Below are 115,343 nucleotides of genomic sequence, written 5' to 3'. Positions count from 1 at the left end.
TGTTGGATCTTTCGCGTCTTCAAACAGATTGTATTGCGACAAGCTCACACAGTTTTCACCGTATGTCGCGCTTTCACGTGTAATCGCATCCCAGTTAATACCCGCCACGTCGTCTAGGGTACAGCTTGCGTTGCCAACGATACCGTTTGGTGTATCTGGATTATCAGGATCTGTCGCTCCGTCTTCGGTTTGATTGTAACCATACACAACGCCATTAATTGTGACGGTATTGATGTCTAATGGCGTCTTAGAATCACAACCAGCAGTAAGCAGCGTTGTTTGTTCGTTCTCATATAAGAAATCTGCATTGGCTGGGTTTTCCGCATAACGGCCAATCGCGGTTGGGTCCATGTTATCAACCAATACACCAACACTTGCGCCATTGTTCACTAAGCAGTTGCTGTCTGCATCGGTAAACTCGGTAAGGTAATTCCAGTTGGTTGTTCCTGTCATACCGTTGAGCGCATCACGCAATGGTGCAAACATTTGTGAACGAATCAGTGACTCACCAGCGCCATCATAAAACAGAGCAGGGAAGGCTTGATGATTTAACGTGTACGCTAAAATCATATCTTCAATCAGAGAACCATTTGGATTGGCGCCCGTGTTGGTTATGGTGTTGTCGTGGAAATACATGTTGGTCGGAACAGGGTTCCAGCCCTGCATAACGGCATTGCCCTCAGATGTCCCATTGAGTGGGCTGTAAGCGTTGGGATCGCCGTTCACCAACAAGTAACTCGTCATCGCAAGTGCCATTGAGTCGTGGTTAGTAATCGTGTTGTTGAAGAACTCACTATTACGTCCGGACAAAATGACGACGCCAGTACCAGGAGGGACGATGCCTACTACGCCACAGCCGCCTAGTCCATTTTGACAGGTGGTATCGACGTAGTTCTCTAAATTGTTGTCACGAATGACGTTATCAAAGATGCGTACATCATCAATTAAGCGACCAATAGTGGTCGCGCCCGGTAGGTCAAATAGCAGCACTCCGCCTGTGTTTCCCAGAGCTAAGTTGTTGTAGACATCCACATTCGAACTGTTTTCTATCTCGATACCGGCGATGTTCTTTTCCGCTACGTTGTCACGGATAACCGCACCGATGGTTTGACCCACATAGATACCCGCATCAGCACTGCCGTAACTCCATGTATCTTCAATCAAGACGTTTTGAGATTTTACTGGATAGATGCCGTAAGTACCGCGTAGGTTGCCATCTTCGTCACGTGCACGAGGCACTTCGAGCCAAACCGCCGCGACGTCACGAATAATGATGCCTTCAACTCCGTCGGCTTTAAGACCGTTCTTAGAAGCTTCCGCAATTTGGAGATCGGATACGGTGATGTTCGAACCACCACTGATGGCAATACCGTCTTTGCCATCCACGCTACTGAAGTCGAGGTAGGTTTGGTCGATACCAGCACCACGTAACACGAGGTTATTCTTCGAATCGACCGTCAATTGATTGTTCATTTTGAAACAACCAGCGGGCAGTGTTACCACGCTGTTGTCTTCGGCAAGTTCGACCAGGTTTTCAATCGCGGTGACTTGTTCCGCGCTCGCCCATTCCTGACCGTTGCCACATAATTCTGGTGTACCGTATTCAGATAATTCATAACCGCTAGAGGTTTGCGGTTCGTCATAATCGTCACTGTTACAACCCATCAAAAGACTCGAACTGATGAGTGCAGCGACAACCGTTTTGTTTATTCCGTGCATGATTTGCTTCCCTGTAATTAGTGTTATTGACTCAGTCAGGAATAATTAGAAAGAGTGGTTGTATTGGATTCCGTATATGTAGGCATCACCTTCGGAGCGATAGGCGATATCCACGCCCGGTAGAGCGTGAGGCTCAAGCGGTTCAGTGAACGTGACTTCTTCGGCATCAATAAAGGTGAATCCAAAGTCGATTCGGCTGTTTTGATTGAAGGAGTAGGTGGCACCAAAGCTGTAATTGATTCGGTCGGAATCTGGTAAGCTGATGCTCTTATCATTCACGTTAGGTGTTTCGTCGTAAGCAATACCAGCACGCAGTGTGAAGGATGGGTTGAGTTGGTAAGTTGCCCCAAACGCATATTTGAAGGAATTCTCGAAGTTCTCATCCTTTTGCAGAACTTCTTGTCCATCTACGGTGGCGCGGATTTCCTCAAACACATCCCAACCCGTCATCATCACACTGTAGTGAATAGCCAGTGGATCGGTAATCTGATGGAAACCAGAGAACTCAGTAATGCTCGGCAGGTTTAGGGTTAGGTCACCTGTCACGGTTTGACCCGGCATCGAAATCGCACTTGGGATGTCTGAGTAATAATCGCCTTCGAAATCCACATCCACTTTAGAGCGATAGCTTAATCCAAAACGGTGCTTCTCGTTGACCTCCCAAAGTGCGCCGAGGTTAAAACCGTAACCCCAGCCATCACCATCGAGTGATTTTGCCACGTCGGTGCGTGCAAAATTTGCGCCCGTATCAGCATTAATCGCATCGGCAAGAATACCCAACGTACGCGTGAGCTTGGCTTTACCATAAACAATGCTAGCGCCAGCACCGACACTGAACTCGTCGTTGATTCGGTAGGCGATGGTAGGGTTAAAATTAATGGTTTCTAAACTGGTTTCCCCACCAATCGGTCCGGCTAAATAGTCATCAGGGTATTCGGTTGCCAACCCAAAGTCAGTGAAGATGCCAAGCCCCCAGGACCACGAGTCATTGATTGGGGCAGCGATATAAAATGATGGCACAACCACATTGTCGACGACGTCATTGTTGGTTAGCTGATTATTGAAGGATTCTGAAGGTCCGTTACCGGTTACGCGAACCTCTGGCATGATGTAAGCAGCACCTACGGACAATTGGTAAGAATCGAACATTGCAATGGCAGCAGGGTTATGGGCAACCACCGATGCGCCGTCTGCTATGGCGGCTTCGCCTGCATTGGCACGCCCTAGACCTGCGGCAGAATGTTCGGATAATTGAAACCCAGCTGCGTATAATTTAGGGGAGCTGAGCGCTACAGCTATTGCAAGCGCGAGTTTTGCATTCCTTGTCTTCATATCACTCTGAAACTCCATGTGTTTTTAGGATGCGTTTTAAATAAAAGTGCTTAATAACCTATACAGGGGGTGAGTAGGTTATTCATTAAACACTCAGCTCAAGCATAAAAACAATTAACATAGTTGTAACATTGAATTTCAAGATTTGTTATTTCCATCTCATATAACCAATGGTTTGTATTTGTGTTTATAACTATCTGTAAATGTTATAGTTAGGCTCGTTTTTTATATTGTATATGTTTTACTAAATATCCTTATGATGTTTGATGTCCACTGAAAAAATGTGGCTTAAGTGTCATAGAATAGCGAATGGTAATAAATGAGTTTTGGTACAAATGTTTTAAACAGGTGTTTAATTGGTATTTGAGGCTTAGTGCTCTAATCGGTGAGAATCATACAATTTATCACTGGATCGAATGCTAAACTTTATGAGTAATTAGAGCTTTTACTTAAGGAATGGGAAGTCATATGGAGCTGTATTTCTTAGGAACGTCTTCTGGGGTTCCAACTAAATCCCGTAATGTTTCTGCGACTGCTTTGCTGGAGAGCAAGGGAAAAGGGTGGTTTCTGATTGACTGCGGAGAGGCGACTCAGCACCAATTGCTACACACTCCGTTATCACTTAACTATTTACGAGTTATTTGTATTACCCACATTCATGGCGACCATTGCTACGGCTTACCGGGCTTGCTCGCCAGTGCAGGCATGAATAACCGCAAAGATCCTCTGACGATCATTGCCCCAGAGGGAATTAAACAGTGGTTTGAAGCGACCCAAGCGTTCACCAAACTCTATCTGCCATTTGAACTTCACTTCATTGAAGTCGAGCAGTTTGATTCGATTGAAATTGGTCAGTTTACGATTACCGCAACTGCACTTTCCCATCGCGTTCCTAGCTTTGCTTACTGTTTTGAAGAGTCAACCATTCGTATGTATCCAGACATCGATAAGCTTGAGCAATTGAACATACCGAGGGGACCTATCTGGGGAGAACTTGTGCGGGGTAATGATGTGGAGTACCAGGGTCAAACCTTAATGAGTAAGGCGTTTACTAAGCTTGCACATCCACCGAGAAAAGTGATTATTTGTGGTGATAACGACAAACCAGAGAAGCTCGATAGTCTAATTGAAGGCGTGCATCTGTTGGTACACGAATCAACGTACTCAGAAGCGATGAAAGAGCGAGCAGGAGAAGTCGGTCACGCTTATTCTTCACAAGTCGCCAGTTATGCTCAGACAAAGCAAATTCCGAGCTTGATTCTCACTCATTTTAGCCCTCGCTATCAATTCAGCCCTGAAGCGGAAGTGTCGATCGAGCAGATTCGACAAGAAGCTCAAACCGCTTACTCTGGTCATCTCTTTCTTGCTCACGATCTCGCGCATTATCGAATTGACAGGGCGGGTTTGGTTGAGGAGATTAAAGACGCTGAAGATAAGAACGAATAAAGGCTCTTGTCGCGAAAGCAATTTAAAATGAAATCGTCACAACAAGAGCCAACATGTTCTAGATACCGCATTCATTGCAGCTTAAGACTAATGAAATACCTGACTACTAAAGCGTAGAAAACGACTTTCTCCCATCAGTTCACGGAACGCTTCTTTATCCAACTTAATCAAGGTTTCGTGATCGCCTGCTTCCAAATACACATGCTCTAAATTGGCGAGCATTTCATCGCAAATGGTTGCCATGTGATAAGCGCTACCCACTGGAGGTATTGCACCGTTATCGCAATCGGTAAACAAACGATAGACTTCTCTTTCTTTGATTAAATGGAAAGAGGCGTTGAGCTCGTCATTCAATCGAGACAAGCTGATTTTATTATTCGCAGGCAAGACAGCCATCATATGACGACCTTGGTGATCTTCCAAAATCACGCCTTTTGCCAAGTTATTGAGAGGGATACCCGCTGCAACACCGCTTTGCAGCGAACTATTACTATGACTGTGGTTCACGGTTTGAAAGTGAATATGGTGCTCAGTCAAATAGTGGTCGAGCCGGTTTGACATGGTCATGTTAGCCTCCAGAGTGTTGAGACCCACATAAAGTATAGGTAAATCTCTATTCCCCTGACGCTTTACTTGAGCTGTTCTACGCTTACTGAAAGCCAACCACAGAGTATGGCATTGAAAAAGGGAAGCAAAATGAGCAAACCAGTAATAGCGGATAACAAACCCATCAAAGTTGAGCTTGTGCAAGGACAAGAATATTACTTTTGTCGATGCGGGCGATCGAAGAACCAACCTTATTGTGATGGCTCCCACGCCGGAACCGATTATAAACCCATGAGCTTTGTCGCTGAGAAGGATGAAGATGCGTATCTGTGTCAGTGTAAGCACACCGCAAATGCGCCTTTCTGCGATGGTACGCATAAGCAGTTCACCTCTGAGCAAGTGGGACAAGAAGGTCCGGGTATCCAAGCTGGACATAACGAGATCCCAATTGCAGTGGCGACGCAAGAAGAACCCACGGTTGAGTTTATTCACCAACTGGCAAGAGAAGGGCTATCAAAGTTAGGGCACCATGGACCGATGACGGCGATGGGTGTGCCGAGAGACCAATTGCCACATTGGGATGACCTGCAAATGATGGTCGCACAAATGGCAACCAAACCTCTGATGGAGGATGTGCCAGTCAAAACCGAATTGGTGATTGGTCCAAAAGCGAAGAAGCCGCTGGTACTAAAAATCCCATTGTTTGTCTCTGACATGAGCTTTGGCGCGTTATCAGAAGAAGCCAAAATCTCACTTGCGAAAGGTGCGGAGTTAGCCGGAACCGGAATCTGTTCCGGAGAAGGTGGCATGCTGCCAGAAGAGCAAGCAGTGAACTCGCGTTATTTCTATGAGTTGGCGAGTGCGCAATTTGGTTACGACGAATCTAAGTTGCTCAATGTTCAAGCCTTCCACTTTAAAGGTGGGCAGGGAGCAAAAACAGGGACTGGTGGTCATCTACCAGCCAATAAAAATGTGGGTAAAATATCGCAAGTGCGCGGTATTCCCGAAGGGCAATCTGCGATTTCACCACCGACGTTTAAAGATCTGCATACCGCAGAAGATTTCAAAAAGTTTGCAGATCGGGTACGTGAAGTGACAGGTGGTATCCCGATAGGCTTCAAGCTCAGTGCAAACCATATCGAAGAAGATATTCAGTTCGCACTTGATGCCAGTGCGGACTACATCATTTTGGATGGTCGTGGAGGTGGCACGGGCGCAGCGCCTGCTATGTTCCGTGATCACATCAGCGTGCCAACCATTCCCGCGCTCGCCAGAGCAAGGCGCTATCTGGATGCACAAGGTGTTAGTGACCGCGTCACGTTAATCGTTACAGGTGGGCTGCGTGTTCCAATGGATTTTGTAAAAGCGATGGCGCTTGGGGCAGATGGTGTTGCGATTTCTAACAGTGCGATGCAGTCGATAGGTTGTGTAGCCGCGAGAATGTGCAATACAAACAATTGTCCAGCAGGCATTGCAACGCAAAAAGCCGACTTAAGACAGCGGTTGAATGTGGATAAAGCCTCGGTTCAATTGAAGAACTTCTTTGAAGCCTCGGTTGAGTTGATGCAAGTGATGGCAAGGGCGTGTGGACACAATGATCTCAGCAAGTTTAATCAACACGACCTCGCCACTTGGAATCGCGATATGGCGTTGCTTTCTGGGGTGAAATACGCAGGCGTAGACAAGCCTTAACGTTTCTCTTGCTCTGATTAGCGCCTGTTTTACTGTGGCTGCAATTTGTGCGATTGATAATTGAGCTCATATGGACCATAATATCAAGACCATTTGGTCTATAGGAGCTCAGTATGGCAACGGCAACATTAAAAAGCTTTAAACCGAAGCTGCCTCATAAGGCAAACTTCTGGTTTATGCTGGGCATTGAAGATGCCGAAACCGGTCGTACCGATGCGGTTCATAAAGGCTTTGAGCCAAAGGTATACCGTAATATCGTCGAGCGAGTGAAGCTTTCTCAAAGCGAATTCCAACACGTCACATTGATCCCAGTGAGCACCATCAAACGTCGACTCAAAAACGAAGAGCGCTTCAACACGCAAGAGAGTGATGCCATCTATCGTTTAGCGATGCTACTTAAACTAGCAACAGAACTGTTTGATGATGAAGAACGCGCACTAGGTTGGATGCGAGAGAATGTTTATGGTTTGGGTGGAAAGCGCCCACTAGACATGGTTTCAACCACGGTTGATTTTGAAATCGTAAAAGATTTGATTGGACGACTAGAGCACGGGGTATTCTCGTAATATGAAGCTCTATCGACTGACTCAAAAGAAGTTCTCTGAGTCTCCATTTAGCCCAATCGGTGCCAAGCTGTACGGCGGGCGATGGAACTCTAAAGGAACTGAAGCACTGTACTTTTCTCAATCCGAATCTCTTTGCTCGTTAGAAGTTTTTGTGCATGTAAACAACGATCCGGCGATCACCAAGCTTTACGATTTGTATCGTATCGAGATGCCGGAATACTTAATTGCCGCACTGGATGAAGAAGACTTGCCGGTCACTTGGCGCTCCATTCCTGCTAGTGAATCCACACAATATATTGGCGACCAGTTTCTTAACGACCCACATCCTGAGTTTGCTGCACTGCAAGTGCCTTCGACAATTTCTCCTCGTGATAACAACTACGTCGTCAATCCAAATCACCCCAAGATGAAAGACATCCTGAAGAAAGCAGAGAAGCTTGATTTTGCTTTCGACCCAAGAATCTTCAAATAAAAAAGCTCAGCGTTTGAATTCGCGCTGAGCTTTCTTTTGTCATTGGGTTAATGCTGAGCAGTCAGCTGTTGATTGTCACTCAACTCCTTCTGATAGCTACTCAATACAATTTCTGCGCCTTTGTAAGAGAGGTGGTTCGCATCGGTGTACATGGCGTTGTTATCGCCTACCTTCATTGCACATTTGCCTTGCTGACAGATGTAACTGGTAAGGTCGACAAACTCCACATGTTCAAATTGCTCAAAATAGTGACCCAACCTAGCCACGCGATGTGGGTGTGATTGCCTTGGCGTGAAGTCACATTCATTGCCAGTGTTGTCTCCAAACAGTCGCGCTTTCCACAAACATTCACCAATGGCATGCGGTGCGGAAGGTGTTGGACCAAAGACCAGGACTTCTCGGTCTTCTAACTCGTTCAAAAGGCGAGTGAGCGAAGCTTGGTAGTCTTGTTTGGATAGCTCTTTATTGAAGTTAGAAGAAATCACCACGCGACGAATTGAAGGCGTATTCCGAATAGTTTCGACTGCATCGGTGAAGAAGCTTCGACACGATAGATTATTGACTCCTGCAATCATGTCGACATAACCCACTGCACAAGAATCTTGCGTAAGCTGGACAACTCCCGTAGGTGTGTCATTCGAGAGTTGCTGAACAAAGACCATGCTGTGGCTGTTACCCAATACTGCGACAGTAGGCTCTGAAGATGATGAACAAGTGTCGTTGATGGTTGTATTACCATTACATGCAATGCCATAGCCATTGTTTACACGCATAGCTTCGAAAAACGCACTACGGTCGGGAAAGCCTCCGTTTTTATGGCCGACGACACCAAAAGCAAGCAGTGGCAGGGTAACTAATACAAGTGAGGCAGTAAGTGTGCTCATGCCGATTTTCTTGCGGCTACGGAAAGGCTTTTCAACAAAGCGCCAAGTTAGGTAAGAAAAAGCAAATAGAGCGACAAGATAGAACGCGAGGCTGAAATCTTGTCCGGCAGTGAGTACGTATCGATAAAAGACCAGTAACGGAATATGCCATAGATAGAGGCTGTAGCTAATTAAACCGACAAAAACGACCGATTTGAGGCTTAGAGCTTTACCAAGCGTGTTGTCTTTGGATGAGAACAAGATGATAAGCGCGGTACCAATCACAGGGATTAACAGCATTAGCCCGGCGCCATCTTTTGATTTATCGAACAACAAAGCAGAGGCGAGAACTAGGGTTAAACCAATCATAGCTAAGGTGTTGTTGGGCTTGATGACGGTTTTACGCATCACTAGGGAAATCAGAGAGCCTGCCGCCAACTCCCAAGCCCGGGAGAAAATCATGTAAAAGGCGAAATCAGGATCACCACTGGCGTACCAAATAGTCATCAAACTTAGTGCAAATACTGCGATGAAGAAGGTGAGATAAGACATGAGCTTGCCACGTGCCAGCAACATAAGCAAAAGAGGGATCACAATGTAATATTGCTCTTCGACACCTAAGCTCCAAGTATGAAAGAGTGGATTGGCTTGCTCTTCCAGCCCAAAATAATTGTGGCCTTTGAGGTACAGCAAAACATTAGAAGCGGACAGAATGGAAGACACAGAAAACTCACCAACTTCTTTATGAGCGTGGGGAAGGAACAACCACCAAGAGAGCAAATAACACACCGCAACAACGAGTAGCAATAAGGGCAGGATCCTACGAATACGGCGCTCGTAGAAATCGGAAAGGCTGAATTGGCTCTTATCTAAATCGTTTATCACAATAGTGGTAATTAAATAGCCGCTGATCACGAAAAACACGTCTACGCCAATAAAGCCACCAGCAAAGGCTTGTATGTCCGCATGGAAAAAAATCACCAATAGGACGGCAATCGCTCTTAATCCATCAACCTCTGCTCTGTATGTCATTGCCTTTCTCCCTAGTCAACGACATACCTAACGCAAAATGCGCACCAAAATTCGGTCGTTGAAAATCAGAGTGTTAGTGGCGGTTATGAAGATGAGAACAGTTTTGCTGGGTGGCTTCTTATATTGATTTTCATTTTGAAAACAGAATGCTCTCTGTTTCTAGCAAAATGATGTGCTACGGATGTAAATCAAAGATCAGTTGAACGGAAGTTCTTATACTCGCAGCTAAGTTAATGAACTCAGAAATGAGGCTATGAGCCAAAACGATATTCAAGCCAAGATTGCCAGCTTTACTTGTATCGAAGAAGCATTGGATTACTTCGATATTGGTTTTGATAGCCGCTTTATTGATAAACACAGAGTGGAGTTAGTGAAGCGCTTCAATGGCTATTTGATTCTGACTAAGCCTGAAGATTGGTTTGCGGCTCGCCGTGCATTAAAGAACGCATACTGCAAGGTGCAACGTAGTTTACTGGATAAAACTACACGCTCAGCTTGTCGTGGTTGCACTTCTTGTCAGCGTCGTTAGTACTCTTTTCAACAGTGAACAATAATGTCGGTAAGCTCTGAGCGCTAAAAAACAAACCCCGCAGATGTACTCAAGCGCATCTGCGGGGTTTTTGTCTATTCAACTTGCCTATTAAAATAAGTGGGCTGAACTAGGCAAGCTCAACGGTTTAGTTTGTTTGGTAAGTTGGGTAATCCAACAGACCTTTTTCGTTACCACCAAACAGCGTCGCAGGATCGTGAGCTGCTAGCGGGTAATCGTTCTTGATACGGTTCGGTAGGTCAGGGTTCGCGATGAACGGGCGACCAAAGCCAACCATATCTGCCAAACCACTTTCTAGAGCTTCAGCCGCTTTCTCTGTGTTGTAGCGACCAGCGTAAATGATGGTGCCTTTGTAAGCTTCACGCACGGCTGTTTTGAACTCAGCAGGGGTATCTGGTGCGTCATCCCAGTCTACTTCCGCAATATGCATGTAAACGACGTTTAGCTTATCAAGCAGTGCTGCAGCAGCCGTGTAAGTTTCAACGGGAGCCTTATCAACGGTACCGTTTAGTGACGTAAACGGAGCAAGACGAACACCAACGCGCTCAGCACCAATCGCTTGAGTCATCGCTTCAACTACTTCACCTAAGAAACGTAGACGGTTTTCAACCGAACCACCGTATTCATCTGTGCGGTTGTTTGCTTCAGAATCGATAAACTGGTTTACAAGGTAGCCGTTTGCTGCGTGCAGCTCGATACCATCAAAGCCCGCTTCAATCGCATTCAATGCCGCTTGACGGTACTCTTCGATAACCTCTTTGATGTCTTCTTTCGTCATCTCACGCGGTTCAACCACATCAACAAAACCAGGCTCATCTGTGCCGTTATCAATAAACACTTTCACGTTTTCTGCTTTTAGTGCAGAAGAAGAAATTGGTTGTTCGCCACTGATGTTGTCAGGGTGAGTCACACGGCCTACGTGCCAAAGTTGGGCGAAGATCGCACCGCCTTTTGCGTGTACTGCGTCAGTGACTTTTTTCCAGCCTACGATTTGCTCTTGGCTGTAAATACCCGGTGTCCAAGCGTAGCCTTGACCCATAGGTGAAATCTGTGTGCCTTCTGCAACAATCAAACCCGCTGATGCGCGCTGTGCATAGTATTCAGCCATCATGTCGTTTGCGACATTACCAGGTTGGCTTGCACGAGAGCGAGTCATTGGCGGCATAACGATACGGTTCTGAAGGGTTAGAGAACCAAGTTGTACAGGTTGAAACAATGTATCTTTCATGACTAACCTCGTTATTTGCTTGTTTGAATCAATTCGATTTGGTAACCGTCAGGATCTTTAATGAATGCGATGTGAGTTTCACCGCCTTTCATTGGACCTGGTTCACGAGTGACATTGCCACCAAGTGCTTTGATTTTGTCGCATGCAGCGTAAATATCTTCACAACCTAATGCCATGTGACCGAACGCGTTACCTAGGTCATAACTGTCTGTGTCCCAGTTGTAAGTCAATTCAATCGTCGCGCTGCCTGGTTGGTCGGCGTTACCAATAAACACAAGCGTGTAGCGGTATTCTGTGTTTTCGAAGCGATCAAGCTCGCTCATACCAAGAACTTTGGTGTAAAACTCAATGGACTTATCTAAGTCAGCCACGCGGATCATAGTGTGAAGAAATTTCATAGTTAACCTTCTTATCTCGGCTTGTTAGCTATCGTTGGAGTGACAGAGTCATCTCAACTAGCAACCTTGTTGAAGCTAAAGATAAAGGTAAAGTATGAAAACATGAAATTATCATTGATTATTGTTTGGATAATATTTTGTTATCAACTTCTTTGAGCAATTGATTCACTTAACGGCTCGATAGACGCAGCGAAAGTGTAAGTCAATTTAACCTTTTATTTTTAATATAAATTACTTACAGTGATTGATTACTGGAACGGATGCATATTAATAAAACACAAGGACAATGGATGAATGAATCAGTGTATCGTGCAATGTCTTGGCTAAAAGCAATACTGGATGGTCAAGGGGTTCGCTACCAAATTGTTGGAGGTTTCGCCGCCCATCTTCATGGAGGTTCTCGGCCAATTGCTGACATCGACCTCTATATTGAAAAAGAGGATGTACATGCGCTTCTACCGTTCTTTCAACCTTTTGTAAGTAAACCGCTTAAACACTACTGTGAAGAAGGGTGGGACTTAGAATATCTTCAGCTAATTTATGAAAACCAGAAAATAGAGATTGGTTTGAGTCCGGGAACTAAGCTCTTTAACACCTCAAGCCAACAATGGGTATCACTCGATGTTGATTTGGCGGAATCCGTACAGCGTGACTTTCATGGGCTTGCTTTACCTGTCATCAATACTAACTCTCTCATTGAGTACAAAAGAGTTCTTAATCGGGAAGTCGATCGAATCGACATTAAAGAGTTGGAAGATATCCAACAAGCCGAGAATGCTCAAACCTTGAGCCATTTCAGTTCCTTGTTCGACATCGCGCGGAGAAAAGCGAAATACGATAATACCAACACTTGGAACAAAGGTTCGGAGACGTACTTTGATGCTTTATATCAAGAGCTTGAAGAAGTCGGTGAAGAAATCACGCAAACACGTCTTTGTTATTTAGAGGATGAGCTTGGCGATGTGCTTTGGAACTATTTAAATCTGCTCATGGCATTGGAAAAAGAGCAAGGTGTCGATCCTACCTCGGTATTGAGCAGAGCGGTTAACAAGTATCAGCAGCGAGTCACTACCATTGAAAACAATGGAAGCTGGGCGGATGTGAAAGCCGAACAAAAGCTAAGGTTACAACAAGAATTCCTAGGTGCGATGAATGAAAATTAAGCCAGAGCTCGAACTGACACAAGAAGAGCATCAAGCGATCATGACACTGCGAAATGCAGCATTCCCAGATCACCAGTCGGCCCATTCTTACTACAAACAGCTACCTCATTATCGTGCTCTCGAGTTTCAAGGCAGTAAGCTGATTGGTTATATGGGGCTGGACTATCGAGTCATGAACTTGAATGGAGAGCCAATCAGAGTATTGGGCATCATTGATTTGTGTGTTGATACGGAGTTCCAAGGGAAAGGTGTCGCTTCCGCAATGCTCACTACCGTTACAGAGTATGCCAAAGATAAAGATGTTGATTTCATCGCTCTTATGGCCGATGACCCCTCACTGTACCTAAAAAATGGATTTCAAGGTTTAGAAGTAGAAGCCAGCTGGTTGAGAATACACGAACACAAAAACTATGGTATCGCAGAAGAAAGGCTTAATGACTTTTATGTGAAGCCATTGCGTGATCAAACAATGATAAAGAGTGGACTCGATTGGTTGGGGTATATGTATTAGCAATCATCGAGTTCTAACAATCATCTCGTTTTAACTAAGATGTCACGAAGCAAAGGGCAAGCATCGCTTAGCCCCTTTGCGTCCGAAATTGAAAGTCCACAGAGAGCATGTCTAGCTTTCTCTACCGTACTTTCATTTTTCATTTGTTACTGCAAGCAATAGTTCAAGCTCTTCAGGTGTCAGTAAGTCTTTGTTTTTCAAAACTTCACTTTCTTCTAAAGAAAGCCGCGTTTGGCTTATTAAGTACTTTTTTTGAGTTGGTGTCAGATCCTTAAGCGAATCTATCAACTCTTTAAAATTTGTGTTGTTCATAGCCTAGCATTCCAATTAACGTATAATTTTTATTGTGTTGTCACTCATCCATATTGGATAAGTAATCAGTTATCTGCTGGTTTATCTTAACCAACTCTGTATTAACTATAGCCAGATCCCCGCTGTCTGGCGCGATATTATCTCTTGTGTGCTCCTCAATGTTGTTTAGTGCAAATACGGCTGACTCCTCACCAAAGCTAGCAAGGATGCTTTTCAAACTGTGTGATAGTAAGAACAACTCAGGCCAATTTTGCTGTTGATTAAGCTGATTAATTCGTTCCAATCCATTTTCGTAGTCTTCCATGTAAGTGGAGAAAACAGCAAAGATAATGTCGACATCGTTGTCCATGTATGTGCTGAGTACTTGGAAGTTGATCATTACTTACCTCCACTGTGTGGCTTGTAGATTAAATGGGGTAGGTAACTGAGATGCGTAAGAGCCTGAGAGGTAGTCTTTAAGCCAATTAGACCAGTTGGGTGGTAAAGGGCGTTGGGAAAGAAACTCAATACTCTCGTTCAATAGAGAGTCCGAAGCTCTAATATTGCAATCCGATAGTTTTTTGAGTCGCATCTCGGCGGAAAACGGGTATCTTTTGTTAAGAGCCTCATCGTTGTTGTTCCCTTGAGTAATGGGCTTTAGAGTCGTTCCCGTTTTTGCTGCTAATAAGGTTAGTAAACAGCGTTTGATGGCAAACTCACCAAAAAAGTCCATCAGTGGTATCGCTTGTTTAAGGATAAGTGATGGGGCTTTACTTGGCGTAGCGTAATAGTAGCTAAGGGATTGCATGAGCTTTCGGTGGGCGTACTCGGGACGAGATTCTAGTAAGAGTAATTTACATTGCATCATCTGTTTAAAAGCCGCCAAATCGATTCGTTGACTCCGATTGAGTTGTTTCTCTGCAAGTAAGCAGAACTCATTGAGCTTAATGAGCACTCGCTTCTTCTCATTTGCACTGGAAAGCGTTTTAAAATGGTCACTCACTAAATCTACGTAGGTATTCATCGCAGGAAGCCACTGCGTGTCGGTCGAAGAAACATTGGAAGCATAAAGGTAACCGACTTCATACAGCCGATCATACTGTTCTAGTTTCAATAAGATTCTGGACACGGTGACAAGCCTAGCGCTGTTACTAGTGGTTAACTCGAATGCTCGATTAGCGAGGATTGAAGCGTTATTGTGTTGTCCAAGCGTTTCGTATAGCCCAACAAGGTTATCTATCGCTCTTAAGCACAGTGGATTGTGCGTGACGTAATTTGCCAGAACTTCAACAGCCTCGCGTATCTTGCCTTTCTGGTGGAGTAAGAAAGCCTCAGCGCAGATTCGACTGGCGTGTTCTTTGTCGTTGCAAAAAGGAAGAAAGTGCTCCAGAACTTCAAACTGTTTCGTGTCCACTAAGGTATCGATTAAGAGTGATTCAACACAAACGCTGTTCGCGTATTTTTTGTGTAGTTGCGCGACATCTGCGAGGGAAAGTCTCTCGACTCTGCTCAAGTATTGTTTCACTTCGGCAAGGTGATGTTGCTCTTGCAAAGCGGTAAGCATTTTAGTCTGCAACGCTTTTGTCTGTAGAGGCTTAGTGAGTAGGTGTCTAACACGGCCAGAAAGTGCAGTTAGGACAGTCTCTTGTTTCGCATCTCCCGATATCATGAGTACCGCGGTGGTATCAGATATTAATTTTGCGCGGCTCATTAAATTGATCAGATCCAAACCAGTGAGTTTTTCCGAAAGGTGATAGTCAATAATGATGAAAGAATAGAAACGTGTTTTTATTGCGCTCAATGCTTGCTGAGCACTATTAACGCATGTGATGTTCGACATTTTTGCCCCGAGCGAACCCAGTTGATGTTTAATCAACGTTGCGGATGTGGAGCAGTCATCTATGACTAAAATACCGATGTTATCGACTTCAAACTTCCCTGTAGTCAAACTTCTACCTATTTTTACGGATTAGCACACTCTAAAATAAAGTTAGTCACCAGTTTGCATAAAGGCAAGTGATTGTTAAGACAAAGAAGGGGCAATATGCCCCTTATCAACTTTTGTAGGCGTTAACTCTGTTCAGCTTCCGTTTCTACGCGTTTTAAAAGCTCATTCGCTTTCTTCATCGCTCTACGTGCACTCTTAGATTTTCGTTTGTTTAACAAGATATCGGAAAACTGAAGGTACTTATCTGCAGTCTGAAATCGTAGATCGTTGATATCTTGAAAGCCAGGTGGGAAGTTTTCAGCGAACGCGTCAATATCTTTCACCAGCTTATCTAGGTTAACCGTCGTACGAGCTTGTTTTAATCGGTAGTGCAACCCTTCAAATTCTTCTTGGTAGAGAAGTCTTGCTGCATCAGACGGAAAAGCTAGAGGGTTAGTGCTCTCTTTGGCTGTTTCGTACAGTTTCATTTCGAGCACGGCATCTTTCATGGCATTGCTGAAAGCCAAGTTTTCTTGGTGTTCTTCGGATTCAGCAAAGAATGTATTGCCCACCTTAATCAAGGTCACTAAAGCGGCGGCATCTCTTAACTGAAGGGCTTCATTTAGGTGTTGTCCAAAAACTTCACTGGCAAGAGAGCTTGGTGTGAACGGGTAGTCTTGGTGGATCTCATGCAGCTCATTCTTAAGATCATAAATCGACTTCTCGTCTTCAACTTGAGCATAAACGGATTTTTCTAAGTGGCTGTTTATCTGCCGTGCAATCGATAGAAGCGTTGAGTGCTTACTTGATTGAATATCCAGTGCCAATACTTCAATCTTATGTGAGTCCGGGTAGTAAACTTTTGCCTGTTGCAAGATGGATTCAATTTGATCGTAATTTGGGTAAGTGGTGACATCGGAATTAAGTACATCATCGATTTTCGATTCAAACTCGCCCAGGAGATGAGGCTTATAAAGACGTAAAAAACCTGCCTCAATCACAGGGTGTAGGCCTTGTTTGTTGTCTATTAACGCTTTTGTGTCTTCTGGTAATGTATTGAGTAGCTGTTCGGCCAATTCGATGGTTTGGTCTTTCTCTGCCAGTGCTAGGTTTAGTTTGGAGATCGTATCCTGCTGCTGTTGATAGAACATGCCAAGTCCAGCCAATAAAGCGACACTTGCAGCAATACCAGAGTACAAAGGCCAACGGTTTCTATTGAGTCGTGTTTTTATATCAACACAGTTCAAGCCTTGAGGTACGGTTCCTGTTGCAAAAGCATTAGCGAATAGACGCCACTTTGAGAAAGGTAAATTGGTTGGCTTCCTCACTTTAATACCTTTTTTCAACGCTTCATCGGCAGGAGTTCGACCATAAGGATGCTTGCAGCTTAAAAGTTCAAAAGTAATGCAGAAGAAGGCAAAAAGGTCGTCACTGAATTTAGGCTCTTTACCCGACAAAATGTCTAGTGACGCATAATTTGGTGTATAGCCAAGTGTGTCAGTATCTTGGGACTTCCGCTTAGCTGCGTATTGGTCATGTTTTAATTGCTGAGTTTTCGATACGCCAAAATCTAACAGCTTCACTTTTCCCTCAGAAGTGAGGATGACGTTGGCAGGTTTTAAATCGGCATGAACCACGCCGAGTGAATGCGCATACGACAATGCGTCCAAGGTTTGATTAAGAATCGATAGGGCAGCGTTGTATCTTAACCCGTCCGGTCGAGAACGTTGAATTAGGCTTTCCAATGTTTCACCATCAACGTACTCCATAACAAGGAAATAAATGTCACCATCAACACCGAAGTCGTAAACGCGGATAATATTCGGGTGGCTTAACTTCTGAGTTTGTTGTGCTTCGCGAATCAGCATGCGTGCGGTCTCTGGCTGCGAGGCATACTCTTTCTGGAGAACTTTAAGTGCGACATATGGAGTATCGGAACCGGATGATTCGAGGATCTTGTCTTTCGCTAAAAAAACGTCACACAAACCACCATGACCAATTAAAGACTCGATTTCATACCGGTTTTTGATTGTCTCCCCGAGTAAAGAATCAGGACGCTTTTTGTGAGTGTTGTTCTCGAAGTCAGAGTGGGGAATACCCGCTGGCGGGATGGTGTTTTGATTATGAGACACTTTTGTATTTGTCTCATTATTATTTGGGGCGGAGCCTTCATTATTTATATTGCCCATCTTGTCGTTTGTATTTTCTCTTTTTTGAGTCTTTACAATTTTTGTTTTATCGCCATTCGAATCTTTATTTATAGAATTGTTTTTACTTTGGTCGTCCATCACGAGGCTCCATATAAAATGATGGTGTGAATATATAACTGATCAACTAATGAAAAATAATGAAATGTTGATTTCTCGGTAAAGCTAACATCGGTTTTTTGACGAATGAAAAATTTAGCGTCAAAAATTTGAACCTCGTTGTATATTTTGTTCTGGGTAATAATCCTCGATTGCTTTGCTACAAATTTAATTCATTATTCCGTTCGTGAAATCTAATTATTATTTGATTAGGCATTATTAACTTAAGTGTTAATAAGATGTCGCCTAACTATTAAGAACTAAATTTATATATTAAGCAGTTCCTTTGGCGAGGTTTACATGACGTTGGTTTTAACCATTACGAGCTTTCATAAGTTCACACCAGAGATAGACAACGAATTCGTTTTTGACGCGACAGGCGAGCATGAGAAAGTCAGTTTTGGTCGCTCAGAACAGTGCGATTGGACGTTGCCAGACCCTGAAAGAGTCATTTCAGGTAAGCATGGAGAGTTGATCAAGTTTGGTGACAAATACTTGATTAAAGACCTCTCCACTAATGGCACTTTTGTAAACAACGCAGTCAGTCCTGTTGGTCAAGGAAATGAATTAGCACTGAATCATGGTGATGTAGTGACCCTCGGCGATTATCAAATTCAAGTCAACCTTGAAGAGCGTCGCATTGACGATTCTTTAAGTGAGGCTAATAAAATCAATGAAGTAGGTGAGAAGGTTGCTATTGAAAACTTGGCTCACGACAACTTTGGTTTGAATGCCTCAGATCTATTAAAAGAGAGCGTTTCTTCCGAGTTTCAACTAGATATCGGTCTCATGGATGACTTTTTAGACGCACCTACATCTCACTCTCAAGATGACCGAGAAGAAGAAAAGCTGCCTTCCCATACTCCAATCTCACATGAGTTCGATGAGAAAAACGTACAGGCTTTTATTAGAGGTTTGGGTATCAACCCAAATATGGTCCCGGATGAAGGCAGTGAGCAATGGTTTGAGCAGTTAGGTCAATCGTTTTCCCTGATGCTATTAGGCTTAATGGAAACATTACACAATCGTGCCGAGTTTAAACAAAATAATCGTTTGAATCATACGGCATTTAGAAAATCTGAAAATAACCCGTTAAAGTTCTCTGCTAATTTAGAAGACGCAATTCATAATTTATATAATCGCCAATCGGCAAGTTTTATGCGAGCTGATATTGCGATAAAAGAAGCGTTCTTTGATATAGAAAATCATGAGCGTGCCTTAATGAAAGGTGTCGAGGGTACTGTATCAAGTGTTATGTCATTAGTAGAGCCAGCAACGATTTATTCTGATGCGATGTCCAATGATAGTGTCTTAAATAAATTAATACCGGCGAGAAAATATGCATGCAGTTGGAAGAAGTTTGAAGGTATTCATCATCAATTGACAGATGAAGTTATAAATAAAGAATCGCCATTTTATTTAGAAGATTTTGCAAAGCATTATGAAAGCGCGTTAAAAACTAAAATTTAAGGGATGATGATGAAAGCGATAATGAAAACTCTAGTGCTATTTTTTGCTGCACTGCTTACGGGCTGCTCCGCTGCAAACCTTGTGGTTGCCCCTTACGCTGATTTAGAGCTGGCTGCAAAACACAACATCAACCCTGATTCAAATGGCAGACCTTCTCCAGTCGTTATTTATGTGTTTGAGCTCACTTCTTCGACGGTGTTTGAAAGCCAAGATTTCTTTTCAATATATGAAAACTACGACACGGTTTTGGGGCCAGATTTAGTTAACAAGTATGAGATATCGCTAACGCCTGGCCAAGAAGAGGTTTATCACGCAAGTATGTCCGCTAAAACGAAATATCTCGGCTTAGTTGCGGCTTTTCGAGATATAGAAAACTCAAATTGGCGACAGGTGATTAAGGTTGATCAAACCGGGTACAACACCTATCAAATTCAACTAGACGATTTGTCTTTGTTCGTTAACTAATCTTGATTGGCGATAAAACCATGACACATTACTCCCGCACAGCATGGTGTGAGGGGATGTTTTTACGTCCTCAACATTTTCAACAAAGCGAACGTGCGATAGAACAAGAATTCAAGGGGCTGAATCGCTTTCAACACCCCTATAATTGGGGCGTTTACAAAGTCCGTGTTAACTCAAACAGCCTTAAAGAAGGGCTGGTGGAAGTTGAGAGTATAGACGCAATTCTGCCTGATATGACGGTCGTCCAACTACAGAGTACGAACGCTGAGCTTAGCCCTTTGAGCATTGAAAAAGGTACGCAAGACACGCTCGTTAAGTTAACCGTGCCGGCGAAGAGCTTGAAAGAGAAAATGGTCGCTGATGTTAGCGAAGGCTTGGTGTCGCGATATTTGTTGAAAGATATTGATGTTATTGATGTTCAGACAGGTCAAGACGAAGAGTGTATTCAAGTCGCATCATTGAACATGGCGTTGAAAGCGAACAATGAAAAGCTTTCTGGTTTTGTTGAATTGCCCATTCTAAAAATTAAAGAGGTAACAAGTGAAGGTGTTGTTATCTTGGATGATGAATTCACGCCACCGAACCTAAATGCGCTTAATGATCAAGCCATGATGAGCTGTCTTAAAAACGTCTCTGCAATGACTAAGATTCGTGCTGATGTCGTCTCTCAACGTCTGCTTCAAGGAAAGATGGCTTCTGCATCAGCGGTGGATTTCATCATGCTACAAATGCTAAACCGATATGAGATGGTTCTTAAGCACCTAGGAAAATTAGATCAAATTCATCCGCTCGAGCTTATTACTTTATTGAAGGGCTACGTCGGCGAACTCTCAACATTTTCTAGCAAAACGAAGCGTACCCCTGATTTGTCTGATTATGATCATATAAACCTGACTCCTGTTGTTCAGGAACTTAACCAAGTGTTAAGCCAATACTTAAGCGTTGTACTTGACCAGACTGCTAATAAGTTACCGCTAGAAGCTCGCCAACTCGGTATACACGTCACACCATTGCCAGACAAGCGACTACTTGATTCCAGTCAGTTCGTATTGGCTGTTAAAGCTGATACGAGCACCGAAGAGATTAGACGATTGGTACCAGCGCAACTTAAGTTTGGGCCAGCAGAACAAATTCGTGACCTCATTAACAACCAGATCAATGGCATCAATGTTGCGCCACTCAATGTCGTTCCGAGGCAGATCCCTTATCAAACCGGGTACGTCTATTTTGAAGTCATCAAAAAAGGACCTTTCTGGAATAGGCTAAAAGAGAGTGGAGGCATCGCTCTACAGTTATCTGGCCAATTTCCAAATGCAGATATTGAGCTTTGGAGCATTAACCAATAACGGGTGACGTCACTATGGAACAGACAATTATTAAGCCAACGCCAGGCGGAAGGCCAGTAAGCGCTAAAGTATCTCAGCCACAATCGGCAGACAGTACCGTGGTTATTTCAAAAAGCACCGAGGTTGTGAACAATGACACGGTAGTCGCCTTTGGTACCAACCCAATACTGGCGGAAGCCAATGGCGTCCTTTCTATCATTGGTCAGATAAGAGCAACGGCGACGCACTCTGATGTGTTCTTTTTAAAAGAAACGTTAGCGCAGAAATTAAGAGATTACGAGAATCGACTACGTCAGAAAAATATTAACTTAGAAACGATAGATACGGCACGTTACTGTTTGTGTTGTGCTATTGATGAAGCGGTATTGAATACAAATTGGGGTAGCCAATCAGCTTGGAGCCACGATTCATTACTAACGTCGTTTTATTCTAGCAGCCAAGGTGGTGAGGCATTTTATCAACACCTTGAGAAATGTATCTCTTCTCCTGAGTCTGATTTAGATCTTCTTGAATTAATGTATGTTTGCTTGTCCTTGGGCTTTGTTGGTCAATATCGATTAGAGAAGAACGGACTCGAAGCGCATCGTCGTTTGAGAAAGCAGGTGATGGCGACACTCAAGAATCATGGCCGAGGTCTGCAACAAGGCTTGAATGATAATGTTGAAGCCCGTCTTCTTAATGGTGCGCAAATCTCTGAACGAGCACCTTTGTGGGTTGTTTGCTCAGTCACACTGGCTTTGTTGGTGTGTATTTTTATGTACTTTAGTTATGACCTCAACAAAGCCTCCAACCAAACCTTTACCAACTTGATCAACTTGATCTCCCCGGTACAAGTTGAGTCAACGGTTCAAACTGATTCTCAAGTTACCGATATAGCTGAACGTATTTCCATGTATCTCGCAACAGAAATAAGTAAAGGTTTAGTCACGGTCGATGCGCTTCCAGACCGAGTTCGAATATCCATCAAAGCTCAAGATCTCTTTGAGTCTGGAAGTGCCGAGGTTGTTGAATACATTCAGCCCGTGATATCCAAATTGGCTCGAACCTTAGAGGCGACAGAAGGGAAAATCTTGGTCGCAGGACATACCGATGACAAGCCAATTTTTACCAGCAAATATCCTTCTAACTGGCACCTCTCTCTGGCTAGAGCCACCGCGATGTCTGAGCAGTTAATCGCGAATAGTGCGTTAGAAGGACGTGTGTTGCCTGAGGGGTTAGGGGATGCGAGGCCGTTGGTCGATAACACTAGCGACGAGAACCGAGCGCTTAATCGCCGAATCGAAATTGATCTAATGGTTGCGAACTAAGGAAAGTGAGATAAATGAGTATCCGAGAAGTAGGCAAAATCTTTACTCAACGCTGGTTTATCGGCTTAGTTGGTGTCGCAGCTTGTTCAATCTTTATATGGGCTGTTGGGCCCCTAATTACCGTCGCAGGTTATGAACCGTTAAAGACGGATTTTCAACGTCTCGTCAGTATTTTAGTGTTGGTTTTTGTTTGGGGGATCTTCAATCTTACGAAACAACACAAGCAAAAAGTTAAAGAAGACGAGAGTATTCAGACTTTGTTAGAAGTTGACTCTCAATCGGATAAAGAAGCCGCCTCTGAAATCAATGTCTTGCAAGATAGGATTGAAAAGGCAATTAAAGTCGTGACTAAAACGCATAAAGGAAAACGCAGCCTTTATGAATTGCCTTGGTACGTTTTGATTGGTCCTCCTGGTACGGGTAAAACAACGGTTCTCAAGCAGTCTGGCTTGGAATTTCCTTTGGCTGAGTCAATGGGTACAGATTCGGTCGCTGGGGTTGGTGGCACTCGACATTGCGATTGGTGGTTCGCGAACAAAGCGGTGTTAATAGATACTGCAGGGCGCTACACCACGCAAGACAGTCAGGAAAAGGTCGACTCAAAGGCTTGGCATGGGTTCCTTGGACTACTTAAAAAATACCGAAATCAGAGACCAATCAATGGCGCTATCGTGACGGTGAGTTTGGCCAGCATAATGTCGCAAACTCGCACTGAGCGCAGCTTGCACGCAAGAGCAATTAAGGCTCGTCTGCAAGAGTTGAAAAATCAATTAGGCATGCAATTTCCAATCTACGTACTGCTTACTAAGATGGATCTCGTCGCGGGCTTCAATGAGTTTTTTGCTGACTTGAGTAAAGAAGAGCGAGACGATCTCTTTGGTTTTATGTTCCCTCAAGATTGCGAGGATGAGAAAGGCGTTATTTCTCTCTTTAATAAAGAGTTTCATCACCTATTAGAACGTCTTGATGCTCGAATGTTGAGGATCCTTGAAACTGAAGATGATCTTGATAAGCGTGCGCTTATCTTCGAGTTTCCGAAACAGCTGCGTGTACTACAGGCAAACTTAGATGAGTTTCTAACCGATATTTTTGCTCAAAACAGCTTTGAAGAACCGACTCTCATCCGTGGTGTGTTTATGGTGAGTTCGGTTCAAGAAGGGATCCCTGTTAGCCGTTTAATGAATGAATCCACAAGTGGGTTGGGACTTGGCAAGCTTGGGCTATCAATGAACAGTCGAAGTTCTGATAGTTACTTTGTCAAAAACCTATTTGATCGAGTGATTTTCAAAGAGCAATTGCTTGGTACGGTGAATCGTCATTATCAAAAACAGTCTAGTTGGCTTCATCGAGGCGTTTATATCGGATGTGCAGCAGCACTCGCAGGTGCCACGGGCGTTTGGTTCACCAGTTACCAGTGGAACGTGAACCTTATTAATCAAACCAATAAGCAGACTGACCATATCAACGCAATGATAGGCGCGGATAGCTTGGACTTTGATTCAGATATTATCAGTGCAATAGAAACGCTTGATCGCATCATGATGTTACCGCTCGGTAAACAAAGTGATTATGAAGACGAAACGGCGATCAAAAAGTTTGGCCTGTATCAAGGGGATAAGGTCTCTCAAGCGGCGAACAATGCTTATACCTCTGCGTTAAATAAGCACTTTGCCCCAATGGTGCTCCAGAGTCTTGTCTCTGAAATGGAAGGAAACCAAGAGCATCGTCAATATCTATACGAAACACTCAAAACTTATTTGATGCTGTTTAACCCAAATAAATATCAGCAAGAGGAAGTTCTGAGTTGGTTTGGTTTCTACTATGAACGTCATTACCCAGGTGTACTTAATGAGGTGCTAAGAGAACGCTTAATGACGCACACTCGAAACTTGCTGGACAGCAATGAGCGAGGGCTTTCTTACGACGAATCATCGGTAGCGAAGGCTAGAGAAGTCTTAACACAAATGTCTTTGCCGGAGCGTGCTTACCAACGTATGAAGCTGCAGTTTGCGAAAAGCCATGTGCCTTCATTTCGGTTGACTGACGTTCTGGGACCTAAGGGTTTAGAGCAATTCGAACGAAACAGTGGTAAGCCACTATCGCAAGGTATTTCCGGTTTTTACACTTACAACGGATTCCATAGCATTTTTCAAATTCAAATTAACCGCACGGTAAAAAGTTTGATGGAGGAAAATTGGGTCTATGGGGACGATTTAAAAGCGCATGAAATTGACCATGCAAGCGCTATTCGAGGTGTACAAGAGCGCTATTACCAAGATTATATCAATGAGTGGAAAAACCTGATTGAAGACATCCAGCTTAAACAGGCGCCAAGTTTAGAGTTGGCTTCCGCTCAGGCGAGGGTGCTATCTGGTGTTGAAAGGCCAATTGAATCACTACTGCGTGCGATTCAAAAAGAAGTGGGCTTAACGAAAGTGGTTTTGTCAGAAAACCAAAAAGCCGCCTCTGAGGTTGCGGGAAATGTAGCAAAGGTGAAGTTTTCAAATACGGCTGACAAGCTCGATCTGTATTTACCTGAGGAAAATGCATTTAACGTAGCCTTGCCCGGGAAAGAAGTGGAGCAACACTTTACTGAAATTCTACGTTTGGATGAGCAAGATTTTGACGACATTCAGCAAGCAATGGTTAATCTGCGTTCTTACTTGTCTGATCTATCAAGCTCAGGGAACAATCAAAAGATTGCTTACAAGAGTATTCTGGATGGAACGGTTACCCAAGATGTAGCAGCTTCTTTTGAGCGGGCGCGAGAGTTGCTACCAAAGCCATTTAATCAATGGTTAGGTGAGTTGTCTCAAGAGTCAGTGAAATTTGCTGAGAGTGGTTCTAAAGATCACCTAAATCAACTTTGGCAAACGCAAGTAGTAAAACCTTATCGTCGTTCTATCGCGGGACGTTATCCTTTTGTTTCAAATGCGGCCAAGGAAGTGCGACTTAAAGATTTTAAACGTTTCTTCGGCTATGGCGGAACGATGGACTCTTTCTTTAAAGAGTATCTCGAACCATTTGTGGACACCTCCTCTAGACGCTGGAAACTTGAGAAAGAAATCGGTGTGAGACCAGAAACATTAGCGGTGTTTCAACAAGCAAAGCGCATTAGACAAACCTTCTTTGAATCTGATAACTCGCTGAGAGTCGAGTTTGGAATGAAACCAGTCTATCTAGACCAACATATCACTCGCTTTGTATTGGAGTTAGGTGAACAAGACCTCGTTTATAAACATGGTCCAGCACGTGCTAAATCGTTGAGTTGGCCAGCAGGTCAAGATCAAACTCGAATCGTATTTACGCCGCCGGAATCAAAGCGAGAAATTGCTCATACATATGAAGGTGAATGGGGCATCTTTAGATTGCTAGACCAATCGCTTAAAGCGCGTCCGGAGTCACGAAAAGACAACATCGTGATGATTGATCTCAATGGTAATAAAGTTCAGCTGGAGCTGATCCCTTCGAGCACGGTAAACCCATTCTGGTCAAATGAAATGGAGAGGTTCCAATGTCCACAAACGCTTTAACTTCTTCTTGGGGATACATAGGGAAAATGCCGGCTAAAGGGGATTTCGTTAAAGACGGTTTGTCCCAAGAATTTACTGGTCGTTGGCACGACTGGCAGCAAGCAGTCATTGCCGTTAGCCGTGAGCAACTGGGGGAAAATTGGAGCGAGTATTTTTTGACAGCTCCTATCTGGCATTTTGCGCTTGATGTTTCTTACATGGAAGACGCCACTTATATCGGCAGTGTCATTCCGAGCGTGGATTCGTCAGGTCGTTATTTCTTTTTTACGGTGGCGCGCGCAGTACAGGGACCTGCGGTGAACTACTGGCAACAGAGTGACTGGACACAGCATAGCCACAACCTTGCAGTTGCCGTATTGAGTGATGAATTTGTTTTCGATGCATGGGCACAAGGGCTGACAGACTCTGACAACCTACCAACCGAAGAAGCGAGCGTAAGCCAAGTTCCAACGATGGTTTATGAAAGTGAACTGTCCGTCATTTATCAGCGTTCGTCGCAGCTATCAGTGAACAGCCTCTTGAATCGAATGATTGGTAAGGACTACAAAACGCCTTGCTTTTGGTGGACAGACGGTTCGGACAACATCGAACCGTGCATGTTGGTGACATCTGGCTTGCCCTCGATAGGACAATACTCCGCAATGCTAGACGGCAATTGGCAAAAGTGGAACTGGTAGGAAGCGAAGAATGAATTGGAATTACTTTACTTTTGCTAAGACGCATCCAGGCAAAGTGCGACCTTATAACGAAGATGCCTTGCTTGAGATGTCTGAAGCTGGGCTTTGGGTTGTAGCGGATGGAATGGGTGGACACAGTGCGGGGGATATTGCGAGTCAGATGTTAGTGGATCGTATTGCTCGTCATATCAAAGACCATAAAACGACGAACATCGATGAACTAAGAACGGTTGTCCAGCAAGCAAACAAAGAGATTTTTGATTACGCACAAGCCCACTTAGAGGGCAAAACCATGGGAACGACTCTTGTCTTATTGTTTATGCAAGATGGCTACTTCCACTGTTTATGGGTAGGAGACAGCCGCATCTATCAACTCAGAGAAGGTCGCTTCTCCCAAAAAACTAGAGATCACAGTCAAGTCATGGATTTGGTTGAGCAAGGTCTATTGGCTTTTGAGGATGCAGAGTCACATCCACTGGCTAATGTCATTACACGAGCGATTGGTGTGGACGAAATAGTCACGATAGACCAAGTATCAGGCCAGCTTGCAGACGGAGACCAATTTCTTTTGTGCAGTGATGGATTATCAAAAGAACTCACCAACGATGAGATGCACAAGACACTTTATGCAGACTCGGTGAATCAGGCGGGCTTAGCTTTGATGCATTCTGCATTAGTGAGAGGTGCGAGTGACAATGTCACGTGTGCTTTGATCAAAGCTTGCTGTGAGAGAAGCGAGCTAGACGGACGAACGCAAGAGGATGCCACTATCCCAGTATTCTTGAGGAGCAAGGCGAATGGTTGATTCAAAAAGTGTATCTGACTCTAGCAGGGTATTCGATTGGTTGGCTCCGGTTCTATTGCCAGTATCAGAAGAGAGCCCAACAGGTGTAGATCCGCGCGAAGACGTGTCACCTCAATCAGCATACTACCGTTTAAAAGACAGTCGAATGGCGGCACGCAATGCTGAGCGCAATGCGATTATCGAAGAAGAGAGCATATTAACGCACACTAACTTGTGGCGTGTCTTTATTGACGAGGTTCCGGATATTCTTTCTCGCCAATCAAAAGACTTAGAATTTGTTGCATGGTTAATTGAAGCCCTCACGCGTCTTTATGGATTTCGTGGCATGGGAGTTGGCTATGAAATTGCCTCAAACTTCATCGACAATTTTTGGGAGCAACTGTATCCAATGCCTGATGAAGACGGGATGGAGACGCGTATCTCTTCCATTATTGGCCTAAATGGCATCGATAGTGAAGGAACGTTGATTTTTCCTTTAGCATCCATTCCCCTTACTGACATGGGGGTAGAGCAACCGTACGCCTTTTGGGAGTATCAGCAAGCGATTGAGTTGGAGAGACTTGATGAAGACAAGCGCCGCTACAAGGTTGAGCAGGGTGCTGTTGAAATGTCCAAGATTAACGACACGGTGAAATCTACATCTGATGAGTTCTATCGTGAACTTATCTCTGACCTTGAGTTTGCGATGGCTGCGTTTAGCCAATTTAGTCAAAAGCTTGATGATGCGGTTGGAGACGTTACACCGAGCTCATACATCTCCAAGAAACTAGATTCAATACATTCGGCATTAAAGCATCTGTTGGGCGTTCGTTTTCAAGCTCCATCTGAGGTGACTGAAGTTATCCAGCTCGAACCGACTGAGGATGAGGAAGCACCAACGGTACAGAACCAAAACGGCGCTTTATTGATGACAAACATGCAATCGCGTGAACAGGCGATTGAGCAGTTACAAAAGGTGGCAGACTTCTTTAGAGAAAGTGAGCCTCATTCACCAGTTTCTTACTCCATCGAACAAATCATTCGTTGGTGTGGAATGCCTCTGCCGGAATTACTGGCGGAATTGATCTCCGACGGAGATGCAAAGAGAAGCTATTTCCGTTTAGTTGGCATAGCAGAACAAAATGAAAATTAAGAAAGGGAGAACGGTATGACGAGTATCCACTCGAAACTGTCACGAGTAAGGAAGCCTCGTGTTCACATTACCTATGATGTTGAAACTGAAGGAACAACGCTGAAAAAAGAGCTTCCTTTTGTTGTTGGTGTAATGGGCGATTTCGCAGGACAAAATACGGAAGCGCTGAAGCCACTCAAAGACCGTCGCTTTATTCAGATCGACAGGGATAACTTCGATGACGTTCTTAAGAAAATGAACCCGTCAGTGAAGTTTAAGGTAGCCAACAAACTCGCGAAAGATGACTCTCAGTTTGAAGTTGATCTGAGCTTCAAGTCGATGCAGGACTTCGAGCCAGCAGCGATCGTTAATCAAGTTGACCCACTACGCCAGTTAATGGAAACACGCAATAAGTTACGCGACCTAATGACCAAGGTGGATCGCTCAGAAGAGTTGGAAAATATCCTTGAAGATGTCTTAAACAACACGGATAACTTAACCAAGCTAGCAGGCGAGCTGAAACTTGGTGACGCTCACCCGACGGACAATCCAGAGGGAGTGAAGTGATGACAACGCAAATTGAAAAGCAGCTTGATCCTACGGTTGGTGAGCAGACTTCCTCTTTCCTAGAGCAAGCGATTGGCGCAACAAAGCAAACAGAAGCTTCACGTGCTGAAGAGCTGATTAAGACGTTAACTGAGGAAGCAATGAAAGGCACGGTCTCATGGAATAAAAACCTAACCGTGACTTTCCGTGAAGCGATCAACTTACTCGATCGTCAGATTTCTGAACAGCTGTCCGAAGTCATGCACCATCCAGAACTGCAAAAACTTGAAGGATCTTGGCGTGGTTTGAACTACTTAGTCATGAACTCAGATACCAGTTCGACACTGAAAATTCGCATGATCAGCATTACGAAGAAAGAGCTTCATAAAGATTTGAGTAAAGCGGTTGAGTTTGACCAAAGCCAGATATTCAAAAAAGTTTATGAGTCGGAATTCGGCAGTGCCGGTGGTGAGCCATATGGTGCACTGATTGGTGATTATGAATTTACTAACCACCCAGAAGACATTGAATCACTTCGTTTAATGTCGAATGTGGCCGCGTCAGGTTTCTCTCCATTCTTATCTGCGGCTTCACCTGCATTGTTTGGTTTTGATGAGTGGACAGAGCTTTCTAAACCTCGCGATTTGGACAAAGTTTTCGAATCACTGGAATATGCTCAATGGCGTTCTTTCCGTGAAAGCGCAGATTCTCGTTTTGTAAGCTTGACCATGCCAAAAGTATTGGCGCGTTTGCCTTATGGACAAGCAACTTCGCCGGTAGAAGAGTTTGGCTTTGAAGAATTTGACGTTGACTCAGTGTCGGGTATTGCAACGAATGCTGAACATAATGATTATTGTTGGATGAACTCTTCTTATGTGCTGGGCGCTAAGCTTACCGATGCATTCTCGAAATATGGCTTCTGCACCGCTATTCGTGGCGCAGAAGGTGGTGGCCGAGTAGATAACCTACCGACGCACTTCTTCATGAGCGATGACGGCGACCCAGATATGAAATGCCCGACAGAAATTGGCATTACGGACCGACGTGAAGCGGAACTAGGTAAACTTGGTTTCCTTCCTTTATGCCACTATAAGAATACCAACTACGCGGTTTTCTTTGGTGCACAGACCTGCCAAAAACCAGCCAATCACGATTCTCCTGATGCGACTGCGAATGCGGCCATTTCAGCACGCTTACCTTACATGATGGCAACGTCACGTTTTGCTCATTACTTGAAGGTCATGGCGCGCGATAAGATTGGTAGCTTTATGGAAGCTGAAGACGTGGAGTCGTGGCTAAACCGCTGGATCTTAAGCTACGTGAATGCCTCAGAAGGTGGTGGTCAAGAAATCCGTGCGAAATACCCACTTGCCGATGCTCGTGTTCAGGTGAAAGAAATTCCAGGTGCGCCAGGCTCCTACAATGCTGTGGCATGGTTGAAGCCTTGGCTGCAAATGGAAGAGTTGACCACGTCATTGCGCTTGGTCGCAAAGATCCCTCAATCGGGTGGCTAAATAATAGGTGGTTGGCCATTGGGTCAACCACTCCTTCCACGCTTAGGGGTAGAGATTGAGTATTAAAAGTGACGATTTGGAATGGCTAACGATATGACATTAAATTTCTTAGACCCAAGTGAACTGAAACACGAGTTCAGTCCACTTGGGTGTGCGGAACTTGATAGTCACTGGGTTACCCAGTTTGTTGAGTCAGTAGATTCAATACATTCGGCAAAAATTTGGCTAGAGGGAACAAAAAGTTCAACTGTTGATGACTTTCGATATAGCGTGTTGATGGCCATCGATCAGATTGACCAAATATTGGAAGAGCAATTGAATGAGATTATTCATCATCAAGCATTTCAAGCATTGGAAAAATCATGGTTAGGTGTTCGCTATCTGTGCGAGCAAACTGCCAGCCAATCCAGTGAGCCTGTGAAGATAAAAGTTCTTTCGGCAACATGGGATGAGGTCAGCAAGGATGCACTGAAAGCCATCGAGTTTGATCAATCTGCGCTGTTTAAATTGTTGTATCAGAATGAATATGGCATGCCGGGTGGTGAGCCTTTTGGGGTGGTGATCGGTGACTACGAACTAAGACATGACCCAGCGAAAAATCACTTTGATCGAGATTTAACGGTGTTAAGAAAGGTTACGCAAACTGCGGCAGCGGCATTCAGTCCATTCATTCTGTCTGCACAGCCAAGTGTGTTTGGTGTTAATCGATTTTCAGAGCTGTCATCGACCACAGATATTGGCGCTCAGTTTGAACAAGTTGAGTACATAAAATGGCAAAAGTTACGAGAATCGGAAGATGCGAAATTCATCGGTATTGCTGCACCAAACGTGTTGTTTCGCTTGCCTTATACCAGAGACGGTTCTCGTACAGAAGGGTTTGATTTCGAAGAGGCTATCAATGATTCTGAGCGCGAATTACTGTGGGGAAGTGCCGCGTTTTGTTTCGCTGCGATTGCGATTCGAACGTATCAAGAACATGGCTGGTTTACTCACATGAGGGGTGTTAAGCAAGGCGATTACACACAAGGAACAATTTTAGCGCCCACGCGAAGTTCAGTGCATTTCACTAGCAAAAATACCCGCGATAGAAGTCCTTTGAACTTAAAAGTTTCAGAGCGCAAAGAAAAAGAAATATCGGATTGTGGATTTATCACCATGTCACCGGTTGCAGAAACCTACATGGTGGGGATGACATCCAGCGTGTCCATTTATAAGCCAAGACAGTTCGAAGAGCAGCATATCACTATGAACGCCAAGCTGACCTCGATGCTGCAATACACGCTTTGTGTTTCACGAATCGCCCATTACATAAAGGTCATGGGACGAGACAAAATCGGTGTTTATCAAGATGCAGATTCAATCCAACGAGACTTCCAAAAGTGGCTTCATCAATACACAACAGCCTCTGACGAAGCTTCGGATGAACTGAGGGCAAAGTACCCTTTAAATGAGGCAAACATCAGCGTTAAAGAAAAACGTGATTCCCCCGGACACTATTATTCGGTGGTTCATTTACGGCCTCATTTTCAACTCGACCAGATGGTATCGGCGGTCAAACTTATTACGGAATTATCACCAGAACAAGTGGTGTAAGGGAAGATAATGAAAACATGGAAAAATGCGCTTTCTGAGGGCAGCTTACAACAGGCTATAACACTGATTATCGAAGACATTAAAGCTTCACCAAAAGATGCAGGGTTACGCAGTTCTTTTATTGAACTGTTGTGTATTGACGGTGATTTTGAACGTGCTGACGATCAGCTCATACAGTCGATAAAATTGTTCCCTGAATATTTATCTGGTGCGAGTCAGTTACGCCATATGGTGAAAGCGGCACAAGCGCGAAAAGACTTTACAGGTGGGGCTGCCACTGCACAGTTTATTGAATTTGATCAGCAGGCCAACGAGCTTGTTGTAGACCTTAATTTAGCCATCAAAAATGAAGAGTTTGACCATGGCTATGAACTCGCTCAGTCACTGGAAAATATGCGAGAGCAAAAGCGTTTCCTACAAGGAACGCGAGAGTTTGAGGATGTGAGAGATATTGACGATCGTTTATCCGGATACATCGAACTTTTCTCGACGGCAGGTAACTACTTTCTTGTGCCGATCAAAAACATTAAGCAGCTAGACATAAAACAAGCGAGCTCGATGCTTGAACACGTCTGGCGACCTGTTGAGTTTGACATTGAAGGCTTGGGTGAAGGTGAGGGGCATATGCCTCTGACTTACATTGATTCCATTACCGACGCGCAAAAACTTGGCCGAGAAACAGATTGGAGACAATTAGGTGAAAGTGAACTGTTTGTCGGCCTAGGTCAAAAATGTTGGCTTGTCGGTGATAAAGCACTACCTATCTTTGAGCTGAACACCTTGTCAGAAAGCAAGGCATTGGCATAGAGGTTTTTATGCCATTGGTCGCTTCTTTACTCGACAAGCTGATCGATAACGATCCACATCTTAGAGAAGACAAGGACTTTCCGTTGGGTCAGCAAGCATTGGTCGACAATCTTCTAAGAGACTTGGAGTCCATGCTGAACAGCCGTATCGGTTGGACGGAAATTTCGGATGATCTCAGAGAAGTAAAGTCCTCAATTTTAAATTATGGATTACCTGACTTTTCGTCTATGCCATACAGCAGCAAGCAGGGGCAAGATCAACTGTGTGAAATCGTTCGTGATGCGATTTTAGAGTTTGAGCCTCGCCTAGAAAGCCCGAACGTTAGCATTCTAGATGAAAAGAGCGCAGTAGACAGAACCTTGAGACTAAAGATCAGCGCGACTTGTCTGATTGGCAATAACACACACGAAGTGACATTTAACTCAGAAGTAGAACCCGTGAGTTTAGGCATGAAGTTGAGCAGAATGAAATGAGTGACGAGTTTCTTAAGTATTACAACCGAGAGTTAGCTTACTTACGCCATAAAGGGCAAGAGTTTGGCGAGCAGTACCCCAAAATTGCTTCTCGATTGGGGATCAGTGAAGAGCAAGTCGATGACCCTCATGTGGAGAGGCTTCTTGAAGGCTGCGCTTTCATGACAGCTCGCATACGTCAAAGTCTCGATAACAGTTATCCGCAGTTTACGGAATCTTTGATGGGGCAATTGCATCCGGATTTTCATGCGCCAATCCCTTCAATGTCGATCATTAAAATGAAATGTAATGAGTCGACCTCTGCTCCCTTTGATGTCTCTAAGGGGGAAAAGGTGATGGTTGGCGCGCCGGGTTACAAAGAATGTGAATTCAGAACGTGTTATGAGACAAGAATGTATCCCTTCGATATATCGGCAGGAACCTTTGAAAATGCCCCGATACAGCCGATTGGTTCTCCGTGGGAGCGTTCGTCTAAATCTGTACTTAAGGTAAAGATCAATGCTAATGATGGTGAGTCTGCATTAAGTGAGATGGGCGTCGAGACGCTCAGATTCTACCTCAATGGCCAAGCACAGCTTACTCAGCGGTTATATCAGCTATTGTTCCAAAGCCTAATCGGGATCTCTGTCTCTGTGAATGGTTGTGAGCACGCTTCGTACACTCCTCGTCACCGCCAAGCTGCCGGTTTTATCGATAGTCAACAAGTCGTGCCCTACAGCAAGCGAAGCTTTTCTTCTTCGAGGATGTTGGTGGAATATTTACATTTCCCCGAGAAGTTTATGTTCTTTGATGTCGTTGACTTAAATCTCGAAAAGTTTGGTATTAACGAGGAGTTGGAGCTCTACTTCTACTTTGACTGCAATGATGACTGGCTCCCAAAACAAGTTGACAAAGACAGTGTGTTATTAGGTTGTGTTCCCATCATCAATCTTTTCAAAACAACAATGGAGCCAAAGCGACTAGAGCCAGCCGAGTACGAGTACCAACTGTCTCCACAGTACCAAGAAGCAGAGAGCAACGAAGTGGTGTCTATTTCGAATGTCACGCTTAGGAATTGGAATAAAACATACGAGAACTTGCCCAGTTATTTTGCCGGTGAACACACTCATTACATGAACAAAAGCGAGATTTTTTGGGTCATGAGGCGAGAGGATAAGAATTGGGCAGGTGGGTTCGATGAGCCGGGCCGAGAAAGCTACATTTCATTCGTGGATAAAAAGCACCGATTATTTGCTCCTGAAAGTCGTGAAAACTGGCTGATGTACGTACAGGCGGAATGTTGTAATCGAAACTTACCGCAGAAACTGCCTTTTGGTGGCGGCCTGCCAGAGGTCTCGCTACCGAGTGTCAATGACAATTTTGCTGAGCTTCGATGCCTTGTTTCTTTGTCAGAAACGGTGAGGCCGGAAATGGATGAGAGCACGCGTTGGCAACTAACCAAACTGCTTACCCTGACTCATTTTACCGATGAGGACGGACTCTCTACGCTCAAGCAATTACTCAACTTGTATGCGTTTACAGGTACAGCGGAAACGAAATCGCTGATCGATGCTCTCGTAAATTTCGAGTATCAGCAAACAACGGGAAGGGTCAACGAAAAAGGTAAAGTTGGATTTGCTCATGGTGTAAAGCTCATATTGACCGTCTCTGATCAAATGATATCTAAAGAGCAAGTCTTCCTTTTAGGTTGCGTCTTGTCGGTGTACTTCTCTCAGTTTGCGGAAGTAAACATTTTTACGCAGTTAGAAGTAAAACTGAAATCGACAGGCCAGTTATTTCATCGGTGGCCAGCACTGATCGGAAACAAAGCTTTGTTATGAAACCAGAAGAATTCTTAATTCAGCTGAAAAAGCGACCGTTGTTCGAAGCGATTCACTTAATCGAGCAAGCGTTGCTTCGTTCGCAAGCTCAACTAGGCTCGGATGAGTTACCCAAGAAGGAGAAGCTTGAGTTAAAAGTAAACGCCTCATTGGGTTATGAGAATGCACAACTGGTTAATGCGACCCTATCTGAGCATAAAGTTTTCCTTGAAACGAACTTGCTTGGCTTAACGGGTGAGCAAGGTGTTTTACCAAGCTACTACAGTGAATTGGCCATCGGTCGTGAAAAGGCTGGTGATGGTGCAATGGTCGATTTCTATAACATTTTCAATCATCGCTTGTTGTCACTGTACTACCGAAGTTGGCAGCTAAGTCAATTTGCGGTGCAAGCACGTGAGCACAATAAGGGCAATCGAGCACCTCTATTGAGCAGTCTTGAAGCGGTAACTGGGCACGAAAAGCACCTGAACAATTACTATGCAGGATTGTTTGCGCAGAAAGGTCGCGGTAAAGGTGCGCTAAAAGACTTAATTGAGCACCTCACAGACTGTGAAGCTAAATTACACGAGCTTCAGGGGCAGTGGATGAGTGTATCGCAAAATGAGCAAACTAAGCTAGCTGGAGGATCATCGCCTGAAGGGCAGTTTGCTCAATTAGGGCGAGGAGCTTCTATCGGTGCCAAGGCATGGAATATCAATGCAGGAATTACGATTGAGCTGTTTCCGACGAACACATTGCAGGTTGAGCAATTACTGCCAAATAAATCCAAATTAACAACCATAAAGTCAGTTGTGCAGGACTATGTTGGTAAGCATAAGCGCATTAATTGGAAGCTCACGACACGTCATAAACATTTACCTCAAGTTCGTCTTGTTAAAGGTTCTGGTCAATTAGGAATAGGAACCGTTTTGGCAAAACATAAACGAACCAAAGATCGAAAAATAACAATTACCATTTAAGGGAATCAAAATGGCTTTACTCTCACTTTCAGCGTTGGTCGAAAGGTTATCACCTGTTGCACGAGAAACACTTGAGCAAGCAGCCGCTATGGCCAGTTCGCGTACTCACCATAGTATTGAAATGACGCATTGGTTACTCACCATTGTCCAAAATCCCAATCAAATCTATGCTGAAGTTTTCGATAAATTTAATGTCGACGCGCAGGTAGTTGAATCACAGCTACTATCTCAATTAGAAAAGTATAAAACAGGTTGTGAGTCAGTTCCGGGACTTTCAGCGCATACAGTTTCTGTGATGCAAAACGCCATGATGGTCTCGACGATTGAGTTTCAAGCAACGGATCTTGATTGTATCCATCTGCTAAGTGCTTATTTGTCAGATGAAAGCTTGGCGAACGTGATGAACCAAGTCAGCACAGAGCTAGACAAAGTAGAGGCAAGTGCACTCCTTGGATTTTCAGAGAGGAGTTCACCACATCAAGCTGGCGTTACTGGAACTAAAGGGTCGCACGCGGCGTTGGATCAGTTCACCGTGGATCTCACTGAACAAGCAAAGGCAGGGAAGATTGATCCAGTAGTTGGACGAGAGAATGAAATCCGTCTAATGATTGATATTTTGCTTAGAAGGCGTCAAAACAACCCAATACTGACGGGGGAAGCTGGGGTCGGTAAAACAGCGGTTGTCGAAGGACTGGCTCAAAAGATCGTCGACGGAGATGTCCCTCCAGCGCTAGAAGGCGTTTCAATTAAGTCTCTTGATATGGCTCTGCTTCAAGCAGGAGCGGGCATGAAAGGCGAATTCGAAAATCGGTTAAAAAACGTAATTAAAGAGGTTAACGAGTCTTCCACGCCAATCATCCTTTTCATTGATGAAGCGCATGGTTTGATTGGTGGTGGCGGGCAAGCCGGTCAAGGAGACGCTGCAAACATTCTCAAACCCGCTCTGGCAAGAGGTGAGCTGCGAACGATAGCAGCAACGACCTGGGCGGAATACAAAAAATACTTTGAGAAAGACGCAGCCCTGACAAGACGGTTTCAAGTTGTCAAAGTGGAAGAGCCAACGCCAGTGGTTGCCGTAAACATGTTACGTGGACTATTGAGTGTTATGGCAGAACACCATGGTGTTTACATCACCAGTGATGCTTTAGAAGCCGCTGTACAGCTCTCCTCGCGTTACATAAATGGAAGGCAGTTGCCAGACAAAGCCGTGTCCGTTTTAGATACCGCATGTTCCCGCGTGGCCTTGAGCCAAAATGCCATTCCGGGGTTGCTCGATAGCAAAAAGAAGTCTGTTCAACTTAAACAAGCAGAGTTAAAGCAGCTTGAGAAAGAGTTTCAATTTGGCTCGGAGAATTCTGAATCAGTCCAGCGCATAAGACAAGATATTGATGAGTTATCTACTCAGGTCTCTGACTTGGAGTTGCAATGGAACAAAGAACAAACGTGGGTTGAACAAGCGATAGCGTTACGCGAAAAAATTGCTCTAGAACCATTAAGTGAAGATAAGAAAAAATTAATGGAAATCGAAAGCGACTTAAACGCGAGTGCGCAGCCTTTAGTGTATTCCCATGTTAGTGAGGCTTTGATTGCTGAAGTGATATCAGACTGGACAGGGATTCCACTAGGCAAACTGCAAGATGATGAAATAAAAGCAGTTCTAAATCTAAAAGAGAGCTTAATTGAGAGGGTTGTTGGTCAAGACCACGCGCTAGAAATCATGTCTGAGGTGATCAAAACGGCGAGTGCGCAATTGACTGATGAATCCAAGCCAAACGGAGTGTTTTTATTAACTGGTCCAAGTGGTGTGGGTAAAACGGAATCTGCGTTAGCGATTGCGGAAAAAGTGTATGGTAGCGAGGACAACGTTACGACAATCAACATGTCGGAGTTCAAAGAAGAACACAAGGTCTCATTGTTGTTAGGTTCTCCTCCTGGTTACGTGGGTTATGGTGAAGGTGGTGTATTAACCGAAGCCGTGAGACGTAAGCCATACAGTGTAATACTGTTGGATGAAATGGAAAAAGCACACCCAGGAGTTCAGGACATTTTCTACCAAGTCTTTGATAAAGGAGTAATTAAGGACGGGGAAGGCAGAGATATCGATTTCAAAAATACGATTATCATCATGACAGCGAATACAGGGACAGATACCACCATGTCACTGTTCGATGACCCAGAACTTGCTCCTGATCCAAGTACACTAAAAGAAGCACTACACGATGACTTACTAAACGACTTTAAGCCCGCCTTTTTGGGAAGAGTGAATGTCCTTCCGTATGTGCCTTTGGATAAGGAAGTACTTGCCCAAATTACACGCCTCAAGCTGAAAAAAGTGTCAGACAGGATCGAAAAACACTATTCGGCTGAACTTCATTTCAGTGACGACCTTGTAACCGACATTGTTGATAGCAGTAACGAGTCTGGGAGCGGGGCAAGAGTCGTGCAAACAACCATTGAAAATACGCTATTACCGAAAGTTTCTCATGAAATATTGAACGCTATTCTTAATGGTAAGACATTTGAAATAATTAATGTCGAAGGTTCTGTTAATTCATTGAGTGTCTCACTTATTTAACAGTTTTTCTAAAGTAAAAATTATTTGAGAGTCGCTTCATAATAAACATTTTTTATCAGAAATAGAGCTTAATTAAATTCTTAATTAAAGATATAAAAGAGCGTATTTAAAATAAAGTTTTTGATACATCAATCATTAATTATCAAAATAGAATAGATAATTAAAACATTAAGTAATATGTCATTAATAATGCTATAGGAGATTAGCATGCAGTCTAACACGTATCTTAAATATGCAGATATTAAAGGTGAAGCAACTGCTGAGCAGTACAAGGATCTAATTACACTACTATCTGTAGATTGGAGTGTTGGTCGTGAAATTTCATCATTCACTGGTACTGCTATGGACCGTGAAGCAAGTGCAACACGTCTATACGACCTGACAATCACTAAGCTTCAAGACCGCGCGTCACCGGATCTATTTAAAGAAGCGACCATTGGTAAAGGCAAACCAGCTGTATTCCACATCACCAAGCAAGGTGAGAAAGTGGAAGAAATCATGAAAATCGAGCTTACAGATGCAATGATTTCAAACTACTCAGTGTCAATTCAAGATGACCGCCCAATTGAAACTATCACTATTTCATACACTGAAATGATGATGACAGTGACACCAACTGACGATAAGAACAACACATCTGCACCATTAGTATATGGCTACAGCGGTGTGAAAGGTCAACAAATGTAATTGAATTGCGGGAAGTCAACGCTTCCCGCTATTTTATAAAGAAGTATCTAATGAAAAAAGCGACACAGAAAAATAACTTTATTCGTATTTCTACACCATTTGGTACAGATGCCATTATTCTAAATTCATTTGAATATAAGGAAAAAGTATCAGATCTTTTTTCATTACATGCACAAGCTTATTTCAACGGGCAACACGAAGAGCTCAATAATATTATTGGGCAAGAGGTTGTTATCGCTATGGACAACGATCCAAGTGTTAGCTTTCAACCCCGTTACTTTCATGGTGTCGTCTCACGAGCTAAGTTAACAGGATCTCGGGTGACCACTGCTCATCAAGGTGAAAACTATCGAAATATCGATTTACTTATTGAGCCTAAAGTTCGCTTTGCCGATTATCGAGTCCACTCCCGTATTTTTCAAAACAAAGACATTAAAGAAATTGTGTCGGAAGTATTATCTGATCATGACGTAAGCTTTAGCCTAAAGCTTACCAAGTCGTACTCTAAATATACTTATAAAGTTCAATATGAAGAATCTGATCTGGCATTTGTTGAACGACTTCTGTCTGAAGAAGGGATTGCTTACTGCTTCTCACATACAAATTCAGCACACATACTGGAATTGTTTGATGATCTTAACTTTTACATACCTGGTTCAGAGTTTCTTGTCGAACATACGACGGGAACAGGTCAAGCAAGCCACATTTACTCTTGGAATGAAACGCAAATACTGACGACAAAAGCCGCACACAAGTCCGGCTTTAATATGCTCAAGCCTTTATCACCGCCACAGAATCTAACTAGTGGATCTGCACAACTGTTTTCGGTGCCAAATAGTGAGCACTACGAATACTTAGCTGAAGCAGAAACTGACGATGAGTTTGTGTTGCGAAATACACACGCGATCGAATCACTTCAGCAAGACGTTTATCAATGCAGTGGTGAATCGAGTTGCAGAACATTTGCTGTCGGCAAACTTTTTAAATTTAAAAAGCATGAGGATAAGACTCGAGTAGGAAAAGAGTATGTGCTTTCTTCTGTCGCACTTTCTGCTGCGGTATTTAACCAAACGGGGCAGGGCGGTACATCGTCACAAGGTGTGAGGGTTTCGTTTCATTGCGTTGACTCAAACACTATCCTGCGCCCAAAAATGCAGAGGTTTAAACCACAGATTAAAGGTCTGCAAACCGCAATTGTGACAGGAAACAAAGATGGCGAAATCTACGTCGATAAATTTGGCCGTATCAAAGTGCAGTTCCACTGGGATCGTGAAGGTAAATATGATGCGAACAGTTCATGTTGGATTCGAGTCGCTCAAGCCAGTGCCGGCAATGGCTGGGGGAGTGTATTCCATCCAAGAGTCGGACAAGAAGTTATCGTCGATTTTGTAAATGGAGACCCAGATCAGCCAATCGTAACTGGGGCTCTTTATAACGGTACCCAGCTAACACCTTATCAATTACCTGCTCAAGCTTCCCAAAGCGGCTATAAGTCCCGTTCAGTACAAAAAGGTAGCGATAAGTTCAACGAGCTACGTTTTGAAGACAAACCCGGCGAAGAACATGTGTATTTGCATGCTGAGAAACTCTTTCAAATGGTGGTGGAAGACAATGCCGATATTGCTGTAGAGAACAATAAAAGTGAAAGGATTACCAATGATTTCATGCTAGAGGTTGGTAATAACGCGAGTCAGAAAGTAGGCAAGAACCAAGGGATTGATATCGGTGAAGCACTTGTCGTTAAAGCGGGTAAGAGCATTGAAATAAAGGTAGGAGGGGCGTCCATACAAATGTCGAGCTCTGGGGAGATCAATATTAAAGGTAACAAGATCTCTATTAATGGTTCAGCCATAGCACTTAAAGCTGGTCAAATTTCTCTTAACTAAAGGTGAGCAGATATGGGTAAACCAGCGGCAGTATTGGGGAGTCATCATGTGTGCCCTAAAAAGACAAATAAAGTCTCTCATGTGGGCGGGCCCGTCGTAGTTGGTTCTCCAAACGTCAAGATTTCTGGCATTCCAGCTGCGCGTCAGGGAGATAAGCTGTCTTGTGTGGGGCCACCTGACACTATTTCATCTGGGTCTTCGAGCGTCAAAATCAACGGAAAGCCCGCAGCTAGGCTGGGAGATTCAACTGCGCATGGCGGTAAAATTGTTGCCGGTAACTCAGCAATATTAATTGGTGGGTAAATGGCGCTATTGTTTCAATCCCAACTTTGTATGCTGGGCGATCAAACGTTTTCTGTAGAGCAATTGGCAAACAATACGCTAAGGCCATCAGAAAAAAACGAACTGATTCCACAAACCAGGGAAAGCTCAGTCCTACCTGCCTATGACAGATTAGCTCACTATTCGAAAGCGCTGTCTGAATGCGGCATCGAAGGACAAGTTTATCTTCTGTTACCAAAGCTATCTGACAAGGTTGAGCTTCAACGTATTACAACGCTGCTTCTTTCGGTGTTTCAACGAGTAGAACCACAACATTTGGCGTTATATCCGTATGGGAACGCGTCTTTTCTGATGGCTCTGAGTCGCATCCAACGAGCAGTAAAACAAACTAAACCATTATGGATTGTCGCTTTACATGTCGCAGGGGCTAGAGAGGAGCATGACTCATTAGTTGTTGCGCGTTGCTTCGTGCAAGAGCACGGACTTATCTTCAATAAGATCGCAATTGATCTTCAACTCGATAGTAATAACACCGCGGTTTCCAATGTCGTTAAGCAACTGGGAAAGTCGTGTGTAGAGCAGCTGGATGAATTGATGTTGTCAGCCGAAGGCAATGAGCCTGTGTGGTTGGATTCAATTCAATTCCTTTCTCCTTGGGTTAATAGAGACACCTCCTATCGGCTAATAGGTACTACGACTGGCCCTTTGGGGGCGAGTGGAGGGGTATTGAAGGCGATCTGTGCTTGCCTGCAGTCGAAAGAAACACACGATAAAAATTATTCAGGTATTCAGCTTGATATTGAGCGCGGTGGGTATGCTGTCGGCGCTACTTACCGCTGGGGTAGTGAGTAACTTACAAAATGAATATACAAAGGATTGTCAAACTCACATCTTTAAACGGAATCACGTTTTACTTTTCCACGCAGCGACTTAGTACCGGATCGGAACAAAGCTTTGCAACCGCTCGAAGTGCAGAAGCGTTTATTGAGCAATTTCATTTTTCCGATTTAGAGGAGCTCAGTGAAATTGCGTCATGGACAAGCATGAGTGCGACTTTTTCACATGAATACCAGACAAAGACTAAGTCTGAACTTCTTCAAATTATTGCTCAAGGATTACAAGAAAAAATCCTTTTTGCTATTGAGTTGCCTAAGACTGCGCCAAGCACATTTTATCCATCGGCCAACATACCTTCCCAAGTCATAAACCAAGTGGCGAAGGTTGAGCGTAATAACTCGAAAGCTACTCATTCAGGTACCAACACTGTCGCAAGTAATAGTGCTCCTCAGGAAGAAAGTAGCAAAAGGCATGTAAAAGCAGGCGATCCTGTTTCCATGGTCACAGGGGAAGAAAATCTCTCATTGTCTGATGTCGTACTGCCGAATGGATTGGTTTGGTCACGAACGTATCGCTCATCGTTGTGCGATTCTGCTACCACGCTTGGCTTTGGTTGGAGACATATTTTTCAATATGAGCTAACAGACGTATTGGATGAAAAATCTAATATTACGGGGTGGTTGTTCATCGACGAAATGGGGGACACAATCCTATTTCCTAATGTCGCCAAAGGCGGAATTAGTTACCAAACTTATGTAGGTGCGAGTTGCCAGTATCATCACAGCGGTTATCGGTTAGTTACGTTAAGTAATGAAGCTCAAATCAAGTTTTTCTTAAAGAATGAGCAGTGGGTTGCCACTGAAATCCGTCTAGGTCATATGAAAACGGTAAACCTCGAATACTCTCGAAACCACCGTATCACCCATATATGCGTCAACCGACAAAACCAGCTTGAGCTCCAATACAATCATCAAGGCCAACTAATAGAGATTAGAAGCCCAAAGACTCAACATTTGCAAGCCAAGTATGATTTCGATGTTGATGGGCGATTGATCGCTGCTCAGAATGAAAATGGTTTAATCGAACAATATCAATACGATGACACAAACTTAATTGTTAAACGAACGAGAGCTAGCGGACTTTCTCACTACTTTACATGGTCTGGGCGAGGGCCTGATGCGCAATGCATAAAAAATTGGGCGGATGAAAGTGTTTATGATTACTCGTTTGAGTTTGATGGGAGCGAATCCAAATACCGAAATTCACTTGGACACTGTTGGCACTATAAACACAATGAACAAGGTAAGTTGCTTGAGAGTGTAAGCCCTGAATCGAGATGTAGGGCATTTGAGTACGACTCACTCGGTAGATTAGTTTGTACTATCAATGCAGATCAGACATACACCCATCATAGCTACAACCCATTTGGCTTGCTCGAGAAAAATACACACTCGTCTGGGGCTACAGAGGGTTTTGAGTACAACGAATTTGGTCAATGCATTAAGCATCAATTTCCTGACGGTGAAATCGAGTTTAAAGAGTTCAATGCACTTGGTCAGCTCGTAAGGCACCAACACAGTAACGGGCTTCAAGAACGCGCCGTATTTGATAAATATGGCAGACAAGTAGAAAGGAGTGCTGATACTGGATCTCGTACACAATGGTGGTGGAATGACTCGCATCAGCTGTTAGCAAAAAAAGTCGATCAAAGCTTGATTCGCTATAGCTATGACGAGCGCGATCGAGTGAACGGAGTCGCTTACCCACATGGCCTTATAAGTGGATTTGAGCGGAACGAAAGCAACTTACTAACACGCCTATACTTCCAAAGCTCAGAAGATGGCACGTCTCGAGAGCATCGCTACCAATATGACGAAGTTGGGCGAGTTAAACAGGTTCATACGCCAAGAGGGACAACCCAAATTGTTTGGGGGAACTTTGCTCAACCAACGGAAATTGTTAAACCAGATCAAAGTTCTTTTTCCTTTACGTACGATGCGGAAAGGAAACTGATATCTATCGAACGTTCTGACGGTTGCCAATACAAGTTTGAATACACTCCAGATGGCCAGATCAGCCAGACGATTAGCTTCGATCAAGTGCAAACAAACTACACCTATGACAGCGCTGAGAGATTAAGTGAAATCTTGCATTGTAGTGGTCGCATCTCTTATGAGTATGACGAAGTTGGTCGCATCGCTAGGGTGAAAGCCCATGGTAAAAATCGCGGTGTTGAGGACCATTACCAACACACCTTAGGCGGCAAGTTAATCCGCGCGCATAACCGCTTTTCGAACGTTTCCTATACGTATCTAGGTACAAAATTGGTAAGTGAAGAGCAGGGACGCTTTTCTTTCTTCAATCATTACCAAGATAACGGTTTACTCCGATCTCAACGTTATGACGACGGCACAGAGGTGCTATATGAGCATGACCAATTTGGCACGGTATGTGGGTTAATTATTCATTCAAACGGCTCTGAAAGAAAAGATTCAATTAAGTTTGAATACGATGAATTACAACGTGTATCGATAATCACTTATAGCGCGGGAAAAGAGCGGAGAGAGTTCGATGGAATAGGTCGCTTGAAGCACCAAATATGGACTGGTTTCGAGCGTAAATACCATTTCAACGCACAGCATTATCTGTCGCTTGTCATCGACAGTGAGAAGGGAGCTCAACATTATCAATATGATGAACTCGGCCAATTAGAAAGAGTGAAGACGGAAACTTCTGAAGAGTCATACGTTTATGACAGTTTTGGCAACTTTAATGACGAAAGTGCGCAGCGAAAACATGACCGTCTTATTGAATACCATGGCATTAGGTACGACTACGATGAACTAGGAAACAGAACCAGTAGTCAAGGCAATGGACTAGAGCAGTACTGCACTTACGATGCTAAAGGGCAACTGATTGTTGTCGAAAGCGAAGGACATTTATGCCAATTTGAATACGATGCGCTAGGTCGAAGAACGAAGAAAATCAGCGAAAACGGGACCACCGAATTTATTTGGCAAGGAAGTCATTTGGTCGGCGAGTATTCTCGTTCGGGTTATCGATGGTATCTATATCAACCAAACAGTTTTGTTCCACTGGCTCTTATTGAAAACGGCGAGTGTTATTTTTACCAATGTAATCAAATCGGAACCCCAGAACGTTTGGTGGACTCGAATGGGCAGGTAGTTTGGCAAGCAACATACGATACCTTTGGATTTGCTCACGTTGAAATCGAGACGGTTAAAAACAACCTTCGCTTACAGGGGCAGTACTTCGATATTGAGACTGGTCTGCACTACAACTTAGCACGTTACTACGACCCTCAAATAGGTCGATTTATCCAACCCGATCCCCTAGGTCTGCTTGGTGGAACTAACCACTATCAATTTGCGCCAAATCCAGTTTCTTGGGTCGACCCTTTGGGTTTATGTGCAAAAGAAGATACGCCGATAGTTCTTGCCGGACACAATGATAATTCGCCTGAAAAGTCGGTGTACTACGCAATGGGGTCGGGGAATTATGGTAACACTCTCTCCCAAACTAACCCAAGTTATAGCATGCGGGCTATCGCTCCTCATGCTGTCCAGAAGGTTGGTATAGACTATGCGGTCGGTATTACTGAAATATTAGCTGCCGGTATGTATAACACGACAGTTGACATTGTAGCTGGGCTGGGAGGTGTAATTGAATTAGCAACAGGAGATGTATCTAGCTCGGCAGATTTAATCGAATCAATACAGACAAACTACTCGTATATCCCAAGGACAGACGGTGCAGGTAGGATTGGCAGAGCTATTTCTCCATATGTTGCGAAATATGAAGAAACTATGATGGGGATCGGGAATGCTGCACTGGAACAAACAGACTCTCCGTTGATCGCTACGATCGTTCAAAAGTCACCTGAAATAATAACAACCTTAGTAGGTGGAGCTACAACGCTCAAAGCAATAGGAAAAAGTAGTATCCCAAACTCAAGGCTTCAGTCAATACTGACTAAGATCCCAGAAGACGAATACATTGCAGTCAAAAATCGTTCTGTTCATAACGTCAATGCGGACACTTTAGTTCTTGGAAAATATAGACCCACAGTTATAGATGGAATTGAAGACTGGAGTATACCAGGCCCAGATTCTTATGTGGCTGTGGCTAAAAATGAAAATGCAATGTATTTTGACCTTGGTGCTGAATGGGGGACTGTAACCGAACGGTTTAATTTGACTGACGATGAAATGTTCGATGCATTTAACATTCCCATTTTGGACCAAGCAGTTGAGTCCGGCAAAGATATAAAATTTACCCATGATCCTCGTATACACGGTGGATTTCTTGAGCAAGAATGGGGCTACCTAAAAAAAGTGTACAACTTTAAACGACTAAAAGAAATTGATGGAGTATTTTATGCAAAGTGAAATTTTAGAAGATAAACTAATCGAAATACTCGATAGTCATTTTGGGCAAGCTGTGAATGATTTTGTCGTAAAGGAGAGTAGTGATATCCCTGCTTTGCAACTGGTAATCGAGATGAGTTTATATAATTACTTCGTAGTCCGAGCTTTTGTAGAAAAACGAACCATCTCCTTATCTATATTGCAATCTGGCTTCCAGTTTAAGCTTTTTTCGATATCTATGATTGATGAATCAATTGATAGCATTCCTGCTAAGTTAGAAGAAGAGGTTAGGCTTAGGATCCCTGACAAATATCTGATAGCTAAAGGATGGGCCTAAAATCTCAATGGAGTCCCAAAGGTTGGAGTAATAGAGTACAAAGCTATAGAATTAAGAGTGTTAACCAATGTTACTTTAAACGTATCGGTAGAACATTTTTCGCTCGCAACCTGTTTGGTTGTAAAAGGGAAAGTTATTCTTCCCCAGTTATTTCTATCGTTCCATATAGATGATCTACTGATATTCACAGCAAAAGTTGCGAAGTAGCGCTATTCCTCTGAAGTTTGTCTTAAGATAACCCGAATTAAGTTCGGGGATCCTATTCTTGATAAGCCTTCACAAACTACATGAAAAGCTTACGAACTCACGATATCCTAGGGGGATAATAAGATAGCGCCATATTGATGGCAGAAAGTGAATTCGAATGAAGTTTATCCATACCTCAGATTGGCACCTTGGCCGACAGTTTCATAACGTCTCTTTGCTTGACGATCAGCAAGCCGTTCTTGACCAGTTAATCCAATACATTGAAAACAACCCTGTTGATGCAGTGGTTGTTGCTGGTGATATTTACGACCGTTCTGTCCCACCAACCATCGCGATTGAACTACTTAACAAAGTAGTGAAGCGAATCTGTGGTGAGCTAAACACGCCGATGATTCTGATTTCTGGTAACCATGACGGTGCTGAGCGCCTAGGTTTTGGCTCAGAACAGATGAAAAATGCAGGTCTTCACATTATCAGTAACTTCGAAGACATGCTTCCCCCTGTTGTTATTGAAACCAAAAGCGCAGGGCAAGTTGCTTTTTATGGCATGCCTTATAACGACCCTGAGCAAGTCCGTTTTGCCTACCAAGAACCCGTTTCGACCCACGATCAAGCGCACAAGTTACTTGCCGAGAAAATCACGGAGCAGTTCCAACCAGAGCAACGCAACGTGTTAGTCAGCCACTGCTTTGTCGATGGAGCCATTGGGTCTGAATCTGAGCGTCCACTTTCGATTGGTGGTTCCGACCGCGTCAGTCACGAGCATTTCCTCAACTTTGACTATGTAGCGTTGGGGCATTTGCATCAGCCACAGAAAAAAGGCGAAGAGTACATTCGTTATTCTGGTTCACTTATGAAATACAGCTTTGGTGAACAAAACCAAAAGAAAGGTTTCACGCTGGTGGAAATTGACCAAAACGGTTTTGTCTCGGCAGAGCATATTGACCTTGCCGCACCTCATGAGATGCGAATCGTTGAAGGCGAACTTGAACAAGTAATAGAGCAGGGCAAAACCGATCCGAAAAACGAAGACTACCTGTTGGTACGTTTGATGGATAAGCACGCGATCTTAAACCCAATGGAAAAGCTACGTACTGTTTACCCGAATGTTTTGCACCTAGAAAAACCGGGCATGTTAATTGGTGTCGAGCAGGAAATGGCGCAAGCGAAGTTGGCGAGAAGTGAGATAGACATGTTCCGAGATTTCTTTTCGGAAGCGCAAGACGGCCAATTATCGCAAGAACAAGATCAAGCGATCAGTGACATCATCAAACAACTTTCTCAGCAAGCTCAGTAAGGACCAAACATGAAACCCATTAAACTGACAATGCAGGCTTTTGGTCCGTTTGCTCAAACAGAAACGATTGAATTCGACAAGCTGGGTACTAACCCTCTGTTTCTCATCAACGGTCCTACTGGTTCGGGTAAAACCTCAATCCTCGATGCGATTTGTTTTGCTCTTTATGGTGAAACGACGGGTAATGAGCGCCAAGGTATTCAAATGCGTTGCGATATGGCAGCACCAACGTTATTGACCGAAGTGACGCTAGAATTCTCTTTACACGGCAAGTCTTATCGAGTGATTCGCTCACCAGAACAAGAAGCACCAAAGGCGCGTGGTGAGGGCATGACGGTGCGTAAGCATACCGCAGCTTTGTATGAGAGTACGGACGAAGAAAAGCTCATCACTAGCAAAACAACGCAAGTAAAGACAGAAGTGACCAATATTATTGGCTTGAACGAAACTCAGTTCCGCCAAGTGATGGTGCTGCCACAAGGTAAGTTCCGAGAGTTGTTACTTGCGACGTCCAAAGAGCGTGAAGAGATATTTGGTCAGCTATTCCAAACGGACATCTACAAGAAGATTGAATACGCACTGAAAGAAAAAGCGAGTGCCATTAGCAAAGCCAAAGAAGAGTTTGATAACCAAATTCGAGGCGCACTGCAGGTAGCTGGTGTTTCTTCCGAAGTGGAGTTAACAGAGCAGCACGAAGCGTTATCTGTTCAATTTGAATCTGTACAAAAGCAAGAGCAAGAATCTCTGGTTCAATTAAATGCGGTAAAAACGGAACTGCAAAAAGCAGAAGCGCTGAGCAATGAGTTTAAAAAGCGCGAGCAAGCCGAAATTGCATTGAAGCAACACCTGGAACAGAGCGATGCTGTCTCATCACGTCAATTGCAGTTAGACAATGCGAAGAAGGCAAGCAAGGTTGAGTTGCCTTATGTCACGTTACAAAACGCCTCAAAGCAAACGCAAGAACTTGAGCAAAAGGTGGCTAAGCTGTCTCAAGATCTTACTGTGACAAATGACGCGGTAAAATCCAAAGAAGGCGCATTGCAAACCGCGAAAGAACAAGCGGCACAATTGCCAAAACTGACAGAACAGCAATACCAACTTGAAGGCATGAAAGGAAAGTTGGTTGAAAAGTCAGAGCTAGAGAAAGCCATTAATGCAGGTTTGACGCAAAAATCCGAGTTTGAGGCAACGCTTAAGAAATATATCGCTCTGAAAGAGAAGCTAACGCTAGAGGCGCAACAAGGTCAGAAGTCACTGGATCAAGCTCGAGTCGATGTTGCAAGTATTGGCAGCGTAGAGGCTGAGATAAAACAGCAACAACGTTTGATGCAAGACCTACAGAAGCTCACTGGCTTAAACCAAGAGCTAGCGAAATTGGATGCATTGACGCCTAGCAAGCAAGCTTTGGTTGACCGAGCAAAAGCGCGATACGTAGAACTTCAACGCTCAGCAGATACACTTGAATTGAGCTGGCACAATGCTCAAGCTGCTGTATTGGCTCAGCGCTTACAAGCCGGTGAAATGTGTCCGGTGTGCGGTAGTGTAGAACACCCTCAGCCCGCTCAATTTGTTGGCGAAGAGGTAACAAAAGAGCAAGTTCAGCGCGCTCGAAACACAGAGCGAGAAGGGCAAGTCGCGCTTAACCAATTGAGCAATCAGTTGGAGCAGCACAATATCGCAGTCGGACAATACAAGCAGCAGATTGAGCAACTATCCGTTGAGCTTGGCCAAAACGCATCAATGGATTTAGGCGCGTTGCAAGCGTCTATGCAGCAGCTCAATGAACGTTTACAGCAATTGTCATCGATTAACTTGGTTCAGCTGGAACAAAGCGTCAATGAGTTAAACCAGCGTTGTGTTACTGGGGAAGGTAAGATCAATGATCTGCAAAACCAGATGGCAGCGAATGAATCGACGATAAAAGTGAACCAAGAGCAACTGGCTAAACTGTCTGCTTCGTTAGATGCCAAGTACTCATCTCTTGAAGTTCTTGAGCAAGACATTGTTGCGATTCAAAAACAGATTACGGAGTTGAATACCGTATTCGAGTCTGCACAAAACCATTTACAACAAGCCGTGCTGGCGAAGACCAATATTGAAAGCCAACTGACAACCAATCAACAGTGGTTGAATGAGGCACTAGAGCGTTTGAACACAGCCAAAACTGATTGGGCGCAAGCGTTGCAGGTGAGTGCATTCGAGGATGAAGCACAATTCCTAGCAAGTAAAGTTGATGAAGCTGAGATGCAGGTTTGGCAGCAAGAAATTGAGGCGTTCAAACAGACTCAAATCAAGCTAGAACAAACCTTGGCAGACTTGAGCTCCATGTTGAAAGACCTGGTGTTACCTGATTTAGAAGGGTTTAACGTTAAATTAAACAGTGTCCAGCAAAGTTACGTTGAAGCGCGTAATCAGCTTGATAGCACGCGCTCTTTGTTTGAACGTCTAGAGAAAGTCTGTAATGACATCGCGACATTACATGACAAGAACACTAAGTTAGAAGATGAATACAAAGTGTTTGGCACCTTGTATGACGTTGCAAGCGGTAAAACGGGTAGCCGCATCAGTCTGCACCGATTTGTCCTTGGTGTGTTATTAGACGATGTATTGATTCAAGCGTCACAGCGCTTAAGTCTGATGAGTAAAGGTCGTTATATCTTGGCTCGTAAAACTGAAGGCTTCAAAGGGGCGGCAGGACGAGGCTTGGATTTGGTAGTTGAGGATAGTTACACAGGTAAAACGCGCGATGTTGCGACGTTATCAGGTGGTGAATCTTTCATGGCAGCGTTGGCATTAGCGCTCGGTCTATCTGATGTTGTGCAGTCTTACAGTGGCGGTATTCGCTTGGATACGCTGTTTATTGATGAAGGTTTTGGCAGCTTAGATCCGGAATCTTTGGATCTTGCGATCCAAACCTTGGTCGACTTACAACAAACGGGTCGTATGATTGGCGTGATTTCTCACGTATCTGAACTGAAAGAGCAAATGGCGCAGCGTATTGATGTTGAACCGTCGCGACTTGGTTCTACAGTTTCTGTGAAATCTCAGATGGTATTTGATTCTTAATCAATACCTGCAAACGTACATAAGCAAAAGCCCCGTTAGATTACGGTGTAAAATAGCGGGGCTTTTGTTTCTCTGTCTCGAAGCACTTACTGTTCGCAGAAGCGACCTTCCTTCGGTGATTGCGTAATCGCATATTCACCATCAAGGTTGCGGTAAACAACCGTGTTCCAAACTGAGCCATCATTCAATTCAAACTCTATCGCGTAGTTCACACCACTAACAACCTGTGCATGAACGGACAAGATCTGTTTAAACGAAGCGAGAGTTTCCATTTTCTTTAGGACAAAGGCCATAGCCTTTTGAGCGTCTGGGGTGGCGTCAAATTCATTCCACCCACCTGGCATATTTCCTTGTGTATTACATACATCTGCCGAGGTTGTTGGTTGTGCCGCTTCATCTTGAGTATTTTGCTGACATCCAGCAAGAAGAATCAAGATAGCGCAAGCTGACACGGTTTTTAATTTCATAAAATTAACCTCTGTTTGCAAGCACGTATTATAAAGCTCGGCGTTAAAGCACAATGTCTACGTTGTGCAAACTTTTGATATGCAGAGGGTTAAATCCTGATTAAATCGTTGCGAGCGAGCTCCAAAAAAAGAAGATTGGTTAAGTTTTTGTGGGATTTTGATAGAACGTCACGCTTAATTGCGAGCGCAGCTTTACGGTTCATTTCGCGTCGTGAATTAAGATCACAATTATAAAATAGACATTAAAAACATAACTTTGTAAGTGTATCTGTTTTCTTAGCTCAGCCATATAATCCAAACGAAATTCATTAAGTGCCAATAGAAAGTACTGAATGATTGTTGTGATGAAACAAAATGGATGAGAGGTAACACGATGAAGCAAAAAGCGCTATATCTAGCAGTAGCAATGGGTTTGAGTGGTCTTGCGAACGTCGCATCCGCTAATGAGATGGTAAATCCCGATGGTGGTGTCGTAGTGGGTTACTGGCATAACTGGTGCGATGGCGCTGGTTATAAGGGAGGTAATGCACCGTGTGTAACATTGGATGAAGTTGATCCTATGTACAATGTGGTTAACGTCTCCTTTATGAAGGTATTCAATACCAGTGAAGGTCGTATTCCAACCTTTAAACTCGATCCAAATATCGGCCTTTCAGAACAACAATTTATTGACCAAATTGAAGCTCTAAACCAACAAGGGCGTGCCGTTCTCATCGCTCTTGGTGGCGCAGATGCGCACGTTGAACTTAAAACTGGTGACGAACAAGCGTTCGCACAAGAGATTATTCGTTTAACGGATAAATTCGGTTTTGATGGTCTAGATATCGATCTAGAGCAGTCTGCAGTAACGGCAGAGAACAACCAAACCGTAATTCCAGCTGCACTTCGCCTTGTAAAAGAGCATTATCAACAACAAGGTAAGAACTTCCTAATTACGATGGCGCCTGAATTCCCTTATCTAACAGAAGGTGGCAAGTATGTTCCTTACATTACTGGTTTAGAAGGGTACTACGATTGGATCAACCCTCAGTTTTACAACCAAGGTGGTGACGGTATTTGGGTCGATGGCGTGGGTTGGATCGCGCAAAACAATGATGAGTTAAAACAAGAGTTTATTTACTACATTTCGGACGCTCTATCGAACGGTACACGCGGTTTCCACAAAATCCCGCATGACAAACTGGTGTTTGGTATCCCATCTAACATTGATGCTGCTGCAACGGGCTTTGTTCAAAACCCTCAAGACCTTTACGACGCGTTTGATCAACTTAAAGCGCAAGGGCAGGCACTTCGTGGCGTAATGACATGGTCGGTGAACTGGGATATGGGCACCGATAAAAATGGCCAAGCGTACGGTGAAAAATTCGTGAAGGATTACGGTCCGTTTATCCACGGGCAGACTCCACCACCACCAAGTGAAGGTGAACCAGTGTTTAGTGGCCTCAACGATGTTCGTGTGCATCACGGTAGTTCATTTGACCCGTATGCCGGTGTAACCGCGTCTGATAAAGAAGATGGAGACCTAACCAACAGCATCACTGTCGAAGGTTCAGTTGATGTAAACACCGTTGGCACTTATGTTTTGGTTTACAGTGTAAAAGACAGTGACAACAACGAAACAAAGCAAAGTAGAACGGTTGTTGTTTACAGCCTAGTGCCTGAGTTTGAAGGTGTCGCAGATACGACCATTCAGCTTGGTGATGCTTTTGACCCAATGGCAGGCGTAAAAGCGACGGATGCAGAAGACGGTGATTTGACTGATCAAGTGCGTGTAGAGGGCAGCGTAGATGTGAACGTACTAGGTGTCTACGACTTGGTTTACCGCGTAACGGACAGTGCTAATCAAACTACGACAGCTCAACGCTCTGTGATTGTTTCTGATGGCAGCAGTTACCCTCCGTATGAATCTGGAAAGACGTATGAAGCAGGTGACATTGTCACAGGTTCAGATGGCAACTTGTATCAATGTAAACCATGGCCATACACGGGGTGGTGTTCAAATCCTTCTTATGCGCCAGGTGAAACCGTTTATTGGTCAGACGCATGGGATAAGTTGTAATTAGCTCATGAATTATTGCAAGCCTCCTTCACTGGAGGCTTTTTTATGCGCGTAACTTCACATCTTATTGAACCTGCACTAGAACTTTAAAGCGTAATCATTAATATCCCGCCTCCGCATTTTCCAGACTTACCTATAGTTGGAATGCGTCGCTCTTTGTCAATTTGGTACGGTCACCTGGAGGATTTAATGAAAAGGATCAATGTAGTAGGCAGCAGCGGAAGCGGTAAATCGACGTTTTCAAAGCAGCTCGCAATGAAATTAGGTGTCACGTACATAGAAATGGACAGGTTGTTCTGGCTTCCCGATTGGAAAGAACTCGATGATGAGACGTTCTTCGATAAAGTCGTGGACGTAACTCAACAAGACGCTTGGGTACTCGACGGGAACTACAGCAGAACACAACGATACAAATGGCAAAGGGTCGATACTATCATCTGGCTCGATTATTCACGTTCTATCACCACTTATCGCTCCGCAACTCGTGCTATCAAAAGGGCATGGACTCAAGAAGAGTTCTGGGAAGGAACTGGAAATAGAGAAAGTTTTAGAAAAGCGTTTTTGAGTAAGGATTCGATTATTTGGTGGTCGGTTAAGAATTACCGAAAGAATCGGAAGCGCTATTTAAAACTGAAGGAGGACTTAAAAGGTTCGCCTATCGAGTTCATCCACATCACTTCGCCCAAAATGGCAGAAGATTTTTTACTGTCTCAAGATTTTATAAATAAATAGCTAACTTATTTAAGTGACTTTTCGGTCACAGATCGCAGCTGTGCGAATTCTGACATTCCGACTCCTTAAGATGATGAATACTAACGAAGTTCCCGTCGTATTCATTGTGGAGGTATTATGATCGGTTACGAGGAAATGGCGATATCCGGCTACCTAGGTTGGTTACTCGCTGTTTTGTTGATTTATCCCTTTGCCTATGTTGGTATTCATATCGGTGTATTCGATATAAAAGTCCGTACCAAAGTCAGCTGTTATTTCAATCGTATAGTATTAGCTTTGATTGCATTTCTACTGATTATGCATATGCAAACCGAAGTGGTTTACGGCAAGTACTTTCTTGGTCTTTGGGAAGCACAACAATAACTTTGATCGCATTAATTCCCGTCGCCTTGTGCTAAGTTGTCGAAATTGAACTAAAAATCGACAACTTAGCATGAAGCCATACGACATATATTTTCTTCATACTTCACCCGTACACATTTCACCTTTCTCCGAACTGATGACAGAGCTCGCACCTGATTTAAAAGTCGCACACTTTGCCGATGCTGACTTGTTGGAACGTTTGGTTGCTGGAGCGGACGAGTCTAAGGTGAGGCAATCAGTACAAGACAAAGTACGCGAGCTTTCTGAGCAAGCAAACTTGGTGGTTTGCACCTGTTCTTCAATTGGTCGCTTTGCTGAATCGCTTACGGAGCAGGGCGTTAACGTTCAGCGTATCGACCGCGCAATGGGTGATCAAGCCGTAACTCATGAGCGAGTATTGTTACTTGCGGCATTATCGACAACCATTGAACCTAGCTTGGCGTTACTTGAGACAAGTGAGGGCAATTGTATTCTTCAGTTAGATACGTTTGTGGTTGAAGGTGCTTGGGAGCGTTTTCTCGACCAAGATAACCAAGGTTATTACGACAAGATCAAAGCGGTAATAGAGCAAAAGGCTCGTGATTATGACGTAATCGTATTGGCACAAGCTTCGATGTCAGGTGCGGCATCATTAGTTGATGTCGATATACCAGTATTAAGCAGCCCACGTTTAGGCGTAAAAAGGGCGATTGAAACCTTAAGGACATTCCATGCAAATATCTAGTTGGATTCAGCTTTGCTTACGTGAGCTTGAAGGTACGCCCATAAAAGAACATTCCGATATCGACGCGTCTTTTGCGGAGTCTGAACGTTTCTCAAAATGGAAGGCAAGCAAAAGAGAAGTACGCTTGGAAGAAGTCAGTGATCGTTGCTGGATCAAGAGCTGCACAGGTGGCTACATCACAGAGGTGCACTTACATGCGGATGGTTCACTTGATGAATACACCTTGTTTGGACGCCTTCATACCAAAGGGCATTGGGAGCTAGAGGCTGGCGTACTTCATATCACGATCTACAAAGGCGAAAACACTTATGAACTTTCTGTTGTAGGAAACCGTGAACCTTCCATTCACTCTGCGATTGAATACAAAAATGGAGAAGTGCACTCCTATCTAAAACTGACTCCAATTTCTCAATAGCAATTTAACAAGGACGAGTACCACAATATGGATATTGTATTTGTAAGGCATGGCGAGCCAGATTTTACGTTAGCGGATGAGCGGCAGATGACTCAACTTGAGAAGGACTATGCGCCGCTTTGCCGAGAACATTTGCCTGCGTTGCAGGAGAAACTCAACCATGCAGTATTTGACGATGCCGATATCATCATCAGCTCACCTTATACGCGTACTCTTCAAACTGCAGAAATTCTCAATCGTCATCGCGCTTTGCCTTTGTTTGTTGAGCATGACTTGAGAGAGTGGCGTGCTGACAAAGAAGGTGGCTACATTACCTTGAATGAGAGAGACCGACGTTGGCACGAATATCGAGAGCTTTTAAAAGTAGGTGTTCCAATGACTGACCCCCGCTATGAACATGTTGACGAACTAAAAACACGAGCGGAGTTAGTACTGGAGCGTTACCGTCAATATCGAAAGGTTGTTGTCGTGAGCCACTTTAATGTGTTTGAAGCACTACAAGGTTTCCAAGAGGTAGGACTGTCCTGTGGAGAATTTAGGTTCATTCATTTTTGATCGATTTCTTATCTTCTATAGTAAAATCAGACACTAAATTAATTTCAGGTTGCTGTATGAAATCTCTTAAAACACTTTTACTTTTGTCTCTTGCAACGTTGTTTGGCTGTACGTCTAAACCGGACGGCGTGGAGCCCGTCAACAACTTTGAACTTCAACCATATCTAGGTAAGTGGTATGAAATTGCGCGTCTTGATCACTCGTTTGAGCGCGGTTTATCGAATGTGACGGCTGAATACGAGCTCCGTGAGGATGGTGGCGTAACGGTTATCAACCGAGGTTATTCAGAAGAAGATAAAGAATGGACGCAAGCTGACGGCAAAGCGTATTTCGTTGATGGTGAAAATACAGGGCATTTAAAAGTGTCTTTCTTCGGTCCGTTTTATTCGTCTTACATCGTATTTGAGCTAGGTGAGAACTACGACTACGCGTTTATCTCTGGTTTCAATCACGACTACCTATGGCTACTGTCACGCACACCAACCGTCGATAAAGCTACGGTCGAGCGCTTCAAACAAGTAGCAACAGAGAAGGGCTTTGTGTTGGACGAACTAATTCTCGTAGACCAAACCAAATAACGCGCGAAATGATCGCCTTATAACAACGATCTGTGCTTCATAAAACTCAGTGGTGTCTGTCCAGTTTGTTTCTTAAAGAACGCAATAAATGCGCTATCTGATGAGAATTCCAGACAATGGGCAACATCACTGACTTGTCTTTCTTCACATAAGAGTTCAATAGCCTTAAGTAGCCGCCATTGTTGACGCCAATCTTGATAAGACATGCCAGTCTCAGCCTTAAATAGGCGAGTGATAGTTTTGCTGCTCGCGCCAACGGTTTGTGACAGTTGGTTTAACTCCGGTGCTATAAAATCACCCTTGGTCATTGCCTTACGAAACCCTGTTAAACGTCTATCAGAAGGCAAGGGCAATGAAAACTCAAACTGCTTCGCTTGGTAAAACTCTTCCCAAAACAAAGTGCTCGTAGCCTGAGTTTTTGTTTCTTCAATATCCCATTCCCATAATGCCATTTTGTCGATCAGTGCTTTTAAAAGATCGTTCACCTCAATCATTACTATTTCATCAGGGCATGTGTATTTACTGCAATCGAAATAGAGTGAACGGTAAGCCACAACGTTGGTCATGACGGCTCTGTGAGAAGTATGTGGTGGAATCCACACTGCTTTAGTTGGTGGTAAGGTACAAATAGAGTTATTGAGTGCGAACGTCATGCAGCCTTGTGGCGCATAAAGCAATTGTCCTTTCTTGTGCTCGTGCATACCGGAATCATGTTTGCCGACGTCCGCTGCAATGCCAACCACACTCGCGGCAATCGCGTCCGCATCAAATCGAGTATTATCTTCAATAATTGCCATTTGTCCGAATCTTGATGTTTTTGGTTTTAATGTTGTTAATGGGTAAAGCATAACGCCTTCTATACTGCACGCCAAGTTAAGTTCGTTACCCACTTAAGCCACGAAATATCGGCAGGGGTGGAACAGAGAGGTAAAAATGAAAACGAAACCTTCTATTGGGTTGATGGTGGTGATGCTGATGTTTCCGCAAATTGTGGAGACCATATACAGCCCAGCACTTGGCAATATTGCTCAGTCGTTTGCTGTGACGTATTCCCAAGCGGCGCAAACCCTGTCTATCTATTTTTCTGCGTTTGCTATAGGCGTGGTGGTTTGGGGAATCTTGGCCGATAAGTGGGGCAGACGCCCGACCATGTTGGCAGGGTTGCTGGTTTACGGCGTATCTGCTTTGGTCGCTATGCAAACGGAAAGCTTTGATGTGATGATGATAGCTCGCGCGTTCAGTGCTTTTGGTATTGCGGTTGGGTCAGTCGTGACACAAACCATGCTAAGAGACAGCTTTTCTGGTGTTGAGCTAGGCAGAGTATTTAGCGTTATGGGCATGGGGATTTCCATTAGCCCGGTGGTTGGCATGCTGATCGGCGGTCAGTTAACAGCACTCGGCGGCTATGAACTTGTGTTCTTTGCTTTGTTTATCATGGCGCTTGTACTGCTGTGCTACAACGCGGTAAAGCTGCCTGAAACACAAACTCAGAAGCAGCCATTAGAGATCGGTTCTTTGCTAGGACGAATGCTGAAAGACGCTCAAATCTGGCAATCTGCACTGTTGGTTGCGCTCTACAACATTGCTTTGTTCGCATACTACCAATTGGGCGCATTCACTTTTGAGCAGCTCGGACTGAGTTCGGAGCAGTTCGGATACAGCGGTGTGATATTGGGCGTTGGTACCTTAATAGGCAGTTTGATGAACAAATCATTGTTAGCAAAAGGTCGCTCACAAACGCATCTACTTTGGATTGCATCAACACTGCTGATTATTGGTGGCTTTGGTGTGTTTCTGCTTCAAGACTCGGTTTGGTTCTTAGCACCCATGTTGTTCGTGGTTATGTCATTTGGTATCGCCATTCCAAATATACTGAGTACCGCTTTAGTTGATTACAAGCAACAAGCGGGCAGCGCTGGGGCATTGCTAGGATTAATGTACTACTTGATGATTGGTTCAGGTTTAGGCTTAGCTGGAATGATTCAAAACCTTGGATTTGTTCTTATGTCGTGTGCAGCTTTGGTTTTATTAGTGACATTGTCACGCAAAGCATAACTGAAGAAATGTTGAAGAGACTAACAAAGAAAAGCCCTGCAAGTTGTGCAGGGCTTTGTGTTATTGGTTTGATTCTAACAGTTTGAAATTACGAACTATTAAATTTAAAGGTATTACTTAATCAGTCGAACAACCAAAGAACCTGGCGCTCGGATCGATTCAATGTTGTGGCTCAGCACCGTGCCTTCTGTTGGCGCAGTGTAACGCTGAATCTCATCACCAAAGCTGTCGTATTGAATCGCAACTAATTGACCTTGCTCTAGCTTATCCATCATCTTCACTTGTGGTAGTACAAAGCCACCCAATTCAGCGCGAATGCTGATGATGTCTTTGCCTTCTAGGCAAGGCGTGATATTTGCAACTTCACCAGTCACTACGTCATGACGAGCAAGGATATTGAAGATGCCAGTCACGGTACGGTCGATCAGCTCTTGTTCTGTGTAACGGCCCATGCCCACCTCGATGGTAATGCTTGGAATGCCGCTGTTGTTCCATACAGTTTCAAGTACACCGGCGTCGCCCGGATCGTTAAGAATCACGTCAGGGTTAATGAGGCGAGCCATTTCCAGAGATTGCTCGATACGGAAATCGGCAAACACGTACAGCGGGTAAGCAGCACCAGTGGTTTGAGTGTGCAAATCAATCGCCAGTTCTGCGTTCGGCTTAAGAAGGTTATTCCACAAAGCAAATAGGAAGCGGTTTGCTTCGTTGCCATTTGCATCGCCAGGGAAGAAACGGTTTAAGTTTGCAGGAGATGCATCTGGATCCGCAGAGAAGAAGTCACGGCTGTGGTTCAGCATACCCGTCAGGTTGATGGTCGGAATGACAGTTACAGTACCCGCGATGTCTTTACCAATCAGTTCACGTGCGGTCTTTTGCGCCGCTAAAACACCGTTGTATTCGTCACCATGAACACCTGCTGTGATCATGATTTTCTTACCCGGTTTTTCGCCTTTGAAAACCAACACAGGCAAGTGTTGCCATTGAGATAGGGCGTTGGTTGCGATACGGAACCAAAACTTATGCTCGCCTGCAGGTAAGTCTGTTACGTCAAGAGATTGAATGACTTGATGACCTTGAATTACGTCATCCAGAAATTGTGTTGCCATTAAAGTTGTCACTCCAAAACATCTTACTTCGATGCTTGTTTGCCATACGGCTTGAATTAAAAAAGGCGAGAACTTGTCTCGCCTTATTCTTTATACCCAAACTCCGCTTTCGCGTTTAAGTTGCTTGGGGATATTGGTAATCAGTTTACGCAAAACCCATCACGTGAGCTGCGACTACGACAATGCTCGATAGGGTAAAGAGTAATAGCATAAAGCGCCAGCAGAATTTCGCCCAGTCACCCCAGTCGATACGACATACACCCAGTGTTGCCATTAGAGACGCTGAAGTAGGAACGATAACGTTAGTGAAACCGTCACCAAGTTGGAATGCTAGAACTGCAACCTGACGAGTAACGCCAGCGATGTCTGCAAGAGGAGACAATAGAGGCATTGTCAGCGCTGCTTGACCAGAACCTGAAGTCACGAAGAAGTTGAAGATAGATTGGAAAACATACATCAACCAAGCCGCAGCAACGTCAGGAAGACCGCTGATTACACCACCAGCGCTGTTCAGGATCGAGTTCAGTACGCTCGCTTCATCAGTAGTACCGCCACCTAGGATAAGCAATACGCCTTTCGCACAACCAACCAATAGAGCAGGTGCAAGCATGATCGCTGCACCTTCTTTAAATGCATCAGCCGCGCAGTTTAGCGTCATGCCGTTTAGACGGAAGATCGTACCGATGATCGCAACGACAAAGCCCATTGTGAAGAATTGAGACGCGATTTCTGGGATGTACCATGCGTTAGCCACTACGCCCCAAACGACCCATACTGTAGTTGCGATTACCGTAAGGATTACTAGGGTATCACCTAGGTTCCAACGAGAGTCGTGATCACCAAGTTCTTGCTGGCGGAAGTATTTGTCAGTACGACGACTGTAAGAAAGCTCAGGGTTTGCTTTGATACGTGCAGCATAGATCATAGTGAAAGCAATACCAATTGCGGTAAACGCAGCCCAAAGGCTCATACGTACAGTCATACCAGACAGAACCGGAATACCAGCGATACCTTGTGCGATCGCTACCGAGAATGGGTTCATCCAAGACGTTGCAAAACCAATCTGAGTCGCAACATAGGTTACCATTACTGTAGTGATGCCATCGTAGCCAAGGCGAACCATTAGTGGCGCGATAATAATCGCAAATGCAACGGCTTCTTCACCCATACCAAATACTGCGCCGCCCAAAGAGAACAGCAAGAACAGAACTGGAATGAATAGCGCTTCGTTACCTTTGGTCTTATCGATAAGGCGAAGGATACCGTTGTCGATTGTGCCTGTGCGCATTACCACGCCAAATGCACCACCGATAACAAGCATGAACATGATAACGCCAATCGCGCTGCCCCATTTAGAACCTGAAACCAGACCTTCGAATGGGAAGTTCATTAGGCCAATGCCCCCGCCTGACGCGAACAGTCCAACCTTGTTGTAAACCAATTCACCGTTTTCGTCGGTTGCATAAGAGAAAGAAGAGGGATCGATAACTGTGCGAGTTTTTTCTGCACCGTCGACCATGTACGTCACCTGTTGGCTATCGAAATGACCAGCAGGAATTAAGTAGGTAAGAATCGCAGCAAGAATACCAACAATGAAGATCAAAATGAGGGTATCAGGCATCTGCCATGATTTTGGGGTTGCCGCCGATTCCGATGGCTGAGCGTGTGTGTGAGACATAACCTATTTCACGTCGAATAATAGAAAGCATGAAATATCGATAAAATAGAATAAAAAGTCAATATTAACTGAGTTGGTGAACTATAAATTCATCAATAATTTGATCTTAAGAGGGTTGAGTTGATTATCAGTGATTTATTGGTTAATTATTTTGGTTGGATGTTGTGCGAATGAAAATAGAGTTAGGACTTGTGGCTATGCACAAATCCCATAATTATTCACTTTTCTGCATGAGGTGTTTGTTCTGAATAAAACGCGGCAACATCGCGTAAATCTTCATCATTCAACATGCGTAATTGGGCTGCCATCATCTCAGCCAAAGGGCCTAAGCGAAGCCCATCTTGATAGGCTTTCATAGAATCATACAGGTACTGAGCATTCTGACCGGCTAGGTTAGGGTAAGCGTCGTTAGTCGTTATGCCATTCGAACCATGACAATAGACACAGCTTGGTGATTTGAGTTTGCCTTTTTCTGCGTTACCGAATGGTTTCGCCACAACAGAGGAAGAGAGAATAAGAGACGCTAGAAGCACGTATCTAAACATGGATAGTTCTCGAATTTAAAATATTGGTTTCGAGATAGAATAAAGCTTCCCCTTAGGGGAAGCTCAATGATCAAAATCAAGTTAAAGCATAGATTTAAGGCTAGATAGGAAAGTATCGATGTCTTGTGCCGAAATATCTTTGTGCGTCACGAAGCGGATTGGGTTTCCTGGCGTAATTGTGATGCCTTGCTCCTTCATCTTTTCTGCAATACCAGCGATATCCACTTGCGGGTCAAGCTTAGCAAAGACGATGTTGGTTTGAACAAATTCTGGATTAACAGAGAAACCAGGCAATTCCGCTAAACCTTCCGCTAATGTCTTTGCATTGATGTGGTCTTGTTTTAGTTGTTCCACTTGCTCGGTAAGGGCTAGTTTACCAGCTGCAGCAAGAATACCTGCTTGGCGCATACCACCGCCGACCATCTTTCTTAGGCGACGAGCTTTTGCGATGTACTCTTTACTACCAAGCAGGAGTGAACCAACAGGGGCAGCCAGACCTTTGGACAGACAGATAGTCATTGAATCAAAGTACTGACCAATCTCTTTCACCGGAACATCAAGCGCAACGGCGGCGTTAAATACGCGAGCGCCATCTAGGTGCATCTGTAAGTTATGTTTGTTTACGAACTCACGAGCCTCTGCAAGGTAAGAAAGAGGAATCACTTTACCGTTGATGGTGTTCTCTAAGCTAAGTAGGCGAGTACGTGCAAAGTGCGCGTCATCTGGCTTGATTGCAGCTTCTAGCTTATCGAATGGCAAAGTACCGTCTGGGTTGTTTTCAATCGGTTGAGGTTGGATAGAGCCCAGTACCGCCGCACCGCCGGCTTCGTACTTGTAGTTATGCGCTTGCTGACCACATAGGTATTCGTCACCGCGCTCACAATGCGCCATTAAGCCAAGTAAGTTTGCTTGTGTGCCAGAGGTTGTGAACATTGCCGCTTCAAAGCCCGCAAGCTCAGCAGCAAATTGTTCTAACTCGTTAACGGTTGGGTCATCACCGTACACATCATCGCCGACAGGAGCGGTAAACATTGCTTCACGCATTGCTTGGGTAGGTTGTGTAACGGTATCTGATCGAAAGTCCATAATTCTCTCCTCGGTCGAAAAGACCTAAATATAACCGCAAAGACGAGCTTTGCTTAGGCAAGCGATAGTTTTGGCATCAGTAATCATGCCTTGAATAATCTGTTGTTCGAGTTCTTCTCGTGACAATGTCACCACTTCAATGACTTCATCGTCGTCACACTCGTATCGATTGGTGCTGTTCAGTTGCTCAGCAACAAACAAGTACTGGATTTCATCACAGAAACCAGCAAGAGGGGTAACTTGACCAAGCGATGTGAACTTTTCGGCGCTGTATCCTGTTTCTTCTTCTAACTCTCTTTGAGCGCAGTGCAAAGGCTCTTCATCTCCTTCACGTGTGCCAGCAGGCAATTCAAGCAGCCATTTGTTAAGAGAGGGGCGGAATTGATTAACAAGAACGATGTTGCCATCTGAAGTAATGGGTAAGATAACGGCAGCACCGGGGTGTTGGATAGTGGTATGTTTGATCATCCGACCAGTTGGTAGTTTAACTTCCTCTTCGACCAGAGAAATCTGCTTCCATGTATGAATGGTTTTGCTCATGCAGTTGTGGATCCTAGCTGTAACCGCGTGTTGACGTGTTTTGCACATTAACCACAAACCGCGTGAAACAAAAGTAGAAAATGGTTTCATACTCTTATGAAACCTGCACTTTCAGTGAGTTATGTCCCATAAATGAAAACTATGGTTACCCGCGCACGCGCGCGAGGAGCATCTGGTATAACCGAGGTTCACTAAAAAATACACTTGTAACAAAGTGATAACAAATGTATAAAATTAAATATACAGCCTCAGTTCAACAGCCGGAGCTTTTATGATTCAACCATCTTTCGCATCAAATGCAGAAAAGGCGCTTCTTTCAGAGCGTATCAACAAGCTGGCTAAAGCACTGACCGACGGCGTTTACGAACGCGAACACACCATCAAACTTTGTCTTCTTGCCGCTCTAGCGGGTGAGAGCGTCTTTCTTTTAGGTCCTCCAGGCATTGCAAAAAGCTTAATCGCCAAACGTCTTATCCAAGCATTTGATAACAGTAGTTACTTTGAGTACTTAATGACTCGCTTCTCAACACCAGAAGAAGTGTTTGGTCCGTTGAGCATTCAAGAGCTGAAAGATAATGGTCGTTACGTTCGTCTTACCCAAGGTTACCTGCCAACGGCGCAGGTGGTTTTCCTTGATGAGATCTGGAAAGCAGGCCCTGCCATTCTGAACACGTTGTTGACCGTTGTGAACGAAAAGACATTTAAAAACGGCAGCGATATCGAACGTGTACCGATGCGTCTTTTGGTTTCTGCATCGAACGAACTACCAGATGAAGACAGCGGCTTAGACGCACTTTACGACCGTATGTTGGTGCGCGTGTTTGTAAACCGCATTCAGGACAAACAAAACTTCAAATCTATGCTGACAGTGGGTACGTCTCAAGAAGCGCAAGTTCCAGAAGGCTTGGCGATCACAGATGAAGAATACCACCGCTGGCAGCAGCAACTCGACAAACTCACTCTGACGGACAACGCATTCGAAAAGCTTTTTCAGCTAAAAAACATGTTGGAAACCAAAGTTGAGTCTGAGTTTGGCGACGCATCATTAACAGACATGTACGTATCTGACCGCCGTTGGAAAAAAGCGGTGAAACTGCTTAAAGCAAGTGCATTCTTTAATGGTCGTGACGAGATCAACCCACTTGATCTTCTGCTACTGCAAGATTGTTTATGGAACAGCCCTGAGTCACGCGATGTCGTTCGCGGTGTGATTCAAGAGTTCGCACTTAAACATGCTTTTGACCAGCAAGAAGCAGAACAAGAGATCGAATACTGTCGTGAATCTTTGGTTGATGTACAGCATGAGCTTGAAGACAAATATCGCATGACGCTAAACGCTGAAGCAGCAACAGGTCTGCTTCGCAAAGAAACCATGAGCTTCGACACATCCAAAGCGAAAACTTACAAAGTAGGCGCGGCGGTGAATCTGGTTAAGCTGGTTATTCTACAAAGCAACATGTCGGTTTCTGAATCAGAGAAGGGTGACAGCCGCTGGGTATACGTGCCAAAAGATGAGCTTGATCGAGTAATCAAAGATGGCCATGGCGATGTGTATGGCTACGTGAACCAAAACACTAATATGTGTCGTTTGCGTTTTGATGTCGATGCAGCCAACAACCTAGTGATCCGTGACATTGCTAACCGAGGCGTGTTGGTGAGCTTGGTTACCCAACAAGGTTTAGATGTTGAGCTTTACCAAAAATGGTTGGCAGAAAGCGAAAAAGCAGTCAGCCAACTGAGTGAAGCTGAACATCATATGCGTAAGGTTAAAGCTAACTTCCATGGCGCATTGCCTCACAGCTTCGTGGATCCAGAGTTACCACGTCTAATGGAGTCGAGTCTACAACAGGTGAGCCAGAGACTTGAGTCTATCCAAGGTGAAAGCGAGAAGATCATTCAACGCTTCAAAAACTTACATCAGTTTTTCTCTTAAGGAGACGACATGTTAGGTGCAGACGGACTCAACTTAGCGCTCATGGTGGCAGATTCAGGCATCATTGATAGTGCGGTTAACGACTTAATGGCGCGTTCACAAGTCATGATGATGGCAGAAAACCGAGGCATGAAATCCTCAGTGAAAAACCATCTGCTTAAATGGCGTGGCAACGTGAAAAAGCGCATGACGAAAGTCTGTGAGACAGAACGTTTTCAACAGGAACTCGCGCTCTACCAAGAAGTTATTTATTGGGATGAGAACGAGTTCTTTGAGCGCATTGATGACGTGATCAAGAAGCTTGAATGGCACTCGGCGTTTTACATGCAAGCGCGTCGCATGATGGAGAAGAACAAGGGCGTGAATAACCCAATGTTCCCTCATTACTTCTGTGACCAGTGGTATCAAAGCCTTGCAGAAGCAATCAAACAAGCGCAAGTCTCTGAGCTTGAAGAGAACAAAGAAAAAGTCCTTAACGACCTTTATCAACGTATGGAAACCATGCGTAACATGGATAAAGTGACGGAGTCCGGTGACGAAGAAAGCGTAGGGCGCTTGTGGGATATGGCGTCCGCTAAGTTGAGTAAAACCGACTTAACCGTGATGAAGCGCCACGCAGAGTTCCTTAAAAAGCACAAAGGCTTGCAAGAGATCGCAGAACAGCTTGGTCGTATGGCGGGGCAAGTGAACGATCCTGACCTCAACCGCGCACCAGCAGAAGAGCTGCAAATGGTTGAGGAAAAGAGTGACGAAGCGACAGACGATATCGTCGGTATTCATGAAAGTGACGACCTCAACAAACTGCTACCTAACGAAACTATGTTTTTGGCGTACCCAGAGCTTGAAGTCGTGTTCTACAAGCATTTGGTTGATAAACGCTTGATGAACTACCGCACGCAAGGTAAGTCTCGCACACTGCGTAAGGTAAAAGCGCACAAACCTGATCATAAAGCGGTGGACGTTGAAAAAGGACCGTTTATCGTTTGTGTTGATGCGTCAGGCTCGATGAGTGGCTTCCCAGAACAATGTGCTAAGGCTATGGCTTATGCACTGATGCAAATCGCTCTGGCTGAACAACGTGAATGTTATGTGATTATCTTCTCCACTGAGCACATTACGTACGAGCTTACGCGTCAAGATGGCTTACGTGAAGCTGCCGACTTTTTAACTTACAGCTTCCATGGTGGTACGGATTTGGAGCCAACGTTGATTAAATCCATCGATTTGATGAACAGCGACAAATACAAAAACGCCGACATGGTTGTTATTTCAGACTTCATTGCGCCAAAACAGCAAGATGAGTTGCTCGCAAAAGTTGATGCGTTAAAAGCGAAGAAGAACCGCTTCCATGCCATTAGCTTGTCGAAGTACGGCAACCCAGCATTAATGTCGATGTTTGACCACACTTGGTCTTACCATCCAAATGTAGTGGGGCGCTTGTTTAAACGCGTTGCCAACGGTTAACCACGAGAGTTAAGAGAGAAAAGCGGCACCGATTGCCGTTTTTCTTTTGTCTATCTGTTTTGATTTGTCTTAACCAAAGTGAGTAAATCTGTACGGTTTAGGTCGAATTAACATCGGATTGGTTTAAAACAAAGCAAACAAACAGAAATTTTGGATTTTTGTTTGACTATATTTCCTGAATCCGTAAAGTAGCAACCAACGCAACGGGGCAGAGCCTTTAAGCGTAAACAATTTGGCGCCTTGGCAGAGTGGCTATGCAGCGGATTGCAAATCCGTGGACCTCGGTTCGACTCCGGGAGGCGCCTCCAAATTCTTAAAAAGAGACGTCTTTATGGCGTCTTTTTTTATGCCTCAAATTCCTCTCAGTAAGTTCAATCATCAAATCTAATGACTCTTGATGTTAACTCGGCAACCAACTTAAAACGCAGTGAAAATTAATTGACGTCATTTGTGTGAATATACTTCAAAGTTATGCAACTTCACTCAAACTTAATCTATTGAATATGGAATGCTTATCACTAGTACTTTTTGTTAAGATTTTTAAATGAGTCACATTTTTATGAATCTGTAAAATAACCTTCATATCATTCAAAAGTACCAGCTTCTTTTTGCCATCTGGCTTTTCATACCTTATCAAAGCCGATAATTTGTTTATTTGTTTCATGAACTAACAGGTCTATCCACACGAGCAATTTCTGTGATTAAACCAGAATTATTTGTCCTTTATTTCAGTAGTCTAAATAAAACCCCTGTAGTGAAAAATAAGCCGTGATTTGCACGTTTTTGACGTGTGGTCTCGTTGGATAACAAAATATTTCAGGAGCAATAACGTGCTACGAACAAAGAAAACAATCGTCAGTATTCTCGTCTCAATGGCGATGATCTCAGGCTGCAATGACTCAGACAGTGACACAATTTCAACCAGTCCAATTCCTTATTTTGCAGAATGGACGGATGTCGACAGTGCCATCAAGAAAGACGATGCAATGGAGGCGGAAATCCAACGCATCCTTGCATTAATGACGCTGGAAGAAAAAGTGGGGCAAATGATTCAGCCAGACCTTCGTGAAGTCACTCCGGAAGAAGCGAAAACCTATAAGTTAGGCTCTATCCTAAACGGCGGAGGCGGCTTCCCGAATGATGATAAATACTCAACCGCGCAAGATTGGGCGGACGAAGCGGATAAATTCTGGCTGGCACTAGAAGAAGCTTACGCAGAGAGAGGGTTCCGAATTCCTTTTATGTGGGCAACCGATGCGGTTCATGGCCACAACAACGTTTTTATGGCAACGGTATTTCCTCATAACATTGGCTTAGGTGCAGCTCGCAACCCTGATCTGATTGAAGAAATAGGAAAAGCGACCGCAAGAGAGGTTGTTGCGACCGGTCTTGATTGGACATTTGCACCGACCGTTGCGACACCTCGTGATTATCGCTGGGGACGCGTATACGAAGGCTACTCGGAAGATCCTGAAATCGTGTATGAATACGCGAAGCGCATGGTGGAAGGCATTCAAGGTGGTGAAGAAGGATTAAAAGGGGATACCAACGTAATCTCTAACGTGAAGCACTGGGTTGGTGATGGCGGTACGTTGGGTGGCGTTGACCATGGTGAGAACCGTTACACAGAAGAGTATCTACGCAACATCCATGCAATGGGCTACATCGGTGGCTTGAATGCAGGCGCACAAGTGGTGATGTCTTCGTTTAACTCATGGTGGAACGATGCGAACTACGACCCTATGGTCGGTATCGACGGTGCTGAGGATGGTGGCGATTACATGCAAAACCAGAAAATCCACGGCTCACAATACCTGATTACTGACGTCTTGAAGGGCAAATTAGGCTTTGACGGCTTAGTCGTCACAGACTGGAACGGACAAGGTGAGATTAACGGCTGTACAGCAGCAAACTGTCCGCAAGCTGTGATCGCAGGTAATGACGTGTTTATGGTGACCTCGCGTAATGATTGGCAAGCGTTCTATCAAAATGTGATTGACCAAGTAAACGCAGGCATTATCCCAATGTCTCGTATTGATGATGCCGTAACTCGTATTCTCCGCGTCAAAATGCGTGCAAACCTTTGGGAGAAAGCTAAGCCATCTGAGCGTTCGTTAGCTGGTGACCAATCTGTGCTTAGCGCGCCAGAACACGTTGCCATTGCGCGCCAAGCAGTTTCAGAATCCTTGGTACTGCTGAAGAACCAAGACCAAATTCTACCTTTGAAATCAGATGCGAAATTCTTGGTAACGGGTTCGGCTGCCAACGACATCACCAAACAAACAGGTGGTTGGTCGCTTACTTGGCAAGGTGATGGCAACACGATAGAGAAAGACTTCCCGAACGCACAAACCGTGCTTATGGCAATGCAGCAAGAAGTCGGTGAAGAAAACATCTTTACCGATGCTTCTGCAACAACACCTGAAGAAGCTACTGCGCTTGTGGTTATCGGTGAAGATCCTTATGCCGAAATGTTCGGTGACATCAGCAAAGCACAAACACTTGAATTCTCGAAGCTAAAAGCCTCTTATCAAGCGGATCTTGATACGATCAAAGCGCTAAAAGAGCAGGGATACAAAGTGGTCACGGTATTCTTCTCTGGGCGTCCACTTTACGTTAATGAAGAGATCAACAACTCTGATGCGTTCGTTGCAGCGTGGCTGCCGGGAACGGAAGGTTTAGGTATTACTGATGTGCTGTTCGCAAAAGATGGCGCGGATTTCAAAGGTAAGCTCTCTTACTCGTGGGGCGCGAAGAAGTGTTCGACTACAATCAACCGCAAGGCGCTTAATATCCCTAACTACATAACACCAATTGATGGCATAAACGGTGAGTTGATTGAGCAGGATATTGAAGGCGAACATAAGCCGTTATTCCCATATGGTTATGGTTTGAACTACGCGAACCAGACTGATGTCCCAGCGCTGTATGAAGACTTAAACGACATTCCACTCGACCCACGTGATTATGGCTGTGGTATGGACGAGCCAGACAATGGTATTGCTGAGTTCCCGTTAGAGATCTTCGGTAAAGACGCAAAAGGTGAATTTGTTGCAAGAATGTCTGGCAGTGCAAATGGTTGGGCTGGCGTGGAAATCAGCAAAGACACCACCACAATCGGCTCCGTGACGACGAAAGGCATTAACTACGATGGCATGCAGCAGTCAGCAATCAACGTAAAATTCTCTGGAGAAACTGGCGATTTCGTTGGTAATTCAGCGGCGCAAATTTACATGCAAACGCCAGATGAAAAGGGTTCCGACTACAACAGTTACATGAATGCCGATTCAACTTTGGAGTTTGATATTCGCATGGTAACCACAGCGCCAGAGAGCTTAGTGCTGTCGACACACTGTGAGTATCCTTGTCGCGGTGAGGTAAACATCAACAAAGTCTTACCTGAACCGTCAGATAGCACTTGGACGACGGTCAAAGTACCGCTCCAGTGTTTGAAGGATACAGGGATGAGTTTCCAAATGTTGAACACGTCATTCTTGATGTATTCAACTGAGGCTGTGGAGTTTGATTTGGGTAAGATTCGTTATGTTCCGAACCCAGATGGATTACCTGAGGATGCAGTTAGCTGTGAAGACATGCTTGATGAAGCGCTACCACCATTGACGGGGGACATGTACAACATCATTACCGACTTTGGTGCGCAGATAAATACCTCAGACCAATACACGACAGAAGGTTGGGGACCTATCCCTGACGGTGAAACCCACATGACGGCAACACAAACTGCTGATGGTGCATCGGTTACTTATAACAACGCGAGTCCAGAGGCTTACAAAGGCCTGTTGCATTTTAACTTTGATGCACAGAACTTAGAAAACTTTGCTGAAGCGGGTGCGTTGGTGTTTACGGTGAACGTATCGACGTTGGGGGCACAAAAGCCAGACAACGACCAAACCGGATTGGTGTTGAAGCTGGCGAATGCTGATGGGGATACTGGTGACATTTTTGTCACGGAATTGGTCGGGGAGAATATTACGCTGAATACGGATATTAAAGTGACTGTGCCAATGGCCACCTTCGCCGAGAAGTTTGATAACAAGTACTGGGCTCAAACTGTTAAGACGTTCACTATCTTCCCCGCATGGGCAAATACCCAAGCTGGCGTAGAGTTTGAAATCAGTGATATTCACTTCACTAAGTAAACAGACCATCTAGGAATGTTACTCAATTAAGTAGAAACAAGGCGAGCCTTATTAGCTCGCCTTTCTCGTTGGGGAAGCCTTTAAAAGGCAAGTGTGAACTTTCTTGCGGCAATCTGTGCGAAATCTCTTTAGAATGTCTCCTTCGACAAGGAAGCAGTGAAGACACATGAGAAATACCGACGACTACATTATTTTCTATCATTTGGTTGAGCAAGGTTCATTCAGCGCCGCTGCAAGACAAATGGAACTCACGAAGTCAGTCGTCAGTAAGCGCATTGCCAAATTAGAGCAGGAGATAGGTGTTCAACTGCTTTATCGGACCACACGCACGCTTAAACTGACAGAAGCAGGGCAATCCTTCTTCGAACATGCTCGTAGTGTTTATCAAGCCGTCGCAACCGCCGAGGAGTCGATTGTTGGTTTGGGTAAGAGCCTATCCGGCAACATCAAGATTACCGTTCCGACCATCTCTGGTGAACTTATCCTTCCTACCGTTATTTCTGAATTCAACCAAGCTTATCCAGATATCAACATTGATATGGAACTGGACAACCGATTCGCCGACATCGTCAACGAAGGTTTTGATCTTGCCATTCGTACCGGGGTTTTGCCTGACTCAAGCCTAATAGCACGTAAGCTCGTCGATGCAAACTGGATTGTGTGTGCATCGCCTAGGTACGTCGCCAAACATGGCAAACCAAAAACGCCGGACGACCTCACTAAGCACAACTGCTTGGTTTACGCTTATCAAGAGACAGGTGCACGTGAGTGGGCTTTCAAGCGTGATGATGAGGTGTATCAGGTTAAGGTGGATGGGAATCTATGTACCAATAACTCGTCTGCGTTACGCAACGTCGCTTTGCTAGGGCAAGGTATCATTTATGTGCCTCGGGTGCTGGTTTATGAAGACTTGCAGCAGGGTAAGCTGATTCAGTTGTTTAAAGATGAAACGGCTAAGTGCTTGGGCATTTATGCCGTGTACCCATACACACGTCAGCAACCAGAAAAGATTAAGATCTTTATCGAGCATATGTATCAATGCTTTCAACGTCGTAGCCATCAATTCTAGTGGCTCAACTTTTCTCAAAGGAGTGATTCTCCTTTGATCGAAGGGATTCGCTCTAAATTTTAAACTCTCCAATCTATCGACTTTCTTCATTAACCGATAATGTCACAGCCATATAACGCTGCTATAACGTCATGGTGTTCACATGTTTTGGTTTTGTTTTGGCTGAATATTCTTTCAAGGTCAGGTATATAAGGCCTTGTTGACCCTTTTGACTTTCTTTTTCTTCGATATCGTGCACATTTGTTAACAATGTACTTTGCTATTGTTTCTTTTTGGAAACGATAAGTTTCTTTGTTGATTTTGTGGTTCTGAGAATTTTAAGTAATTGAATATATGAGTAATTAATGTAGTTAACTTTATCTGGACGCTGTTATCGGACTTTGGTGGCATGGACGTTCAGATTCGGACTACTTATATTGGCTGGGCATAATAACTAGAGATACGGATATGAAACAGAAGCAGCTCATCGACGCATTTGTCACCATTGTCGGGGAAGAAAATGTCCTTACCGATCAAATCAAAACCAAGTATTACCGTAGTGGCTTTCGCTCAGGGAGCGGCACGGCGTTGGCGGTGGTTTTTCCCGATACTTTGCTAGAGCAGTGGAAGGTCATCCAACAATGTGTCGACAATAATTGCATCATCATCATGCAGGCGGCTAAGACGGGGCTGACCGAAGGCTCAGCGCCAAGTGGTAGTGATTACGACCGCGATGTGGTGGTGATCAATATTACAAAGATGAAGCAAATCTATCTGTTAGACGGCGGTAAGCAAGCGGTTTGTCTTCCGGGAGCAAGTTTACATTCATTAGAAAAAGAGCTGCGAGCAGTTAATCGCGCGCCGCATTCAGTGATTGGTTCTTCCTCTCTTGGCGCAACCGTTGTAGGTGGCATTGCAAACAACTCTGGTGGCGCTTTGGTTAAACGTGGTCCGGCTTACACAGAGTTAGCAATATTCGCTCAGGTGGACAAAGACGGTAAGCTCAATCTTGTTAACCACCTTGGTATTGAAGGATTAGGCTCGACGCCTGAAGAGATCTTACAGAATATCCAAGATGGTAACTTCGACCCAGATAAAGTGATTCATGATGAACGTATGGCGTCAGATAAAGAATACGACGAACGTGTCCGTGATGTGACTTCTGATATTCCATCGCGCTTTAATGCCGACGAACGTCGTCTGTACGAGGCGAGCGGTTGCGCTGGTAAGCTTGGCGTGTTCGCTGTTCGAGTTGATAGTTATCCTATTCCTGAGAAAGAGCAGGTGTTCTACTTAGGTACTAACGATCCAGATAAACTGACCAAGCTGAGAAAAGACTTCCTTACTCAGTTTGAAAACTTGCCAGAGATGGGTGAGTACCTTCACCGTGACATCTTCAACATGGCAGAGAAATACGGTAAAGATGTCTTCCTTTCTATAGATTTATTAGGCACGGATAACCTACCTAAGATGTTCTCGCTGAAAGCTAAGGTTGAAAACTTCTTAGAGCGTGTGCCGTTGGTCAGTAAATACCTGCCAGATACGATTTTGTACTACGCAAGTAAGTTATTCCCACAGCATCTACCAAAACGCATGTTGGAATACCGTGATAAGTACGAGCACCATCTTGTACTTAAAATGAGCGATGGCGGTATTGCCGAAGCGCAGAAATACCTTAAAGAAGTTTGGGCAGCTGAGCACGATAGTGACTTCTTCGAATGTACACCAGAAGAGGGTAAGAAAGCGTATCTACACCGTTTTGCAGCTGCAGGTGCAGCCATTCGTTACGAAACCATTCATCGCAAGGAAGTGGAAGACATTGTGGCTCTCGATATTGCGTTACGACGTAACGATGAAGAATGGTTAGAAGCATTACCTGAGGAAGTAAGTAAGAACCTCGTTAAGTCTCTCTATTATGGGCATTTCATGTGTTATGTGTTCCACCAAGACTATGTTTTCAAAAAGGGCACAGACACCAAGCTGATGAAGAAACTGATGCTGGAGCACCTAAATAGTCGCGGAGCGAAGTATCCAGCAGAACACAACGTAGGTCACTTATATGAAGCAGAAAACTCGCTGCAAAAGTTCTACCATCAACTGGATCCAACCAATACCTTTAACCCAGGCATAGGTAAAATGGACCGCTACAAGCGCAACTGTAACTGTTGTGCTTAGAAGGTAAGAGTTTTGATTCCAAGAGTCGCTGACATACGCGGCTCTTTTTGTTTTTTACCTTGTAATCCTACAGAGGATGACTGTTTAGAGGTAGATCACATGGAATCCAGCCTTTCGAATTAATAATTCAGTATTGTGTGGCTTTCTATCGTTATGATTTAAAAATGCATTTTAAAAACTATCAGTTTGAGTTATGAATTGTTTGGTTTTTAATCGTTCTGTTTGGTAATATTTCCTTCGCTAAATATTTAAAGGAAGTAATAATTATGAAATTGAATTAATAATTATAAGGGTTTTATATCCGCATCGTTGCATTAGTTAATTACAGCGTCCTCCAAAATTAAAGTTCAGGTTAAATATAACTCAGCATAACCTTGGGTCACTTGCGCTTTAAATTTAATACCAAATACGGTCCTATTTCTTTATATGTGCTTAGATACGTCATGTGAAGTTATAGTAATGTGAGCCACTCTACCTAGATTTTCATTTTATTAAATAGGTGAGGTTTTTATTGCTCATTGATTTTAGCAATGTCGTACTTGGTTGGATAGCATGCTGTTGTGGGAGTGCAAGTAAATTAGTAACTCGTTTTGACTTGAATCATAAGTCACAAGACGTTGTTGTTTTCTATCCATAATAAGATATAAATCTAAAATATAATTATGTTTGATTTTAATAATTACTTACCAGTTAATGGTGTTAATTTAAATAAAAGATTCGTTCAAAAACTTGCTGTTATATCCCTTGTTATATTTTCGTCAAACGCCTTGGCTGCATATATAAATGATGTAACGGACCAAAATACTCATCAACATCACCACCACATACATTCTGATGTACATGAATCAAAAGAGAAATTGTTTGCTGATAAGAAAAATCTAAAACGAAAAATACAGCAGAAGAACTCAGACCTATTGGTCGCAATCGATAATTACAAGAATAATGATGGCGAAGCTAAATTACGTTATTTTACAGAAGCATTAATGTTACTTAAGTCGAGACAGGTAACCATTGCGAAACTGGCTGAGACAGACCCTGACCTTGCAACAAAAGTCGCTTTTAACAACAAGCAGCGCAAGCTTATTCCATCAGAGCTCCAAGGCTTTGTTGAGCAAGAGCAGCAATTAGAAGGCGCTTTGGAAGTGTTTTATGAAGATGATGATAAAACGCACTCCGGTCGTCTTCGTTACATCTTGAATTCTGGAAACGCGCGAATCGAAGTCAAATTTCCTAGCCACGTAGTCGCTAAGGGCTTGCGTGATGGCGACAAGGTACGTGTTGACGGGATCAACATCAAGCAAACGGGTAAGAAGTTAGATGTGTTGGCGTTGAATCAGGACCCATCTAATTTATTGGTTTTGGCCGATGGTAGTAATACGACTTCTACGGAAGGGGCTGACTCGACACAAGTGACCGTGAGTTCATTTGGTGAACAGCGTACTTTGGTGATGTTATTAAACTTTCTAGACAACACTCAGACACCATGGGCAGTCGAAGAAGTGCGAGAGTTAGTATTTGGGCAGGTTAATGACTTCTATAAAGAAAACTCTGATAACCAAGTATGGCTAACGGGAGACGTGGTTGGTTATTACACGCTACCAATGAACACAACATGTGACACTTGGGCAATTCATACAACCGCTGAAGACGTGGCTTTCGACAATGGCGTTAGCTTTGGTGATTATACACGTATTTTATATGTGTTCCCTGAAAACTCATCATGCGGGTGGACCGGCAAAGGAACGGTGGGGGGAAATCCTTCTAAAGCGTACGCAAATGGCTCCCTTACTTTGCGCACCGTCGGGCATGAGCTAGGACATAATTTTGGTCTGCATCACGCTAAAGATCTCGATTGTGGCGCTGACATTATTGGTGAACGATGCGCGTCGGCAGAATATGGTGATGCGCTCGATATCATGGGTATGTCTGGTATTACAGGCCACTTCAATGCGTTTAGCAAAGAACTTTTAGGCTGGACTACCACAGGTTCAGGAAACGTCAATCCCGTCGAGGCTGACGGCAGCTATTTACTCGAGCCTGTTGAAACGCCACGTAATGGTGGTGCCAAAGGTTTGAAAATTCGACGTGGTACTGATGACGTGACTGGGAAACCTTTGTGGTACTACCTCGAATATCGTCAAGCGATTGGATTTGATAGTTTTGTGGAAGGTAAGTCAGGTATTACGGGCGGTGTTATTTTCCACTTAGCGACGGAGGATGATCCACAAAGTAACTTGATGCTGGATATGATTCCAAATAGTGGCCTAAGAGATCTTGATGATTCAGCGTTGCTTGTTGGCCAAACGTATTCCGATGTTCAAGCGGGCATTACCATCACAACAGAATGGGCAGATGGAAATGCTGCCAGCGTACGTGTGACCTTTGATAATGATCTGTGTGTGCAAGCAAGCCCTTCCATTGCTCTTAAATCCAGTCAAGTGGTGAGTGGCGTTGCTGGTTCCTCTGCCTCTTTTGAGTTGAATGTGACAAACAACGATACGAATGCCTGTTCGTCATCTTCATTCAATGTGGGTGCTAATGTGCCTTCTGGTTGGTCTTCAACCCATGAATCTTTGACATTGGTTCCGGGTGAATCGAAAGCGGTAGAAATTAGCGTAGCGTCGAGCGATTCAGTACAAGAAGGCAGTTACGACATACTGCTGAAGGCGGGAAATAGCACTGATTTAGCATTGGCAACCAGTATTCCAGCGGTTTATCAAATTGAACCAAGCGTTCAGACGTGTGAGATGGCTAATCCAACGTTAACGCTCGTTGCAAACTCAGCGGCAGAGTTCGAACCGGGAGCAATAGCTAACTACACCGCAACCATTACCAACAATGATAGCCAATCGTGTGAGTCAACGAATTTTCAAATCAATGCCAATGTGCCTGAAGGGTGGAGCACGACGAGTAGCGTTGCTTCACTTGCTTCGGGTGAAACGACATCTATTAGTTTGAGTGTTACTTCTGACGTTTCGGCCGAAGCAGGAAGTTACAGCATTGACGCGATAGCAACCAACACGCTAGACGCAAGTTATAATGCGCGAGCGAGCAGTGTGTACAAAGTGGCTGAAGTGATGCCTACTTGTGAGCTAAGCCCTCCATTGTTGACGTTTTCTTCTTTGGTTCAAGAGGGTAATGCCGGTGACACCTTGGTGTATTCTGCGACGTTGACGAGCCAAAATGGTCCTGAATGCGACTCTGTGTCGTATACTGTATCTGCAAATGTACCAAGCGGATGGAGTAGCTCAACTCACCAGTTTTCGCTTGAGTCTGGACAGAAGGCTAGTGTTGAGTTGATGGTTACTTCTTCAGACAATGCTCCTGAGGGTGAGTATCCCATTCAGGTGAGCACGGTATTAACTGAAACCAGCGAAGCCGTGGTGAACGGCGTTGTCGAATATCGCATCCTAGCGATCGCCAATTTATCTCCCATCGCTAACGACGACTCAGTCGTGTTGAAGGCAAAAGAGGTGACCGAGATTGATGTGCTTGCGAATGATAGCGATCCAGAAGGAGACATACTGCAAGTCGTTGGTTTTACTCAAGGCTCTAAGGGATCAGTCAGTTTAAACAGTTCTGGGCGCTTAGTTTATTCACCAGCGAAGAATTTTAAAGGAAGTGATAGCTTTAGCTACACCATATCTGATGGTCAAAATACAGCGACTGCAATGGTTTCCATTCAGCTAAGTAGCACGAGTGGGGGCGGTGGTAATAAGGGCAAAGGAAACAGTAAATAGAATCTGTTGATCTGCGCGATAGAGGAGGCAATAGCGAGAGTTATTGCCTCTTTTGGTTTATATTAGCACTAAGTTAAACGGCTACTTAGGTGTTTTAAGAAGATCGTCAAATAGTGCGGAGAACACGCGATAATCTTGCGCTCCGACAACCAGTTGTGCGCCCACTAATTGGCCATTTTCAATACGTCCGACAACAAAACTTGGCGTCCCCCGAATACCAAGAGTGGATGCAAGGGCAATGTCGTTTTCAACATTCTCTGCCATTTGTGGGTCTTCAAGGCACGCGGAGAACTTTTCGATATCCAGCTTTAAATCACTTGCGGTTTTTTGGTACAAAGCGGTATTTAAGTTGCGCATATTTGAAAATAGAGCGTGTCTCATTGGCCAATACTCACCTTGCTTAAAGCTACAATTGGCAGCAATTGCGGCACCTTTAGCTTGTGGGTGAAACCCAAGTGGAAAGTCTCTTGTTAAGTACTTAACCTTTCCTGAGTCGACATAGTTTTCTTTGATCTTTGCGAATGTGTTGTCGGTGAAGCGTTTGCAGTAAGGGCATTGATAGTCAGAAAACTCGATGATCGCGATTGTCGCGTTGTCATCACCCATGGACGGAATGGTTCCATTGCCATCAAAGTCTTTTTGATCGGGTAACGTTCTGAATTTTGGTTTCGCCGCTTTGGCTGCATTTTCTTTAGCCAACTCAATGTCTGAATTAATGCTTTCAACCTGCACTTTTAAGTCTTTTACTTCTTGTCTTAATGCGGCTAATTCTGATTCAACTTTCTCATCATTGGCTGGTTGGCAGCCGACGATCAGCGGAATTGACAGCAACATGGTGTAAATGCTTTTTCCATACTTCAACATAGTGATATCCCCCTGTATGGACTGAGAAAAGGGGCAATGGCATTGCCCCTTTAGTTTGGAGAGTTTCTATTTGGTATTAATCGCCTTCTACAGTGTTTACTTGAATGGACACAAAGTTGACTGAGGAATCACCCTCGTCATCTGTTACTGTTGCAACGACACCTTCAAGTGCGCCCTGAGCTAGGAACTCAATAGGCGTGCTGCCTTCAAGGCCAGGTATTAGCTCAACTGTGAATGCACAATTGTAAATGTTATTACCTGAACCACTGTACTCAAGAACTTGACCGATATTACACGCTGGGTAGTAAACATCGTTGTATGTACCACCTTGCGTATTCAAGATTCTAAAGTTAGGGCCTGTTTCACCATCTGCGACAGTCACACCAAGTAGAGTCAACGCACTTAACGTCACATTATCCACTTCTGATGCATTGGTTAGTTCAATTACGATTAGACCGCTGACCGCAAATGCTAGGTCAGTATCAGGCTCTAACGGATCGAAGGTGACAGTTGCATCATCCATTGCCATTACGTTTAGGCCATCTTCATCGGTACCGCTAATGGTCGCGACGTTAACGTGGCTGTCACCAGCATTACCTTGAACTTGTAGTGTGATCGTACAGCTCGCAGATTCGCCTGGTTCCAGCGCAAATCCAAGCAATGGGGTAGGAGAGATACCACCACCATTCTTCGTGTCGACCATACATTTGTCAGTAAGAACGCCAAATGGATCGTCAGTCAGGCTGGAGAAGACCACAGTGTCGGATGTAGAAACACCCTCAATTTCATCTTTCACAGTGAATAAGAATGTGTAGTCAACATCTCGGAACAAGGTTGGGTTGTCACCCGTTTCAAACACTGATGTTGGATTGGCTGTTTTTTCTAGCGTGATCATAGATGGTACATCCAATACCAAAATAGTATGAGAATCCATATCTGTCGCGGTGTCATTCTCATTGTCTCTCGCAGTTGCTGTCACTGTATTCGTGAAACTATCACCAGCATTGCCAGCAACATAGACACTTAGCGTACAGCTATATGTTGCACCAAATGCTATCGTTACAGGATTATCAAGACAGTCACTATCAGCCCCAATCGCACTTAGATCACCGTAGATGGTGTCGACTAAGCTCACGAGTTCGACAGGAGAATCAAATGTGCCTGAGTCGTTGGTCACGTCGAACGTAAATGTTACATTCTCTCCTGGCTCAAGTACTTCTTCCTTATCGGCTGATTTAACTACCGTAATTGCAGGTGGGACGTTAGTGATTTGTACCTGTCTCTCTACGCTACAATGTTCGCCTAGTGCTACTTGGCCTACACCTGCAGGGCAGGTCTCGCCATTAACAACAGGGTCACCGTTCTTATCCAGTAGCGTTACCTTAACCACATCTTTATATAATTCTGGTGTCGGTATATCTGGGAGGTCAGTATCGACGACATAAACGCTGAATTGACAGCTGTAGGTTGCACTCGGAGCCACTTCATACAGAGGCGAACCGACTGGACAGTTAGTTGATGTTAGATAAACACCATCAGACGCTCCGGGACCAGTAGTGCCGCCCCAAAGGTCAAAGCTCACATCATAAGTGCCATCACCATTAATATCGATTTCATCACTGATTGCACTAATGAATAGAGATGTTTGTGCATTAGGGTTAGTAAAGCTCACATCGAAGGTAAATTCACCACCTGGTTCTGGGTGTGAACTTGGTGTAGCTTCAGATTTGATGATATCTGGTGGTGACGGTTTGATGAACACGTCAATATTAAAGGTGTCACAGTTACACTTAGATTTGGTGTTAGGGATCTGACCAGCATATGGGTCTTCTTCCGTTGTACAGTTATCACGCTCCTGATTATCCCATGCGGCACAATAGGTGAAGTCAGCTCGGTTATCGCCATCGTCATCAGTACAGAGCATGGTAATGGTTTCGTTTAAAAGCGTGTACTCGTCTGGCCCTAATGCTTTTGTAATGTCACCACAAGCATCGCCATCTAACTGAGCATCTGCTGGTTCACCGCTGCCATTGGGAACAGGCAAAATCATACTACAGTTTCTAAAGTTACCTTGAACGACCTGAGGGCTGGCCTCAGTTAAAGGAAGATAAAAAGTGGTGTCGTATCGTTCGTTAGCGTTGGTTCGTACAGTTACATCGGCTTGGAATGAAAAAGTTTCCCCGAGGTTACATTCTGCGTTTGGGTCGGTTGGAATCACTCGAGTGATTTCAACGTCATTAGCTGTACAGTTTAAAGCATCTTGAGGTAGCGAGTTACCTGGCTCTAACAAATATGCATCCGCCATACAGAGTTTTTCCGTAGGCGAGAGATTATATGCCTCTGCTTGAGCTGGCGAATGACTCGTTACGCCATACAATGCCGCCGAGCTAACAAAGATAACACTCATCACTTTGCTTAATCGGCTGTGTATTAATCGTTCCATCATTGACCTTCTTTTTATTCGAAAGTTTGAACAAGAGGGCTATATGAACGCTGAGCAAACTTTCGTGTCCCCTTTAAAAAATGACACTTATCAGCGAGTTAAAAAACGAGCCCTCATTCCTTGACCAAACAACCTCTTGGGTGAATCTTGTTGGATTCACCGATGAGACAATGTGTTGGTTGCCCTCTGAAGAGCAAGAAATGAACCAAGTTCTATGTTATTGAATTTGCTAAATAATATTTATTAAGTGCTCAGAATAACTGTTAAGGCGTGTACAGGTTGTTCACTTGTGTTGAGTTCCACTGAGTGGAAGTTGTGAAAAAGCGTTATTTATCAGTCATGTAGGTCTTTTATGATAATTGTGCTTTTGGTGGACACAAGTTAACAGTTCGATCACTATTGCTGTTGCAAAGAAAGGGCGTTCAGAGAAGCACAGTATTTGCGCATGCCGATTATGATTTACTCAAAAAGAATGATTAATGTTCATTCGGTTGATAATTATAATAATTTTTGTTGACCTGAAATCTCAATCCGTTAAAGTACGCCTCGTTCTCACGGCGAAGGTCGTTAGAGCAGATGGTGTTACCATCGCATTGATTGCGTTGCCCTGGTGGTGGAATTGGTAGACACAAGGGATTTAAAATCCCTCGACGTTCGCGTTGTGCCGGTTCAAGTCCGGCCCGGGGCACCATCCGAAAATTGAGTGGGTGAATTTAATATCCCGCCGTCGAGTTGACCGGCCGAGTGTCGGACCATCAATTCCGGCTCGGGACACCATCTCAAATTATGCGACACTAGCTCAGTTGGTAGAGCGCAACCTTGCCAAGGTTGAGGTCACGAGTTCGAACCTCGTGTGTCGCTCCAGTTGAGGCGCCTTGGCAGAGTGGCTATGCAGCGGATTGCAAATCCGTGGACCTCGGTTCGACTCCGGGAGGCGCCTCCATTCTTTTCGAAAGCTCGTCATTATGACGGGCTTTCTTCATTTTAGCGCAATGGAATCGACGCGCGTTAATCCTTCTTTTTGCTGTTTACTTATTATCTCCTCCCTGATTATTTGATCGGGATTCAATAATTGCACTCAATTAGTTATTGGTTTTATAAATGTTATACATCTCAATAATTGTAGAGGGTGATTGGTGATAATTTCTCCACGATTGTAGTCCGAACTTTTTGTTGTACAACAGACGGTTAGTTGGATCTTTTCTTCCTGTCATGTTGGCTCTCTAAGCTCGAACTTCGTTCTAAAACGTGAGAGAAAATAATGAAAACATTCAACCTTAAACCCACACTTTTGCCTTTAACTTTGCTGCTCAGTTCGCCGGTAATGGCGGCTCAAAATGGAACCATGATGCAGTATTTCCATTGGTATGTGCCAAATGACGGTGCACTCTGGACGCAAGTTGAAAACAACGCGCCAGCACTATCTGACAACGGCTTTACCGCGTTATGGCTGCCGCCTGCCTATAAAGGTGCAGGTGGCAGCAACGACGTAGGTTATGGCGTTTACGATATGTATGACTTGGGGGAGTTTGATCAAAAAGGATCGGTGCGAACCAAATACGGTACTAAAGACCAATACCTCGCTGCTATCAAAGCGGCGCACGCAAACAACATTCAAATTTATGGTGATGTGGTGTTTAACCACCGTGGCGGTGCGGATGGTAAATCGTGGGTCGACACCAAGCGAGTCGATTGGAACAACCGGAACATTGAGCTCGGCGACAAATGGATTGAAGCATGGGTCGAATTTAGCTTCTCGGGGCGTAACGACAAATACTCAGATTTCCATTGGACGTGGTATCACTTTGATGGCGTTGACTGGGACGACGCAGGTAAAGAAAAAGCGATCTTCAAATTTAAAGGCGATGGCAAAGCATGGGATTGGGAAGTCAGTTCTGAAAAAGGCAACTATGACTACCTCATGTACGCGGATTTAGACATGGACCACCCAGAAGTGAAGCAAGAACTTAAAGACTGGGGCGAGTGGTACTTAAATATGACGGGTGTGGATGGCTTCCGAATGGACGCAGTCAAACACATCAAATATCAATACCTGCAAGAGTGGATCGATTACTTGCGACAGAAAACGGGCAAAGAGTTGTTTACTGTCGGTGAGTACTGGAACTACGACGTGAACAATCTGCACAACTTTATCACCAAGACGTCTGGCAGTATGTCATTGTTTGATGCACCGTTACACATGAACTTCTATAACGCTTCACGCTCAGGTGGTAACTTCGACATGCGTCGTATCATGGATGGTACCTTGATGAAGGACAACCCAGTGAAAGCAGTGACTCTGGTTGAGAACCACGATACGCAGCCTCTTCAAGCGCTAGAATCTCCAGTCGATTGGTGGTTCAAGCCTCTCGCGTATGCGTTTATCTTGTTACGTGAAGAGGGCTATCCGTCAGTCTTTTATGCTGATTACTACGGCGCGCAATACAGTGATAAAGGGCACGACATCAATATGGTGAAAGTGCCGTACATTGAGCAATTGGTGAAAGCTCGTAAAGATTATGCGTATGGTAAACAGCATTCTTACCTCGACCATTGGGACGTGATTGGCTGGACAAGAGAGGGGAATGCGGAACATCCTAACTCAATGGCGGTTATCATGAGCGATGGCCCTGGTGGAGCAAAATGGATGTACACAGGTTCGCCGAGCACTCGTTACGTCGACAAGCTAGGTATTCGGACTGAAGAAGTTTGGACGGATGCTAATGGATGGGCACAGTTCCCAGTGAACGGCGGTTCGGTTTCTGTTTGGGTTGGCGTTAAATAATCCAACTTTCAGACTTGCAGATGTGACGAATTTCGAAAATTGTTCGCATTTAATCAATGTCTTGTTTGATATTCATGAAACATATGCGTAACTTTATACCAAAGCATTATCACTAGGCAGATTAAGGAAAGGAATCTATGGCTGACGTTTTGATTGTTGCGATTGTATTCGGTGCAATATTTGGTGGTGGTATCGTTAAGCTGATTCTTAATCATCGTAAGGAAGTAAGAGCGTTAGAGATTTCTGAACGCAACCAGATGAGTCAAGAAGAGCGAGATGGTCTTAACAAGCAAGTAGAAGACCTAAAACAACGTGTTGAAGTATTAGAGCGCATCGTTACTGACAACAGATACCAACTTGATAAAGAAATTGCGTCTTTGTAATTCTGAACCAACAAGAAAGAGCCAGTTTAATACTGGCTCTTTTTGTATCTGCTTCTTTTTCCAAACTAAGTGAAGCGATTGACTAACGCTCATCAAAGAAGTCTTTGTTACGAATGTATTTACTCATTAGGTGGTAGGAGAAAGGGCGGATCAGCCAACTCACCAAAGAGCGTCCCAGACGCATCAATGTTGGCGTATTCTCATAAATTCTCCCGTTATAAAGCCAAAGCATTTTACCCACATGCCAGTAGAGAAAAGGTACCGGAGGCATAAAGGTGACAATGTCGATATCACAACAAATACGATAGGTTTTATGGCCTAACCCATACCGTTTTCTAAATGTCCAATCGCCAATTGCTGGCTGCCCAAATGTGACTACTCGTTTAATGCTTTTCGGGTACTTACGTTCGATATAGTCGGCAAACACGCTGCCAATTGCGCCGCCCGATGAATGCCCGGTAATCGTGATTCGTTTGCCTTGTAAAATCAGCGGCACGATGGTGGCCTCTAATCTCTCAATCACACTCAAACCGAGACGATCTTCATTTCTCGATGGTTGGCTTTCTTGGAATAACAAATGGTAGAAACCGGCATGGATGCGATAGTTGAGCCCAAGGCGCTTGCAGCTACGAGTCCACATGGCAAAGTTCAAAAGCCAATCGCTAATGCTGTGCGACCCCTTAATCACAACAACGACTTCTGTGCGCTTTTTACTCCACAGAACACGGATCATGGTTTTGCCAAACTCGTTTTTAATGATGCGCTGTCCATTAGGATCAAAACCATAGCGAGTCTGCCTAAAGACCCTAGGATAAGCGAGATTACAGAGCACAGCGTAGCGTTCGTATTGGTATCGTTTTAATGGCTTCACGTTTTTCTACTTAGTTTTAGTCAATGTAAAACTCTAGACGTGAAATATGAAAAGAACATGAATGGTTGTCATTAGGTAGGAAAATGAATTGATTTTTACTAGGAGTAGAGAGCGAGTACGTTGTCTGTTTCAATTCTTTTTCTAAATGCGGCCAAGTCTAGGAAGATCGTTTGCTTTGAGTTGTAGTGTTGGTCTTTTACGGCCTTGAGTAAGGCTTTGATAGCTTTCCTTTGAGGTTTTTCAAGATAAGATTGCGACTTTTGAAAACGGAAAAACGCTATTTGGCCTGAAGTGTCATTGAATATACCGAGACAATCTTGTAAGTGTTTGAGCTGTTTGATATTCGCCTTATGCTGAGCGCTATCATACAAAGGAGAAAAGTAATCTAGTAAATAGCGCAGATTTTTGCATTCAATTCTTAACGCGTGAATTTTGCTATCTTTGCTTTCTGTCGTTAAACCATGGCTTACCTTAATTACCTTTTGAAAGTGCTGAGTAATTTTAAGATTGGCCAAATCCATCGCCTTTCCAACTTCGTGTTTGGGTTCGTACACGCGCGAGCGTTGAAGGCTGTTTTCGATGAGAATGCAGGTCTTATGGTAGCAATCAGACTTTAACCACTCAGACACCCGTTGTTGCTCCTTGGTTTGAAGGTTGGATATGTGAGCAAATACAGACTTTAAGGCTTCCTTTTGCTCTGGATGTTTGTTTAGATAGTGGGGAGCGTCAGAGACAAAAACGTCAAGATCGCGAAGCTGGTTCGTTTGCTTCATTAGGGTTCTGATATGGCGTTTCAATAGTCGATGTTCAAAGGGTGGCAAAACGTCTTTTAAGAGCAAGCTTAGGGAGTGGATACGACGTAAAGTGACTCGATATTGATGGTTGAACTCAGGGTCGCTTCCTCTTGCAACTCCCAATTCAAGCTGTCGTACATGGCAGAACTCATGAGCGAAAAACCGAGGTAAAGTGAAGCTCAAATCTGACTCCGTATGTAAGTCCCATGCAAAAGGTGGTTTCCGAAAAATTCCCATGATCCGTTTTCCTATTCTGATGTGGTTAAGTTTAGAATATTGCTTTAATAACCTCCCACGAAAGTGCATAAAGTTTAGTGAGAAAGGCTAACGTTATGTTTTTATGGGATTGTCTTAATGCATTATTAAATCAGTAACATAATAATGTTGTTTTTATTATTCCTATTTCATAATGAAGTTATTAAATATAAAATATTTAATAAGCATCAGTATGATTTGAAAAGCCTTATTTAAAAACTCTTAATTTTGATAACTTGGCTGGTTGAAATTTAAGCTGTTTGTTTGTTAGTATCGCACTCACAATGAAATACAGTCATTATAATAAATGGATATAAAGCAGTGGATTAAGTCAGTTTTTCTAGGCTCTTCGTTCTAGAACCCTACCTTGATGAATTAAAGCGCGTCTATTGAGTTCTATTAGGCTCAATGTGTATCAGTTTGCTCCTTTTGATTGGGCTGAACTGAGAGTCCGTGTGCTTTGAATGCCCCTTGTTTTCTGTCTTTACAGGCTGTAATTAACTAATGGAACCTCGCTTATATTTAGTGAGTAGTTTCGTGCACTTAAATAAATCTGACGCTTTGACATTGAAGTAAGTGAACGCAACAACATAGGAAATTACCACTTTATTAATCTTATTCTTTTAGTAACCGATTTAATTTAATTTAATTTAATAGATTATCTCGTCTCTTTTTAATTCGATCCTATATTAATCGTCGAAATAATGAAGGCGAGGGTCTGTTTTATTCTGTGGTAAAAGCAAGGCGATGTTTTTACTAGTTAATATGTTTTGGCTTTGAGTGATTAAAGGCTAAATTTGAGGTCCATAAATTGAATTTATTCAACTCTACTAATATCTTGAGTTATATTTCTAACTTAAGGATGAAAGCAAAAGGAAAAGTTGCAATTTCTATTGCTGTTCTATTCACCATTTCTACATTTTCTGCAATTGCAGGTGAAGTTTTACCTACGAAAGGTGAACAAAAGACGCTAGTTTTACTGGTCAATTTTCAAGAGAATCCCAATGAACAACCTTTAAGTGTTGAGCAAGCGGAGAGCCTTATATTCGGCGAAATAAACGACTTCTATCGTCAAGCATCCTTTGATCAAACGTGGTTATCTGGTGAGGTGGCGGGTTGGTTTACATTGCCGCTTTCCAACCAAGTTTGCGACTTTACTGCTGTTCAAAATGCTGCTGACGAAAAAGCAGTGGCAGCAGGCGTTCCTTTGGCAGATTACGACCGCATCATTTATTTAATGACACAAACAGCGTGTGGTGTCGCGGGTTCAGCCACACTAGAAGGTATTCCATCGAGAGCGCATATCAACGGAAACTTCTCTGCGACAAACATTACCCATGAACTTGGGCATAATTTTGGGCTACATCACTCTCGAGCGCTAGACTGCGGGGACCAAACATTAGGCGGGGAATGCGAGGTTCGTGAGTATGGCGATACCTATGACGTAATGGGTGGCCCTGATATTGGTTACTTTAATACGTTTCAGCGTGAACAATTGGGTTGGTTAGATGGTGAATATGCCACTAAAACCATCAAAGCAACGCAAGATGGTAATTACTCTATTGCTTACTATGAGTCCCAAGGTGAACAACCAATCACATTAAAAGTGCCTCGTGGAATAGATTCGGCTACTGGAAACATGCGTTGGTTCTATATCGAATACCGTCAGTCTGTTGGTTTTGATGACTTTCTTGATGGTCGTTCGTACTCTTTCTATCGTGGGGACGTAACGGATGGAATCATTATCCGTAGTGCCATCGAAGGAGATGCTCGAAGCAGCAACCTTCTGCATTTCAAGACGGATTCAGAATACAAAGCAGTATTTGGTCGTAACGATTGGTTTGACCCAGCAATGCCAGTCGGAGGCAGTTATACAGACCCAGAGTCGGGTGTTACTTTGAGCCTGATTAGTGCTGCGAACGGGACGGCTGAAATCAATGTTCATTTTGGCGACGACAACTCCGGTGGGGGCAGTACGTGTACGACTAATACCCCAAGCCTTGAAGTGACTCCATTGTCTGAGAGTGCGGTTTTTGCTGGTACAAAAGTAGAGTATAAAGCACATATCACAAACCAAGATGGCGTTGATTGTGCGAGCACTACTTTTAATGTCAGTGCAGCTGTACCTAATGGCTGGCAAGCGACAAATGGAGACATCACGTTGGCACCGGGCGAATCTGGTGACGTGTTATTTACTGTCACTTCATCAATCGATGCAACTGCAGAAGATTACTCAATTGCGGTATCGGTGAACCATAGTCAAGACGCGGAAGCGAATGTTGAAACCTCGGTTCTTTACACTGTGCTTGATGAAGGCGGTACAGCCCCAGAGCTTACTGCGGAAGATGACAACGTGCTATTGACTGAGAAGCAACCCGTCACCATTGACGTACTTTCAAACGATAATATTGATGAACAAGTGCAAGTCACCATTGTTTCTTACTCGAATCCTAGCAAAGGTCGATTGGAGTTATTGTCGGATGGCACGTTCCGTTATAGTCCGGAAAATCGCTTAAAACACACAGATAGCTTCACTTACACCATTAGTGATGGTCACAATACTGCGACGGCAATGGTGAATATCACCTTACAAGAATCGTCGGGTGGTGGCGGTGGAAACGGCAACGGTTCAAAGCCTGACAAAGGAAATAACAAGTAATCTGATGAAAATGCCCGGTAAACTCGCTACCGGGCATTTTTATTATGAGTTAACGATCATGTTGATGTTATTAATTCAACTTTGGTTGTTACTCAGGACATTGAACTGGCTCTGGACAAGTAGGGCACAGAGTACATTCGGCGTATGCGGTCATCGCTTCGACGGTAGCGCCAAAGACCGTTTGACCCGCTGCATCGACAGTATCAGTAAACGCTGCCACTTGTTCACCAGGAAGAGGAAGTCCATCTGCTTCACCTGGGATTGGCTCATAATTACCAGTAAAGTCGGCACATTGAGCTGGAGTTAGAGTACCAATAAAGATAGGGTCTGAATCTTTGTTATCAATAACGACAACATCCTCTATCGTAATGTTCGAGGTATTACAAACGCTACCACTGTAGTTCACCTCTAATCCGTACTCATTAATACCAGTGTTCGCAAATCTGTTCACAACCACCACGTTACACTCTTTTTGCAACGTTAATGAACCAGGAATGTTTTGGTTTGGGCATTCCCAATCAGCGTTGTCAGATACCGCGATGTCACCTCCGCCAGCAAGAGCAGCAGTCACTTCTGCGTAGTTAGTGATACCATTTTGAGCAACTCGGAATGTACCACTAAACTCTTGGTGACCACCGACGGCTAGCGTGTCTAAGTTGTAGACATGAACACCGTTATCTAGGTCTTCATTTACGGCTGTTGTGTCTGTAGCTACGATATCGTAAAGAGGCAATTGACCAATATTTTCTACTTTCAATAGGTAGTTATATTGTAGAGAGTCGCCGTTAACGATGTCACTGAAGGTACAAGTCTTCGTGATTTTGATTTCTGGTTTACCAGGGGTGTAACAAAAAGAGATATGACTTAAACCATAGAAATCGTCACTGTTACGCAAAGGGGAATGTAGCCCTGCATCGCTACTTAGCAGAAGTCCTTGGGAATAGTACTCATAAAGGTTACCAACTGGACCACCTTTAACGAAGATACCTTGGATGATCACTGGACTAGTGCCCTGATCCCAAGAAAACGTTTTTGCCCCTTCTTGAACAGATATTGTCACTTCCAATTCGCCATCGGAATAAACCCCATCAGCGACAGGTTCAATTTTGAACTCTTTTAAATCTGGCATCCCATAGAAGTCGGAACATGTTGGATTACCTTTATATTCGACGGGCTGGACACCGGCACTTGTCGGATCGCCAGCATCACCGCGTACACTATAAGCAGCGAATATTGCGCCTAAAACGAGCAACCAAGCTAACGATCTAATCAGCTTTGAGCTCAGTATACTGGTACAGTTTAAATCCATAGAGTACCAGCACGTTTTGTTTGTTTGTTTCATAAAACCTCCGGCGGGTACAAATCCAAGAGTGCTCTTTGTACAACCGCATCGTTGTTCTTACTGAAATAAGTTAAGTACTGCATCGGGGTAGTTAGCATAGAGCGTTCCAATTTTAAGTGTTTGTATTTATTGATTAAAATATTTTTGGGTTTAGAAGGTTTACAGTTAGGTGTTTACCTTTATTTTTGTTTGTTGCTTCGGGTAGGTGTAAGCAATTGAAATGGTGGTGCTTATCTGGAAATAGCGAAAGTGTTCACAAAATGAACAGAGTGTAACAGCGAAGAAATAGGTAATTAAAAAGCAACGGCCGCATTAGGCACTGCGGTGAGAGAAAATGAGGCGCAGACAGCGGATTATGAAATAAATTTCCAGCATGAATGAGTAACCTCTATGAAGGAAGTCCTAAGACAAAGCCAGATTAATCGTGTGAAGATTGTTCGAATTGTTCGTGGAATGATCTTAGAAGTCTGCTTTTTAACCGTATGAATAAAAAAGATAAAATTTGTTGTTGACCTAGAATCTTAATCCGTTAAAGTACGCCTCGTTCTCACGGCGAAGGTCGTTAGAGCAGGTGGTGTTACCATCGCATTGATTGCGTTGCCCTGGTGGTGGAATTGGTAGACACAAGGGATTTAAAATCCCTCGACGTTCGCGTTGTGCCGGTTCAAGTCCGGCCCGGGGCACCATCCGCAAATTGAGTGCGTGGATTTAATATCCCGTCGTCGAGTTGACCTGCCGAGTGTCGGACCATCAATTCCGGCCGGGGCACCATCTCTCATAGATTGAGATTTTTAAGAGTCTCAGAGAACAACAATTCGGTAAGGCGCCTTGGCAGAGTGGCTATGCAGCGGATTGCAAATCCGTGGACCTCGGTTCGACTCCGGGAGGCGCCTCCATTCAACATCGACATTTAAAGGGTACCATCGCTCTAAGTGTTGAATGATAAACCGACAAGTTGCTGCTTTTTATATCGAACGACTCAGGCTTAGGTGTTTTCCTTTGACACTCACTGATAATTCCGTAAAGTAGCGGCCATCGAAAGGGGCAACCCAGACGATACATTTCAGAGTTTCTTTATTGAAACACTATGGCGCCTTGGCAGAGTGGCTATGCAGCGGATTGCAAATCCGTGGACCTCGGTTCGATTCCGGGAGGCGCCTCCATTATCTTTCTTTTCCTCCGTAAATTGAATCCAAAGCCTTAGTTCAGACCTCTGACCATTGGAAATTCCCAACAAAACTAACTTCTTAGAACCCACAAAATCGTTACACTTGATCGTTATTTTCGTAAGTAATTTCGACAGAACCCTCATTTTACACTTTTCGCCATTCTCTTTAGTTCCCAAAACACCGATTCAACTGTATTAACAGAACGTTGTTAATTATAAACTGAGTGCATTACCAAAAGCTAATTGATAACATCATATATAACTTATTGTTAATATATGACATTGTTAGTTTTTGGCTCAGGATGAGCCCATTTTGTATTAGGGAGAAGTACACGTGTTATCTCATTTAAGCAGGCCATTCGTAGCCTTAACGTTAAGTGCTGCGTCACTCACTGCTTTCGCAGCCTCAGTGGCGAGTTACCCAGAAGGGTGGCAAGATTGGCCAGTGGTTAAAGAGTCACAAAACCTACCTGCAGACACTGTTCTGCCGCCTGACACCTCATTGTTTATTCAAGAATCCGTTCGAGCGTATAGCTGGATCAATAATGGTCAAGGATCACCACTCACGATCCGCGTAAACCCTCAGAAAATCGAACAATACAAAACTCACGGCCCATATACTGACGGTCCAACGGCAGTGGCTATTTCAGAAGTTGATGGGATCGTTTGGGTGACTGAGCATATCGGCGGCATGGCCATCTATGGTAGTTATGATCGTCAAGGCAAAGATATTAGCCATACTCATCCTTCTTTAGAGCCCTCATTTTGTCAGAGCTGCCACACGACATATCAGGACATTTGTATCAATGGTACATGTGCTGAGCCCGTTCTAGGTGTTTATAAAGACAAACAGTAGTTGATTGTGAGTAATCGAGTTTTCGGCTGGTTGACGATTAACCAGATGCTGTTTGTTTCGCATCTGGTGTTGGTTCTCTCCATTATCTTAGGTTTATCATTTACGCGTTTCCAAAGTGAATGGAACATGCGTATTGAGCATGCCGCGACCATGGCGAAAACCCATTTGTCTTCTCAAGTAACGTTTTTGTCTGGCTCGATAGCTGGTCGCAACTACGCCAACCTGATGATGCCATCGACGAAAGAAAATCTCAGAGCGATCGATGATCTTCTGTTTATTGAGATATCGGGTGTTTCAGATTACAAAACTCAAAATGTAGCAGTGCGCTATTTGTCTGAATCGAACCAAGTGTGGCGAATTGATGTCAGTGATCAAGAAGTTAAGGTCTTAAAAAACCAAAAGGCCAATCTGGTGAAAATGTTGTCGATGACGCCAGATACGGAGGAGATCAAACGTAATAAACTTCAATACCTAATAAACAAAACCAATGTGGATTTAGCGTCACTCTCGGCCAGTCAAACGTTAAACCGGGAGACAGAACTTCCTTGGAATAAAAGTGCTTTGCAGCAATCAGATTTTTATTATGATTCAACTCTTTCTGTATTACATGTCTGCTTGCCTTTAAGAAATATCAATGGTGGGTACATCTGGGCTGTGTTAGATGCGAGCGCATTGGATAACATTAAAGGTTACTTGATAAAAGAGCTGCTTAGTGAGGCGTTAACGGCGACACTGATTTCTATGGTGTTGATTTATATGGTCACAATATGGATTGTGAGTCCGCTTAAGCGTCTTTCTCAATCAATGAAGAAAGACATCGAAAAGATTGACCAATCACATATTCCAGAAATCACACGTTCAGATGAAATTGGTGAACTCGCACGTTCCTATTCAAGTTTAATTACCAAAATCAAAAACCAATTGAGGGTACTTCGTCAGCAAACGGATACGGATACCTTAACAGGGATTGGCTCACGTTATTTATACAAGCGCAGTGCCCCGGTATTCGTGAATGAAACCCTTAGCCACATGAATTATGCCTGCTTTGTGTTGTGCGATATCGATAACTTCAAAAAGTTTAACGATACCTATGGACACACTGAAGGGGACAACGCATTGTGTGATGTCGCTGAAGTCTTTCGTTCTCAGCTAGGTAAAGATCAACCTTCGTTTCGCTTAGGCGGAGAGGAGTTTGCTTTGCTTATCTACGGTAACACTTTAGACGTTTTGAACTCCAAAGTTGAGCACTTGAGACGAGCAGTCGAAACACTTGCCATCCCACATATCAAAAACCTGCCATCTGAAGTTGTGACGATTTCAGTGGGTGCAGTTCCACTTACAAAAGTAACGCCACACCTTGATTTAGAAGCCTGTGAAAAAGCGTTAGAGCAAGCCTTTGAAGTTGCAGATAAGAACTTGTACACAGCAAAAGATAAAGGCCGAAACGTTGTCATTATGGCAGAGCCTATCAGCCTGTAGATTTTAGTTTCATTCCATTTAATTCGTCGGCCGTTCGGCCATTTAAGACCAAAGAAGAGAAAGGAGTCTCGATGCATAACATCGGAGAGGATAAGCATAACTGTCGCCCACAAACACGAGTTTGGGTCGACACAGATATCACGATCGGACATCACGATGGCTTTAAACTTTGTGATGTCGATGATGGATACGCGTTAGGTTTACTATTAAGAAGCCAAGAAGTCGATATCGTCGGAGTAAGCTCGACACTCGGCAATTGTGACGACATTGAAGTGACCACAAGTATTGCGACCACTTTCATTAAGAAGTTTGGACCGACTTACCTCGAAGTGTCGCAAGGGAGTGCCACTTACTTAGACTCTACGAAAGATATTCCCCCAGCCGTCAACGATCTCGCCACTCAACTAGAACAAGAGCCATTAACCATTCTTGCAATTGGCGCACTGACCAACATTGCTTTGCTCATTCGTCACTTCCCAGAACAAGCTAAGAATATTGTAAAGGTAGTGTGTGTCGCGGGTAGACGCAGTACAGAGCAGCACTTTGTTGCCAGCAAACGCCAACCGAGACCATTTCGAGATTTAAACTTTGAAGTCGATCAAGCGGCTTTTCAAGTACTGCTCGATAGCGATATCCCAGTAACACTTGTCCCATTTGAAGCTTGCGCGCAAGTTTGGATTAACTTTAAAGAGCTTCATAAAATGAGCCACGGGAGCAGTCTTAGCCATTTCTTAGAGTCCCATTCCATTGCATGGTGCGCTGAGTGGGAGGTGATCTTTGGTGCGAAAGATGGCTTTATTCCTTTTGATATGGTGGCTGCCGCTTACGTTGTGAATCCTGAATGGTTTATTTCCCGACATTGGAAATCAAAGGTAGGGCTCGCTGAGAGTGATACAGAGAAACACGAAGAGAAAGCATATCTGATCTGTAACGAATCGATAGAGCAGGGGCGAGAGCTCGAATATGTGGTCGAAGTGTCACCGGATGCAGAACCAGAAATGCTCAAGCGTCTTGCAGAACGCGACATTGGTGCTTTCGTGCTTGGCTTATCTCACATCAATGTCATTGTTGATGATGTTGATTTAGCTGCGGATTACTATCAGCGCGTGCTTGGATTTGAGCGTGCAGTCGATGCTCAAAGTCAAAAGATGGATTACCGCAGTGTGAGTATGGCCGAGTTTAACCAAGATGCAGGGTTAGGTGGGCAAGATGTCGTTGTTGATGTGTTATTTGTAAAGCATCCTTACGCATCAGTCTATCTTGAACTGATGAAATATCACACGCCAGTTGGGACAACCGAAATACCACCTCAACCAAAAACCTACGATATAGGTGGCCCACGTCATATTGCCCTCGAAGTCTCAAACTGTAGTGAGGTGTTCCGATACTTGAAAGAGCAAGAGGGCGTAACCATGATTGATGACTCAGATAACTATCACCCAGAAAAATTGGACGGGTTCCCGATCTCGTTTTTCTACTGGATAGACAAATATGGCATTCAATGGGAAATGGAAGAAGGTCGTAGAGTAGGGACATCCCGCGGAATTATTTAACACAAACCTATGAAACCCACTTGAATCTGATTAAAAAGCAAGCGTTTAGTCGTTTGCTTTTTCTTTGTTATGAAGAAATATGACATTTATATTGGGTTGATATTAGTTGGGTTACAGAAATTTTGTTTGAATTACGAAAGTAAAGGTTTAAATGCTGGTTAAAAACTGCTCCTACCCCTTTGGGGTAGTTTGATTCTGTAATTGATTTACATCATGTATTAATTTTCTTTCACATTTAACAATGCGCTCAGTGATAAGAACCTAACCCTTAGGAAGTACAATGAGCAAGTTGAAGCTAGTAGTCATCGGTAACGGCATGGTAGGCCACCGTTACATTGAAGACTTAGTCGAGAAAGCTGATATGTCTAATATGGACATTACGGTTTTCTGTGAAGAACCTCGTGTCGCATACGACCGTGTGCACCTTTCCTCTTACTTTTCTCACCATACTGCAGATGAACTTTCTTTAGTGAAAGAAGGCTTCTACGAGAAACACGGTATTAACATGCTGATCGGTGAACGCGCGATTAACATCAATCGTGAAAACCGCATCGTTTACTCAAGCACAGGTCGCGAAGTTCAATACGACAAGCTGATTCTTGCTACTGGCTCATTCCCATTTGTTCCACCTATCAAAGGTCACGAAAGCAAAGACTGTTTTGTTTACCGCACTATCGAAGATCTTAAAGCGATCGAAGCGTGTGCGAAGAAGAGCAAATCAGGCGTTGTTATCGGTGGTGGTCTGCTAGGTCTTGAAGCAGCAGGCGCATTGAAAGCACTGGGTGTAGAAACGCACGTTGTTGAGTTCGCACCAAAGCTAATGGCCGAGCAACTTGATCTTGCTGGTGGTAACCAACTTCGTCAAAAGATCGAGCGTATGGGCGTGAACGTTCACACCAGCAAAAACACGCTTGAGATTGCGGCAGAAGGCACAAACGCGCGCAATGTCATGCGTTTTGCTGACGGTTCAGAGCTAGAAACAGACTTCATCGTATTCTCTGCAGGTATTCGTCCACAAGACAAACTAGCACGCCAAATGGAGCTAGAAGTGGCACCTCGCGGTGGTGTTGCTATCAACGACCATTGTCAAACTTCTGATGAGAACATCTACGCGATTGGTGAATGTGCGTCTTGGAACGAAATGTTCTACGGCCTTGTTGCTCCTGGCTACAAGATGGCGACAGTTGCTGTTGATCACCTACTAGGTAACACAGAAAGCAAATTCGAAGGCGCTGACATGTCTGCGAAGCTGAAACTTCTTGGCGTGAAAGTAGGCTCTATCGGTGATGCGAACGGTCGTACTGAAGGCTGTAAGAGTTACGTTTACCAAAACGAAGAGCAAGAAGTTTACAAACGTCTTATCGTTTCTGAAGACAACAAGAAACTGCTTGGCGCGGTTATGGTTGGCGATACGTCTGACTACGGCGACCTGCTTCAACTTATGTTGAACGAAATCGACCTACCAGAACACCCAGATGCGTTGATCCTTCCTGCACACGCAGGCGCTGAGAAACCAGCACTAGGTGCAGACGCTCTACCAGAAAGCGCAGTGATCTGTTCATGTTTCGACGTGACAAAAGGCAAGATCGCACAAGCGGTTGCTGATGGTCACCACACATTGGGTGACATCAAAGCAGTGACTGGCGCAGGTACTGGCTGTGGTGGTTGTATTCCTCTAGTGACCTCTATTCTAAATGCTGAGCTTGCTAAATCGGGTATCGAAGTGAAGAACGACGTGTGTGAGCACTTTGCATACTCACGCCAAGAGTTGTTCCACTTAATCCGCATTGAAGAGATCAAAACGTTTGATGAGCTTCTAGAGAAATACGGTAAAGGTTACGGCTGTGAAGTTTGTAAACCATTGGCTGGTTCGATCTTAGCTTCTTGCTGGGGCTTGCACATTCTTAAGCCACAACTGGTTAAGCTGCACGACACGAACGATAACTTCCTAGGCAACATCCAAAAAGACGGTACTTACTCTGTGATCCCACGTATGGCGGGTGGTGAAGTAACGCCTCAAGCTCTGGGGGCGCTAGCGAACGTTGCTGCTGAGTATAACCTATACACCAAAGTCACCGGCGCTCAGCGTATTGGTCTGTTTGGTGCTCAAAAAGACGATCTTCCAGAGATCTGGCGCAAGCTTATCGAGGCTGGTTTCGAAACAGGTCAAGCGTACGCAAAAGCACTTCGTATGGCGAAGACATGTGTGGGCTCAACGTGGTGCCGTTACGGCGTTCAAGATTCTGTTGGTCTAGGTTCTTACATCGAGAACCGTTACAAAGGCATCCGTACTCCTCATAAGATGAAGTTCGGTGTTTCTGGCTGTACTCGTGAGTGTGCGGAAGCACAAGGTAAAGACCTTGGCATTATCGCGACTGACGCGGGTTGGAACATGTACGTATGTGGTAACGGCGGTATGAAACCTCGTCACGCAGACCTACTTGCAAGTGACCTAGATAAAGAAACGCTAATCAAGTACATCGACCGCTTTATGATGTTCTACATCCGTACTGCTGCGCCACTACAACGCACATCAGTTTGGATGGAAAACATGGAAGGTGGCGTTGACTACCTACGCGAAGTGATTGTTAACGACAAGCTTGGCATCAACGCTCAACTAGAAGCTGACGTAGCGAAGCTTGTAGACGAGTACGAGTGTGAGTGGACTGCGACCATCAACGACGAATCACAACTGACTCGTTTCGCGCACTTCATCAACTCTGACAAGCGCGATGACAATGTTGTGTTTGTACAAGAGCGTGAACAGCACCGCCCAGCAACTTTCACGGAAAAACACCCTGAAGCGAAAGGCGACATCCTACACGTAGCGATCACTGAAGCATAAGGGAAGGTTGATTATGTCATTTGAAAAGATTTGCCAAATCAGCGACATCGTACCGGGCACGGGTGTTTGTGCACTGGTTGATGGTCAGCAAGTTGCGGTATTCCGCCCAACACAAGCAGAAGAAGTGTTGGCGATCAGCAACACAGACCCGTTCTTCCAATCAAACGTGCTTTCTCGCGGTTTGATCTGTGAGCACCAAGGCGAGCTTTGGGTGGCAAGCCCACTTAAGAAGCAACGCTTTAACCTGACAACAGGTGCGTGCATGGAAGACGAGCGTTTTAGCGTGAAAGCGTACAAAACGCGCGTAACCAACGGCGAAGTAGAAATTTCTGCATAAGCTTGGTTTCCATTCCCTCCTCTAAGGGGGAGGGAATGAACTGAAATCTAGATTTAATAGGTAAAGGCTTTCCGTGGTTCATCTGCGGGGACAGGGAAGCTAGGTGTTACTCAGCGGCAAGCCTTTCTCTATTCAATCTTTAATTTTTAACTTTCACTTTTGAATAAGGACACATTCATGTCTACTGATTATAAGCCTGCAGAATTCGTTCAAACCATGATCAACGTGGGTGAAGCGAAAACCAACACTAGCACTCGCGATTTGTTACTTCGCGGTACTATGGCGGGTATCATCCTATCGCTAGCGGTTGTTGTTGCTATTACCACTATGGTTCAAACCGGTATTGGCATCGTGGGTGCACTTGTTTTCCCAGTTGGTTTCGTGATTCTAAGTGTGATGGGTTACGACCTAGTAACAGGTGTTTTTGGTCTAGCGCCTCTGGCTAAGTTTGCAAACCGTCCTGGTATCACTTGGGGTCGTATCTTCCGTTGTTGGGGGCTTGTAGGCTTGGGTAACCTTATCGGTTCTCTAATCGTTGCTTACCTTGTGGCTATCTCACTAACAGGTAACTTCTCTCTAGAACTGAACGCAGTAGCGAAGAAATTCATCGCTGTTTCTACCGCACGTAGCCTTGGTTTTGAAAACATGGGTATGGACGGATGGATCACGTGTTTCGTACGCGGCATCTTCTGTAACTTAATGGTGTGTCTAGGCGTTATCGGCAACATGACTGCACGTTCAGTGTCTGGTCGCGTAGCAATGATGTGGTTCCCAATCTTCATCTTCTTCGCACTAGTATTTGAGCACACGGTAGTAAACATGTTCCTATTCCCACTAGGTATGATTCTAGGTGCGGATTTTGGTATCGCGACTTGGTTGAACTTCAACCTTATCCCTACCATCCTAGGTAACATTGTTGGTGGTCTAGTAATGACTTGTATTCCACTGTACCTAACTCACGCAAAAACTGCGCCTTCTATCAACGCTGAAGAAGAAGTAAAAGCACAACCTGCAATGGCTAAGTAATCGAGGTTTATTACCAATATTAGGTAATGAACGAGTCGGGACTCTCTTTGGACTTGAACCGAGAGATTCCCGACTACGCTCCTTCGTCGCTTTCGGGAATGACTCATATAGGAGCAATTCAACAAAGACTGCTCATCTAATGCGATAACGAGCAAAGCGAAAAGCCTGTCATTCCCCCCTAGATGGAGGAACGACAGAGTAGGGAATCTCGTTCCCATCTACGAATAAGCTATTTGGCTATAAAAAGCGCTTCTTTGCCAAGAGTCTCTCTTTATATCTAAATTTTTCGATAGGCGTTGATATGACTACTGCTCACTCATCTTTAAACAGCGGCTTTGTTTCTCTTGTTGGTGCAGGTCCTGGTGATCCTGACTTGCTCACAGTAAAAGGCTTAAAAGCCATTCAAGCGGCTGAAGTTGTTGTGTACGACCGTTTGGTGTCGAAAGACATTCTTGAATTGGCTCATGCATCAGCAGAGATGATCTACGTAGGCAAAAAATTAGACTTTCACTGTGTGCCTCAAGATCAAATCAATCAAATCTTGGTGCAAAAAGCGCAAGAGGGTAAGCGTGTTGTACGTCTGAAGGGCGGCGATTCATTTATCTTTGGCCGTGGTGGTGAAGAGCTAGAAGAATTAGCGGAATTTGGCATCAAATACGAAGTAGTTCCAGGTATCACAGCGGCAGCGGGTGCAACGGCTTACGCCGGTATTCCATTAACACACCGCGACCATGCGCAAAGCGTTCAATTTATCACTGGTCATGTACAAAAAGATGGTCGTGAGATTGAATGGCACTCGCTAGCGCAGTCAAACAACACGCTTGTTTTTTATATGGGTTTGAAGCAAAGCGGTCATATTATGGACAAGCTGATCACACATGGATTAGACCCAGAAATGTCATGCGCAATCATTGAGAATGGCACGCGCCCAGAACAACGAGTGTTCCAAGGTAAGTTGAATGAACTTTCTAGCATGGCAGAGCGAGCAGTGAGTCCTGCACTGATTGTGGTGGGAAGTGTGACACAGCTGCAAAACAAACTGGATTGGTTTGGACGATAACAATGGCCTTTTCGCTTAATACTAAATCGCGCAAGGATTGCGTTTCTGTTGCATCTCTCTTTTCCGCATTGGCATTTCATCGATAAGGTTGTTGATGAATTGCCAATCGGTCTTCGCTCCCCAGCGGTGTTTCTCTTCGCCATCTTTACCCAAAAGAATCGCAGTGTGTTGACCTGCTTTGACTTCGTAGAGAGCGGCCAGCATTTTCAAATCGAACTCTTCTTTTAACCATGAAGGTTCAGTAAAACCGTCCTCAGCAATCACTAAAGTGATCACGTCGCGATCTTCCAATTCACATTCATTCATGAGGGCCTCAAGCAAAAACTGTTTAACGTGGTCGTCATTAGCAGGCGCAAAATACAACACGCTACGATGCGGCCAGTATTGGGCATGCGCTGGATAGCCAAATACCGGGCTCGATATGAGGCATGAAAGCAACAGGGCAATGATTGTCTTACTCATGGCTTCACTCCTAGTAACGCGAATACCAAGTTATACGGTAAGTTTAGTGGAATTAGCTCATTGTGCTTTGGTGCAAAGTGGCATAGGGTATGCGACAAACAAATAAAGCGTATTAAATAGATGAATTCTGAAAGCAAACAAAAGATCGCAATCTTGGTCGATGTACAAAACGTGTACTACACCTGTCGTGAAGCGTACCGCAGCAATTTTGATTACAACCAGTTTTGGTATGTCGCGACACAAGGGAAAGAAGTGGTGAGTGCACGAGCTTATGCAATTGCGAGTAACGATCCTAAGCAACGCCAGTTCCACCATATTTTGCGTGGTGTTGGCTTTGAGGTGATGCTCAAGCCTTACATTCAGCGCCGTGACGGCAGTGCTAAAGGTGACTGGGATGTGGGTATCACGCTAGATGCGATTGAAATTGCCCCTGAAGTGGATGAAGTGATTTTGGTGTCTGGCGACGGTGATTTCAGTCTGTTGGTGGAACGGATTCAGCAACGCTTTAACAAGAAAGTCACAGTGTATGGCGTACCAAAGTTAACTTCCCAAACCTTGATTGATTGCGCGGACAACTTTGTTGCTGTCGATGAGGACTTTCTTCTTTAATCTCTCCTCACGGTATAGCTTCGAGAAAGAAGAAAGGGCGAGTCACTTCAGGCTGTACGCAAACGTACAATGACTCGCCCCATATTCTGTCTAATGAATAGGTTATGACGGAATGATCATTTGCCCTAGCAAGTAACCCAAACAACACGCACCAATCACGCCGATTAAACCCACAGACATGAATGAGTGGTTGAAGTACCACTTGCCAATCTTAGTAGTACCTGAGGTATCGAAGTTCACAGTCGCGATATCTGAAGGGTAGTTTGGAATAAAGAAGTAGCCGTAAACCGCTGGCATCAAGCCGATAAGCAGTGCAGGCTCCAAACCTAAACCTAAACCGACCGGTAACATCATACGAGCTGTCGCTGCTTGAGAGTTCACCACAACAGACACAATGAATAGTGCTAGTGCGAATGTCCAAGGGTAGTTGGTTACCATCTCTACGATGCCTGACTTAAACTGAGGCATTGCGTATTGGAAGTAGGTATCTGACATCCATGCAATACCGAAGATCGCAATCGCTGCCACCATACCTGATTTGAACACCACGCCATTTGGTACGTTGCGAGGATCGGTCTTAGTCGCTAGCAAAATGATACCGCCGAAGCAGAGCATCATCATTTGAATCACAACTGCCATACTGATTGGCTTGGAGCCTTCAGCGATGGTACGGACTTCTGGCCACATCGCGATAACGACAATCACAAGAATCGATAGGATGAACAGCAGAACAGAGTTACGAGCACTAGACGGCAGTACTTCATCCAAAGAGGTTGCCGTTGTGTTTAAGATCTTGTCGCGCCAAACCGGATCTTTCAGACGCTCTTGATACTCTTCATCGTCTTCAAGCTCTTTGCCGCGTTTCAAGCTGTAAAGAGACATCAGCAATGTACCGAACAAGGTCGCAGGCACTGTGACAAGAAGAATCGATAGTAAGGTAATTTCGTGTTGAATGTCAGAAAGCTGCGCTAGGTAGTAAACCACTGCCGCCGAAATCGGTGATGCTGTAATGGCGATTTGAGAGGCAACGGATGCCGCAGCCATCGGACGCTCAGGGCGAATGCCGTTTTTCAGCGCAACGTCGCCAATGATTGGCATGATGGAGTAAACCGCGTGACCAGTGCCAAGTAGGAAGGTCATAAAGTAAGTTACGAACGGTGCAATAAGAGTGACGCGCTTGGGGTTCTTACGTAGTACGCGTTCTGCCACCTGCAACATGTATTTTAAGCCACCTGCGGCTTCAAGAATGGAGGCACAAGTGACCACCGCGAGGATGATCAGCATTACGGTCACTGGCGGAGACGTTGGAGGCATCTTGAAGATGAAAACCTCAATCACCAGGCCAATACCAGAAACGACACCAAGACCAATGCCGCCATACCGTGAGCCGATATACAGCATCACGAGCAAAAATAGAAACTCAAGATACAACATGTTTAAATTCCTTATTAGAAACAGGGACTTCTATTGTTTCGGTATTGAAGGAAAAAATACTTATCCTTGTTCACATTCCATTTTATAAGAAACAGCAATGTCCAATAATTGGGAATAACTCACGCTACGGAGCATAAGTGTTACGCGGCGTTTGTCGCAGTGTTGAACGAATGTTTGTATCCGCGGGTGGTTAAGTTAATTGCGTCCAAAATGGTGCAATAATCGACGTTAACAGGTTGTAATTTGAGTGATGAGTAACAGGTGCGTAAAAACGTAATAAGTGATGGATTTGGCTATATTGGCTGCTTTCATAATAACCGCAACGCATAATAATGTGAGCGCGTAAGCAGGTAAGATACTTCGCGATAACAAATATTAAAAAAATTGATATGCATCAGGATAAGTATCTGGTTGTTTTATAGATTTTGCTTTCCAGTTGGAAAACACAATAAAAATGGCTTAATTATGAAACTTAGTAACCTATCCGTTAGAAACAAGCTGCTTGCGCTTGTTATTTTCTCTGCATTCCTTCTGATTGCGGCTTGCGTATACAACTTAAACGAACAACGTAAAAACTCGTTAAGCGAACGAGAGGGCAAACTTAGTGCACAAGTTGAAGTTGCCATTAGCTTGATTGACCATTACTACCAGCAGCGGAATGAGTTGGGGATTGAGGATGCAAAACAACAAGCGCTGAATGCGATCCAAACATTGCGCTATGACAGCAACAACTACTTCTGGGTACTGACGCCTGAACTCAAAGTCTTGCTTCATCCGACTAAGCCTGATCTCAACGGTGCGGATGCGAGCAACTTTAAAGATGGTGCAGGTAAGTTCCACTGGCGTGAAATGGCTCAGATAGCCAAAACTACGCGTTCAGGCTTTTTGGATTACCACTGGAAAAGCCCAGAAGGAAAATTGAAAGATAAGATCTCCTACGTACAAATCTACCCTGAGTGGCAATGGATCGTTGGTTCAGGCATCCTTGTTGCCGATATTCAAGAAGCCTTTTACAAAGAAGCGGTCAAAGAGGCAATCATCGCTACGGTATTAATTGGTGCGCTAGCGGTTCTCGGTTACATCATTTCAAGTAACATCATCGATCCTCTTCAAAGACTGATCAGCAACACCCACAAAATTGCCGATGGTGATCTCACTGTGCGCCTAAATGCATCTCGTAAAGATGAGCTGGGTGAGATGAGTAACGAGATTGATCGTATGCTAGAAAAGCTACAAGGGACTTTACTCGCGGCCCATGAATCTGCGCAGCAGTCTGCCAATATGGCACAAAGCATTGCACAAGCAAGTGAAGAGGCTGCAACCAGTGTAAACAGTCAGCATGCACAATTAGAGCAACTTTCAACAGCAATGACGGAAATGAGTACCACCATTTCAGATGTCGCCAACAATGCAGAGAATACAGCGCACAGCACGGCACTTGTAACCAACCATGCCGAGCAAAGCGGGAAAGACATGCAGCAAACCTCACAAACCATTGCTGAAGTTTCTCAAGACATCGCCGCTGCGGACCAGATGGTCGCAGAGCTTCAAGCGGGTGTGAATGAAATCCGAGCGGTTGTAAGTGTGATTCGAGAGGTTTCTGAGCAAACAAACTTGCTTGCTCTAAATGCAGCGATTGAAGCAGCACGTGCAGGTGAGCAGGGCCGTGGATTTGCCGTTGTTGCCGATGAGGTACGAAACCTTGCGAGTCGCACACAACAATCGACCGACGAAGTTCAACAGACAATCGATTCACTGATTGAGCGTACGGAGCGTACCGTCAAAGCGATGGAGCGCAGCAATGCAAAAGTGGAGCTGAGTGTCGGCATATCACAATCTACGCAAACGCAATTAGAAACCATGGTTGAGGAGTTGATACGTTCGAATGATATGGTGGCTCAGATTGCCGCAGCGTCAGAGCAGCAAGGCTTAGTGGCGAACGAGATGACACAAAATGTCACGACCATTCACCTAGCGGCAAATGAAGTGAAAGAAGCGTCGCAAATGCTTGCAGAGGAAAGCCAGCACTTAGCGGCAACCTCAGAGATTCTTCATGATCAACTGAGATACTTTAAAGTCTAATTTTTAAGTGCGAAGACAAGTACAAGTAAAAGAAAAGCCGCGTTATGCGGCTTTTCTTTTATGCTTCATCTGTTGCCTGAGTCTCTTCAGCTACTTGTGAAGTTTGCTCATTTGCTTGCTCTTCGGCTTCCATCTTCGCGCGTTCTGCTTTTGAGATGTAGCGAGGCTTGTTGCTCTTATGAAGCTTTGCATTTTGTTTTTTCAACTTCGCTTTTAAGATCGAGTTGATTTTCTTCTTGCGGTTCATGGTGTTGGTCCTTTAATTTAGCGGAGCAGGATAGTGATTTTTCCGTCAAGTTACAACCCTAATGGATTCCCTATGAAAACACTTATTACTGAGCGCCTCACACTGCGTCTTGTCAGTGTAGAAGATGCGCCGTTTATTTTAGAACTCTATAACCAACCGGATTTTTATCGCTTCGTTGGTGACAAACAAATTCGAACCCTAGAAGAAGCTGAGCGTTATATCGAAGACAACATGCTACGCATGCAAGAGCTGAAAGGAGTCAGCTTGCTGGTGGTAGAAACCAAGCACGAACAACAACCCATCGGTATTTGTGGTTTGGTAAAGCGTGACACATTAACCGTGTTTGATATTGGCTACGGTTACTTACCGAGCGCTTATGGTAAAGGCTACGCTGCAGAAGCCGCTCGTGTCGTTGTGGATTTTGCTCGTGACGAAATGAAAATAGAAAACTTGGTCGCCATCACCAATAATGACAATATTCGTAGTATAAGTTTGCTAGAAAAATTGGGGTTTCAGTTTGAACGCGTCGAGCAGACTTACGATAATGGTCGGAATCTGCAACTGTACACCATGAAGTTGTAACCAGATAAGCTTCGATTAAGATGCAGCAATCAACGGCGCGTTAGCTTGGGGAAAAAAATGAGCGACATTTTATTAGGCAAACTCGCCACAGAATTTAAAACCGTCAAGGCGATGGTAGAGGTCTATTGTAAAGATCACCATGGCACGAGAGGCGAGTTATGCTCAGAATGTCGCGAATTGTTAGAGTATGCGGAAGTACGGCTTGATCGTTGCCCTTACGGAGAAGACAAGCCGACTTGCAACCAATGCCCAATTCATTGCTACAAGCCCGAGCCTAAAGAGCAAATGCGTTTAGTAATGCGTTACTCGGGGCCGAGAATGCTGCTAAAGCATCCAATCTTAGCGATTCGACACCTGTTACATGAGAAGCGGGAGGTACCTGATAAGCCTGCTGCCAACGCATCTAATCGCCATAAACGCATGAGTACGGAGCGCGAAGCGAAGAAAACTGAGCTTAAAAAATGACTTAAGAAGTTGTCACCACCGTTAAGTTCTTAATCCAATATTTTTTGGTGTATCGGTGATAGCACAACGCCAGTTTAACGACTTCTTCCACAATCATTAACCCATAGACGTATTTGAACTCCCAACCCAGTACAAATGCTGCAGTGGCACAAAGTGGCAGCCCAGTCATCCACATTGCAATAAAGTCCATTCGTAGGCAAAACACGTTGTCGCCACCGGCGCGGATAATGCCGTTAATGATGATCATGTTGAGCATTCGCAGCCAAATTGCACTGCAAAGGATGGCAACTGCTGGCGCTGCTAGTGGGTAAAGCTCAGGGTTGTCCAAGTTTAAAGCCGCAATGATCAATTCACGATTGAGCAGCAGCAAGGTGCCAATCGAAATACCAAATACGAAAACCGCTTTAATAAAAAAGCGCGCCATGTACTCGGCTTGTTCAAAAGCATCACGGCCCAGAGATTGGCCAATCATTACCGAGCACGCGACTGAGATGCCAAAGAAGATCGAGTAACACAAAGATTCAAACGGCCCCAACATACTGAATACCGCAAGCTCCGTTGTACCCATGTGTCCAAAAATCATCTGATACACCATAGTGCCAATCGCCCACAACAATGCGCCTAGCGTCATTGGTAGTGCTAATCGACGGTACGAAAGCCACAGCGAAGGGCGCTCAGAGCCTTCTTGAACCTCCAGTAACCAATGTTTGCGCCAGCGCATGTAACCGAGCATGGCAAAGACTTGGAACAAACGAGAAATCGTCGTCGCTAATGCCGCACCTGCCACCCCCATAGCCGGAATGCCGAAGCCACCTTTGATAAGCCAAAAGTTAAGCGCAATATTCAATATGATGGTGACGCCTCCCATTAATAAAGGAGTGACAGTGTCACCTGAAGAGCGCATGCTCGCTTCTAATACAATAATGATATGAGTCAGCAACAAAACAGGGAACGCATACCAAAGGTAAATCGAGCCAAGTTCAATCACCTGAGTGTCGTTAGTTTGCAAACGCATGATCAATTCACTTCCAAGCGTGATAATCAGCGTGACAGGAATCAAAACTTTTAAGCCAAAACGAATGGCAATGCCAGTGACTGTTTTTGCACTGACCGCATCTTCACGTCCCCAATATTGCGCGACAAGCGTGCCATTTGCTGATGCTAAACCCGCCATGATCATAATGGCGACAAAATGCCATTTTGATGCAATTCCCACAGCTGCCGTTGCTTCTTTACCAAAGTCACTAACCATGAGAACATCGGCTAATGCAAGTATCGCTACCAATGCACTCTGGATCGCGACAGGGAAGCCTAATCGGATAATCTGCTTTAATAGCCTGCTAGATATAGGTTTTTCTCTATTTTTGATTCCAATATCGTTCATCATAGTTACTCCTCAATTCGGGAAGAAATATAAAGCCAATAGGAAAATAAAAACATGTTCGAAAAATCACAAAACCTGTGCAAATCCGTCATTGAGCAATTTTCCTCCAAAACAGAATGGCATGATGACACGTACCTTGCTCCTGCTTGTAAAGAGCGATTTCTCACGTTAACCGAGATTCCGGAATGGCGTCGGGCGGATATTCTTATGGGCGGGTTAGCTGAACTGCATGATGGTTATCGCGTTGAGCGGAACAAAGTTGGCGTGCACACCTTGCTGTTTACGGTTGAAGGTGGCGGTGTACTTATTACGCCTGATTTCGTCAAAGAAATTGAACCTTATACGTTGACTATTTTGCCAGTGGATACCTGTTTTCGTTTTGAGATGAATCCAAACAAAGGTCATTGGAAGATGATTTGGCTCCTGCCACAAGATACTGAGCTTTGGCAGCACCTTTATAACCTTGGACAAACTATTATCCCTTTTCGCGGAGCAGAACAGATCTGGTCACTGATGAGCTTACTCTATGGAGAAATCGGCGGGAGGACGGGTTTTCGTCAGTTATTGATTAGTGAGGTTCAACGATTGGTGAAGAGTGTAGAAACACCGATCAGCAGTTCGCTCTCGCGTGTTCAAACGCTGTTTAATGAGGTTGAGGGGCAACTGCATTTACCTTGGACAATTGCTGAGATGGCCAAGCGTTGTTTTATCAGCGAAGAACAATTTAATCGGCTTTCCAAGCAACTATTCAACATGAGTCCAAGGAGTAAGTTAATTGAGCTTCGCATGCACAAAGCGGCGGATTTGTTACAGTACCCAGCTTGGTCGGTCGCCATGATAGCAAACCGATTGGGCTATAGAGACCCTTACAACTTCACGCATCGATTTAAAAAATTTTATGGGACGTCGCCAACACGTTATCGTAAAAAGCTATTAGAAAACCAGCGCTAAAGAGCGATGCGGGTTTCTTTTGAAGTGAATAGGTGACATGAAATAATGAATCGAAGAGATAGATCAAAAAACGAGGGCATGAACCCTCGTTTTGTCTTGTTGGGAGAGGTTATAAATTACAAACCTGCCGCCATTTGATGTTTTGACTTAGTTGCCGCGATTAGCATGTAGATACAAGTTGCAAGCAGTGCGGCGAACAAGTAACCCAACAGTCCGTGCATTTGACCCATGAATTTATCAGCAACCACTGGGCCAGCCACTGAACCTACGCTGTAACTGAACAACATAACTTGCGTTGCAGATACGATGAAACGCTCGTCTAATCCTTCACAACCCAGATTAATTGCGATTGGGTATAGTGCAAATGTCGCCATGCCCAATAGGAACAGTGCCGCTGCAAGTACTACCGCTGATGAAGATACAAAAGTCAGGCCGATAGAAAAAATACCAAGGATACAGAAAAACGCCATCAATACAGTACGAGCCATGTATTTGTTTAACGTGGTAACCATAGGTTGAACCAGCATACCGCCAAGGATCACAAGCGCCATTAACGTACCAATGTCTTGGTGGCTAATCTTACGGTTTGCAAGCTCTACTGGCATTAGGCCGTAGATTGCACCCAAAGTTAAACCAGAAACAATGCAACCAATGATGGCTGCGTGGCTTAGCTTAGAAATTTGCTTAAACGATAGTGCTGTTGATTCATGGCTGTTTGGCTGTTCGCAATCAATAAAAAGCAAAACCAGAATTGCCATTAGGATCAGAGTGGTGATCGCAACAAAAGGAACGCCGCCACTTACACCAAGGATACCAATACCAAACTGACCAAGAGCAGAGCCACCGTATAGAGATAGCATGTAAAGGCTTAAGCGTTTTGCGCGAGAAGACTCATCGCCGGACATCAACCATGATTCCACAATCACAAATACGCCAGCAACCGCCATACCTGCGATGAAACGTGCAGCGAGCCATACCATGCCATTTGGAATAAGTGGAAGGGCAACGATCGTCAGTGAGAAGGTCGCCAAACAGCCAACAAACGCTTTACGGTGTCCAACACTACGAACAATACGCTCAAAGAAAATAGCACCAACTAATAGGCCACCATAAAACACACTCGCCAACCAACTCGCGTAATCAGCAGAGATGTTGTATTCACCAAGCATAAGAGGGATCAAGCTCATCAAATAGCCTGATGCCACTGCATAAAGAGACAGTGCTACGACTGGAACTGTGACTCGTGGTGATACTGAAGGAATGGCTGTGTTTTCCAATGTTTTGCGCCTATAAGTTAATTGAAAATCAGGGTTTGTTCGGCGCGAATATGAGGCTAATTAATAGGCAAGTAAAATGATATATTTGTGTCGTTTCGACAAAAGAAATTTATCGAAATTCTATGAAGAAAAGCTGAATAAAAACGCCAGCCTAAGAATAAGGCTGGCGAAGAGATTTATTTGCTAAGTGCTTGATTTAACCACTGATCAAATTGAGTTTTTGGTAGGGCGCCGTTGATCATGTCGACGCGTTGGCCGTTCTTAAAAACCATAATGGTTGGGATACTACGAATACCAAATTGCGCTGCCAACTGTTGTTGCGCTTCGGTATCAATCTTGACAAAACGTGCGTTTCCGGTCTGTTCTTGCGCGACATCCTCAAAAACAGGAGCAAAACCAACACAAGGGTTACACCACGGTGCCCAAAAATCGACCACAACCGGCGTGTTGCTCTCTAGCAGCACCGAAAAGTTATCGATAGTGCCTTCTACCGGTGAACCATCAAATAGAGCGTTCTTGCATTTACCACAGCTAGCAGCTTCTGCAACTCGCTCATTAGGGACACGATTTAAACCGCCACAAGACGGACAACGAGTTTTAAACGATGACATGACTTCTTCCTTTATGACAACTTCATGAAAACATGACTTACCAGTCAGCCTCATAATTTGTATACTTATTTTTTAGCCTGCCGAAATATAAGACGGCAAGTCTGTATTTGGACCCGAACAGGTTCTAAGAAATTTCATTAAAATACAACAATAAATAGGTCTGCGATGACAAATTACTACGCTGAAATTACCGGTTGGGGAAAATGTCTTCCACCAGCTACGCTCTCTAACGATGACCTTAGCACTTTCCTTGAAACTTCAGATGAATGGATTCGCACCCGTACTGGTATCGAAAACCGTCGCATTAGCCACGTAAACACGTCGGATATGGCAACGGTCGCTGCGCAACATGCGATGGCCCGTGCGGGTGTAGAAGCGAGTGACATCGACCTAATCATTGTTGCGACATGCTCTCCTGATTCACTTATCCCAAACATTGCGTCTAAAGTACAACAGAACCTTGGTATCCGTTCTGCTGCCGCATTCGATTTAAACGCAGCATGTACTGGCTTTGTGTATGGCCTAGAAACTGGCACACGTTTGATTCAATCAGGTAACTACCGTAACGCGATCATTATTGGTGCTGAGCGTCTGTCTTTCTACATTGACTGGGCAATGCGTGACACTGCTGTACTGTTCGGCGATGGTGCAGGGGCAGTTGTTCTGACTCGTACAGAACAAGAAACCGGTCTACTGCAATCACAAATTGGTTGTGACGCGAAAGGTCGTGACATTCTTTCCGTGCCTAAGTTTGGTACATGTATGGATCGCTTTGCTGAAGATAACGGTTACTGGGACTTCAACTTTGTCGGACAAGAGATCTTCAAGCGAGCAGTTAAAGGCATGGGTCTGGCTGCGAAAACGGTTCTGAAAGCTTCTCAACTAACCACAGATCAAATCGACGTGGTAATCCCACACCAAGCAAACATCCGTATTATCCAAACGCTGTGTGACCTTTCTGGTATTCCACAAGAAAAAGCGTTTGTGAACATCCAAAACTACGGCAACACTTCGGCTGCGACTGTGCCAATTGCACTGTGTGAAGCGCTAGAACAAGGCCGTGTTAAGCCAGGCGACAACATGCTATTAGCAGCGTTCGGTGCTGGTTTGACATGGGGTGCAGCGGTACTGAAATGGGGTGACCGCGTAACGCCTATTGCTGAAAGTGACGCAGCGCTACCTGAAAGCGATAAGACAGCACTTGAGCTTTTAGAGCGAGCAATCAAGCTATGTAACGAACGCCCTCGTGGTGAAGACGCATAAGCGCTTGTATTAGCATCATAGGAAAAGGGAGCATAACGCTCCCTTTTTAGTTTCTAGTTCCAAAGGTACTAAGACATAAAACCAAGGTTTGGTGACGAGAAATTTCGAATGTTAGGGAACACGTAATCTAACGCTGCACCATCGGTAATCCCCATCCATTGGGCTAGAGTTGAGCCTACTTGGTCGGTTCCGATTTTAGGAATCAAACGCCCTTTCGAATAATCATCCTCTCCACCTAATACCAATTCAGGCCAAGTGCCAATCGGCTTCGAGCCATTTACCGCACCACCCATAACCAGCTGATGTCCACCCCAGCCGTGATCGGTACCATTTCCGTTGTTTGTCATCCGGCGGCCAAAGTCAGACATGGTAAATGTAGTGACATTGTCACGCATGCCCAAAGCATCTATTGCACGATACATGGCCAATAGATTGGTGGCTAGATCGCCAAGTAACGCAGGGTGTTTGGAAAGCTGAGAATCATGAACGTCATATCCCGTATGTTTTACAAAGAAAACTTGTCGCTGCTGGCTTAAATGGCTTTGGCTTGCGATCAACTTGTAGACCGTTTGCATCTGTTTACCGAGCGTTGTCGATGTGAACAACGGGGCATTTTCTACGTTGTGCAGTTGTTCTGCTAACACACCGCTCATGGTCATTGACTCATCGACCATCAGATTAAAATGACCACTGAAAGGGTTACTGGCAGAAGTAGCAAGAAGTTGGTCGTACACTTCTTTGTATCGAGGGTTCCCAAGCGCACTCAATTGAACCGCTCGGTCTTTCTTAAGAACCGTTTGTCGGTGCTCAAGGGAGCGCAACCACAATGAATCACCGTGTACGCTGTATAGTGGCGTGATGTCCGAATGTGAACTCATCACATCAAGCATTCTGCCAGCCCAACCAAGGTTAGCGAACGAATTCATACCGCCGCGCATCAAGGCATTGGTTTGTGAGTTATGGGAGAAGAGCTGGTGGGGTAACGGGACTTCACCCGCGTCGATCATTCCCTTCGTCATGGGTTGTTCGAGAACTCCGCTATTAAGAACGACAGTTGCATCTCCGTTGTCAAATAGCTCCGTCAATCGAGCCAACTTAGGGTGCATGCCTAACGGCACATCATTTCCTTGTCTGTCTTCCGCATTCAACTCGATTGGGATGATGCTGTTTTTAGCGACGGAAAGTTTGCCTCTAACATTCGCGTATTGGTCGTAATGAAAATCAGACAGAGGTAAGAATGTATTGATTGCATCATTGCCGCCATCTAAATACACGCAGATTAGAGCACGAAAATCATTGCTTGGTGAAGCCAAGGCATAGCCGGGAAGCCCAATGGAAGCGAATGCGCCCAGAGAAGCGGTTCCTTTCATAAAATTGCGTCGTGATAGTTTCATAATTCGCTCCTAATTTTGAATGTAGAATTCGCTGCCAGAAATCGCGGTGAAAATCACTAAGGCAAGTTTGGTGGTGGGAACATAATTGGTTTTGTACTCATTCAATGCGTTATGCATGATTTGTTGCAGCTGTGGTGACGCTGTACTTGCAAAGAAGCGCGCATCGATGGCTTCAACTAATGTATCATGGTCATCGAGTAACGCGTACAGCTCCGTCATGTCGAGTGTGTAGGTCGAACCTTCTCCTTTACGAACACTGTAAAGCATGAAGTTAACGGACTCTGTGTAAACTGACCAATCAAGTAACTCGTACTCAGGGGAAACCATACCGTTAAAGACAAAGTCTGCCGAAGGTTGGTAATCGGGTGAATAGAAGTTAAACACAGAAGGTGAGCGCAACGGACCT

Annotated in this window: 91 protein-coding genes and 7 tRNA genes (2 of these 98 only partly in view); 68 read left to right on the top strand and 30 right to left on the bottom strand. The window is 44.3% G+C overall.

Annotated features, from left to right (window positions below):
* Nucleotides 1-1,719 carry the 5' portion of an SO2930 family diheme c-type cytochrome gene (locus tag GXP65_RS01235; RefSeq protein ID WP_162091785.1) on the bottom strand. Its footprint begins 999 nt before the window's first position, so the window shows 1,719 of its 2,718 coding nt (coding positions 1-1,719); it begins with the start codon at nucleotides 1,717-1,719; its stop codon lies off the left edge, out of view.
* Between the two features lie 45 nt (nucleotides 1,720-1,764).
* A complete protein-coding gene (locus tag GXP65_RS01230; protein ID WP_162091784.1) occupies nucleotides 1,765-3,051 on the bottom strand; it encodes an outer membrane protein transport protein in 1,287 nt (428 codons plus the stop codon).
* A 468-nt stretch (nucleotides 3,052-3,519) separates the two neighbouring features.
* On the opposite strand from GXP65_RS01230, the gene GXP65_RS01225 reads away from it, so the two are divergent.
* Nucleotides 3,520-4,497 (top strand): ribonuclease Z, encoded by a 978-nt coding sequence (locus GXP65_RS01225; protein ID WP_162091783.1) that lies wholly within the window; start codon nucleotides 3,520-3,522, stop codon nucleotides 4,495-4,497.
* An 87-nt stretch (nucleotides 4,498-4,584) separates the two neighbouring features.
* Here GXP65_RS01225 and GXP65_RS01220 read toward each other — a convergent pair whose 3' ends face one another.
* Nucleotides 4,585-5,064 (bottom strand): YbaK/EbsC family protein, encoded by a 480-nt coding sequence (locus GXP65_RS01220; RefSeq protein ID WP_045376966.1) that lies wholly within the window; start codon nucleotides 5,062-5,064, stop codon nucleotides 4,585-4,587.
* A gap of 129 nt (nucleotides 5,065-5,193) precedes the next feature.
* Here GXP65_RS01220 and GXP65_RS01215 point away from each other — a divergent pair, with 129 nt between their 5' ends.
* The 3 genes from GXP65_RS01215 (at nucleotide 5,194) to GXP65_RS01205 (ending at nucleotide 7,773) form a co-directional block, all read left to right on the top strand.
* Nucleotides 5,194-6,735, top strand: coding sequence for a glutamate synthase-related protein (locus GXP65_RS01215; protein WP_162091782.1), 1,542 nt, complete (start codon nucleotides 5,194-5,196; stop codon nucleotides 6,733-6,735).
* Nucleotides 6,736-6,848: 113 nt separating this feature from the next.
* Nucleotides 6,849-7,301: an antitoxin Xre/MbcA/ParS toxin-binding domain-containing protein gene (locus GXP65_RS01210; RefSeq protein WP_005426938.1), complete on the top strand. Its 453-nt coding sequence runs from the start codon at nucleotides 6,849-6,851 to the stop codon at nucleotides 7,299-7,301.
* A 1-nt stretch (nucleotide 7,302) separates the two neighbouring features.
* Nucleotides 7,303-7,773 (top strand): RES family NAD+ phosphorylase, encoded by a 471-nt coding sequence (locus tag GXP65_RS01205; RefSeq protein ID WP_005447071.1) that lies wholly within the window; start codon nucleotides 7,303-7,305, stop codon nucleotides 7,771-7,773.
* Nucleotides 7,774-7,820: 47 nt separating this feature from the next.
* Here the strand turns inward: GXP65_RS01205 and GXP65_RS01200 are convergent, their stop codons facing one another.
* The gene (locus tag GXP65_RS01200) at nucleotides 7,821-9,668 is read right to left on the bottom strand and encodes an acyltransferase family protein (RefSeq protein WP_162091781.1); all 1,848 of its coding nucleotides are present in this window, start codon (nucleotides 9,666-9,668) and stop codon (nucleotides 7,821-7,823) included.
* A gap of 253 nt (nucleotides 9,669-9,921) precedes the next feature.
* Here GXP65_RS01200 and GXP65_RS01195 point away from each other — a divergent pair, with 253 nt between their 5' ends.
* Nucleotides 9,922-10,197, top strand: a complete 276-nt coding sequence (locus GXP65_RS01195; RefSeq protein WP_005441361.1) for a nitrogenase-stabilizing/protective protein NifW — start codon at nucleotides 9,922-9,924, stop codon at nucleotides 10,195-10,197.
* A gap of 148 nt (nucleotides 10,198-10,345) precedes the next feature.
* On the opposite strand, the gene GXP65_RS01190 is transcribed toward GXP65_RS01195, so the two are convergent.
* Together GXP65_RS01190 and gloA are read right to left on the bottom strand one after the other, a co-directional pair.
* Complete coding sequence (locus GXP65_RS01190; protein ID WP_162091780.1) at nucleotides 10,346-11,446, bottom strand: alkene reductase; 1,101 nt, start codon at nucleotides 11,444-11,446, stop codon at nucleotides 10,346-10,348.
* Between the two features lie 11 nt (nucleotides 11,447-11,457).
* Nucleotides 11,458-11,844 carry a lactoylglutathione lyase gene (gene gloA / locus GXP65_RS01185; protein ID WP_005426787.1) on the bottom strand — a complete coding sequence of 129 codons (387 nt, stop codon included), beginning with the start codon at nucleotides 11,842-11,844 and terminating at the stop codon, nucleotides 11,458-11,460.
* A 785-nt stretch (nucleotides 11,845-12,629) separates the two neighbouring features.
* Between gloA and GXP65_RS25105 the strand changes: the two genes are divergently transcribed.
* Together GXP65_RS25105 and GXP65_RS01175 are read left to right on the top strand one after the other, a co-directional pair.
* Entirely contained in the window at nucleotides 12,630-13,007 is a 378-nt protein-coding gene (locus GXP65_RS25105) for a MazG nucleotide pyrophosphohydrolase domain-containing protein (RefSeq protein ID WP_205455424.1), read from the top strand.
* Nucleotides 12,997-13,518 (top strand): GNAT family N-acetyltransferase, encoded by a 522-nt coding sequence (locus GXP65_RS01175; RefSeq protein WP_162091779.1) that lies wholly within the window; start codon nucleotides 12,997-12,999, stop codon nucleotides 13,516-13,518. Before GXP65_RS25105 ends, GXP65_RS01175 begins: the two co-directional genes overlap by 11 nt.
* A 132-nt stretch (nucleotides 13,519-13,650) precedes the next feature.
* Here the strand turns inward: GXP65_RS01175 and GXP65_RS01170 are convergent, their stop codons facing one another.
* The 4 genes from GXP65_RS01170 to GXP65_RS01155 all read right to left on the bottom strand — a co-directional run bounded on the left by GXP65_RS01170 (nucleotide 13,651) and on the right by GXP65_RS01155 (nucleotide 18,024).
* Entirely contained in the window at nucleotides 13,651-13,830 is a 180-nt protein-coding gene (locus tag GXP65_RS01170; RefSeq protein WP_005426880.1) for a hypothetical protein, read from the bottom strand.
* Between the two features lie 40 nt (nucleotides 13,831-13,870).
* Entirely contained in the window at nucleotides 13,871-14,209 is a 339-nt protein-coding gene (locus GXP65_RS01165; RefSeq protein ID WP_005426940.1) for an Hpt domain-containing protein, read from the bottom strand.
* A 3-nt stretch (nucleotides 14,210-14,212) separates the two neighbouring features.
* Nucleotides 14,213-15,757 (bottom strand): response regulator, encoded by a 1,545-nt coding sequence (locus GXP65_RS01160; protein WP_162091778.1) that lies wholly within the window; start codon nucleotides 15,755-15,757, stop codon nucleotides 14,213-14,215.
* A 122-nt stretch (nucleotides 15,758-15,879) separates the two neighbouring features.
* Entirely contained in the window at nucleotides 15,880-18,024 is a 2,145-nt protein-coding gene (locus GXP65_RS01155) for a serine/threonine-protein kinase (protein ID WP_162091777.1), read from the bottom strand.
* Between the two features lie 318 nt (nucleotides 18,025-18,342).
* Between GXP65_RS01155 and tagH the strand changes: the two genes are divergently transcribed.
* From tagH to GXP65_RS01035, 24 genes are all read left to right on the top strand, one after another.
* Nucleotides 18,343-19,512 (top strand): type VI secretion system-associated FHA domain protein TagH, encoded by a 1,170-nt coding sequence (tagH, locus tag GXP65_RS01150; protein WP_020196291.1) that lies wholly within the window; start codon nucleotides 18,343-18,345, stop codon nucleotides 19,510-19,512.
* A gap of 9 nt (nucleotides 19,513-19,521) precedes the next feature.
* Nucleotides 19,522-19,977, top strand: a complete 456-nt coding sequence (gene tssJ / locus GXP65_RS01145) for a type VI secretion system lipoprotein TssJ (protein WP_045458958.1) — start codon at nucleotides 19,522-19,524, stop codon at nucleotides 19,975-19,977.
* 20 nt (nucleotides 19,978-19,997) lie between these two features.
* On the top strand, nucleotides 19,998-21,323 hold the full coding sequence (tssK, locus tag GXP65_RS01140; protein WP_162091776.1) for a type VI secretion system baseplate subunit TssK: 1,326 nt from the start codon (nucleotides 19,998-20,000) through the stop codon (nucleotides 21,321-21,323).
* Nucleotides 21,324-21,337: 14 nt separating this feature from the next.
* Entirely contained in the window at nucleotides 21,338-22,630 is a 1,293-nt protein-coding gene (gene tssL / locus GXP65_RS01135; protein WP_162091775.1) for a type VI secretion system protein TssL, long form, read from the top strand.
* A gap of 14 nt (nucleotides 22,631-22,644) precedes the next feature.
* Nucleotides 22,645-26,163, top strand: a complete 3,519-nt coding sequence (gene tssM, locus GXP65_RS01130; RefSeq protein ID WP_162091774.1) for a type VI secretion system membrane subunit TssM — start codon at nucleotides 22,645-22,647, stop codon at nucleotides 26,161-26,163.
* A complete protein-coding gene (tagF, locus tag GXP65_RS01125; protein WP_162091773.1) occupies nucleotides 26,145-26,840 on the top strand; it encodes a type VI secretion system-associated protein TagF in 696 nt (231 codons plus the stop codon). The genes tssM and tagF overlap by 19 nt, the downstream gene beginning before the upstream one ends.
* 10 nt (nucleotides 26,841-26,850) lie before the next feature.
* Nucleotides 26,851-27,645 (top strand): protein phosphatase 2C domain-containing protein, encoded by a 795-nt coding sequence (locus GXP65_RS01120; RefSeq protein WP_162091772.1) that lies wholly within the window; start codon nucleotides 26,851-26,853, stop codon nucleotides 27,643-27,645.
* A complete protein-coding gene (gene tssA / locus GXP65_RS01115; protein WP_162091771.1) occupies nucleotides 27,638-28,777 on the top strand; it encodes a type VI secretion system protein TssA in 1,140 nt (379 codons plus the stop codon). Before GXP65_RS01120 ends, tssA begins: the two co-directional genes overlap by 8 nt.
* A gap of 15 nt (nucleotides 28,778-28,792) precedes the next feature.
* Nucleotides 28,793-29,323, top strand: a complete 531-nt coding sequence (gene tssB, locus GXP65_RS01110; protein WP_005426987.1) for a type VI secretion system contractile sheath small subunit — start codon at nucleotides 28,793-28,795, stop codon at nucleotides 29,321-29,323.
* On the top strand, nucleotides 29,323-30,816 hold the full coding sequence (gene tssC, locus GXP65_RS01105; protein WP_162091770.1) for a type VI secretion system contractile sheath large subunit: 1,494 nt from the start codon (nucleotides 29,323-29,325) through the stop codon (nucleotides 30,814-30,816). Before tssB ends, tssC (GXP65_RS01105) begins: the two co-directional genes overlap by 1 nt.
* Nucleotides 30,817-30,897: 81 nt before the next feature.
* Entirely contained in the window at nucleotides 30,898-32,409 is a 1,512-nt protein-coding gene (tssC, locus tag GXP65_RS01100; protein ID WP_162091769.1) for a type VI secretion system contractile sheath large subunit, read from the top strand.
* Between the two features lie 9 nt (nucleotides 32,410-32,418).
* Nucleotides 32,419-33,216 carry a type VI secretion system accessory protein TagJ gene (locus GXP65_RS01095; RefSeq protein WP_162091768.1) on the top strand — a complete coding sequence of 266 codons (798 nt, stop codon included), beginning with the start codon at nucleotides 32,419-32,421 and terminating at the stop codon, nucleotides 33,214-33,216.
* Nucleotides 33,217-33,224: 8 nt separating this feature from the next.
* Nucleotides 33,225-33,689, top strand: a complete 465-nt coding sequence (tssE, locus tag GXP65_RS01090) for a type VI secretion system baseplate subunit TssE (protein WP_005426975.1) — start codon at nucleotides 33,225-33,227, stop codon at nucleotides 33,687-33,689.
* Complete coding sequence (gene tssF, locus GXP65_RS01085; protein WP_162091767.1) at nucleotides 33,686-35,509, top strand: type VI secretion system baseplate subunit TssF; 1,824 nt, start codon at nucleotides 33,686-33,688, stop codon at nucleotides 35,507-35,509. Before tssE ends, tssF begins: the two co-directional genes overlap by 4 nt.
* Nucleotides 35,506-36,468, top strand: a complete 963-nt coding sequence (tssG, locus tag GXP65_RS01080) for a type VI secretion system baseplate subunit TssG (RefSeq protein WP_162091766.1) — start codon at nucleotides 35,506-35,508, stop codon at nucleotides 36,466-36,468. Before tssF ends, tssG begins: the two co-directional genes overlap by 4 nt.
* A 10-nt stretch (nucleotides 36,469-36,478) precedes the next feature.
* The gene (tssH, locus tag GXP65_RS01075; protein WP_162091765.1) at nucleotides 36,479-39,043 is read left to right on the top strand and encodes a type VI secretion system ATPase TssH; all 2,565 of its coding nucleotides are present in this window, start codon (nucleotides 36,479-36,481) and stop codon (nucleotides 39,041-39,043) included.
* Between the two features lie 207 nt (nucleotides 39,044-39,250).
* Nucleotides 39,251-39,730, top strand: coding sequence for a type VI secretion system tube protein Hcp (locus GXP65_RS01070; RefSeq protein ID WP_005426862.1), 480 nt, complete (start codon nucleotides 39,251-39,253; stop codon nucleotides 39,728-39,730).
* Between the two features lie 50 nt (nucleotides 39,731-39,780).
* Nucleotides 39,781-41,616: a type VI secretion system tip protein TssI/VgrG gene (tssI, locus tag GXP65_RS01065; protein WP_162091764.1), complete on the top strand. Its 1,836-nt coding sequence runs from the start codon at nucleotides 39,781-39,783 to the stop codon at nucleotides 41,614-41,616.
* A 12-nt stretch (nucleotides 41,617-41,628) separates the two neighbouring features.
* A complete protein-coding gene (locus tag GXP65_RS01060) occupies nucleotides 41,629-41,919 on the top strand; it encodes a PAAR domain-containing protein (RefSeq protein WP_032802378.1) in 291 nt (96 codons plus the stop codon).
* Complete coding sequence (locus GXP65_RS01055; RefSeq protein ID WP_162091763.1) at nucleotides 41,920-42,750, top strand: NAD/NADP transhydrogenase beta subunit; 831 nt, start codon at nucleotides 41,920-41,922, stop codon at nucleotides 42,748-42,750.
* 8 nt (nucleotides 42,751-42,758) lie between these two features.
* The gene (locus tag GXP65_RS01050) at nucleotides 42,759-47,144 is read left to right on the top strand and encodes an RHS repeat-associated core domain-containing protein (protein WP_240334917.1); all 4,386 of its coding nucleotides are present in this window, start codon (nucleotides 42,759-42,761) and stop codon (nucleotides 47,142-47,144) included.
* Nucleotides 47,134-47,460 carry a hypothetical protein gene (locus tag GXP65_RS01045; RefSeq protein ID WP_050904609.1) on the top strand — a complete coding sequence of 109 codons (327 nt, stop codon included), beginning with the start codon at nucleotides 47,134-47,136 and terminating at the stop codon, nucleotides 47,458-47,460. Before GXP65_RS01050 ends, GXP65_RS01045 begins: the two co-directional genes overlap by 11 nt.
* 364 nt (nucleotides 47,461-47,824) lie before the next feature.
* On the top strand, nucleotides 47,825-48,964 hold the full coding sequence (locus tag GXP65_RS01040) for an exonuclease SbcCD subunit D (RefSeq protein WP_162091762.1): 1,140 nt from the start codon (nucleotides 47,825-47,827) through the stop codon (nucleotides 48,962-48,964).
* A gap of 9 nt (nucleotides 48,965-48,973) precedes the next feature.
* Nucleotides 48,974-52,030, top strand: coding sequence for an SMC family ATPase (locus GXP65_RS01035; RefSeq protein ID WP_162091761.1), 3,057 nt, complete (start codon nucleotides 48,974-48,976; stop codon nucleotides 52,028-52,030).
* A gap of 86 nt (nucleotides 52,031-52,116) precedes the next feature.
* Here GXP65_RS01035 and GXP65_RS01030 read toward each other — a convergent pair whose 3' ends face one another.
* On the bottom strand, nucleotides 52,117-52,497 hold the full coding sequence (locus GXP65_RS01030) for a cystatin domain-containing protein (protein ID WP_038891246.1): 381 nt from the start codon (nucleotides 52,495-52,497) through the stop codon (nucleotides 52,117-52,119).
* A 373-nt stretch (nucleotides 52,498-52,870) separates the two neighbouring features.
* Between GXP65_RS01030 and GXP65_RS01025 the strand changes: the two genes are divergently transcribed.
* The 7 genes from GXP65_RS01025 (at nucleotide 52,871) to GXP65_RS00995 (ending at nucleotide 57,923) form a co-directional block, all read left to right on the top strand.
* Nucleotides 52,871-54,556, top strand: a complete 1,686-nt coding sequence (locus tag GXP65_RS01025; RefSeq protein ID WP_047481933.1) for an immunoglobulin-like domain-containing protein — start codon at nucleotides 52,871-52,873, stop codon at nucleotides 54,554-54,556.
* 189 nt (nucleotides 54,557-54,745) lie between these two features.
* Nucleotides 54,746-55,288, top strand: a complete 543-nt coding sequence (locus GXP65_RS01020) for a (d)CMP kinase (RefSeq protein ID WP_162091760.1) — start codon at nucleotides 54,746-54,748, stop codon at nucleotides 55,286-55,288.
* Nucleotides 55,289-55,405: 117 nt separating this feature from the next.
* Nucleotides 55,406-55,651, top strand: a complete 246-nt coding sequence (locus GXP65_RS01015) for a hypothetical protein (protein WP_162091759.1) — start codon at nucleotides 55,406-55,408, stop codon at nucleotides 55,649-55,651.
* Between the two features lie 70 nt (nucleotides 55,652-55,721).
* Nucleotides 55,722-56,375, top strand: a complete 654-nt coding sequence (locus tag GXP65_RS01010; RefSeq protein ID WP_162091758.1) for an amino-acid racemase — start codon at nucleotides 55,722-55,724, stop codon at nucleotides 56,373-56,375.
* Nucleotides 56,362-56,790, top strand: a complete 429-nt coding sequence (locus GXP65_RS01005; RefSeq protein WP_012129279.1) for a hypothetical protein — start codon at nucleotides 56,362-56,364, stop codon at nucleotides 56,788-56,790. Before GXP65_RS01010 ends, GXP65_RS01005 begins: the two co-directional genes overlap by 14 nt.
* A 27-nt stretch (nucleotides 56,791-56,817) precedes the next feature.
* Nucleotides 56,818-57,345 carry a histidine phosphatase family protein gene (locus tag GXP65_RS01000; RefSeq protein ID WP_162091757.1) on the top strand — a complete coding sequence of 176 codons (528 nt, stop codon included), beginning with the start codon at nucleotides 56,818-56,820 and terminating at the stop codon, nucleotides 57,343-57,345.
* A gap of 56 nt (nucleotides 57,346-57,401) precedes the next feature.
* Nucleotides 57,402-57,923, top strand: a complete 522-nt coding sequence (locus GXP65_RS00995; RefSeq protein ID WP_005426814.1) for a lipocalin family protein — start codon at nucleotides 57,402-57,404, stop codon at nucleotides 57,921-57,923.
* Between the two features lie 17 nt (nucleotides 57,924-57,940).
* On the opposite strand, the gene GXP65_RS00990 is transcribed toward GXP65_RS00995, so the two are convergent.
* Nucleotides 57,941-58,720 (bottom strand): helix-turn-helix transcriptional regulator, encoded by a 780-nt coding sequence (locus GXP65_RS00990; protein ID WP_005446985.1) that lies wholly within the window; start codon nucleotides 58,718-58,720, stop codon nucleotides 57,941-57,943.
* A 136-nt stretch (nucleotides 58,721-58,856) separates the two neighbouring features.
* Between GXP65_RS00990 and GXP65_RS00985 the strand changes: the two genes are divergently transcribed.
* A complete protein-coding gene (locus GXP65_RS00985) occupies nucleotides 58,857-59,978 on the top strand; it encodes a multidrug effflux MFS transporter (protein WP_162091756.1) in 1,122 nt (373 codons plus the stop codon).
* 113 nt (nucleotides 59,979-60,091) lie between these two features.
* On the opposite strand, the gene GXP65_RS00980 is transcribed toward GXP65_RS00985, so the two are convergent.
* From GXP65_RS00980 to GXP65_RS00960, 5 genes are all read right to left on the bottom strand, one after another.
* Nucleotides 60,092-61,087 carry a succinylglutamate desuccinylase/aspartoacylase family protein gene (locus tag GXP65_RS00980; RefSeq protein ID WP_162091755.1) on the bottom strand — a complete coding sequence of 332 codons (996 nt, stop codon included), beginning with the start codon at nucleotides 61,085-61,087 and terminating at the stop codon, nucleotides 60,092-60,094.
* A gap of 145 nt (nucleotides 61,088-61,232) precedes the next feature.
* Nucleotides 61,233-62,765: a putative basic amino acid antiporter YfcC gene (gene yfcC, locus GXP65_RS00975; RefSeq protein ID WP_162091754.1), complete on the bottom strand. Its 1,533-nt coding sequence runs from the start codon at nucleotides 62,763-62,765 to the stop codon at nucleotides 61,233-61,235.
* 218 nt (nucleotides 62,766-62,983) lie between these two features.
* On the bottom strand, nucleotides 62,984-63,310 hold the full coding sequence (locus GXP65_RS00970; protein ID WP_162091753.1) for a cytochrome c: 327 nt from the start codon (nucleotides 63,308-63,310) through the stop codon (nucleotides 62,984-62,986).
* A gap of 81 nt (nucleotides 63,311-63,391) precedes the next feature.
* Nucleotides 63,392-64,396 (bottom strand): low-specificity L-threonine aldolase, encoded by a 1,005-nt coding sequence (ltaE, locus tag GXP65_RS00965; RefSeq protein ID WP_038891255.1) that lies wholly within the window; start codon nucleotides 64,394-64,396, stop codon nucleotides 63,392-63,394.
* Between the two features lie 24 nt (nucleotides 64,397-64,420).
* Complete coding sequence (locus GXP65_RS00960; protein WP_162091752.1) at nucleotides 64,421-64,936, bottom strand: NUDIX hydrolase; 516 nt, start codon at nucleotides 64,934-64,936, stop codon at nucleotides 64,421-64,423.
* 271 nt (nucleotides 64,937-65,207) lie between these two features.
* On the opposite strand from GXP65_RS00960, the gene GXP65_RS00955 reads away from it, so the two are divergent.
* The 7 genes from GXP65_RS00955 to GXP65_RS00925 all read left to right on the top strand — a co-directional run bounded on the left by GXP65_RS00955 (nucleotide 65,208) and on the right by GXP65_RS00925 (nucleotide 79,456).
* Complete coding sequence (locus GXP65_RS00955) at nucleotides 65,208-66,869, top strand: ATPase RavA domain-containing protein (RefSeq protein WP_079402653.1); 1,662 nt, start codon at nucleotides 65,208-65,210, stop codon at nucleotides 66,867-66,869.
* Between the two features lie 9 nt (nucleotides 66,870-66,878).
* Complete coding sequence (gene viaA / locus GXP65_RS00950) at nucleotides 66,879-68,333, top strand: ATPase RavA stimulator ViaA (protein WP_162091751.1); 1,455 nt, start codon at nucleotides 66,879-66,881, stop codon at nucleotides 68,331-68,333.
* Nucleotides 68,334-68,567: 234 nt separating this feature from the next.
* Nucleotides 68,568-68,641: transfer RNA gene (locus GXP65_RS00945), tRNA-Cys, on the top strand.
* A gap of 564 nt (nucleotides 68,642-69,205) precedes the next feature.
* Nucleotides 69,206-72,493 (top strand): glycoside hydrolase family 3 protein, encoded by a 3,288-nt coding sequence (locus tag GXP65_RS00940; RefSeq protein ID WP_162091816.1) that lies wholly within the window; start codon nucleotides 69,206-69,208, stop codon nucleotides 72,491-72,493.
* A 166-nt stretch (nucleotides 72,494-72,659) separates the two neighbouring features.
* Nucleotides 72,660-73,562: a LysR family transcriptional regulator gene (locus GXP65_RS00935; RefSeq protein ID WP_162091750.1), complete on the top strand. Its 903-nt coding sequence runs from the start codon at nucleotides 72,660-72,662 to the stop codon at nucleotides 73,560-73,562.
* A 447-nt stretch (nucleotides 73,563-74,009) separates the two neighbouring features.
* Nucleotides 74,010-75,716: a D-lactate dehydrogenase gene (dld, locus tag GXP65_RS00930; RefSeq protein ID WP_162091749.1), complete on the top strand. Its 1,707-nt coding sequence runs from the start codon at nucleotides 74,010-74,012 to the stop codon at nucleotides 75,714-75,716.
* Nucleotides 75,717-76,699: 983 nt separating this feature from the next.
* Nucleotides 76,700-79,456 carry an Ig-like domain-containing protein gene (locus tag GXP65_RS00925; protein ID WP_240334916.1) on the top strand — a complete coding sequence of 919 codons (2,757 nt, stop codon included), beginning with the start codon at nucleotides 76,700-76,702 and terminating at the stop codon, nucleotides 79,454-79,456.
* An 81-nt stretch (nucleotides 79,457-79,537) separates the two neighbouring features.
* Here GXP65_RS00925 and GXP65_RS00920 read toward each other — a convergent pair whose 3' ends face one another.
* Nucleotides 79,538-80,320 carry a thioredoxin domain-containing protein gene (locus GXP65_RS00920; protein ID WP_045456914.1) on the bottom strand — a complete coding sequence of 261 codons (783 nt, stop codon included), beginning with the start codon at nucleotides 80,318-80,320 and terminating at the stop codon, nucleotides 79,538-79,540.
* A gap of 76 nt (nucleotides 80,321-80,396) precedes the next feature.
* Entirely contained in the window at nucleotides 80,397-82,766 is a 2,370-nt protein-coding gene (locus GXP65_RS00915) for a hypothetical protein (protein WP_162091748.1), read from the bottom strand.
* Between the two features lie 601 nt (nucleotides 82,767-83,367).
* Here GXP65_RS00915 and GXP65_RS00910 point away from each other — a divergent pair.
* The 5 genes from GXP65_RS00910 to GXP65_RS00890 all read left to right on the top strand — a co-directional run bounded on the left by GXP65_RS00910 (nucleotide 83,368) and on the right by GXP65_RS00890 (nucleotide 85,931).
* A tRNA-Leu gene (locus GXP65_RS00910) sits at nucleotides 83,368-83,454 on the top strand.
* A gap of 97 nt (nucleotides 83,455-83,551) precedes the next feature.
* A tRNA-Gly gene (locus tag GXP65_RS00905) sits at nucleotides 83,552-83,627 on the top strand.
* A gap of 5 nt (nucleotides 83,628-83,632) precedes the next feature.
* Nucleotides 83,633-83,706 (top strand) — tRNA-Cys (locus tag GXP65_RS00900).
* Between the two features lie 318 nt (nucleotides 83,707-84,024).
* Nucleotides 84,025-85,548: an alpha-amylase gene (gene amyS / locus GXP65_RS00895; RefSeq protein WP_162091747.1), complete on the top strand. Its 1,524-nt coding sequence runs from the start codon at nucleotides 84,025-84,027 to the stop codon at nucleotides 85,546-85,548.
* 137 nt (nucleotides 85,549-85,685) lie between these two features.
* The gene (locus GXP65_RS00890; protein WP_005427091.1) at nucleotides 85,686-85,931 is read left to right on the top strand and encodes a hypothetical protein; all 246 of its coding nucleotides are present in this window, start codon (nucleotides 85,686-85,688) and stop codon (nucleotides 85,929-85,931) included.
* An 82-nt stretch (nucleotides 85,932-86,013) separates the two neighbouring features.
* Here GXP65_RS00890 and GXP65_RS00885 read toward each other — a convergent pair whose 3' ends face one another.
* Together GXP65_RS00885 and GXP65_RS00880 are read right to left on the bottom strand one after the other, a co-directional pair.
* Nucleotides 86,014-86,802, bottom strand: a complete 789-nt coding sequence (locus GXP65_RS00885; protein WP_038891268.1) for a lipase — start codon at nucleotides 86,800-86,802, stop codon at nucleotides 86,014-86,016.
* Between the two features lie 98 nt (nucleotides 86,803-86,900).
* Complete coding sequence (locus GXP65_RS00880; RefSeq protein ID WP_240334915.1) at nucleotides 86,901-87,779, bottom strand: CHAD domain-containing protein; 879 nt, start codon at nucleotides 87,777-87,779, stop codon at nucleotides 86,901-86,903.
* Nucleotides 87,780-88,713: 934 nt separating this feature from the next.
* On the opposite strand from GXP65_RS00880, the gene GXP65_RS00875 reads away from it, so the two are divergent.
* Nucleotides 88,714-90,510: an Ig-like domain-containing protein gene (locus tag GXP65_RS00875; RefSeq protein ID WP_162091745.1), complete on the top strand. Its 1,797-nt coding sequence runs from the start codon at nucleotides 88,714-88,716 to the stop codon at nucleotides 90,508-90,510.
* Nucleotides 90,511-90,598: 88 nt separating this feature from the next.
* Here GXP65_RS00875 and GXP65_RS00870 read toward each other — a convergent pair whose 3' ends face one another.
* Nucleotides 90,599-91,852, bottom strand: a complete 1,254-nt coding sequence (locus tag GXP65_RS00870; RefSeq protein ID WP_162860242.1) for a hypothetical protein — start codon at nucleotides 91,850-91,852, stop codon at nucleotides 90,599-90,601.
* A gap of 599 nt (nucleotides 91,853-92,451) precedes the next feature.
* Between GXP65_RS00870 and GXP65_RS00865 the strand changes: the two genes are divergently transcribed.
* The 10 genes from GXP65_RS00865 (at nucleotide 92,452) to cobA (ending at nucleotide 102,176) form a co-directional block, all read left to right on the top strand.
* Nucleotides 92,452-92,538, top strand: a tRNA-Leu gene (locus GXP65_RS00865).
* 136 nt (nucleotides 92,539-92,674) lie between these two features.
* Nucleotides 92,675-92,748: transfer RNA gene (locus GXP65_RS00860), tRNA-Cys, on the top strand.
* Nucleotides 92,749-92,941: 193 nt separating this feature from the next.
* Nucleotides 92,942-93,015 (top strand) — tRNA-Cys (locus GXP65_RS00855).
* Between the two features lie 339 nt (nucleotides 93,016-93,354).
* Nucleotides 93,355-93,876 (top strand): hypothetical protein, encoded by a 522-nt coding sequence (locus GXP65_RS00850; RefSeq protein WP_162091744.1) that lies wholly within the window; start codon nucleotides 93,355-93,357, stop codon nucleotides 93,874-93,876.
* A 126-nt stretch (nucleotides 93,877-94,002) separates the two neighbouring features.
* Nucleotides 94,003-95,355, top strand: a complete 1,353-nt coding sequence (locus GXP65_RS00845) for a diguanylate cyclase (protein WP_080992268.1) — start codon at nucleotides 94,003-94,005, stop codon at nucleotides 95,353-95,355.
* Nucleotides 95,356-95,426: 71 nt separating this feature from the next.
* Nucleotides 95,427-96,908 (top strand): nucleoside hydrolase, encoded by a 1,482-nt coding sequence (locus GXP65_RS00840; RefSeq protein WP_162091743.1) that lies wholly within the window; start codon nucleotides 95,427-95,429, stop codon nucleotides 96,906-96,908.
* Between the two features lie 280 nt (nucleotides 96,909-97,188).
* Nucleotides 97,189-99,753: a nitrite reductase large subunit NirB gene (nirB, locus tag GXP65_RS00835; protein ID WP_162091742.1), complete on the top strand. Its 2,565-nt coding sequence runs from the start codon at nucleotides 97,189-97,191 to the stop codon at nucleotides 99,751-99,753.
* A 13-nt stretch (nucleotides 99,754-99,766) separates the two neighbouring features.
* Nucleotides 99,767-100,090, top strand: coding sequence for a nitrite reductase small subunit NirD (nirD, locus tag GXP65_RS00830; RefSeq protein WP_005387969.1), 324 nt, complete (start codon nucleotides 99,767-99,769; stop codon nucleotides 100,088-100,090).
* A 177-nt stretch (nucleotides 100,091-100,267) separates the two neighbouring features.
* Entirely contained in the window at nucleotides 100,268-101,116 is an 849-nt protein-coding gene (locus GXP65_RS00825) for a formate/nitrite transporter family protein (RefSeq protein WP_038891276.1), read from the top strand.
* 301 nt (nucleotides 101,117-101,417) lie between these two features.
* Nucleotides 101,418-102,176: a uroporphyrinogen-III C-methyltransferase gene (cobA, locus tag GXP65_RS00820; RefSeq protein WP_162091741.1), complete on the top strand. Its 759-nt coding sequence runs from the start codon at nucleotides 101,418-101,420 to the stop codon at nucleotides 102,174-102,176.
* 21 nt (nucleotides 102,177-102,197) lie between these two features.
* On the opposite strand, the gene GXP65_RS00815 is transcribed toward cobA, so the two are convergent.
* Nucleotides 102,198-102,638, bottom strand: coding sequence for a DUF4174 domain-containing protein (locus tag GXP65_RS00815; protein ID WP_005427007.1), 441 nt, complete (start codon nucleotides 102,636-102,638; stop codon nucleotides 102,198-102,200).
* Nucleotides 102,639-102,758: 120 nt separating this feature from the next.
* On the opposite strand from GXP65_RS00815, the gene GXP65_RS00810 reads away from it, so the two are divergent.
* The gene (locus GXP65_RS00810) at nucleotides 102,759-103,247 is read left to right on the top strand and encodes an NYN domain-containing protein (RefSeq protein WP_005427009.1); all 489 of its coding nucleotides are present in this window, start codon (nucleotides 102,759-102,761) and stop codon (nucleotides 103,245-103,247) included.
* A gap of 102 nt (nucleotides 103,248-103,349) precedes the next feature.
* On the opposite strand, the gene GXP65_RS00805 is transcribed toward GXP65_RS00810, so the two are convergent.
* Nucleotides 103,350-104,681 (bottom strand): anaerobic C4-dicarboxylate transporter, encoded by a 1,332-nt coding sequence (locus tag GXP65_RS00805; protein ID WP_162091740.1) that lies wholly within the window; start codon nucleotides 104,679-104,681, stop codon nucleotides 103,350-103,352.
* A gap of 465 nt (nucleotides 104,682-105,146) precedes the next feature.
* On the opposite strand from GXP65_RS00805, the gene GXP65_RS00800 reads away from it, so the two are divergent.
* The gene (locus tag GXP65_RS00800; RefSeq protein ID WP_162091739.1) at nucleotides 105,147-106,763 is read left to right on the top strand and encodes a methyl-accepting chemotaxis protein; all 1,617 of its coding nucleotides are present in this window, start codon (nucleotides 105,147-105,149) and stop codon (nucleotides 106,761-106,763) included.
* 58 nt (nucleotides 106,764-106,821) lie between these two features.
* On the opposite strand, the gene GXP65_RS00795 is transcribed toward GXP65_RS00800, so the two are convergent.
* Nucleotides 106,822-107,010, bottom strand: coding sequence for a DUF2986 domain-containing protein (locus GXP65_RS00795; protein WP_005427046.1), 189 nt, complete (start codon nucleotides 107,008-107,010; stop codon nucleotides 106,822-106,824).
* Between the two features lie 72 nt (nucleotides 107,011-107,082).
* Here GXP65_RS00795 and GXP65_RS00790 point away from each other — a divergent pair, with 72 nt between their 5' ends.
* Nucleotides 107,083-107,592 carry a GNAT family N-acetyltransferase gene (locus tag GXP65_RS00790; RefSeq protein WP_162091738.1) on the top strand — a complete coding sequence of 170 codons (510 nt, stop codon included), beginning with the start codon at nucleotides 107,083-107,085 and terminating at the stop codon, nucleotides 107,590-107,592.
* A 57-nt stretch (nucleotides 107,593-107,649) separates the two neighbouring features.
* A complete protein-coding gene (locus GXP65_RS00785) occupies nucleotides 107,650-108,057 on the top strand; it encodes a nitrous oxide-stimulated promoter family protein (protein ID WP_045367861.1) in 408 nt (135 codons plus the stop codon).
* 1 nt (nucleotide 108,058) lies between these two features.
* Here GXP65_RS00785 and GXP65_RS00780 read toward each other — a convergent pair whose 3' ends face one another.
* A complete protein-coding gene (locus GXP65_RS00780) occupies nucleotides 108,059-109,444 on the bottom strand; it encodes an MATE family efflux transporter (RefSeq protein ID WP_162091737.1) in 1,386 nt (461 codons plus the stop codon).
* A 51-nt stretch (nucleotides 109,445-109,495) separates the two neighbouring features.
* Here GXP65_RS00780 and GXP65_RS00775 point away from each other — a divergent pair, with 51 nt between their 5' ends.
* The gene (locus tag GXP65_RS00775; protein WP_045367858.1) at nucleotides 109,496-110,392 is read left to right on the top strand and encodes an AraC family transcriptional regulator; all 897 of its coding nucleotides are present in this window, start codon (nucleotides 109,496-109,498) and stop codon (nucleotides 110,390-110,392) included.
* A 116-nt stretch (nucleotides 110,393-110,508) separates the two neighbouring features.
* Here GXP65_RS00775 and GXP65_RS00770 read toward each other — a convergent pair whose 3' ends face one another.
* Nucleotides 110,509-111,669 carry an MFS transporter gene (locus tag GXP65_RS00770; protein ID WP_005427080.1) on the bottom strand — a complete coding sequence of 387 codons (1,161 nt, stop codon included), beginning with the start codon at nucleotides 111,667-111,669 and terminating at the stop codon, nucleotides 110,509-110,511.
* A 176-nt stretch (nucleotides 111,670-111,845) separates the two neighbouring features.
* Complete coding sequence (gene trxC, locus GXP65_RS00765; protein WP_021018240.1) at nucleotides 111,846-112,280, bottom strand: thioredoxin TrxC; 435 nt, start codon at nucleotides 112,278-112,280, stop codon at nucleotides 111,846-111,848.
* 165 nt (nucleotides 112,281-112,445) lie between these two features.
* On the opposite strand from trxC, the gene GXP65_RS00760 reads away from it, so the two are divergent.
* Complete coding sequence (locus GXP65_RS00760; protein ID WP_045367854.1) at nucleotides 112,446-113,543, top strand: ketoacyl-ACP synthase III; 1,098 nt, start codon at nucleotides 112,446-112,448, stop codon at nucleotides 113,541-113,543.
* Between the two features lie 68 nt (nucleotides 113,544-113,611).
* Here the strand turns inward: GXP65_RS00760 and GXP65_RS00755 are convergent, their stop codons facing one another.
* Nucleotides 113,612-114,937, bottom strand: a complete 1,326-nt coding sequence (locus tag GXP65_RS00755; RefSeq protein ID WP_162091736.1) for a DUF1501 domain-containing protein — start codon at nucleotides 114,935-114,937, stop codon at nucleotides 113,612-113,614.
* A 9-nt stretch (nucleotides 114,938-114,946) separates the two neighbouring features.
* Nucleotides 114,947-115,343 carry the end of a DUF1800 domain-containing protein gene (locus GXP65_RS00750; protein WP_162091735.1) on the bottom strand. 1,166 nt of this gene lie beyond the right edge of the window, so the window shows 397 of its 1,563 coding nt (coding positions 1,167-1,563); its start codon lies off the right edge, out of view; it ends in the stop codon at nucleotides 114,947-114,949.

Source organism: Vibrio sp. LB10LO1, from assembly GCF_010092875.1.
In the GTDB taxonomy this organism is placed as follows: domain Bacteria; phylum Pseudomonadota; class Gammaproteobacteria; order Enterobacterales; family Vibrionaceae; genus Vibrio; species Vibrio campbellii.
This window is presented reverse-complemented; position numbering and strand designations above follow the sequence as displayed.

What these genes read in the sequence shown, in the direction of transcription:
- dld (WP_162091749.1), top strand. Translation starts at nt 74,010, where the DNA reads ATGAAACAGAAGCAGCTCATCGACGCATTTGTCACCATTGTCGGGGAA.
- GXP65_RS00990 (WP_005446985.1), bottom strand. Translation starts at nt 58,720, where the DNA reads ATGGCAATTATTGAAGATAATACTCGATTTGATGCGGACGCGATTGCC.
- GXP65_RS01070 (WP_005426862.1), top strand. Translation starts at nt 39,251, where the DNA reads ATGCAGTCTAACACGTATCTTAAATATGCAGATATTAAAGGTGAAGCA.
- GXP65_RS00815 (WP_005427007.1), bottom strand. Translation starts at nt 102,638, where the DNA reads ATGAGTAAGACAATCATTGCCCTGTTGCTTTCATGCCTCATATCGAGC.
- GXP65_RS01060 (WP_032802378.1), top strand. Translation starts at nt 41,629, where the DNA reads ATGGGTAAACCAGCGGCAGTATTGGGGAGTCATCATGTGTGCCCTAAA.
- GXP65_RS01190 (WP_162091780.1), bottom strand. Translation starts at nt 11,446, where the DNA reads ATGAAAGATACATTGTTTCAACCTGTACAACTTGGTTCTCTAACCCTT.
- GXP65_RS00970 (WP_162091753.1), bottom strand. Translation starts at nt 63,310, where the DNA reads ATGTTTAGATACGTGCTTCTAGCGTCTCTTATTCTCTCTTCCTCTGTT.
- GXP65_RS00760 (WP_045367854.1), top strand. Translation starts at nt 112,446, where the DNA reads ATGACAAATTACTACGCTGAAATTACCGGTTGGGGAAAATGTCTTCCA.
- GXP65_RS01170 (WP_005426880.1), bottom strand. Translation starts at nt 13,830, where the DNA reads ATGAACAACACAAATTTTAAAGAGTTGATAGATTCGCTTAAGGATCTG.
- GXP65_RS00925 (WP_240334916.1), top strand. Translation starts at nt 76,700, where the DNA reads ATGTTACTTAAGTCGAGACAGGTAACCATTGCGAAACTGGCTGAGACA.
- tssJ (WP_045458958.1), top strand. Translation starts at nt 19,522, where the DNA reads ATGAAAGCGATAATGAAAACTCTAGTGCTATTTTTTGCTGCACTGCTT.
- GXP65_RS00920 (WP_045456914.1), bottom strand. Translation starts at nt 80,320, where the DNA reads ATGTTGAAGTATGGAAAAAGCATTTACACCATGTTGCTGTCAATTCCG.
- GXP65_RS01230 (WP_162091784.1), bottom strand. Translation starts at nt 3,051, where the DNA reads ATGAAGACAAGGAATGCAAAACTCGCGCTTGCAATAGCTGTAGCGCTC.
- GXP65_RS00995 (WP_005426814.1), top strand. Translation starts at nt 57,402, where the DNA reads ATGAAATCTCTTAAAACACTTTTACTTTTGTCTCTTGCAACGTTGTTT.
- GXP65_RS01200 (WP_162091781.1), bottom strand. Translation starts at nt 9,668, where the DNA reads ATGACATACAGAGCAGAGGTTGATGGATTAAGAGCGATTGCCGTCCTA.
- GXP65_RS01215 (WP_162091782.1), top strand. Translation starts at nt 5,194, where the DNA reads ATGAGCAAACCAGTAATAGCGGATAACAAACCCATCAAAGTTGAGCTT.
- tssE (WP_005426975.1), top strand. Translation starts at nt 33,225, where the DNA reads ATGCCATTGGTCGCTTCTTTACTCGACAAGCTGATCGATAACGATCCA.
- tssG (WP_162091766.1), top strand. Translation starts at nt 35,506, where the DNA reads ATGAAACCAGAAGAATTCTTAATTCAGCTGAAAAAGCGACCGTTGTTC.
- GXP65_RS00870 (WP_162860242.1), bottom strand. Translation starts at nt 91,852, where the DNA reads ATGAAACAAACAAACAAAACGTGCTGGTACTCTATGGATTTAAACTGT.
- GXP65_RS00775 (WP_045367858.1), top strand. Translation starts at nt 109,496, where the DNA reads ATGTTCGAAAAATCACAAAACCTGTGCAAATCCGTCATTGAGCAATTT.
- GXP65_RS01225 (WP_162091783.1), top strand. Translation starts at nt 3,520, where the DNA reads ATGGAGCTGTATTTCTTAGGAACGTCTTCTGGGGTTCCAACTAAATCC.
- GXP65_RS01045 (WP_050904609.1), top strand. Translation starts at nt 47,134, where the DNA reads ATGCAAAGTGAAATTTTAGAAGATAAACTAATCGAAATACTCGATAGT.
- GXP65_RS01050 (WP_240334917.1), top strand. Translation starts at nt 42,759, where the DNA reads ATGAATATACAAAGGATTGTCAAACTCACATCTTTAAACGGAATCACG.
- GXP65_RS00785 (WP_045367861.1), top strand. Translation starts at nt 107,650, where the DNA reads ATGAGCGACATTTTATTAGGCAAACTCGCCACAGAATTTAAAACCGTC.
- GXP65_RS00780 (WP_162091737.1), bottom strand. Translation starts at nt 109,444, where the DNA reads ATGATGAACGATATTGGAATCAAAAATAGAGAAAAACCTATATCTAGC.
- GXP65_RS01015 (WP_162091759.1), top strand. Translation starts at nt 55,406, where the DNA reads ATGATCGGTTACGAGGAAATGGCGATATCCGGCTACCTAGGTTGGTTA.
- nirD (WP_005387969.1), top strand. Translation starts at nt 99,767, where the DNA reads ATGTCATTTGAAAAGATTTGCCAAATCAGCGACATCGTACCGGGCACG.
- GXP65_RS01025 (WP_047481933.1), top strand. Translation starts at nt 52,871, where the DNA reads ATGAAGCAAAAAGCGCTATATCTAGCAGTAGCAATGGGTTTGAGTGGT.
- nirB (WP_162091742.1), top strand. Translation starts at nt 97,189, where the DNA reads ATGAGCAAGTTGAAGCTAGTAGTCATCGGTAACGGCATGGTAGGCCAC.
- trxC (WP_021018240.1), bottom strand. Translation starts at nt 112,280, where the DNA reads ATGTCATCGTTTAAAACTCGTTGTCCGTCTTGTGGCGGTTTAAATCGT.
- GXP65_RS00810 (WP_005427009.1), top strand. Translation starts at nt 102,759, where the DNA reads ATGAATTCTGAAAGCAAACAAAAGATCGCAATCTTGGTCGATGTACAA.
- tssL (WP_162091775.1), top strand. Translation starts at nt 21,338, where the DNA reads ATGGAACAGACAATTATTAAGCCAACGCCAGGCGGAAGGCCAGTAAGC.
- yfcC (WP_162091754.1), bottom strand. Translation starts at nt 62,765, where the DNA reads ATGTCTCACACACACGCTCAGCCATCGGAATCGGCGGCAACCCCAAAA.
- ltaE (WP_038891255.1), bottom strand. Translation starts at nt 64,396, where the DNA reads ATGGACTTTCGATCAGATACCGTTACACAACCTACCCAAGCAATGCGT.
- viaA (WP_162091751.1), top strand. Translation starts at nt 66,879, where the DNA reads ATGTTAGGTGCAGACGGACTCAACTTAGCGCTCATGGTGGCAGATTCA.
- GXP65_RS01175 (WP_162091779.1), top strand. Translation starts at nt 12,997, where the DNA reads ATGAAAATTAAGCCAGAGCTCGAACTGACACAAGAAGAGCATCAAGCG.
- GXP65_RS00980 (WP_162091755.1), bottom strand. Translation starts at nt 61,087, where the DNA reads ATGGCAACACAATTTCTGGATGACGTAATTCAAGGTCATCAAGTCATT.
- GXP65_RS00890 (WP_005427091.1), top strand. Translation starts at nt 85,686, where the DNA reads ATGGCTGACGTTTTGATTGTTGCGATTGTATTCGGTGCAATATTTGGT.
- GXP65_RS01000 (WP_162091757.1), top strand. Translation starts at nt 56,818, where the DNA reads ATGGATATTGTATTTGTAAGGCATGGCGAGCCAGATTTTACGTTAGCG.
- GXP65_RS00840 (WP_162091743.1), top strand. Translation starts at nt 95,427, where the DNA reads ATGCATAACATCGGAGAGGATAAGCATAACTGTCGCCCACAAACACGA.
- tagH (WP_020196291.1), top strand. Translation starts at nt 18,343, where the DNA reads ATGACGTTGGTTTTAACCATTACGAGCTTTCATAAGTTCACACCAGAG.
- GXP65_RS00845 (WP_080992268.1), top strand. Translation starts at nt 94,003, where the DNA reads ATGCGTATTGAGCATGCCGCGACCATGGCGAAAACCCATTTGTCTTCT.
- GXP65_RS01055 (WP_162091763.1), top strand. Translation starts at nt 41,920, where the DNA reads ATGGCGCTATTGTTTCAATCCCAACTTTGTATGCTGGGCGATCAAACG.
- GXP65_RS01020 (WP_162091760.1), top strand. Translation starts at nt 54,746, where the DNA reads ATGAAAAGGATCAATGTAGTAGGCAGCAGCGGAAGCGGTAAATCGACG.
- GXP65_RS00915 (WP_162091748.1), bottom strand. Translation starts at nt 82,766, where the DNA reads ATGATGGAACGATTAATACACAGCCGATTAAGCAAAGTGATGAGTGTT.
- GXP65_RS00935 (WP_162091750.1), top strand. Translation starts at nt 72,660, where the DNA reads ATGAGAAATACCGACGACTACATTATTTTCTATCATTTGGTTGAGCAA.
- GXP65_RS00940 (WP_162091816.1), top strand. Translation starts at nt 69,206, where the DNA reads ATGGCGATGATCTCAGGCTGCAATGACTCAGACAGTGACACAATTTCA.
- GXP65_RS01095 (WP_162091768.1), top strand. Translation starts at nt 32,419, where the DNA reads ATGAAAACATGGAAAAATGCGCTTTCTGAGGGCAGCTTACAACAGGCT.
- GXP65_RS00825 (WP_038891276.1), top strand. Translation starts at nt 100,268, where the DNA reads ATGTCTACTGATTATAAGCCTGCAGAATTCGTTCAAACCATGATCAAC.
- GXP65_RS01035 (WP_162091761.1), top strand. Translation starts at nt 48,974, where the DNA reads ATGAAACCCATTAAACTGACAATGCAGGCTTTTGGTCCGTTTGCTCAA.
- GXP65_RS01220 (WP_045376966.1), bottom strand. Translation starts at nt 5,064, where the DNA reads ATGACCATGTCAAACCGGCTCGACCACTATTTGACTGAGCACCATATT.
- GXP65_RS00985 (WP_162091756.1), top strand. Translation starts at nt 58,857, where the DNA reads ATGAAAACGAAACCTTCTATTGGGTTGATGGTGGTGATGCTGATGTTT.
- tssH (WP_162091765.1), top strand. Translation starts at nt 36,479, where the DNA reads ATGGCTTTACTCTCACTTTCAGCGTTGGTCGAAAGGTTATCACCTGTT.
- GXP65_RS01005 (WP_012129279.1), top strand. Translation starts at nt 56,362, where the DNA reads ATGCAAATATCTAGTTGGATTCAGCTTTGCTTACGTGAGCTTGAAGGT.
- GXP65_RS00795 (WP_005427046.1), bottom strand. Translation starts at nt 107,010, where the DNA reads ATGAACCGCAAGAAGAAAATCAACTCGATCTTAAAAGCGAAGTTGAAA.
- tssM (WP_162091774.1), top strand. Translation starts at nt 22,645, where the DNA reads ATGAGTATCCGAGAAGTAGGCAAAATCTTTACTCAACGCTGGTTTATC.
- GXP65_RS01155 (WP_162091777.1), bottom strand. Translation starts at nt 18,024, where the DNA reads ATGGACGACCAAAGTAAAAACAATTCTATAAATAAAGATTCGAATGGC.
- tssI (WP_162091764.1), top strand. Translation starts at nt 39,781, where the DNA reads ATGAAAAAAGCGACACAGAAAAATAACTTTATTCGTATTTCTACACCA.
- GXP65_RS00805 (WP_162091740.1), bottom strand. Translation starts at nt 104,681, where the DNA reads ATGTTGTATCTTGAGTTTCTATTTTTGCTCGTGATGCTGTATATCGGC.
- GXP65_RS00790 (WP_162091738.1), top strand. Translation starts at nt 107,083, where the DNA reads ATGAAAACACTTATTACTGAGCGCCTCACACTGCGTCTTGTCAGTGTA.
- GXP65_RS00955 (WP_079402653.1), top strand. Translation starts at nt 65,208, where the DNA reads ATGATTCAACCATCTTTCGCATCAAATGCAGAAAAGGCGCTTCTTTCA.
- tssC (WP_162091770.1), top strand. Translation starts at nt 29,323, where the DNA reads ATGACAACGCAAATTGAAAAGCAGCTTGATCCTACGGTTGGTGAGCAG.
- cobA (WP_162091741.1), top strand. Translation starts at nt 101,418, where the DNA reads ATGACTACTGCTCACTCATCTTTAAACAGCGGCTTTGTTTCTCTTGTT.
- GXP65_RS01030 (WP_038891246.1), bottom strand. Translation starts at nt 52,497, where the DNA reads ATGAAATTAAAAACCGTGTCAGCTTGCGCTATCTTGATTCTTCTTGCT.
- GXP65_RS00755 (WP_162091736.1), bottom strand. Translation starts at nt 114,937, where the DNA reads ATGAAACTATCACGACGCAATTTTATGAAAGGAACCGCTTCTCTGGGC.
- tssF (WP_162091767.1), top strand. Translation starts at nt 33,686, where the DNA reads ATGAGTGACGAGTTTCTTAAGTATTACAACCGAGAGTTAGCTTACTTA.
- GXP65_RS00875 (WP_162091745.1), top strand. Translation starts at nt 88,714, where the DNA reads ATGAAAGCAAAAGGAAAAGTTGCAATTTCTATTGCTGTTCTATTCACC.
- tssK (WP_162091776.1), top strand. Translation starts at nt 19,998, where the DNA reads ATGACACATTACTCCCGCACAGCATGGTGTGAGGGGATGTTTTTACGT.
- GXP65_RS01040 (WP_162091762.1), top strand. Translation starts at nt 47,825, where the DNA reads ATGAAGTTTATCCATACCTCAGATTGGCACCTTGGCCGACAGTTTCAT.
- GXP65_RS01120 (WP_162091772.1), top strand. Translation starts at nt 26,851, where the DNA reads ATGAATTGGAATTACTTTACTTTTGCTAAGACGCATCCAGGCAAAGTG.
- tssB (WP_005426987.1), top strand. Translation starts at nt 28,793, where the DNA reads ATGACGAGTATCCACTCGAAACTGTCACGAGTAAGGAAGCCTCGTGTT.
- tssA (WP_162091771.1), top strand. Translation starts at nt 27,638, where the DNA reads ATGGTTGATTCAAAAAGTGTATCTGACTCTAGCAGGGTATTCGATTGG.
- gloA (WP_005426787.1), bottom strand. Translation starts at nt 11,844, where the DNA reads ATGAAATTTCTTCACACTATGATCCGCGTGGCTGACTTAGATAAGTCC.
- GXP65_RS01195 (WP_005441361.1), top strand. Translation starts at nt 9,922, where the DNA reads ATGAGCCAAAACGATATTCAAGCCAAGATTGCCAGCTTTACTTGTATC.
- amyS (WP_162091747.1), top strand. Translation starts at nt 84,025, where the DNA reads ATGAAAACATTCAACCTTAAACCCACACTTTTGCCTTTAACTTTGCTG.
- tssC (WP_162091769.1), top strand. Translation starts at nt 30,898, where the DNA reads ATGGCTAACGATATGACATTAAATTTCTTAGACCCAAGTGAACTGAAA.
- GXP65_RS01010 (WP_162091758.1), top strand. Translation starts at nt 55,722, where the DNA reads ATGAAGCCATACGACATATATTTTCTTCATACTTCACCCGTACACATT.
- GXP65_RS01210 (WP_005426938.1), top strand. Translation starts at nt 6,849, where the DNA reads ATGGCAACGGCAACATTAAAAAGCTTTAAACCGAAGCTGCCTCATAAG.
- tagF (WP_162091773.1), top strand. Translation starts at nt 26,145, where the DNA reads ATGTCCACAAACGCTTTAACTTCTTCTTGGGGATACATAGGGAAAATG.
- GXP65_RS00800 (WP_162091739.1), top strand. Translation starts at nt 105,147, where the DNA reads ATGAAACTTAGTAACCTATCCGTTAGAAACAAGCTGCTTGCGCTTGTT.
- GXP65_RS01165 (WP_005426940.1), bottom strand. Translation starts at nt 14,209, where the DNA reads ATGATCAACTTCCAAGTACTCAGCACATACATGGACAACGATGTCGAC.
- GXP65_RS00960 (WP_162091752.1), bottom strand. Translation starts at nt 64,936, where the DNA reads ATGAGCAAAACCATTCATACATGGAAGCAGATTTCTCTGGTCGAAGAG.
- GXP65_RS01205 (WP_005447071.1), top strand. Translation starts at nt 7,303, where the DNA reads ATGAAGCTCTATCGACTGACTCAAAAGAAGTTCTCTGAGTCTCCATTT.